This is a genomic window from Rahnella victoriana, from assembly GCF_004330295.1.
GTDB classification, from domain to species: domain Bacteria; phylum Pseudomonadota; class Gammaproteobacteria; order Enterobacterales; family Enterobacteriaceae; genus Rahnella; species Rahnella victoriana.
In genome coordinates, this window is sequence record NZ_SJOJ01000002.1 from 115,344 (window position 1) to 230,686 (window position 115,343).

93 protein-coding genes (2 of these 93 cut by a window edge) are annotated in these 115,343 nt (G+C 54.8%); 41 read left to right on the forward strand and 52 right to left on the reverse strand.

All coding sequences use genetic code 11. From position 1 onward, the window contains the following. The 5 genes from EYY67_RS02350 to EYY67_RS02370 all read left to right on the forward strand — a co-directional run. Window positions 1-63, forward strand: partial view of a YnbE family lipoprotein gene (locus EYY67_RS02350; protein ID WP_095921918.1) — the end only. 132 nt of this gene lie to the left of the window's left edge; only the last 63 of its 195 coding nucleotides appear in the window; the start codon falls outside the window, past its left edge; it ends in the stop codon at window positions 61-63. 8 nt (window positions 64-71) lie between these two features. Next, window positions 72-425, forward strand: a complete 354-nt coding sequence (locus EYY67_RS02355) for a YdbL family probable chaperone protein (protein ID WP_207391068.1) — start codon at window positions 72-74, stop codon at window positions 423-425. Between the two features lie 356 nt (window positions 426-781). Next, window positions 782-1,309: a hypothetical protein gene (locus EYY67_RS02360; RefSeq protein WP_095921919.1), complete on the forward strand. Its 528-nt coding sequence runs from the start codon at window positions 782-784 to the stop codon at window positions 1,307-1,309. 59 nt (window positions 1,310-1,368) lie between these two features. Further along, window positions 1,369-2,583 (forward strand): DUF2235 domain-containing protein, encoded by a 1,215-nt coding sequence (locus EYY67_RS02365; protein ID WP_095921920.1) that lies wholly within the window; start codon window positions 1,369-1,371, stop codon window positions 2,581-2,583. 9 nt (window positions 2,584-2,592) lie between these two features. Beyond that, entirely contained in the window at window positions 2,593-3,660 is a 1,068-nt protein-coding gene (locus EYY67_RS02370; protein ID WP_095921921.1) for a hypothetical protein, read from the forward strand. Between the two features lie 108 nt (window positions 3,661-3,768). Here the strand turns inward: EYY67_RS02370 and EYY67_RS02375 are convergent, their stop codons facing one another. Next, on the reverse strand, window positions 3,769-4,386 hold the full coding sequence (locus EYY67_RS02375) for an FMN-dependent NADH-azoreductase (RefSeq protein ID WP_095921922.1): 618 nt from the start codon (window positions 4,384-4,386) through the stop codon (window positions 3,769-3,771). Between the two features lie 302 nt (window positions 4,387-4,688). Here EYY67_RS02375 and hrpA point away from each other — a divergent pair, with 302 nt between their 5' ends. Then, window positions 4,689-8,564 carry an ATP-dependent RNA helicase HrpA gene (gene hrpA, locus EYY67_RS02380; RefSeq protein ID WP_131692734.1) on the forward strand — a complete coding sequence of 1,292 codons (3,876 nt, stop codon included), beginning with the start codon at window positions 4,689-4,691 and terminating at the stop codon, window positions 8,562-8,564. A 76-nt stretch (window positions 8,565-8,640) separates the two neighbouring features. Here the strand turns inward: hrpA and EYY67_RS02385 are convergent, their stop codons facing one another. From EYY67_RS02385 to rstA, 6 genes are all read right to left on the reverse strand, one after another. Beyond that, the gene (locus EYY67_RS02385) at window positions 8,641-9,522 is read right to left on the reverse strand and encodes a trypsin-like serine peptidase (protein WP_095921924.1); all 882 of its coding nucleotides are present in this window, start codon (window positions 9,520-9,522) and stop codon (window positions 8,641-8,643) included. Window positions 9,523-9,660: 138 nt separating this feature from the next. Further along, entirely contained in the window at window positions 9,661-9,759 is a 99-nt protein-coding gene (gene ydgU, locus EYY67_RS24970; protein ID WP_456300342.1) for a small membrane protein YdgU, read from the reverse strand. Between the two features lie 101 nt (window positions 9,760-9,860). Next, the gene (gene asr, locus EYY67_RS02390; RefSeq protein ID WP_095921925.1) at window positions 9,861-10,289 is read right to left on the reverse strand and encodes an acid resistance repetitive basic protein Asr; all 429 of its coding nucleotides are present in this window, start codon (window positions 10,287-10,289) and stop codon (window positions 9,861-9,863) included. A gap of 730 nt (window positions 10,290-11,019) precedes the next feature. Further along, entirely contained in the window at window positions 11,020-12,501 is a 1,482-nt protein-coding gene (locus EYY67_RS02395; protein WP_119827110.1) for a carboxypeptidase M32, read from the reverse strand. Next, entirely contained in the window at window positions 12,485-13,828 is a 1,344-nt protein-coding gene (gene rstB, locus EYY67_RS02400; protein WP_095921927.1) for a two-component system sensor histidine kinase RstB, read from the reverse strand. The genes EYY67_RS02395 and rstB overlap by 17 nt, the downstream gene beginning before the upstream one ends. After that, window positions 13,825-14,556, reverse strand: coding sequence for a two-component system response regulator RstA (gene rstA, locus EYY67_RS02405; RefSeq protein ID WP_095921928.1), 732 nt, complete (start codon window positions 14,554-14,556; stop codon window positions 13,825-13,827). Before rstA ends, rstB begins: the two co-directional genes overlap by 4 nt. 283 nt (window positions 14,557-14,839) lie before the next feature. Here rstA and EYY67_RS02410 point away from each other — a divergent pair, with 283 nt between their 5' ends. Further along, entirely contained in the window at window positions 14,840-15,259 is a 420-nt protein-coding gene (locus tag EYY67_RS02410; RefSeq protein ID WP_095921929.1) for a hypothetical protein, read from the forward strand. A 65-nt stretch (window positions 15,260-15,324) separates the two neighbouring features. On the opposite strand, the gene EYY67_RS02415 is transcribed toward EYY67_RS02410, so the two are convergent. The 3 genes from EYY67_RS02415 to EYY67_RS02425 are packed head-to-tail and all read right to left on the reverse strand — an operon-like array spanning window position 15,325 to window position 19,085. Then, complete coding sequence (locus EYY67_RS02415) at window positions 15,325-16,560, reverse strand: cytochrome c (RefSeq protein WP_131692735.1); 1,236 nt, start codon at window positions 16,558-16,560, stop codon at window positions 15,325-15,327. Next, a complete protein-coding gene (locus EYY67_RS02420) occupies window positions 16,557-18,320 on the reverse strand; it encodes a GMC family oxidoreductase (RefSeq protein WP_095921931.1) in 1,764 nt (587 codons plus the stop codon). Before EYY67_RS02420 ends, EYY67_RS02415 begins: the two co-directional genes overlap by 4 nt. A 15-nt stretch (window positions 18,321-18,335) precedes the next feature. Further along, complete coding sequence (locus tag EYY67_RS02425) at window positions 18,336-19,085, reverse strand: gluconate 2-dehydrogenase subunit 3 family protein (protein WP_095921932.1); 750 nt, start codon at window positions 19,083-19,085, stop codon at window positions 18,336-18,338. A gap of 348 nt (window positions 19,086-19,433) precedes the next feature. Here EYY67_RS02425 and EYY67_RS02430 point away from each other — a divergent pair, with 348 nt between their 5' ends. Then, window positions 19,434-20,942 carry a YchO/YchP family invasin gene (locus EYY67_RS02430; RefSeq protein WP_131692736.1) on the forward strand — a complete coding sequence of 503 codons (1,509 nt, stop codon included), beginning with the start codon at window positions 19,434-19,436 and terminating at the stop codon, window positions 20,940-20,942. A 47-nt stretch (window positions 20,943-20,989) separates the two neighbouring features. Here EYY67_RS02430 and EYY67_RS02435 read toward each other — a convergent pair whose 3' ends face one another. Further along, on the reverse strand, window positions 20,990-21,715 hold the full coding sequence (locus EYY67_RS02435) for a pirin family protein (RefSeq protein WP_119827104.1): 726 nt from the start codon (window positions 21,713-21,715) through the stop codon (window positions 20,990-20,992). Window positions 21,716-21,868: 153 nt separating this feature from the next. On the opposite strand from EYY67_RS02435, the gene EYY67_RS02440 reads away from it, so the two are divergent. The 4 genes from EYY67_RS02440 (at window position 21,869) to EYY67_RS02455 (ending at window position 25,778) form a co-directional block, all read left to right on the forward strand. Further along, window positions 21,869-22,774, forward strand: a complete 906-nt coding sequence (locus EYY67_RS02440) for a LysR family transcriptional regulator (RefSeq protein ID WP_131692737.1) — start codon at window positions 21,869-21,871, stop codon at window positions 22,772-22,774. Window positions 22,775-22,913: 139 nt separating this feature from the next. Continuing rightward, window positions 22,914-23,681: a phytanoyl-CoA dioxygenase family protein gene (locus EYY67_RS02445; protein ID WP_131692738.1), complete on the forward strand. Its 768-nt coding sequence runs from the start codon at window positions 22,914-22,916 to the stop codon at window positions 23,679-23,681. Window positions 23,682-23,762: 81 nt separating this feature from the next. Continuing rightward, the gene (locus EYY67_RS02450; protein WP_131692739.1) at window positions 23,763-24,614 is read left to right on the forward strand and encodes a helix-turn-helix domain-containing protein; all 852 of its coding nucleotides are present in this window, start codon (window positions 23,763-23,765) and stop codon (window positions 24,612-24,614) included. Window positions 24,615-24,719: 105 nt separating this feature from the next. Beyond that, window positions 24,720-25,778, forward strand: a complete 1,059-nt coding sequence (locus EYY67_RS02455; protein ID WP_095921938.1) for an NAD(P)-dependent alcohol dehydrogenase — start codon at window positions 24,720-24,722, stop codon at window positions 25,776-25,778. 67 nt (window positions 25,779-25,845) lie between these two features. Here EYY67_RS02455 and EYY67_RS02460 read toward each other — a convergent pair whose 3' ends face one another. Both EYY67_RS02460 and EYY67_RS02465 read right to left on the reverse strand, forming a co-directional pair. Continuing rightward, window positions 25,846-26,775 (reverse strand): DMT family transporter, encoded by a 930-nt coding sequence (locus EYY67_RS02460; protein WP_131692740.1) that lies wholly within the window; start codon window positions 26,773-26,775, stop codon window positions 25,846-25,848. After that, window positions 26,772-27,359 (reverse strand): TetR/AcrR family transcriptional regulator, encoded by a 588-nt coding sequence (locus EYY67_RS02465; protein WP_095921940.1) that lies wholly within the window; start codon window positions 27,357-27,359, stop codon window positions 26,772-26,774. The genes EYY67_RS02460 and EYY67_RS02465 overlap by 4 nt, the downstream gene beginning before the upstream one ends. 203 nt (window positions 27,360-27,562) lie before the next feature. Between EYY67_RS02465 and EYY67_RS02470 the strand changes: the two genes are divergently transcribed. Continuing rightward, entirely contained in the window at window positions 27,563-27,994 is a 432-nt protein-coding gene (locus EYY67_RS02470; protein WP_131692741.1) for a CopD family protein, read from the forward strand. A gap of 175 nt (window positions 27,995-28,169) precedes the next feature. Continuing rightward, the gene (locus EYY67_RS02475; RefSeq protein WP_131692742.1) at window positions 28,170-30,221 is read left to right on the forward strand and encodes an FUSC family protein; all 2,052 of its coding nucleotides are present in this window, start codon (window positions 28,170-28,172) and stop codon (window positions 30,219-30,221) included. Window positions 30,222-30,226: 5 nt separating this feature from the next. On the opposite strand, the gene EYY67_RS02480 is transcribed toward EYY67_RS02475, so the two are convergent. Further along, window positions 30,227-32,014: a cation:proton antiporter gene (locus EYY67_RS02480; protein ID WP_095921943.1), complete on the reverse strand. Its 1,788-nt coding sequence runs from the start codon at window positions 32,012-32,014 to the stop codon at window positions 30,227-30,229. Between the two features lie 258 nt (window positions 32,015-32,272). Between EYY67_RS02480 and EYY67_RS02485 the strand changes: the two genes are divergently transcribed. Beyond that, window positions 32,273-41,896, forward strand: a complete 9,624-nt coding sequence (locus tag EYY67_RS02485; protein WP_131692743.1) for an autotransporter-associated beta strand repeat-containing protein — start codon at window positions 32,273-32,275, stop codon at window positions 41,894-41,896. A gap of 60 nt (window positions 41,897-41,956) precedes the next feature. On the opposite strand, the gene yahO is transcribed toward EYY67_RS02485, so the two are convergent. Beyond that, window positions 41,957-42,235 carry a DUF1471 family periplasmic protein YahO gene (yahO, locus tag EYY67_RS02490; RefSeq protein WP_095921944.1) on the reverse strand — a complete coding sequence of 93 codons (279 nt, stop codon included), beginning with the start codon at window positions 42,233-42,235 and terminating at the stop codon, window positions 41,957-41,959. A gap of 458 nt (window positions 42,236-42,693) precedes the next feature. On the opposite strand from yahO, the gene edd reads away from it, so the two are divergent. Both edd and EYY67_RS02500 read left to right on the forward strand, forming a co-directional pair. Continuing rightward, window positions 42,694-44,508, forward strand: a complete 1,815-nt coding sequence (edd, locus tag EYY67_RS02495; protein WP_131692744.1) for a phosphogluconate dehydratase — start codon at window positions 42,694-42,696, stop codon at window positions 44,506-44,508. A 141-nt stretch (window positions 44,509-44,649) separates the two neighbouring features. Next, window positions 44,650-45,219, forward strand: a complete 570-nt coding sequence (locus tag EYY67_RS02500) for a DedA family protein (RefSeq protein ID WP_095921946.1) — start codon at window positions 44,650-44,652, stop codon at window positions 45,217-45,219. Between the two features lie 208 nt (window positions 45,220-45,427). Here the strand turns inward: EYY67_RS02500 and EYY67_RS02505 are convergent, their stop codons facing one another. From EYY67_RS02505 to EYY67_RS02520, 4 genes are all read right to left on the reverse strand, one after another. Further along, window positions 45,428-45,868, reverse strand: coding sequence for a GNAT family N-acetyltransferase (locus tag EYY67_RS02505; RefSeq protein WP_162928603.1), 441 nt, complete (start codon window positions 45,866-45,868; stop codon window positions 45,428-45,430). A 239-nt stretch (window positions 45,869-46,107) separates the two neighbouring features. Continuing rightward, the gene (locus EYY67_RS02510; protein WP_131692745.1) at window positions 46,108-46,509 is read right to left on the reverse strand and encodes an Imm63 family immunity protein; all 402 of its coding nucleotides are present in this window, start codon (window positions 46,507-46,509) and stop codon (window positions 46,108-46,110) included. Beyond that, a complete protein-coding gene (locus tag EYY67_RS02515; protein WP_095921949.1) occupies window positions 46,506-46,721 on the reverse strand; it encodes a hypothetical protein in 216 nt (71 codons plus the stop codon). Before EYY67_RS02515 ends, EYY67_RS02510 begins: the two co-directional genes overlap by 4 nt. Beyond that, window positions 46,714-47,736 carry an AraC family transcriptional regulator gene (locus tag EYY67_RS02520; protein WP_131692746.1) on the reverse strand — a complete coding sequence of 341 codons (1,023 nt, stop codon included), beginning with the start codon at window positions 47,734-47,736 and terminating at the stop codon, window positions 46,714-46,716. Before EYY67_RS02520 ends, EYY67_RS02515 begins: the two co-directional genes overlap by 8 nt. A gap of 62 nt (window positions 47,737-47,798) precedes the next feature. On the opposite strand from EYY67_RS02520, the gene EYY67_RS02525 reads away from it, so the two are divergent. After that, a complete protein-coding gene (locus tag EYY67_RS02525) occupies window positions 47,799-49,001 on the forward strand; it encodes an MFS transporter (RefSeq protein WP_131692747.1) in 1,203 nt (400 codons plus the stop codon). Between the two features lie 160 nt (window positions 49,002-49,161). After that, window positions 49,162-49,371 (forward strand): DUF6434 domain-containing protein, encoded by a 210-nt coding sequence (locus EYY67_RS02530; protein WP_131692748.1) that lies wholly within the window; start codon window positions 49,162-49,164, stop codon window positions 49,369-49,371. 55 nt (window positions 49,372-49,426) lie between these two features. Here EYY67_RS02530 and EYY67_RS02535 read toward each other — a convergent pair whose 3' ends face one another. Then, on the reverse strand, window positions 49,427-50,284 hold the full coding sequence (locus EYY67_RS02535; RefSeq protein ID WP_131692749.1) for an aldo/keto reductase family oxidoreductase: 858 nt from the start codon (window positions 50,282-50,284) through the stop codon (window positions 49,427-49,429). A gap of 95 nt (window positions 50,285-50,379) precedes the next feature. On the opposite strand from EYY67_RS02535, the gene EYY67_RS02540 reads away from it, so the two are divergent. After that, window positions 50,380-51,300 carry a LysR family transcriptional regulator gene (locus EYY67_RS02540; RefSeq protein WP_131692750.1) on the forward strand — a complete coding sequence of 307 codons (921 nt, stop codon included), beginning with the start codon at window positions 50,380-50,382 and terminating at the stop codon, window positions 51,298-51,300. Here EYY67_RS02540 and EYY67_RS02545 read toward each other — a convergent pair. After that, window positions 51,292-52,194, reverse strand: coding sequence for a LysR family transcriptional regulator (locus EYY67_RS02545; protein WP_119825965.1), 903 nt, complete (start codon window positions 52,192-52,194; stop codon window positions 51,292-51,294). The genes EYY67_RS02540 and EYY67_RS02545 overlap by 9 nt on opposite strands. 153 nt (window positions 52,195-52,347) lie before the next feature. Here EYY67_RS02545 and EYY67_RS02550 point away from each other — a divergent pair, with 153 nt between their 5' ends. After that, window positions 52,348-53,097, forward strand: coding sequence for an SDR family NAD(P)-dependent oxidoreductase (locus tag EYY67_RS02550; RefSeq protein ID WP_131692751.1), 750 nt, complete (start codon window positions 52,348-52,350; stop codon window positions 53,095-53,097). 183 nt (window positions 53,098-53,280) lie between these two features. Further along, a complete protein-coding gene (locus EYY67_RS02555; RefSeq protein WP_095921957.1) occupies window positions 53,281-54,909 on the forward strand; it encodes a dipeptide ABC transporter ATP-binding protein in 1,629 nt (542 codons plus the stop codon). Here the strand turns inward: EYY67_RS02555 and EYY67_RS02560 are convergent. The 7 genes from EYY67_RS02560 to EYY67_RS02590 form a co-directional block, all read right to left on the reverse strand. Further along, complete coding sequence (locus EYY67_RS02560) at window positions 54,906-55,772, reverse strand: sulfurtransferase (RefSeq protein WP_131692752.1); 867 nt, start codon at window positions 55,770-55,772, stop codon at window positions 54,906-54,908. The two genes, EYY67_RS02555 and EYY67_RS02560, sit on opposite strands and share 4 nt — an antisense overlap. Further along, complete coding sequence (locus EYY67_RS02565; RefSeq protein WP_095921959.1) at window positions 55,765-56,763, reverse strand: ornithine cyclodeaminase family protein; 999 nt, start codon at window positions 56,761-56,763, stop codon at window positions 55,765-55,767. Before EYY67_RS02565 ends, EYY67_RS02560 begins: the two co-directional genes overlap by 8 nt. 1 nt (window position 56,764) lies before the next feature. Further along, a complete protein-coding gene (locus EYY67_RS02570) occupies window positions 56,765-57,763 on the reverse strand; it encodes a 1-aminocyclopropane-1-carboxylate deaminase/D-cysteine desulfhydrase (protein WP_095921960.1) in 999 nt (332 codons plus the stop codon). A 63-nt stretch (window positions 57,764-57,826) separates the two neighbouring features. Next, the gene (locus EYY67_RS02575; RefSeq protein WP_095921961.1) at window positions 57,827-59,209 is read right to left on the reverse strand and encodes a M20 family metallopeptidase; all 1,383 of its coding nucleotides are present in this window, start codon (window positions 59,207-59,209) and stop codon (window positions 57,827-57,829) included. Next, window positions 59,206-60,120 carry an ABC transporter permease gene (locus tag EYY67_RS02580; protein ID WP_095921962.1) on the reverse strand — a complete coding sequence of 305 codons (915 nt, stop codon included), beginning with the start codon at window positions 60,118-60,120 and terminating at the stop codon, window positions 59,206-59,208. The genes EYY67_RS02575 and EYY67_RS02580 overlap by 4 nt, the downstream gene beginning before the upstream one ends. A gap of 1 nt (window position 60,121) precedes the next feature. Continuing rightward, window positions 60,122-60,967 carry an ABC transporter permease gene (locus EYY67_RS02585; RefSeq protein WP_095921963.1) on the reverse strand — a complete coding sequence of 282 codons (846 nt, stop codon included), beginning with the start codon at window positions 60,965-60,967 and terminating at the stop codon, window positions 60,122-60,124. Next, window positions 60,964-62,457, reverse strand: coding sequence for an ABC transporter substrate-binding protein (locus tag EYY67_RS02590; RefSeq protein WP_131692753.1), 1,494 nt, complete (start codon window positions 62,455-62,457; stop codon window positions 60,964-60,966). Before EYY67_RS02590 ends, EYY67_RS02585 begins: the two co-directional genes overlap by 4 nt. A 187-nt stretch (window positions 62,458-62,644) precedes the next feature. Between EYY67_RS02590 and EYY67_RS02595 the strand changes: the two genes are divergently transcribed. Further along, window positions 62,645-63,310, forward strand: coding sequence for a GntR family transcriptional regulator (locus EYY67_RS02595; protein WP_095921964.1), 666 nt, complete (start codon window positions 62,645-62,647; stop codon window positions 63,308-63,310). Window positions 63,311-63,379: 69 nt separating this feature from the next. On the opposite strand, the gene EYY67_RS02600 is transcribed toward EYY67_RS02595, so the two are convergent. Beyond that, window positions 63,380-64,891, reverse strand: a complete 1,512-nt coding sequence (locus tag EYY67_RS02600; RefSeq protein ID WP_095921965.1) for an anion permease — start codon at window positions 64,889-64,891, stop codon at window positions 63,380-63,382. A 581-nt stretch (window positions 64,892-65,472) separates the two neighbouring features. On the opposite strand from EYY67_RS02600, the gene EYY67_RS02605 reads away from it, so the two are divergent. After that, entirely contained in the window at window positions 65,473-68,250 is a 2,778-nt protein-coding gene (locus EYY67_RS02605; protein ID WP_131692754.1) for a flavocytochrome c, read from the forward strand. Window positions 68,251-68,318: 68 nt separating this feature from the next. On the opposite strand, the gene EYY67_RS02610 is transcribed toward EYY67_RS02605, so the two are convergent. Continuing rightward, on the reverse strand, window positions 68,319-69,206 hold the full coding sequence (locus EYY67_RS02610; RefSeq protein ID WP_131692755.1) for a LysR family transcriptional regulator: 888 nt from the start codon (window positions 69,204-69,206) through the stop codon (window positions 68,319-68,321). A 66-nt stretch (window positions 69,207-69,272) separates the two neighbouring features. Here EYY67_RS02610 and EYY67_RS02615 point away from each other — a divergent pair, with 66 nt between their 5' ends. After that, complete coding sequence (locus EYY67_RS02615) at window positions 69,273-69,947, forward strand: NADPH-dependent F420 reductase (protein WP_131692756.1); 675 nt, start codon at window positions 69,273-69,275, stop codon at window positions 69,945-69,947. Between the two features lie 133 nt (window positions 69,948-70,080). Further along, a complete protein-coding gene (locus EYY67_RS02620) occupies window positions 70,081-71,037 on the forward strand; it encodes a bifunctional helix-turn-helix transcriptional regulator/GNAT family N-acetyltransferase (RefSeq protein ID WP_131692757.1) in 957 nt (318 codons plus the stop codon). On the opposite strand, the gene EYY67_RS02625 is transcribed toward EYY67_RS02620, so the two are convergent. After that, entirely contained in the window at window positions 71,034-72,245 is a 1,212-nt protein-coding gene (locus EYY67_RS02625) for a multidrug effflux MFS transporter (RefSeq protein ID WP_131692758.1), read from the reverse strand. The genes EYY67_RS02620 and EYY67_RS02625 overlap by 4 nt on opposite strands. A 158-nt stretch (window positions 72,246-72,403) precedes the next feature. Here EYY67_RS02625 and EYY67_RS02630 point away from each other — a divergent pair, with 158 nt between their 5' ends. Further along, window positions 72,404-72,838 (forward strand): GFA family protein, encoded by a 435-nt coding sequence (locus tag EYY67_RS02630; RefSeq protein WP_131692759.1) that lies wholly within the window; start codon window positions 72,404-72,406, stop codon window positions 72,836-72,838. Between the two features lie 123 nt (window positions 72,839-72,961). Here EYY67_RS02630 and EYY67_RS02635 read toward each other — a convergent pair whose 3' ends face one another. The 5 genes from EYY67_RS02635 to EYY67_RS02655 all read right to left on the reverse strand — a co-directional run bounded on the left by EYY67_RS02635 (window position 72,962) and on the right by EYY67_RS02655 (window position 80,404). Next, window positions 72,962-73,600 carry an NAD(P)H-dependent oxidoreductase gene (locus tag EYY67_RS02635; RefSeq protein ID WP_131692760.1) on the reverse strand — a complete coding sequence of 213 codons (639 nt, stop codon included), beginning with the start codon at window positions 73,598-73,600 and terminating at the stop codon, window positions 72,962-72,964. Between the two features lie 98 nt (window positions 73,601-73,698). Next, the gene (locus tag EYY67_RS02640) at window positions 73,699-75,426 is read right to left on the reverse strand and encodes a dynamin family protein (RefSeq protein WP_131692761.1); all 1,728 of its coding nucleotides are present in this window, start codon (window positions 75,424-75,426) and stop codon (window positions 73,699-73,701) included. Continuing rightward, on the reverse strand, window positions 75,423-77,660 hold the full coding sequence (locus tag EYY67_RS02645; RefSeq protein WP_131692762.1) for a dynamin family protein: 2,238 nt from the start codon (window positions 77,658-77,660) through the stop codon (window positions 75,423-75,425). The genes EYY67_RS02640 and EYY67_RS02645 overlap by 4 nt, the downstream gene beginning before the upstream one ends. 13 nt (window positions 77,661-77,673) lie before the next feature. Next, a complete protein-coding gene (locus EYY67_RS02650; RefSeq protein ID WP_131692763.1) occupies window positions 77,674-79,359 on the reverse strand; it encodes a dynamin family protein in 1,686 nt (561 codons plus the stop codon). Between the two features lie 124 nt (window positions 79,360-79,483). Continuing rightward, entirely contained in the window at window positions 79,484-80,404 is a 921-nt protein-coding gene (locus EYY67_RS02655) for a helix-turn-helix transcriptional regulator (protein WP_165497935.1), read from the reverse strand. Window positions 80,405-80,850: 446 nt separating this feature from the next. Between EYY67_RS02655 and EYY67_RS02660 the strand changes: the two genes are divergently transcribed. After that, entirely contained in the window at window positions 80,851-82,449 is a 1,599-nt protein-coding gene (locus EYY67_RS02660) for an OpgD/OpgG family glucan biosynthesis protein (protein WP_131692765.1), read from the forward strand. Between the two features lie 60 nt (window positions 82,450-82,509). Here EYY67_RS02660 and ychF read toward each other — a convergent pair whose 3' ends face one another. Beyond that, window positions 82,510-83,601 carry a redox-regulated ATPase YchF gene (gene ychF, locus EYY67_RS02665; protein WP_095921980.1) on the reverse strand — a complete coding sequence of 364 codons (1,092 nt, stop codon included), beginning with the start codon at window positions 83,599-83,601 and terminating at the stop codon, window positions 82,510-82,512. Between the two features lie 219 nt (window positions 83,602-83,820). Between ychF and EYY67_RS02670 the strand changes: the two genes are divergently transcribed. From EYY67_RS02670 to EYY67_RS02690, 5 genes are all read left to right on the forward strand, one after another. After that, complete coding sequence (locus EYY67_RS02670; protein WP_131692766.1) at window positions 83,821-85,302, forward strand: SulP family inorganic anion transporter; 1,482 nt, start codon at window positions 83,821-83,823, stop codon at window positions 85,300-85,302. 216 nt (window positions 85,303-85,518) lie between these two features. Continuing rightward, entirely contained in the window at window positions 85,519-87,477 is a 1,959-nt protein-coding gene (locus EYY67_RS02675; RefSeq protein WP_131692767.1) for an SPFH domain-containing protein, read from the forward strand. Beyond that, on the forward strand, window positions 87,474-88,514 hold the full coding sequence (gene hflC, locus EYY67_RS02680) for a protease modulator HflC (protein WP_131692768.1): 1,041 nt from the start codon (window positions 87,474-87,476) through the stop codon (window positions 88,512-88,514). Before EYY67_RS02675 ends, hflC begins: the two co-directional genes overlap by 4 nt. Further along, window positions 88,511-89,554, forward strand: a complete 1,044-nt coding sequence (hflK, locus tag EYY67_RS02685; RefSeq protein ID WP_013575595.1) for a protease modulator HflK — start codon at window positions 88,511-88,513, stop codon at window positions 89,552-89,554. The genes hflC and hflK overlap by 4 nt, the downstream gene beginning before the upstream one ends. Window positions 89,555-89,566: 12 nt before the next feature. Continuing rightward, a complete protein-coding gene (locus EYY67_RS02690; RefSeq protein ID WP_131692769.1) occupies window positions 89,567-91,480 on the forward strand; it encodes a heavy metal translocating P-type ATPase in 1,914 nt (637 codons plus the stop codon). Window positions 91,481-91,537: 57 nt separating this feature from the next. Here EYY67_RS02690 and pth read toward each other — a convergent pair whose 3' ends face one another. After that, window positions 91,538-92,128, reverse strand: a complete 591-nt coding sequence (gene pth / locus EYY67_RS02695; protein ID WP_165497936.1) for an aminoacyl-tRNA hydrolase — start codon at window positions 92,126-92,128, stop codon at window positions 91,538-91,540. 292 nt (window positions 92,129-92,420) lie between these two features. On the opposite strand from pth, the gene ychH reads away from it, so the two are divergent. After that, window positions 92,421-92,699 carry a stress-induced protein YchH gene (gene ychH, locus EYY67_RS02700; RefSeq protein WP_095921986.1) on the forward strand — a complete coding sequence of 93 codons (279 nt, stop codon included), beginning with the start codon at window positions 92,421-92,423 and terminating at the stop codon, window positions 92,697-92,699. A gap of 120 nt (window positions 92,700-92,819) precedes the next feature. Here ychH and prs read toward each other — a convergent pair whose 3' ends face one another. The 3 genes from prs to lolB form a co-directional block, all read right to left on the reverse strand. Continuing rightward, on the reverse strand, window positions 92,820-93,767 hold the full coding sequence (prs, locus tag EYY67_RS02705; protein WP_013575591.1) for a ribose-phosphate diphosphokinase: 948 nt from the start codon (window positions 93,765-93,767) through the stop codon (window positions 92,820-92,822). A 162-nt stretch (window positions 93,768-93,929) separates the two neighbouring features. After that, the gene (gene ispE / locus EYY67_RS02710; protein ID WP_131692770.1) at window positions 93,930-94,793 is read right to left on the reverse strand and encodes a 4-(cytidine 5'-diphospho)-2-C-methyl-D-erythritol kinase; all 864 of its coding nucleotides are present in this window, start codon (window positions 94,791-94,793) and stop codon (window positions 93,930-93,932) included. A 1-nt stretch (window position 94,794) separates the two neighbouring features. Beyond that, window positions 94,795-95,418 carry a lipoprotein insertase outer membrane protein LolB gene (lolB, locus tag EYY67_RS02715; protein WP_095921988.1) on the reverse strand — a complete coding sequence of 208 codons (624 nt, stop codon included), beginning with the start codon at window positions 95,416-95,418 and terminating at the stop codon, window positions 94,795-94,797. Between the two features lie 262 nt (window positions 95,419-95,680). Between lolB and hemA the strand changes: the two genes are divergently transcribed. The 6 genes from hemA to kdsA all read left to right on the forward strand — a co-directional run bounded on the left by hemA (window position 95,681) and on the right by kdsA (window position 101,098). Then, window positions 95,681-96,943, forward strand: a complete 1,263-nt coding sequence (gene hemA, locus EYY67_RS02720) for a glutamyl-tRNA reductase (protein WP_095921991.1) — start codon at window positions 95,681-95,683, stop codon at window positions 96,941-96,943. A gap of 32 nt (window positions 96,944-96,975) precedes the next feature. Then, window positions 96,976-98,058 (forward strand): peptide chain release factor 1, encoded by a 1,083-nt coding sequence (gene prfA, locus EYY67_RS02725; RefSeq protein WP_095921992.1) that lies wholly within the window; start codon window positions 96,976-96,978, stop codon window positions 98,056-98,058. After that, window positions 98,058-98,900, forward strand: a complete 843-nt coding sequence (gene prmC, locus EYY67_RS02730) for a peptide chain release factor N(5)-glutamine methyltransferase (RefSeq protein ID WP_131692771.1) — start codon at window positions 98,058-98,060, stop codon at window positions 98,898-98,900. Before prfA ends, prmC begins: the two co-directional genes overlap by 1 nt. 46 nt (window positions 98,901-98,946) lie before the next feature. Further along, a complete protein-coding gene (locus tag EYY67_RS02735) occupies window positions 98,947-99,336 on the forward strand; it encodes a SirB2 family protein (protein ID WP_095921994.1) in 390 nt (129 codons plus the stop codon). Between the two features lie 2 nt (window positions 99,337-99,338). After that, window positions 99,339-100,148, forward strand: a complete 810-nt coding sequence (gene sirB1 / locus EYY67_RS02740) for an invasion regulator SirB1 (RefSeq protein ID WP_095921995.1) — start codon at window positions 99,339-99,341, stop codon at window positions 100,146-100,148. A gap of 95 nt (window positions 100,149-100,243) precedes the next feature. Continuing rightward, a complete protein-coding gene (gene kdsA, locus EYY67_RS02745; RefSeq protein ID WP_095921996.1) occupies window positions 100,244-101,098 on the forward strand; it encodes a 3-deoxy-8-phosphooctulonate synthase in 855 nt (284 codons plus the stop codon). A 66-nt stretch (window positions 101,099-101,164) separates the two neighbouring features. On the opposite strand, the gene dauA is transcribed toward kdsA, so the two are convergent. Next, window positions 101,165-102,832 carry a C4-dicarboxylic acid transporter DauA gene (gene dauA / locus EYY67_RS02750; protein WP_131692772.1) on the reverse strand — a complete coding sequence of 556 codons (1,668 nt, stop codon included), beginning with the start codon at window positions 102,830-102,832 and terminating at the stop codon, window positions 101,165-101,167. Window positions 102,833-103,103: 271 nt separating this feature from the next. Here dauA and EYY67_RS02755 point away from each other — a divergent pair, with 271 nt between their 5' ends. Then, window positions 103,104-104,210, forward strand: coding sequence for a GGDEF domain-containing protein (locus EYY67_RS02755; RefSeq protein WP_095921998.1), 1,107 nt, complete (start codon window positions 103,104-103,106; stop codon window positions 104,208-104,210). A gap of 46 nt (window positions 104,211-104,256) precedes the next feature. Here the strand turns inward: EYY67_RS02755 and EYY67_RS02760 are convergent, their stop codons facing one another. The 10 genes from EYY67_RS02760 to EYY67_RS02805 all read right to left on the reverse strand — a co-directional run. Continuing rightward, on the reverse strand, window positions 104,257-105,576 hold the full coding sequence (locus EYY67_RS02760) for a cytochrome c (protein ID WP_131692773.1): 1,320 nt from the start codon (window positions 105,574-105,576) through the stop codon (window positions 104,257-104,259). 22 nt (window positions 105,577-105,598) lie between these two features. Further along, window positions 105,599-107,203: a GMC family oxidoreductase gene (locus tag EYY67_RS02765; protein ID WP_131692774.1), complete on the reverse strand. Its 1,605-nt coding sequence runs from the start codon at window positions 107,201-107,203 to the stop codon at window positions 105,599-105,601. Further along, complete coding sequence (locus tag EYY67_RS02770; protein ID WP_119827400.1) at window positions 107,196-107,765, reverse strand: sugar dehydrogenase complex small subunit; 570 nt, start codon at window positions 107,763-107,765, stop codon at window positions 107,196-107,198. Before EYY67_RS02770 ends, EYY67_RS02765 begins: the two co-directional genes overlap by 8 nt. A gap of 65 nt (window positions 107,766-107,830) precedes the next feature. Further along, the gene (locus tag EYY67_RS02775) at window positions 107,831-108,307 is read right to left on the reverse strand and encodes a GlcG/HbpS family heme-binding protein (protein ID WP_119826014.1); all 477 of its coding nucleotides are present in this window, start codon (window positions 108,305-108,307) and stop codon (window positions 107,831-107,833) included. A gap of 523 nt (window positions 108,308-108,830) precedes the next feature. Beyond that, window positions 108,831-110,378: a serine hydrolase domain-containing protein gene (locus EYY67_RS02780; RefSeq protein ID WP_131692775.1), complete on the reverse strand. Its 1,548-nt coding sequence runs from the start codon at window positions 110,376-110,378 to the stop codon at window positions 108,831-108,833. An 84-nt stretch (window positions 110,379-110,462) separates the two neighbouring features. After that, the gene (locus EYY67_RS02785; RefSeq protein ID WP_131692776.1) at window positions 110,463-111,236 is read right to left on the reverse strand and encodes an ABC transporter ATP-binding protein; all 774 of its coding nucleotides are present in this window, start codon (window positions 111,234-111,236) and stop codon (window positions 110,463-110,465) included. Beyond that, the gene (locus EYY67_RS02790; protein ID WP_131692820.1) at window positions 111,233-112,063 is read right to left on the reverse strand and encodes an ABC transporter ATP-binding protein; all 831 of its coding nucleotides are present in this window, start codon (window positions 112,061-112,063) and stop codon (window positions 111,233-111,235) included. Before EYY67_RS02790 ends, EYY67_RS02785 begins: the two co-directional genes overlap by 4 nt. Next, the gene (locus EYY67_RS02795) at window positions 112,063-112,989 is read right to left on the reverse strand and encodes an ABC transporter permease (RefSeq protein ID WP_131692777.1); all 927 of its coding nucleotides are present in this window, start codon (window positions 112,987-112,989) and stop codon (window positions 112,063-112,065) included. Before EYY67_RS02795 ends, EYY67_RS02790 begins: the two co-directional genes overlap by 1 nt. Continuing rightward, window positions 112,986-113,999, reverse strand: a complete 1,014-nt coding sequence (locus EYY67_RS02800) for an ABC transporter permease (protein ID WP_013575571.1) — start codon at window positions 113,997-113,999, stop codon at window positions 112,986-112,988. The genes EYY67_RS02795 and EYY67_RS02800 overlap by 4 nt, the downstream gene beginning before the upstream one ends. Further along, on the reverse strand, window positions 113,996-115,343 hold the 3' portion of the coding sequence (locus tag EYY67_RS02805; protein ID WP_119826018.1) for an ABC transporter substrate-binding protein. The gene runs 248 nt beyond the window's last position; only the last 1,348 of its 1,596 coding nucleotides appear in the window; its start codon lies beyond the right edge, outside the window; the stop codon is at window positions 113,996-113,998. Before EYY67_RS02805 ends, EYY67_RS02800 begins: the two co-directional genes overlap by 4 nt.

The following is a 115,343-nucleotide window of genomic DNA, read 5'->3' on the forward strand; positions in this document are numbered from 1 at the left end:
ATCCATATCAAAGTGGATAAAGACGTGGAAAATCTGCTGAAAAATCAGAGCGATTTATTCTAGGAGCGCGTATGTCCGGGATGTTTTTCAACACTATCAGCATAAAAAGAATCAGCCTGATGCTGCTGGCCGGTGGTGTGCTGTTTTGCAGTCAGGCTTTCGCGTTAACGCTCAATGAAGCCAAGCAGCAAGGGCGCGTGGGCGAAACCTTGTCCGGCTATCTGGCACCGCTGAAACAAGACGCCGACAGTGTCGCGCTGGCGACAAAAATTAACGGAGGGCGCAAACAGCAGTACGAACAGGTGGCGCAGGACAATAACGTCAGCACCGACGATGTGGCAAAACTCGCCGGACAAAAGCTGGTCGCCAGAGCCGGGAAGGGCGAATACGTCCGCGGCATAAATGGTAAGTGGTTGCAGAAGTAAAACATTCACCTGAGTCGTATCACTGAATTCATTATCTGGTTTATAAATTGCCAGGTAATGAATAATCAGAGAAGTATATTAAACGCTAAAGTTAATGCCTGAAAAAGGATAAAGTCTTTCATTCAGATCTCTTGCTCGTTTAAAATTTTTATTTTTGTACAATCCGAAAATAGTGACTCTGTGTGCTATTTGTTATTGTGAGGGTCAGAGAATTAAAAAACATATAACCCAAAAGTATGAGTGACCTATAAAAGCCATCCATTCTCCTTAGTGTTAACCTTGCTTTTTTCTACAGATAATTAATTCTCCTTACCGGAGGGTAAGCCTGGTAATACATTTTATTCAGCGAGGCAAAGATGAGTGACTACCTGAACAAATTAATTGATATTGCAAAGAAAGAAGTCGGTGTGACTGAAGATGGTGCTGATAATACCGGCAGCCGAATTGTCGATTACCAGGGGGCGAGCTGGCTTGCCCCGGGAGCCTGGCCGTGGTGCGCCGCATTCACCAGCTGGATAATGCGTCAATGGCTTGAAGATGAAAGCGTGCGAAATGCTTTTGGGATCGGGACATTTTCACAGGCTGAGAAATGGCGTTGTCGTGACGCCAGTGCATTCGGTTGGGATAAATGGGCTGTATCCAAACCTGCTATTCAAATCATTTCGGCAACCAAACCCGCTAAAGCCGGGGATTTTGTTGTCTATGAATTTTCCCATATCGGATTAGTTATTGAAGACCAAAACAAAGTTTCAAACCTGATTAAGACTATTGAAGGAAATACGCATCATAAAAGTAAGCAGGGTATTGCTTCAAAAGACGGTGTCTGGGAGAAAGAACGTTCACCGGGATTAGTCAAAAATTACATCAGACTCCTCAACGAATAGTAAGCACCTTCATATCACTGTGTCTGAATGACTTACCTTACAAAACAACAGAGGTATACATGAGCAAAAATATAATATTTTGTGCAGATGGAACATGGAACGGACCCATGCAAGATGATAATAATGACGGCCTTACAGATATTACTAACGTATATAAATTGTTCCTGGATATTCGTGGTGAACTGGATACCGTTTCTTTAAAACTTAAAGATGAACAGGAAAAAACCACCCGTGATGCTACAGGGGTGATTACGCAAGTTGCTAAATATATTCATGGCGTAGGTGATTCAGAGAATTTTCTCAATAAATTACTGGGTGGTGCTTTAGGGCTTGGGATTGTAGAACGTATTGTTCGCGGCTATACCTTTATCAGCCGTAATTATGTGCCGGGGGATAAAATTTTTCTTGTCGGATTCAGCCGCGGTGCTTATACAGTGAGAGCTCTGGCGGGGTTGATCACGACTTCAGGGCTACTTGATGCCAGCAAATATGATTTATCCGACCGTGACGAAGGCTATCGTCTGGGATGCACGGTATGGAAAACATACCGGGAGGGCTCCGGAAAAGACCAAAGTTGGTTACAGAAAAAGCTCAGGGATCTCCCAGCTTTTTTCAGTAATGAAGTCGAAGCGCAAAAAATGATCACCGGCGTTGAGATCGAGGCGATTGGTGTGTGGGAGACAGTCGGTGCGTTAGGTATCCCTCAATATGACCATGACCGGCGTTTAGATCTCTTCCGCTTCACGGATACCGCGCTGAGTAAAGGTGTAAAATACGGGCGTCAGGCCATTGCGATAGATGAAGAACGCATAGATTTTACACCGGTGTTCTGGGATCTCAGAGAAGGGGTTTTCCAGGCTCTTTTTTCCGGGGTTCATGCGGATGTCGGCGGAGGCTATGCGGCATTAAATCAGGGGAACGGACTTTCTGACTGCGCCTATATTTGGATGAGAAATGAATTGATCCACTTAGGTCTAAACGTCAAGGTTAAACAATATTCTGCTGATTTCCGGGGACAAATCCATTGTGAATGGGGTTATAAAGGTATCTACAAAAATGCGCCACGTGGACTCATATCTCCGACTTACGAAGGTATTGCTATTCATCGTTCCGCAGTTCACCGCTTGGGGAGTGAGTCACCGATGCCAGTCTGTTCGCCGGAAAATGGAAACTGGATCAAGCAACTCTATCAACCATCTTCCCTGAGGGCGTTATTAGAAAGTCCGTGGAATATCCCGGGCCATTTTCGTATTGCCGATGACAAACAAGTGTAGGGGTAGATTATGTATGTATTCCTTGCCAATAATATCATCATCGATCACTTTAGGTTCAAAATAATACAATTAATTAAAACTCTTGAGGTTTCAGATATCCCGACAGACAAAAAGTCAAAGTTGGAGATGATCAAAAATAAAGTATTTTTCGAAAGTCCCAGTCTTAATGATCTCTGTTATGCAGAAAAAGACTTGATCGAAATGTGCACGGAAGAGCAGTTAGATGTTCTCTATCGTGAAGAGCGGTGCAGATATGCAAGAATTTTACCTGAGGAATCAAAAAATAATCTCCGATACCTTGATGAATATGTAGGCCGCCATGCCGGGCCAGGAAAGTTTGACAGAAACAATGCATCCCGACTAACGAAAGAGAAAAGTAAGAGAAGTAAATTGCTTTGTGTATGTGGATGGATCCATGAATATTATTATTTTCTTATTGAGAAGGAACGCTTCATCGGAAAGGTGAAGAGAGATCTTTGTACCTTATTGATTATATTGATATGTTTAAGTCTGCTATATTATGCCTTTTTCTCTGCAGCTGAAAAGTCGGCTAATAGTTTTTATCAGAGTGTCTCACTGATTATGGGTATGGCAAGTGCGGGTTATTTTGGTGCAGTGGTGAGTACTGTCAGGCGGTTTCAAAATATGGCCATTATCAGTGCCGATGGAATAGATCGGGAGAGTTTTTTGCTGAAACTGCAGCAGGGAATGTGGGGGATATATCTTTCAGTGATATTGGGGGCAACGTCTCCTTTTGTTCTTTTCCTCTTTCTGAATATTATTTCTGCGGGGGGGCATCTCAATATTATGGGCGTGGAGTTCTTACCTCAGTTTGATAAACCTGTCCCTCCTTGTGCTCTGAAATCTATTTGCAGTGAAGGAAGCGGGTTATTTCATTCGGACAGGCTGGCAGGCCCGCTGGACGTCGCAAAAGTTATCTTCTTCTCTGTCATTTGTGGTTTTTCAGAGAGGCTGGTCCCGGATGTTTTAGACCGGATGAAAACAGAGGTGACCGCAGGTAGCCTGTTGAAAAAACCGGACACTCATAAAGAGGTGAAAACTAACCGGCCTTCATAAGACAAAAAAAAGCGCGCTTTTCAGCGCGCAATAGCGTTATCACAACATCATCTGAGCGGAACGGACAGATTCTTAAGTGAATGGGTGCTCAGATTGTGATGAGGGTCATTATGCCGCAGCCAGTTCTTTGATGGCCGCATCGATGGCTGCTTTCGCATCAGTCTGTGCTTTGGTCGCCACTTCAGGACCGTACGCAATACCTTCCGCGTAAACGAATTCTACGTCGCTCATGCCCAGGAAGCCCAGGAACAGAGACAGGTATGGGGCAACCAGATCGCTCGGGGTGTCTTTATGGATGCCACCGCGGCTGGTCAGAACGATAACGCGTTTGCCTTTCACCAGACCTTCAGGGCCTTTCTCGGTGTATTTGAAGGTCACGCCAGCACGTGCTACCAGATCGAAATAGTTTTTCAGCTGAGTCGGGATGTTGAAGTTGTACATAGGTGCAGCGATGACGATCACGTCATGCGCCTGCAGTTCTTCAATCAGGGTGTTGGACAGCGCCAGTGCTTCTTCCTGACGTGGAGTCAGCGGAGCATCGGATGGACGCAGTGCGCCAACCAGTTCGCCGTCAAGGACAGGGATCGGATCCGCAGCCAGGTCGCGAACGGTCACGGTAGAGCCGCTGTTGGCAGACTGATACTCTGCAACCAGGTAATCGGCCAGTTGGTTAGACTGAGAGAAGTTAGCCAGAATGCTTGATTTCAGGACGAGTACTTTGCTCATGAGTGAGTTCCTTAATTGTGTGGTACATAGGGTGTTGGTTTTTATAACCAGAACGTTCCCCGAATGGAACTTACTTTATTCAGAAAGCTTATGCAGTGATAGCGCAATATTTAGAGACCTATCATCGATTTTTTTGAACAACTTGAAATCCGGTCGCAAAATCACCCGTTTTCAGCATCTTCAATACCTTGTGTTAACATAGACACAAGCAGGCAAGGCGTGAACCTTCCTCATCCCCCATTCAGATTCAGCTGGCGCAGATGATTTGCTCTCCGGCTGACATGCAACAAGGAATTCCGATCGTGAAATCACCGCTCGCGGCATTATCAGCGCAGTTAGACGGGCTGATGCTACGTGACCGGCAACGCCTGCAACGTCGTTTGCAGGGTGCCAGAAAGTTGGATAAACCCGACGCACTCGACGCGTTAAGTGCCGAAATCCAGACTGCTATCACCGAGAGCCTGAAGAAAGTCAGTGCCCGTGAAGCCTCGCGGCCAAAAATCAGCTATCCGGAAAACCTGCCGGTCAGCCAGAAGAAAGACGACATTTATAACGCTATCCGCGATCACCAGGTGGTGATTGTGGCGGGCGAAACCGGCTCCGGTAAAACCACGCAGATCCCGAAAATCTGTATGGAACTCGGACGCGGGATCAAAGGCGTGATTGGTCATACCCAGCCGCGACGTCTGGCGGCGCGTACCGTCGCTAACCGTATCGCCGATGAGCTGGATACCACGCTCGGCAACACTGTCGGTTATAAAGTCCGTTTTAACGATCAGGTCAGTGAAAACACGCTGGTCAAGCTGATGACCGACGGTATTCTGCTGGCGGAAATCCAGCAGGACCGCATGCTGATGCAGTACGACACGCTGATCATCGATGAAGCGCATGAACGCAGTCTGAACATCGACTTTATTCTCGGTTATCTGCGCCAGCTATTGCCGAAACGCCCGGATCTGAAAGTCATCATCACCTCGGCGACGATTGACCCGCAGCGTTTCTCGCGCCATTTCAATAATGCGCCGGTCATTGAAGTCTCCGGCCGGACGTATCCGGTTGACGTGCGCTATCGCCCGATTGTCGATGACGCCGACGATGTGGATCGTGACCAGTTGCAGGCGATTTTCGACGCCGTCGATGAACTGGGTCGCGAAAGCATGGGCGACATCCTGATCTTCATGAGCGGGGAACGTGAAATTCGTGATACCGCGGATGCGCTGAACCGTCTGGATTTGCCGCATACCGAGATTTTGCCGTTGTATGCGCGCCTGTCGAACAGCGAACAGAACCGCGTATTCCAGTCGCATTCCGGCCGTCGTATCGTGCTGGCGACCAACGTCGCCGAAACCTCGCTGACCGTGCCGGGCATTAAATACGTGATTGACCCCGGCACCGCGCGTATCAGCCGTTACAGCTTCCGCACCAAAGTGCAGCGCCTGCCGATCGAGCCGGTGTCTCAGGCGTCGGCCAACCAGCGTAAAGGGCGTTGCGGACGTGTGTCCGAGGGCATCTGTATCCGTCTGTATTCGGAACAGGATTTCCTGTCTCGCCCGGAATTTACCGACCCTGAAATTCTGCGCACCAACCTGGCGTCCGTCATTCTGCAAATGACCTCGCTGGGGCTGGGCGATATCGCCGCATTCCCGTTTGTGGAAGCGCCGGATAAACGCAACATTCAGGACGGCGTGCGTCTGCTCGAAGAACTGAACGCCATCAATAATGCCGTCGATGGCCGTTATACGCTGACACCGCTTGGCCGCCAGCTGGCGCAGTTGCCGGTGGATCCGCGTCTGGCACGCATGGTGCTGGAAGCGCAGAAAAACGGCTGTGTGCGGGAAGTGATGATCATCACCGCCGCGCTGTCGATTCAGGATCCGCGTGAACGACCGATGGACAAACAGCAGGCGTCCGATGAGAAACATCGTCGTTTTGCCGACAAGGATTCTGATTTTCTGGCATTTGTGAACCTTTGGGATCACCTGAAAGTGCAGCAGAAAGAGCTGTCTTCCGCACAGTTCCGCAAGCTGTGCCGCAGTGATTTCCTCAACTATCTGCGCGTTCGCGAGTGGCAGGATATTTACACCCAGCTCCGTCAGGTAGTGAAAGAACTGGGGCTGCCGGTGAACAGCGTCCCGGCGGAGTACCGTGAGGTTCACTGCGCGCTGCTGACCGGTTTACTGTCGCATATCGGCCAGAAAGATGCGGATAAACAGGAATATACCGGGGCGCGTAATGCGCGTTTTGCCGTCTTCCCTGGCTCCGGGTTATTTAAAAAACCGCCAAAATGGGTGATGGTCGCCGAACTGGTGGAAACCAGCCGTTTGTGGGGGCGTATTGCCGCGCGTATCGAACCGGAATGGATCGAGCCGCTGGCGAAGCATCTGGCGAAAAGCAGTTACAGCGAGCCGCACTGGGAAAAAGCACAGGGTGCGGTGATGGCGACGGAAAAGGTCACGTTGTATGGCCTGCCGATCGTGGCCGCGCGTCGGGTGAATTACGGCACGATTGATCCGGTCGTCTCACGCGAGCTGTTCATCCGCCATGCGCTGGTGGAAGGCGACTGGCAAACGCGCCATGCGTTCTTCCGCGCTAACCTGCGTCTGCGTACCGAAGTGGAAGAGCTGGAACATAAATCCCGTCGCCGCGACATTCTGGTCGATGATGAAACCCTGTTCCTGTTCTACGAACAGCGTATCGGGCAGGAAGTGGTGTCGGCACGGCACTTTGATACCTGGTGGAAAACGCAGCCGCAGGACAGCCTGAACTTTGAAAAAAGCATGCTGATCAAAGAGGGCGCGGGCAATATCAGCGCCCATGATTACCCGAATTTCTGGCATCAGGGCAATCTCAAACTGCGCGTGACGTACCAGTTTGAACCGGGGACGGATGCTGACGGCGTGACCGTGCATATTCCGCTGCCGCTGCTCAATCAGGTGAGCGAAGAGGGCTTTGACTGGCAGATCCCGGGGATCCGCCGCGAGCTGATCATGGCGCTGATTAAATCCTTGCCTAAGCCGGTACGTCGTAATTTTGTGCCTGCACCGAATTACGCCGATGCCTTGCTGGGCCGCATCAAACCGTTTGAGATGCCGCTGCTGGATGCCATGGAAAAAGAGCTGCGCAAGATGAGTGGCGTGACGGTGTCACGTGACGACTGGCAGCTGGAACAGGTGCCGGATCATCTCAAAATGACATTCCGCATCGTTGACGATAAAAACAAAACGCTGCGGGAAGGCAAAGATCTGAACGCACTGAAATCCGGCCTGAAAGAGCAGGTGCAGCAGACGCTTTCCGCCGTCGCGGATGACGGCATCGAACAGCGCAACCTGCATGTCTGGAGTTTTGGCACCTTGCCGGAACGTTATGAGCAAAAGCGCGGTGGCTACGAAGTGAAAGCCTATCCGGCGATTGTCGATGAGAAAGACAGTGTGGCAATCCGTCTGTTCGACAGCGAACTCGAACAGCAACAGGCAATGCTCAGCGGGATGCGACGTCTGCTGTTGCTCAATATCCCGTCGCCGGTCAAATATCTGCACGAGAAGTTACCGAACAAAGCCAAGCTGGGGCTGTACTTCAACCCGTATGGCAAAGTGCTGGATCTGATCGACGACTGCATCTCCTGTGGCATTGACAAACTGATCGCTGAATCCGGCGGGCTGGTGTGGCGTGAAGAAGATTTCGCCAGACTGCATGAGCATGTGCGCGCCAATCTGAATGATACGGTGGTGCAAATCGCCATTCAGGTGGAGCAGATCCTGACGACTGTCTTCAGCATCAACAAGCGGCTGAAAGGGCGGATTGATATCACCATGGCGCTGGCGCTTTCTGATATCAAAGCGCAGATGTCCGGCCTGATTTATCGGGGGTTCGTGACGCAAAATGGCTGGAAACGTCTGCCGGATACGCTGCGCTATTTGCAGGCGATTGAACGCCGGATGGACAAACTGGCCATGGATCCGCACCGCGATCGTGCGCAGATGTTGAAAGTGGAAAACATCCAGCAGCAATGGCAGCAGTGGCTGAACAAACTGCCGCCGGTGCGTCAGCAAAGCGAGGACGTGAAGGAAGTCCGCTGGATGATTGAAGAACTGCGCGTCAGCTACTTCGCTCAGCAACTGGGCACGCCGTATCCGATATCGGATAAACGTATTTTGCAGACTATGGAACAGCTGGTTTAACCGGTTCTCAACACGACAAAACCGCCTTATACGCTAAGGCGGTTTTTTTTTTGCTCGCTAACGGTGATTCTGTGGGTTACTGAGCGGGCGCCGTCACCGGGCCGCTGGCGCTGATCACGCCGGAAGACAGGGTATTCAGGGCGTCGCGGATGGCCGGAACGGCCAGTGCGCGGTTATCGGCCAGATACCGGTCCTGCGCGGCAGGTGCGGAACTCTGAATGGCCACCAGAGACCAGCCGTCGGCGTTTTTCAGCAGCAGCGGGGAACCGCTGTCACCAGGCAGCGTATCGCAGCGGTGGGATAACACGCCGGGTTGCGCCCAGCCGGTTACCAGACAATCCTGATGCACATACAAATCATCAAGATGATCTTCCGGATAACCCGCCTGTGTCACTTTTCGGCCTTCCTGTTTCAGTACCGCAGTCAGATCATCACGTGATCCTTCCCATAACGGTAACGGCCTGATAGGTAACGCCAGTTTTTCGTCGGTAAGGCGGATCAGCGCAAAATCGAAGGGTGCGGCTTTTGGCGGCACGATCCAGCCATCGCCATCGGCTTTCAGTTTTTTCCCGAGTTTTGGGTCAACCAGCGTTTGTAACGCGGTGATCTGATAGCGCCATTTCTGATGATGAGAAATAAAACGCAGGGCGATGACTTTGTCTATGTTGCCCGGCGGCGCCAGCACACAATGGCCTGCGGTAAGGGCCAGATGTTTGGAAATCAGGGTGGCGGTGCATAAATTGCCGCTTTCCGTTTCAATCTGACCAATAGCCTGCCACGGCCAGCGGGACGTTGCCGCGACCGGCGTGCGCTGATCATGACCAAAAAAGAGGGCCGTTTTTTCTTTTACGCTGATGGAAGGTGCGTCGGTATCTGCATCATCCGGGGAATCTGCATGAACAAGTGGACTGACGGTAAAACAGAAAAAGCACAAAAATAGCGGTAACGCGATGCGCATAACATTCTGACCTTGAAAACAGGGAGAACCCGAAAACCCGTTATTGTGGAATGATTATAGTCGGTTATCTTTCGTGTTGGATATATTTGTCTGATAACTCAATCTATTGAGCCGATGACGGGCGTCATCGCAGGACATTCAGAAGTAGAAGAACAGGGTGATCAGACCGCAGAGGATCAGGGAACACAGGGTGATTTCGAACAGGTAGCGGCGCAGCATCTTCCATCTGTACCTCAAGATAGAGAACCGGAGAAAAAAACACCCGGCGAACCGGGTGTCAAATCATCAGTCTTGATAATGGTGAGTAGATACGCTCACAAAGACGTCTTGTTTACTTCTTATGCTGCTGGTGTTGCTTTCGCAGCCGGTGCAGCTTTCTTAGCATGTTTCACGTGTTTTTTAGCAGCCTGCGCTTTCTGAGCAACCGGAGCGGCTTTTTTAGCGTGTTTCACGTGTTTTTTAGCAGCCTGCGCTTTCTGAGCAACCGGAGCCGCTTTCTTAGCGTGTTTTACGTGTTTTTTAGCTGCTTGCGCTTTCTGAGCAACAGGTGCTGCTTTCTTAGCGTGTTTTTTGTGTTTCTTAGCCGCTTGCGCTTTCTGAGCGACTTTCTTGTGAGTCTTGTGCTTAGTCACGTGCTTGGCAGCAGGTGCCGGAGCAGCAGTTGTTGCAGCAGCGGCAGGTGCCGGAGTAGCGGTAGTTTCAGCAGCGAACGCGACAGAAGACAGGCCCATTGCAGCGGCTACAACCAGAGCTAATACTTTTTTCATGTTTAATTCCTCAAGAATCTTAGTTTATGTGTCCACCCCACTGCGGGGCCGGTATGGAGAATACTAGGCGCGTTAGATCAGGTTGTCCGTGAGTGATTGGTTTCGGCGTGTAACGGAATGTACAAAGGAGGGGAGGGTAATAAAATCAGGGGATTACGGGTGATTTGGGGGGGCGTCTTTCAGCTTCAGCTTTAACTTCAACTTCAACTTCAACTTCAACTTCAAAACCGTGGGCGTCGGCCCACACCGACCAGAGACCCGGTAACGCGCGGGCCTCTGGACTCCGCGCTTTTTTAACTGCGCGCTATCGCTGGACACTATGTTTCAGATACCACAGTGACAGGCTGGAAATCTTGCCGCTGCGCGGTGCCTTCTCTCGGTCTTCGAGCCACAGGTCTCGAAGCCGCTCCGTTCAGCAAGATTTCTGAATCGCCTCAGGCTTTTTTTAAAAGACAAAATCAGTAAGGTTGCGCAGTAGAAACTTAAGGCCGGTTCCAAAATCACGCCGGACGAGAGGTGGAAAACCGCGCGGTATTTTGCGCGGGTTGTAACCCGATGGGAGGGTACCGCGCAGCGGCGGGATTTTGCGGCTATCACATGACTTTCTGAAACATAGCCTTCAGCGGTAGCGCGCAGTGAAAGAGCCGGAGATTCTTAAGAGGCGCGGCGATAGGCGCCTCTTGAGGCCGGTGTGGGTGGCAACCCGCGGTCTTGACCTTAAGGCTATTCCCTACAAGTATCGCCCTTCCAGATGCGCCCGGAAGAACGCCGGATTGAGTGTCTCGCCGGTGGCGTTTTTCATCAGCTGATCCGTCGTGAACCGGCTGCCGTGCTGCCAGATGTTTTGCTGCAACCACTGGAACAGCGCGGTCAGGTCGCCGCGGACGATGTCATCCTGCAAGGTCGGGATGGCTTTGTTGGCGGTCTGGAATAACTGTGCGGCATACATCGCGCCGAGGGTGTAGGTCGGGAAATAACCGAAGCCGCCGTCGGTCCAGTGAATGTCCTGCATGCAGCCGTCGCGGTAGTTACCGACGGTGTCGATGCCCAGATATTCCTTCATTTTACTGTTCCACAACGCAGGAATGTCGTCGACTTCAATCTCGCCTTCCATCAGGGCTTTTTCGATTTCGTAACGCAGAATGACGTGCGCCGGATAGCTCAGTTCATCGGCGTCAACGCGGATAAAGCCCGGCTGGACGCGCTGGTTCAGCTTCATAAAGTTGCTTTCGTCCAGTCCTTCGCGATGACCGAACTGCTCGATAACCAGCGGATACACCGACTTCAGGAACGGCTCGCTGCAACCCAGTTGCATTTCAAACAGCAGGCTTTGCGATTCGTGTACACCCATGGAACGGGCGTTGGACACCGGCTGGCCGAGCCATTCTTTTGGCAGGTTTTGCTCATAGCGTGCATGACCGGTTTCGTGGATCACCCCCATCATGGCGCTGAGGAATTCCTCTTCGTTGTAACGGGTGGTGATGCGCACATCCTGCGGAACACCGCCGCAGAACGGATGGGCGCTGACATCCAGACGACCAGCGTCGAAATTAAAGCCCAGACGGCCCATCACTTTCAGGCCAAGCTGGCGCTGTTTTTCGATGTCAAATGGGCCTTGCGGCGCGATGCGGGTTTCTGATTTTTGCTTATCGACCACGGTTTGTAACAGGTCCGGCAGCCAGGTTTTCAGGTCACCAAACAACACGTCGAGTTTTTGCGAGGTCATGCCCGGCTCGTATAAATCCAGCAGGGCATCGTAACGGCTGATCCCGGCGGCTTCGGCGCGCAACCGGGCTTCCTGACGGCTCAGTTTCACCACCTCTTTCAGGTTATCCGAGAAACCTTCCCAGTCGTTGGATTTACGCTGAATACGCCACGCTTGCTCGCAACGTGCGCCCGCCAGTGATTTTGCCTGCACCAGACTTTCCGGCAACAGGGCAGCCTGCTGGTAGTGACGGCGCATCTCACGCAGGTTCGCCTGCTCCACGTCATTGAGTTGCTCGCCGCCCGCCTGCTCCAGCCATTCACCGACCTGTTTCGCGGTGAGGATCTGATGAGTCAGCACGCTCAGTTCCGCCAGCGCTTCCGAGCGGGCCTGCCCGCCTTCCGGTGGCATCATGGCCGCCGCATCCCAGCCTGCAATGGCCGATAAATGGCCGAAGCGGGATAAGCGGGCGAAGGTGTCATGTAATTTTTTATATGCGATGGTCATTGTGGCTCCCTTCCTGATTTTCTTGATGAGGCTGTTCTGCAGCCAGATTAAATGTCGGTTTTACCGGCCAGCTGAAACGGATACTTGCCCCGCCGAGCGGGCTGCTGTCCACGGCGACGCGTCCCTGATACGCGACGGCAATGGAATGTACGATCGCCAGCCCCAGCCCGCAGCCGCCGGTGGCGCGGTCTCGGCTCGGGTCAAGGCGGACGAAAGGTTCAAAAATACGCTGGCGTTCTTCCGGCGGAATACCCGGCCCGTCGTCTTCCACCTGCAGACAGGCCAGTTCGCCGTCAAGCCACAGGCTGACGCGCAGGGTTTCCTGCGAATAGCGCAGGCCGTTATTGACCAGGTTATCCAGCACGCGCTCCATCAGACGTAAGTCCACACCGCCGAAATCGCTGTGTTTCGGCGCGTCGTAAAGAAGGGTGCGTTCGGTGATCAGACGGAAATCGTCAACTTTATCTTCCAGCCAGTCGGCCAGATTGACTTTTTCCAGATTCAGCGCCACCTGCGGGCGGTCCAGCCGGGCGTAGGTCAGCAGTTCGTCGATCAGCGCTTCAAGCTGACCGATATCGCGGTTGATGGCGTTTTGTTCCGACTCCGGCAGGTTTTCGCTGATCGCCAGACGGTAACGCAGACGCACCAGCGGCGTGCGCAGTTCATGGGCGATGCCGTCAATCAGCAACTTTTTGCTGGCGACCAGTGTGCTGATGTTATCGGCCATCTGGTTAAAGGCCACGCCCAGCCGGTTCAGGCTGGACGTTGAGTCAAAATCGATACGTTCGTCGAGATGGCCGTTACCGAGGCGCAGCGCGGAATTCTCCAGCCGCAGCAAATCCTGCCAGTGCGGACGCATCCACAGGAAAACCGGCAGGGCGAGGGACAGCCCGATGAAGATCAGCAGGCCCAGATCCAGCAGCCGCATTTCGTGCATATAAAACAGATACGGGATCGGGCCGACCACCAGCACGTAATGGCTGCGCGGCACCCGCTGAATAAAGGTGTACTCGTTATCCAGAGCAATAATTTCGCCGTCTTTAAGACGCTGATCCAGCGCGGGACTCAGTTTGCGTTTACCGAGCGGTTCGATATGCAGTTTGAAAGACAGATTCAGATCCAGCGTATTGATGGTCTTGTTCCAGTCTTTGATCGGGATTTCCCGCAGCTCGCTGCGCATCAGATAGAGCGAACTTTTCATCAGATCGTTCATGGACTGACGGCCGGTGCGTTCTGCGGTGACTTTGTACACCAGCCCGACCAGCATCGCCATCACCAGAAAACAGACCAGCAGTAACAGAAAGAACTGGACGAAAAGTTTTCTCATTCGTGCAGTGACTCCCAGGCGTTAGGGGCGAACAGATAGCCTTTGTTGCGCACGGTCTTGATACGGAAAGGTTCGAGCGTGTTGTCGTAAAGTTTACGGCGCAGGCGCGAGATTGCCACGTCGATGCTGCGATCCAGCCCGTCGTAACTGACGCCACGCAGATTCTTCAGCAAGGCTTCGCGATCCATAATGCGCCCGGCGTGGGTGGCCAGTTCCCACAGCAAATCAAAGTCGGAGGTGGAGAGAACAATGGTTTCATCCACCAGCGTCACTTCGCGGTTAACCGGGTCGATACATAACTGGCCGAAGTGCAGGGCGTTACCGCTTTTCAGCGTCTGAACTGGTTGTTCATTTTGCGCGCCCTGCGCCGGATTCTGGCGCAAGTGCAGACGCAGTCGGGCCAGCAGCACCGCTGGCGGGGTGGTTTTCAGAATGTAATCACTGGCGCCCATTTCCAGCGACAGAATGTGGTTCATGTCGCTGTCGAGCGAAGTCAGCAGCACAATCGGGCCGGGGAAAATCGGGCGTAAATCGCGGCACAGCGTCATGCCGTCTTTGCCCGGTAACATGATATCCAGCAGAACCAGGTCGGGTTTTTCTTTCTCAATGCGCGCCTGCGCGGTATCGCCGCGCGGTTCAACCAGCACATCAATATCATGTTTACCCAGATAGGCGGCAATCAGGTTGCCGACTTCTGCATCATCTTCTACAAAAACGATTTTATTCATTGGCTTGCTGCTGTAAGAAATCCGGTGATTAGCATAGCGTGACACGCAGGGTGACGCTATCGCGCGAGCGTAATAGAACATGTCAGTTTTGCGAGATATTTTCCATAAACGGGAAATACTTTGGTCAAATTCTGAAATGTTGCCATTGTCAGTTTCCGTTACGGAAAGCACGGTAACTCACTGGCAAAGTGTCAGTGAATTATGCCATTATATAGGTGAATATCTTCGGCGTTATAGATTGATTTACTAATTGATTGGCCCTGACCAGGAAGAGGAAGAGGGGATGAATGAAAACCGCCTGGTACCCGATGCGCGCAGTCAGAAAGCATCCTTTGACTACATGGAATATTTGTCCGCATCCTGCAAAAAGAAATGGAGTTTTGTTGACGCCATTTATGGCGTGATGCCGTTCTTTGGCATGGTTCTGAAATCCCGTTCGAAAAAAGACAACTCTAAGCAGGAAGCCTTGCGCGCACTGGCCTTACAGGTGGTTTCCACGCAGGTCAGCGACGAGACCAATATTGTCCGCCTGATTGAGCTGGCCGAGCAGCAAAATATGTACTGCATTGATATCAACCTGCCGTACTCGCTGACCGAAGAACAGCTGACCGCTATTAAAGTGGAATGCAAACATCTGGTGCAATTAAGCCAGAATAATGATCATCTGTTAGTGCAGATTATGCAGATGCCTTCTCAGCATTGATGTCTGTGTGATGCATTCAAAATAAAGGCCGCTTTCGCGGCCTTTCTCATTTTTGCTATTTCTGCTTATTTTTTCAGTTCTTCACGTAAGTCTTTCACGTCTGAGGCCGACACCGGCGCGGCGGCATTTCCCCAGCTGTTACGGATATACGTCAGCACGTTCGCCACATCGGCATCGCTCAGGTTAGCGTCAAAGGACGGCATCGACGGTGCGGTAGGTTTGCTGTCGGTGGCGACCGGACGGCTGCCCGCCAGCACCACGCGGATAAGCGAGGTGGCGTTGGTCTGGTTGATCAGCGGCGACTCGGCCAGACGCGGGAACAGACCTTCCTGACCTTTACCGGCTGGCGTGTGGCACGCCGAACAACGGTCAGCATAGATATTCTTCCCGGCAATCATCGCTTTATCGTCGGCTTTCACCGCCGCCGGGGCGGTGTTGCCGCTGTCATGACCGCTGTCTTTCAGGTAGACCGCCACGGCTTTAAGGTCAGCATCCGTCCAGTGTTGCGACGAATTGGTGACTTCTTCCGCCATCGGACCGGAAGCGATATCGAAACGGTTAGATCCGGTTTTCAGATATTGCATCAGATCTTCCTGCGTCCAGTTGCCGACACCGGTGTGCTTGTTGCTGGTGATATCCGGCGCGACCCAGCCTTCCACCACTGCGCCTTGCAGGAACTCGCTGTCCTTGTCGCCGCCGATGATATTTTTCGGCGTATGACAGGTGCCGCAGTGCCCCAGACCTTCAACGATATACGCGCCACGGTTCCATTCCGCTGATTTATCCATCTGCGGTTTGAATTCGCCTTTGTTGAAGTTCAGCCAGTTCCAGCCCATCAGGCTGGTACGCACGTTGAACGGGAACGGCAACTGGTTGGTTTCCACTTCGTGATGCACCGGTTGCAGGGTTTGCAGATACGCCCAGATCGCGGCGTTATCTTCACGGGTCACTTTGGTGTAGGCGGTGAACGGCATCGCGCCGTAAAGACGTTTGCCGCCGTGGCCGATGCCTTCCGACATTGCGCGCTGGAAGTCGTCGAAGCTCCATTTACCGATACCGGTTTCCGCATCCGGCGTGATGTTCGCGCCGACCAGACGGCCAAACGGCGTTTCGATCGGGACGCCACCGGCGAAAGGTTTGGCATCCGGCGTGGAGGCCGTATGGCAGGCGGCGCAGTCGCCGACGGTGGCCAGATAACGGCCACGTTCAACCTGCTCGAAAGAGCCGTCGCCCGCCGCGTGCGCCAGTCCGCTGACGGTCAGTGCCACCAGCCCGAGTGAGAATGACGTTAACTTTTTCATGCGATCATCTCTCCCGGTTTTTTCAGGTAATAATTACGGATCGCATGGGCGGCTTTGAACGCCAGTGCGCCGACGGTGCCGGTCGGGTTGTAACCGGGGTTTTGCGGGAAGGCAGACGCGCCGACCACGAACAGATTAGGCACATCCCAGACCTGCAGATGCTTGTTGACGGAACTGGTGGACGGATCCGCGCCCATCACAAATCCGCCGACCACGTGGGAAGACTGATACGGCGTACCGTTCCAGTGACCTTTCATCGGGCTGGCGACCAGCTGACGCGGGTTCATCGCCTTGGCGATTTCCGCCACTTTGCCGGTGCAATAGGCGGCCATTTTCAGGTCGTTTTCCGGGAAGTCGAATGTCACGCGCAGCAGCGGGCGACCCAGACGGTCTTTGTAGTTCGGATCGAGCGACAGATAGTTGGTTTTGGTGGTGTAGCTGCTGGCCTCACAACCGATCGACATCGAGCTGAGGTAGTTGGCGACCGTGGCTTTTTTCCACTCGCTGCCCCATTTCGGTGTGCCCGGCGGAACAGGGCGGTAACCGATCGGTGCGCCGCCGATTGGCGTGACGCGGATACTGCCGCCGCCAAAGAAGCCCAGACCGCTGTGGTCAAAGTTATCGTTGTTGAAGTCGTCGATGCCCATACCGACCGCACCTGCGCCGATAAACGGGTTAAAGTTTTTGTCATCGAAGAACAGCTGCACGCCGTTGGCCGTCTGATAGGCGTAGTTACGGCCCGTGGTGCCGCTCAAGGTCACCGGATCGTAGGGTTTGCCGATACCGGACAGCAGCATCAGACGCACGTTCTCAAAGGTAAATGCGCTGACGATCACCAGATCTGCCGGTTGTTCCCACTCGTCGCCGGAAGAATCGATATAGATCACGCCGGTGGCGCGTTTGCCGGTGGAGTCGGTCAGCACCTGCATCACTTCACAGTTGGTGCGGGCCTCGAAATTCTCCTTGCGGATCAGCGCCGGTAACACCGTGGTGATGGCGCTGGCTTTCGAATAGTTGGCGCAGCCGTAGTTGGTGCAGAAACCGCAGTAGGTACACGGCCCCATTTTCACGCCGAGCGGGTTGGTGTAAGGCTCGGAAATCAGCGAGGAGGGCACCGGGAAGGCTTTGTAACCCATGTTGCGGGCGGCTTCCGCAAACAGCGTCGGACCGTAAGGCTGATCCATCGGGCGGGTCGGATACTCAATCGAGCGCATCCCTTCATACGGGTTACCGCCTTCATGATGCTCGCCTTTGACGTTACTGGCTTTGCCGGATACCCCGGCCAGACGCTCGAAAGACGCATAATGCGGTTCCATTTCGTCCCAGTCGGTGCCCCAGTCCTGCAACACCAGTTCTTCAGGAATGGCGTTCGCGCCGTAACGTTCGGTCAGATGGCTTTTCAGGCGAAATTCATCCGGCTGGAAACGGAAGGTGATCCCCGCCCAGTGGTTGCCCGCGCCGCCGGTACCGTTGCCCGGATGGAAAGAGCCCCATTCGCGCATCGGCAATGCGGTTTGCGCCGGGTTGTTACGGATAGTGATGGTGTTCTGGCGGGTGCGTAACATCAGTTCCTGACGGGTGTTGTAACGCAGTTCGTCGGTGACGGTGGACACGTTGAAATCGCGTGCCGTATCGCGCCACGGGCCGCGTTCAATCGCCACCACGTTCAGCCCTTCGTCGCACAGTTCATTGGCGATGATGGATCCGGCCCAGCCGAGCCCGATCACCACCACGTCGGTTTTAGGTAATTTCTTTGCCATAGTGTTGTTCTGCCCTTAGCTTTTCATTTTCCATGCGTCGCCGCCGGAAATACTCAGCGGTTCGAGATCGAGTTTCTGATTGTGTTTGCCGACATATTCGCGGTAGTCGTAACGCGCGCCGGGGAAGCCGAGCATTTTCCACGACACCATATTGCGGTTACCGCCATAAATCGGGTCTGCAAAGAAACCTTCCATCGTGTTTTTCAGCGCAATGGCGAAGAACAGTTTGGAATCGATCCCATCCAGGGCAATTTTTCCACTCTCCAGCCCTGACAGGATGTGGTCCTGCTGGTCGCCGGGCAGATCTTTGAACAACTTCTGATGCTGTGACTGGGTGTATTTATCCAGTGCGGCCAGCCCGAGACGGTAACGCTGCTGCGGCACCAGCGGCGACTGGTCGCCTTGCTCGGGTGTGCCTTCCTGGAAAGGGCCTTGCATATAAAGGCGGGAGTAGGTGCCGTAAAATCCGGCCAGCTGACGGTCGATAAATACCGCGCATCCGGCGTCTTTACCGCCGACGCTCAGGTTATCGGCGGGCACCAGACGATCAACAATCGCTTCCATGGCTGCGGCTTCGGCATCGGTGAAGAACGCCCAGCCGTCGGTTTCAATTTGCGGCGGGGGACTGGCGTCAAAGGGGCTCCACACGGGCGTGCCTTTGAGCGTCACCGCGTTGGCGGCTTTGGCGGCGCCCAGCACTGCGGAGGCTGCCGTGAACGAGAGAATTTGTCTGCGGGTCACGCCGGGCAAGGTTTTTTTGCTCATTTATGTTCCCTGTTTTTTTAAGCACTTTAAGGTCCGGACGCACTCTGCAAAACGCAGTCGGGTGGCGTCGGGATAATCGTTAACCTGCTAAGAATAAATGAAAACAGTCTGTAAAGATAAATGGTTCGTTTGTTAAAAATGTTATGAAATGTGTGTGAATAGTTTTTTGTTTTGTAATTTTAGATGGTTTTTTGTGATCTGTTGACAAATTACCCACTGTATTCATCAGGGTAATGATTCTGCATATTTTCACTTCAGGAAATGATGTGTTTGACCGTTTGTGGCGTGAAGGTTGAATTATGGTGTTCGTCAGGTAAGATCAAACCTTATGGGTAAAATGTGTAAGGTATGATTGACGTCACAGATTTATTTCCGAATTTCATGAAGCGTCGTGCAGGCACCGTCTGCCTCTCCCTGTTTGTCGCAGCGGGAACGGCCTTTTATGCTGCAGGCGCCTGTGCGCTGACGGCAGAACCCACCGAATACGGCGTACCGGGTTATCACCTTTCCGGATTCCTGCCCGCCAGTGATCAACACTCCACCTTTAATAACGGCATTGCGCCGCAGCCTGAGACGTTACCGAGCCTGGGCAGTCAGTACATCAAATCGGATAACGGTCCGTCGGCCACCGAAACCCGGCTTGCCACCACCCTGAAAGAGCTGGGAACCACCACGGCGGACAGCGACGATCCGTTGCGCGTGCAGGCAGAAACACTGGCGCTGAATCAGGCGGCGAAACTGGTCGAAAAGGAAAGCACCAGTTTGCTTTCGCCGCTCGGCACGCTCAGTACCTCGCTGGATGTCACCGGCCACAATCTTGACGGCAGCGCCGGTCATCTTTTCAGCCCGTTATACAATGCTGACAATAATCTGGTTTACAGCCAGATTGGGCTGGAGAACGCCACGGATGCGACGGTCGGTAATTTCGGTCTCGGTCAGCGGTTTAATACCGGCAAATGGATGCTCGGTTATAACGCCTTTCTCGATAATGATTTCGACCACCAACTGACACGCGGCAGTCTGGGCGCTGAAGCCTGGACCGATTACCTGCGTTTCTCCACCAATTACTATCATCCGTTTTCGTCTTACAAAGCGGACAGCAGCACGTCGGCACAACTGCGCCGTCAGGCGCGCGGTTACGACATCACCACCAAAGGGTATTTGCCGTTCTATCGCCAGTTGGGCGCCTCGCTGAGTTATGAGCAGTATTTCGGTAATCAGGTGGATTTGTTCGGTAACGGCACGCGGCAGAGCAATCCGTCGGCGGTGTCTTTTGGTCTTAATTACACGCCGGTGCCGCTGGTGACAGTGATGGCGGAACATCAGGCCGGGCAGGACGGAGATAATCAGGATCTGGTGAAACTGACGCTGAACTACCGGCTGGGCGTGCCGCTCAGTCAGCAATTGTCATCGCAAAATGTGGCCGTCGCACGTTCGTTACGCGGCAGCCGGTTTGATATGGTCGATCGCAATAATATGCCGGTGATGGAATTCAAGCAGCGCAAAACTTTATCGGTGTTTCTGGCGACGCCGCCGTGGTCATTACAGCCGGGCGAAACCGTGCCGCTGAAACTGCAACTGCGGGCGCTGAATCCGGTGGTGGCGCTGAGCTGGCAGGGCGATACGCAGGCGCTGAGCCTGACGCCTCCGGCCAATAACCGGGATCCCGAGGGCTGGAGTGTGATTGTGCCGCAATGGGATGATTCCGCAGGCGCGACCAACAGCTATCGCCTGTCGGTGACGGTTGAAGACAGTAAATCGCAGAAAGTAACCTCGAACTGGATCACCCTGACCGTGTCGCCACCGCTGACCGCGCAGCCGCAATACAACAGCAATGACAGCGGGCTGAATTTCTGACAAAAAAACGCCTTCCCCTGAACAATAGGGAAGGCGTTATCATGACATTAACGGGCCGGATGATTCACTTCTACCGGACGCAAATCAAACAGTAATACTTCTGCCTGATCGCCGTCGGTGAACGTCAGTTTATCTTCCTGACGGATCCGCGCGCCGTCGCCGGTTCTGAATTCGATGCCGTTCACCCTGATGTTACCGCGTGCCACGTGAACGTAAGCGTAGCGGTCCGGGTCGAGGTCAAACGTGGCCTGCTCTGCACCGTCAAATAAACCGGCATAAATCTTCATGTCCTGACGCACTGTCAGCGAACCGTTGTCACCTTGTGGTGAAACAATCAGGCGGAACTGACCGCGTTTTTCCGCTTCTGACACAGACACCTGCTGGTAGCCCGGTTCGGTGCCATTTTCAGACGGCACAATCCAGATTTGCAGGAAATGCACCTGTTCGTCGCCGGAGTGGTTGAACTCACTGTGTGTCACGCCGGAACCTGCGCTCATCAGCTGCACATCGCCGGGGACAATCACCGAGCCGGTGCCCATGGAGTCTTTGTGCGCCAGTGCGCCTTCCAGCACATAGGAGATAATTTCCATGTTGCTGTGAGGATGCGCGCCAAAGCCGCGACCTGCTGCAACCTGATCATCGTTGATGACCAGCAGGTCTGAGAAACCGACCTGTTTTGGATCCCAGTAGCTGGCAAAAGAAAACGTGTGACGGGAATGCAACCAGCCGTGGTCACCTAAGCCGCGTTGTTCAGAGAGACGTTGTTCGATCATGGTGTACTCCTCAGTGTGTTTGGGAGGAAGTGCGTTTGCGCTTCCGATGAACAGAGAATACACGTAAACTAATTTGCTCAACAATACGGTTGAATGACTATCACTGTCACATTTTGGTTGTCACTGGTGCGGCGATAAAAAGGAACGGATAAGATGCAGATAGAAGACCTTCGGATCTTTGTGGCGGTGGTGAAAGCCGGAAACTTCACGGCGGCGGCAGAACAGCTGTTGTTGTCCAAACAATATGTCAGCCGCCGGATGGCATCCCTGGAGGCGGGATTAAACGCGCGCCTGCTCAACCGCAATACGCGAAAGCTGTCGGTGACCGAATCCGGTCAGGTTTTTGCTCAGCACGCTCAGCGTATTCTCGATGATATTGAAGAGGCGGAGCGGGCGGTGTCGCCCGGCAAACAGGCATTGCAGGGGTCGTACCGCATCAGCATTCCGATGTCGTTTGGGATCAGTCATCTTTCACCGCTGATTGCGGAGTTTTTAGGCCAGCATCCGGGCATTCAGTTTCAGGTGGAACTGGTGGATCGTTATGTCGATCTGGTGGGCGAAGGCTTTGATATCGCGCTGCGTATCGGCAACCTGGCGGATTCCTCGCTGGTTGCGCGCAGGCTGGGCACCATGAAACGGGTGATTTGTTGCAGCCCCGATTACCTCAGCCGGAGGGGGACGCCTCGAACGCCGGAAGATTTACTCAGCCATCAGTGCCTGCGTTATGGCCGCGAAGGGCAGACCGGCTGGGAGCTGGAGCACAACGGCAAACGCAGGCTGTTCGAAGTGCGCGGGCCGATACTCAGCAATAACGGCGAAGTGCTGCGCGATGCCGCCGTTGCCGGACTCGGGCTGGTGCTGCTGCCGGAGTTTATTGTCGGCCCGGCGTTGCAGTATGGCGCGCTGGTGCGGGTGCTGGATGCGTTTCACCCCGGTGCGCTGGATCTGCACGCCATTTATCCGCAGCACCGCCAGCGCAGTGAGGTCACCCGGGTGTTTCTCGACTTTTTGCAGGAACGTCTCAAGGCGCAACTGCTGGTGTCAGCCGCCGAAAAATGACGGCGGTCACCGGGTTATCAGGCTCACACTTTTTTGCTGATCACACATTAATCCAGCATTTCGTAGGATTTGCATCGTTTTTTCCTATAAAAACTGCCGTACTTTTATGTTACGCGAACGTTAACTGAAAGGGCGGAAAATGAAACATACATCTGAACAGTACCTCGACGCACTGGGGGCAACACAGCCACTGACCGCCGCACAGGCGGATGAGCTGGAGACCCATGGTTACATTGTTATTCATGATGTTATCGGCAAAGACTGGCTGGAAGATATGCGTGCGACTTTTGACGCGCTGGTGGAAAAAGAGGGCGATAATCTGGCCGTCGAGCACCATCAGGAAGCCACCGCGACCCGCATCGCTAACATGATTAACAAAGGCACCGTGTGGGAAAAGGTCTGGTCGCACCCGCGGATCCTCTCCGTCTGCCATCACATCTTCGGCGGCGCGTTTAAAGTTTCCAGCCTGAACGGGCGCGAGGCGCTGCACCGTGGCGGCCATCAGCCGCTGCACGCCGACTGGAAAAAGCCCCGTCCGGATTTCCCGAAAGTGCATCTGGTTAACGCCATTGTGGCGATAGATGATTTAAGTGCCGCCAACGGCGCGCCGCGCATTATTCCCGGCACCCATCACCGCCCGGAATTGCCGGAAGACGTGCTGGCTGACGTCGGGTTACCGCATCCCGATGAAGTGGTGTTTGAAGCGCCTGCGGGCAGCGTGATGATCTACAACGCCCACGCCTGGCACGGCGGCACCAATAACCGTATCGGCACGCGGCGCCGGGTGTTGCACAGTTTATATATTGATCGCGACGACGCGCAGCAGCAGGATCAGCGCAAATGGCTGAAGCCGGAAACGGCAGACCGCCTGACGCCCGCGCAGAAATGGTTGCTGGATGTTCTCTGAGTCAGCTCTCAACATGGAAAGCCTGGTCTGCGGATCAGGCTTTTTTTTGTTACGCTGAAAAGAAATAACGGAGAGACCGCTATGCTGCCAGACGTGATAGAAACACTCTTCCGGTCGGTTTCCGGCAGTGAGGCGGCGTTCGCCATCCGGTTTCCTGATAATTCCCGGCCCGCGCCGGAACTGGCCAGCGTGGTCAGTTTTCCGCGCATAGAGTTTGTCGTTGAAGGCGAGGTGCATGACCGCAGCATCGTCCTGCATAACGGACGGCTGCGGCAGGGCGATGCACTGTATATTCCCGGCGGAAAATGGAACCTGACGCTGTGGGACAAACCCGCCATTTTACTCAGCATTCTGTTCAGCAAAGAAAAGCTCGGTTTCAGCCTGCAATTCTGGGACGGCGGCAAGTTTACGGATACCGATAAACAAAGTGTGCCGCGACTCGGCCCGCGCGTCGGGTCTTTTCTGTTGCAGGCCATGAATGAAATCGTCTCCAGTCCCGGCGATCAGCAAACCGCCCGTTGCATCGTGGCCGGGCTGTTAAGTCACTGTCAGGAGCAGTTAGCCAACCGGGCGCAAATCCTCACCCGCAGCGGCGCGCTGTTTGAAGTGGTGAAAAAATATATCGAAGAGAACGCCTCACTGCCGCTGACCCGCGAAAATGTCGCGAAGCGTTTTCACATCACGCCCAATTATCTGTCCCACCTGTTCCGTAAATCCGGCGATATCGGTTTCAGCGAATATTTAAATCATGTCCGGCTGGAAAGGGCGAAACTGCTGCTCAAAGGCTACGAATTGAAAATCAAAGAAGTGGCGACCAGCAGCGGGTTTGTTGACAGCAACTATTTCTGTCGCGTGTTTCGCAAAAGCACCGCCCGTTCTCCTTCCGAATACCGCAGCCAGTGGCTGAGCCAGCTTCCCGACCGAAAATCCTGACCGGGCGTTGTGCAGGATCAGGCAAGGAATCAGGAGGTCTGTGGCTTGTGGCGGCGGCTTAAAAATCTATAGTAAATAGGTCATTAACGACTCAGGAGTTTACTGATGAAAACTGTTGGATTTGCGGCTTACGATCCTAAAAAACCGCTGGCCCCGTATGCGTTCGAACGCCGCGGCCTGCGTGATAACGATGTTGCAATGGAAATTCTGTATTGCGGCGTTTGCCACTCCGATTTACATACGGCAAGAAATGACTGGGGCTGGAGCTATTATCCGATTGTTCCCGGCCATGAAATTGTCGGCCGTGTGACGCAGACGGGTAAAGATGTCACCCGTTACAAAATCGGTGACCATGTTGCCGTCGGTTGCATGGTGGACAGTTGTCAGGAATGCGATCAGTGTAAAAAAGGTGAAGAACAACTGTGTCGTGAAGGGAACACCGGGACCTACGCCGGTTATGACCGTCACACCAAACAGCCTACGCAGGGCGGTTACTCCAAACATTTAGTGGTGCGCGAAGAGTTTTGTCTGCGTATGCCTGAAGGTTTAGATCTCTCCAAAGCCGCGCCATTGCTGTGTGCAGGTATCACCACCTGGTCACCGCTGAAAACCTGGAACGTCCAGCCGGGCAGCCGTGTGGGCGTGATTGGCCTCGGCGGTCTGGGCCATATGGCGGTGAAACTGGCGACAGGTCTGGGCGCGGATGTCACCGTGCTGAGCCGCTCCAATGCCAAAGAAGCCGATGCCCTGGCGCTCGGTGCAAACCGTCTGCTGGTCAGCGCAGACAGCGACGCGATGGCGCAGGCGCATGATCATTTCGATCTGATCATCGATACCGTGCCGGTCAAACATGACATCACGCCGTACCTGCCGTTGCTGGATGTGGATGGCACGCTGGTGATTGTCGGACAGGTCGGCGGAATGGAAGAATTTAACACCGTGCCGTTGCTGTTAGGCCGTCGCCGTGTGGCCGGTTCGCCAATCGGCGGGATCCGCGAGACGCAGGAAATGCTCGATTTCTGTGCCGAGAAAAACATTCTGCCGGATTGCGAAATGATCCGTATGGATGAAATTAACCACGCGTTTGAGCGTATGGAAAAGGCGGATGTCCGTTATCGTTTTGTGATCGATATGGCGTCGCTTGACGCGCCTGCGACCGCATAACGTTTGCCGTATCGCTAAATCAAAAGCGCGGAAATAGAAATGGCCAGATGATGATCTGGCCATTTTTTTAGGGTTTCACCGAACGCAATACCGTCCTTCTTCTGAGCGGTACCGTGATGAAAATCAGACAGGCCACCACCAGACCGATACCGGTCCAGCCCATCGGCGGCAATCTTTCACCGACAATCACCACCGCCAGCACCGCCGCGACGGCAGGTTCCAGCAGGGTAATGGTGGTCGCCATACTGGCCGGAATACGCGCGAGGGCATAGCCGAAGCAGACGTAACCGACAAACATCGGAACCAGCGCCATGTACACACCGACGGCGGCATTGTTCCACGACGCCAGCAGCGGCGCACCGGTCACCAGCAGCACCGGCATCAGCAGCAAACCGCCAAGCCCGAAGGTCGCACCCATCGCCGCACGGGAAGGAATGCCGCGCTGCATCAGATGACGCGCCGCCCAGGAATAAAGCGCGTAAGTCAGTCCGGCAATCAGCCCGAGCACCACACCGGCAATCACGCCGTTGCCCTGACCGGCAGCCGCATGGCCGCCACTTTCCCCGATACACAGCAACAGCATCCCCGTTACGCCAATGGCGGCACCGGTCATCCAGCGGCGGGTAAGACGTTGGCCGTCGAGGTAATATTCAATCAGCGCCGACAGCAGCGGGGCGGAACCGATAGAAATCACCGTGCCGACCGTGACACCGGCGAGATGCATTGAGGCGTAAAACGCCAGCGGATAGATGCCCACGGCCAGCGCACCGGTCAGCAACATACGCCCGTTCTGACGAAAAATGGCCCGGCTGGCGGCAATCCCCCGCAGGGAAATCAGCGCCTGTAACAGGCCGCCCAGTCCCATCGCCACCGCACCGATGGCCAGCGGGCTGACATCGGGCGCAAAGGTGGCCGCCGTACCGGTGGTCCCCCACAATACCGAGGCAAAGACCACGGCGAGCACGCCGGTCATGCGTTCTTTTGGCGTGACGCTCATGCGCTCTCCATCATCATCGCGGCCATATCCATCGCCTGACGGACACAGTGACCGTTGCCTTCCAGACCGGCCCGCGAAATCGCCCCTTCGAGCAGGAAAGAAAAATGCCGCGCCATCAGCCGCGCTTTAGCCTCATCCTGCGGATACAGCGCCAGCAGATGGCCGGTCACGATCGCTTCCACGTGCTCTTTATGCCCGCGCACCGCCAGTCTGCCCGGCGCGCCGGCAGGCAGTTCCGCCGCGGCATTCAGCAACCCGCAGCCGCGAAAACCGCGCTCATAGGCAAATTCGGCGTGGTCGTCATAGGCCTGAAACACGGCGAGAACTTTTTCCTTCGGCGTGGACGCCTTTTCAACCCGCCGGGCATACAACGCCAGCCATTCGTCATGGCGGATTTCAATGTAAGTCGCCACCAGTTCGGCCTTGGATTCGAAATTGTTGTAGAGGCTTTTTTTGGCCACACCGGCGCGTTTAATAATGGCATCGATACCCGTGGCGGCGATGCCATCGTTATAGAACAGTACCCTGGCGGCACCCAGCAGGCGGTCGCGGGCGCTTTCGGTGGAAGATCCTGAAGTGGACATGTTATTTCCCGTCGCAGATAAGTTGCCAGTAGGTATACCAGTCTACCTACTGCTTGTAAATCCTGAACCATTAAGAAAAAGTGACGGGTTACCCGTGCCTTTCGTGTGGGAAAGCGACATAATCGGCTAAAAGCCGTTGGCAGACAGCAGGTTGACGTCAGCAGGCACAGCAGCATTGTCGTTAAACTTCCGGAGGGGTAAACATGCTTCATGAGTGGCTTAATGCCTTGCATATCATTGCGGGGATACTGTGGATTGGCGGAATGCTGGCAATGGCGCTGGTGTGGGGCGCGTATTCACGCAGTGCAGGGGAGGCGGAAAGTGCCGGTCAGCGGGCGTTGCTCGACACCGTGCGCAAATGGAACCGCTGTGTCACCAGTCCGGCGATGATTTTGTTGTGGGTGGCGGGCATTGTGATGATTGTCAGCTACGGCAAATTCCCGCACGCCTGGTTGCTGATCAAAATGGTGGTGGTGCTGGTGCTCTCCGCGCTGCACGGCATGCTGTCCGGCAATCTGCGCAGACGCGCCAACGGCCAGCCGGTAAAAGATATGGCGCTGGTGCGCAACGCCAGCACCGTCATTGTGACCGGCGTGATCCTGATTGGCATTTTAGCGGTGATCCGGCCTTTCTGAATCGCGTTGCAGGCAAATATAATCCACGTGAATGCGTGGATTTTTTATGTAGCAAGCAACTGATTATACACAGTGATTAATAGTCAGGTATGTTTTGTTACAATCTTGAATCTGGTGGAACTTTTTGCACAGGGTAAACTGCCGTTTTGAAACACGCTGAGCTGTTGATTTAACGATGAAATGGTTAACAAAAAATGCGGTTTTGTTCTCGGTAAAAACCTGTATTGCAGCATTTTTAGCACTCTATATCGCGCTCGAACTCAATCTCGATAAACCGGCCTGGTCGATGGTGTCGGTGTATGTCATTTCACAGCTTTACTCGGCGTCAACCCTCTCCAAAGCCACGTACCGTTTTCTCGGCACGGTATTAGGCGGCGTTTTCATCTTTCTGGTCTATCCCTTTACGGTGACCGATCCGGTTCTTTTCAGCCTGAGCGTGTCGCTGTGGGTGGCGTTTTGTCTTTATCTTTCACTGCATGACCGCACGCCGAAAGGCTATGTGTTTATGCTGGCCGGATACAGCGCAGCCATCATGGGCTTTGCCGATGTCGATACGCCGCTGTCGATCACCTACACGGTGATTTCCCGCGTGGAAGAGATCACCGTGGCGATTGTTTGCAGCTCGCTGATCCATATGCTGGTTTTCCCGGTGCGGATGCGCAACCTGCTGGAGAACAGCGTCAATAACTGGTACGAAAGCGCCAAAAAATTATGCAACGAACTGCTGACGGTGAATGCCAAAGGGCCGTCGCCGGAGCGTGAACATATTCTGGTGCAGATGGCGAATTACCCCGTCAGCGTCGAAGCGTTGATCACTCACTGTGTGTTCGAGGGCGATTCGGCCCGCCGTCTGATCCGCCTGGTGATGGCGCAATACCAGCACCTTTCCTATCTGATCCCGACGCTGACGGCCATCGAGAAACGCCTGAATTTGCTGGCCGAACAGGAAATTCCTTTCCCCGATTTTGTCTCGGCGACCTTCAGCCAGTTCCTGTTGTGGCTGAACAGTGCGGAACTCAGCGGCAACGCGCAGGGCATTCAGAACGAGATCCGCGCCTCGCAGGATAAAATTAAAACCCTGTATGAGAACGGCGACATGACGCCGGAGGAAGGGCTGTTATTCACCGGCCTGCTGGAGCGGTTACAGAATTTCGTGCACATCACGGAATCCTATTACGGCGTGACCGAGCGGGTCAGCCAGATCAGCAAAGAGAAAAAACGCGGCAAGCTGAAACTGCTGCTGCGCCGCCATACGGACGAAGGGATGATCATGCTGTCGGCGTTCAGCGCCTTTGCGGCGACGATGGTCGGCTGCCTGTTCTGGATCGGCACCGGCTGGCGTGACGGGGCGTCTGCGCCGATGATGGCGGCGGTCATCTGCTCGTTCTTTGCTTCGCTCGACAGCCCGATCGCCTCAATCAAAGTGTTTCTGAAAGGGGTGCTGATCGCCATTATTATCAGCGTGATTTATGCGGTGGTGTTTATTCCGATGGCGGTGACCTTTGAGTCGCTGATTATCTGTCTGGCGCCCGGCCTGCTGGCGCTGGGGCTGGTGATCGCCAATCCTTCCACCAACTTTATCGGTCTGATCATCGCCACCCAGATCCCCGGTTTTATTGGCATGAGCCACGATTTCAAACCGGATCTGCTGGTGATTGTGAACGCGGCGATTTCCACCATTGTCGGGATTGTGATTGCGCTGCTGACCACCGCCCTGATCCGAAACAAACGGCCTTCGTGGACCGCAAAACGTGCGCTGCGCAAAGGCATCAAGGAACTGTTGCAGTTCACCAGTGAGATCAAAATCAATGCCTCGTCACTGCTGGCGCGTCAGCAATATGTCGGCAGTATGCTGGACAAAGTGAACATTATTTTGCCGCGTAACAAAGTGGATCCGTCGCCGCAGGTGGCGCTGGGCGGCAACCTGATCACGGAAATCTGGCTGGGCGTGAACTGCTATGACTTTTACGCCCGCCATCAGGACATCCTCAAACATCACGCGCTCGGGACCGAGGTGCTGATGTTTGAGATCAATAAGTACATCAGGCACCGGCTGAAAAATATCTACATCGGCCCGCCGGATTCGCTGCTCAACGAACTGAATCAGGTGCTGTTGCGCCTCGAATCCCTGTGCCGCTCGGACATTGAACTGTTCACGCCGCTGTTTCATCTGTTCAATATCCGCATGGCGCTGTACCCGACGGCACGCTGGCCTGAGGCGACGTGAGCGGATCACCCCGCGCCGTTCACCAGCGCAATCAGTGTGCAGGGGACGGGCGGGGTATTGCCGTCTTTTAATATCACCAGCGACTGGTTTTCCCGCACGGCAAACAGGGGCAGCACGCCGCTGTTTTTCTCCAGATAATCAATCCAGCCAAAACTTTCATTCAGATGGGTGGCCTTGATCACCGCGCCCTGTGCCAGCAGGGAACTGAGTTTGGAATAAGTGGCTTCGGTACTGAACAGCACTTCATGACGCTGGAAGCGGCTGTTTTCCTGCGAACGCGCCCCTTTAATCGCCGGGCCGGATCGCACGGCAAACACGTTATCACGGCCGAAAATATGGCCGAAATGGTATACCGCCAGCGCGTTCTGATGGCGGTTCGGTGAGAGCGCCAGCACCTGCGCCGTACTGCTCAGATCCAGATAGTTTTCCGCATGTTCCGACCAGGCATTGCCGTAATAAGCGGGAATGCCATCCATCCGGGCCTGACGGTAATACTCCCAACTGCTGTCGGTCAGCCGAACCGGAATATCCTGTTTCATCAGCACTTTCGCCAGCGCCCGTGCCACGGTATTGGCCCCGATGATCAGCACGCCACGCGGTGCCCGCTGCTGTACCCGTAATCCGCGGGCAATCGCCCGGCTGGTCAGGCTTTGCAACACCACCGTGCCGATGATGATGGCAAATACCACGGTCACCAGTTTGTCGGCCTGCGGATAATTCATGCGTTGCAGGGTCAGGGCAAACAGCGAACTGACTGCCGCCGCAACGATGCCTCGCGGGGCAATCCAGCACAGCAACAGGCGATCCCGCCAGTGCAGGGACGAACGCCAGGTCGATACCGCGATACACAGCGGACGGGCGATAAACTGCACCACCAGCAACAGGATCACCAGCGGCCAGCCCATCGCCATCAGCGCGTGAATATCCAGACGTGCCGCCAGAATAATAAACAGCGCCGAGATCAGGATGGCCGACAGTTCCTCTTTAAAAGCCAGAATATCGGTGGTATCCACATCGCGCATATTGGCGAGCCAGATCCCCATCACGGTGACGGTCAGCATGCCGGATTCATCGGCGAGGGCATTCGACAGACCGAACGCCGTCAGCATCACCGCCAGTACGCCGAGGTTTTGCAGATAAGCGGGGATCCACACGCGGCGCAGCGCCACACCGAGCAGATAACCAAACAGCGAGCCGAGCACCAGTCCGGCCGCCACGGTCGCACCCAGCGTCCAGAAAAGATGAGTCAGCGATTCGGCGTGTTCGCGCAGGGTAATAAATTCAAACACCAGCAGGGTGAAAATCGCGCCCACCGGGTCAATCACAATCCCTTCCCAGCGCAGCACCTGATTGATGGCCGCGTTCGGACGCACCACGCGCATCAGCGGCGCAATCACCGTCGGCCCGGTGACCACCGTGACCGCGCCCACCAGCGCCGCCAGTTCCGGGGCAAATCCCAGCAACCACCAGCACGCCAGACTTATCACCGCGAAAGTCACCAGCATGCCGATGGTCACCAGATTGCGCACCACGCCGCCCAGCCCGCGAACTTCATCAATCCTCAGCGTCAGTGCGCCTTCGAACAAAATGATCGCCACCGAGATCGACACCAGCGGAAACAGCAGATCGCCAAACAGGGCATCGGGGGTGATCACCTGCGCGACCGGCCCGAGCACCACGCCCAGTAACAGCAGCGGCAGAATGGCGGGAATTTTCAGCAGCCAGGCCAGCCACTGCGCCAGCAACGATCCCAGACCAATAATCACCAGCATCAGCGGAGCCGACAGCAACATAAAATTTCCCTTTTAGATAAGAAGCAGAGGGCCAGCGGACGGCCTGTGATGTCACCAAATTATTCGCACAATGTTGCGTTTTTGTAAGTGTAGCTTACCTTTATGTAAGGAATTAGTAAGGCAAATTTCAGGATGTTTCGTTGTAGGTTTAGGTTAAAAGAGATTTTTAGTCAGATTTGTCAGCCAGTCACTCCAGCCGTATCGCGTTTTCTGAAGGCCATGCAGGCCATGTTGAATCACTTTATCCGGGATCCTCTGATGAATAAGATCTACCGTCTGATATGGAGCGAAGTCAGGTCTGCGTGGGTTGCCGCACCTGAAACCACCAAAGGGCAGCGCAAGGGCAGTGGCCGCACCCGTCTGGCCGTTTCGGTCGCCCTGGCGTTAACCACCACGCCGGTGCTGGCGGAAGATGTGAACTGGGCAGTGGCGTATCCTTCTTATACTTTCCCGGTTCTCGCCAATTACGACATTCTGCGTGAAACGGGTTTTGCTTTCACCATTGATGGCGACACCGCCACGGCCAATCATTATGCCGCCGGGACGACGTTGAATATTCTCGGGGCGATCCCGACCCTTGCCGCCGGTTCGAACGGCACGTTCACCACGTTATTGGTGCGCAACGGCCTGACAGACAGCACGGGCACCGGTGCGGACCCGGGGCGCATCACCCTGATTGAGGCCACGGATGCCAATAATGTCGTCACGCCGATCACCTCCGCCAATATCGATAACTTTACCTACTCCACCAACCCCGCCGTACCCCAGCAAAATCAGGAGCTGAACGTGGTGGTGCCGGGGCTGGATGGCAGTTATTCGGTGATAAAAGTTTATGATTCCTCGACCTTCTCGTCGTCGACGGATGCGAAAGTCGGCGATTTAGCGCTCAACGTCTATGCGCCGAACTCATTTCATATCTACAACAATTTCGGTATTGCCAGCGTCTCGGCAAACGGCGGTACCGCCAATATCAATATCGGTGCCGATACCGGCGGCACGACGGCTATCTCTGCGGCCGCCAACACCCTTAATCTGCTGGCGAAGAATTCCACCCTGGCAAAAGCAGACGGCACGGACAATGCAGCCAGTCAGGTGAACTGGTTGTCGGATAACTATGTTCATTTTTCACCGGCGGCAGTGATCGACAGTGACCTGCAATCTGAAACCGCTGTCAGTTCAAAATACAGTGATTCCATCACGCTGCCCAATTACGCACTGGTGGCAGGAAGGGTGGTTCAGATAGGCACCCGTGAGTTTGACATTACCTCGGCGGCTGACATTGCCACAGTGAATAACTTCCTGCTGGGGACCAGCCGGGAAAACAGTCAGGTTCAGCTGTGGCTGACCGGCGGCGTCACGTTACCGCCGGAGAATGGCGGGGCGGTGATTGATTCTGCGGTGATTGCCCAGAATACCTATAACGCCATTATTCAAAGTCTGCTGGATAACGAACAAAGTAACCGCGTGGATCTGACTTATCACGTCTGGCAGGATTCACTGTCGCACACCAATAACGCCACGCTGGGCACCGGCGATCTGAATGTGATTTACGCCACCGGCGCACTGGCGACGGGCACCGTGACCAGCACCGGCAGTCTGGCGGTGGACGGTGCCTCAACCGTGATGCGTGCAGATCGCGGTGCCACGATAACCAATAACGGCAATATCAATATCTGGCGCAGTGACAGCGCCAGCCCGGCCGGTGTGGGTATGAAAGCGACCGATGCGACCGCCACCAACACCAACACCGGCACGCTCAATGCCGGACTGTTTCTGGAGAAAAATGGCAGCAACCAGAATGTCAGTAATCAGGGCAGCGTGGCGATGCAGGGGCTGGGCGCCAGCCAGTTATCCAATACCGGTTATATCAACGTTGCGCTGACCGACAGCACCACGGCGAACGCGGTGGGGATGCAGGCGCAGGGCACCACCACGGCCACCAACAGCGGCACCCTTGCGCTGACCGGTAACAGCCATAATACCAACGGGCGTGCCAGCGGTTACGCGGCAGATATTTCCGGCGCGGCGACCTTCACCAACGCCGCAAGCGGTAATATTTATATCGGTACCACGCCGGTGACGGCCAGCGCCGCACCTTCTGCCACCAGCATGGTCGGCGGCGCGGTACAGTCGGCGGCTATCCGCACCAGCAGCACCGGCAATGTGACCAACAACGGGACGATTACCCTCGGCACGGCGACGCGAAACGCGGTAGGTATGCTGGTCAATGGCGGCACCGGCGCGGTGCTGAACGCCGGTACGATCAATGTGCTGGGCGGCCTTGGCGCGAACGGATCTGCGGCACCGAATTATGGCTTATCCGCCACCAACACCACTAACGTCACCAACACCGGCATCATCCGCGTCACCGGCGAGAACAACGTGGCGATCAATCTGCTGGCAAGTACCGCAGCGGCGGCCGTGAATTCCACCAATACCGGTACCATTACCGTCGGCGCGGCCGGTGATAACGGCGGCAACGACAGCAACCCTTACACTTACCGCAATTATGCGGTCTACGCCGAAGGGCTGAGCGGCAATCAGGCCACGGCCACGATCAACTCTGCGATTAACCTGTTATCCGCCGGTGCGATTGGGGTCCATGCGCGGGGATCCGCCACTATCAACGTGGGCGCGAACGCATTGCTGAACTTCGCCAATAACAGCCAGATTGGCTATTACGCCTACGGCGAGGACGCCAGCATCAATCTCGGCAGCGCCATCATCAATGACAACGCTCAGGCGAGATCAGTGCTGTTCCTGATCGACCATGGCGCGCAGTTTGACGGCGATTCCGGCAATGCCGGTGCCTACCAGCTGACGGTCAGCGGCACCGGTTCAACGGGGGTATTTGCTAACGGGCTGGATACCGGCGCGGACGGCCAGCCGGGCGGCGGCGATGACGCGCTGACCACGCTGGATACCGGTGCGGCGACCATTTCAGTCAACGGTGAAAATGCGGTCGGGGTGAAAATCACCGGCGGCGCGACCGGGACCATCAATAACGGCGGCATTCTGCTGAATCACAACAACTCCACCGCCGTGGTGGTGGATGGCCGCAGCTATGCGATCGACGGGACGATTGGCGACAGCGACGACGCGCTGGCGACCAACGTGCTTTCCAGAGTGGATATCGGCACCACCGCCAGTCAGAGCGGTATCAAAGGCTATGACATTTCGCACAAAGGCAACGTAGATATCGAAAGCGATGGCACCGTGCTGGCGGGCAGCAACAATATCGGCATCTATCTGCACGACGGCGGTATCGCCACCAACAATGCGCCGATCAGCGTCTCCGGCACCAACAATATTGGTGTGTACATTCAGGATCAGGGCACGCTGACCAACTCACGCGACATCACGGTGTCCGGCGTTGCTAACAGCGGCAATGTCGGGGTGAAAGTTCAGGGCGCGGGGGCGCAGGTCACGCAGCTCGGTGATGTGACGGCCACCGGCGGGCTGGCAGCCGTCCAGCTGGTGGGGAACGGCGCGGCGCTGGCGATCAGCGGCAGCAATAATCAGATCACCGCCAGCGGCGGCGCGGACGGCATTCTGATGGATACCGGTTCATCGTCCCTGACCGCCAGCAACACGCAGATTGATATCAGCGGTACCGGCGCGGGGATCAATAACAAAGCCGATACGTCCAACATTAATCTGACTGACGTGGTGATCAACGCTGCCGATGGCCCGGCCATCCGCACCGCCGTGACGTTCAATGCCGAAGGAACCGGCAATGTTCTCAACGTGTCCGGCAGCGGGTCAGGGTTTGCCTTCGAACAGGCGGGAGGAACCAGCACCACCGGCAATCTGACCATCGGAACCGGTTACACCATCAACGCCACCGGAGCGAACGGCGTCGGTATTCTGGCGCGAACCAACGGCAGCGTCACCTCCGGCGCGGACATCACCATGGGCGCGACCGGCGGAGCGGCGATTTCGGCGGCCGATGCCCGCGCTGTCACCAATAACGGCAATATCCAGACCAGCAGCAACACCAATACCTCGGTGCTCGCCACCAATGCGGGCGCGTTTACCAACAACGGAACCATTAACGCCACCGGCGCGCTTAATCCGCTGGCCTTAATCCGCATCAACGGCAGCGCCGCCAGCCGCACAATTCTTAACAACGGCACCATCACGGATGCCAGCCAGAACTCGGTGGTGATTGACGCCAGCGGCAGCGCCGCCAATACCGTGACCAATCAGGGGACGCTCAGCGCCGCCAGCAATACGGCCACGGCATTGCGGACGGGGAGCGGAAGTGACAATGTCACGCTGTCCGGCACCCAGGCGACCACCGGGCTGATCAATCTCGGTTCGGGAGCGGACACCTTTACCTGGAACGGGGGCACGCTGGATGGCGCGGTGGATTTCACCGGCTCAGACGGCAATGACCGCGCCAACATCGGCAATGTGGATCTCAGCGCCACCCGCCACATTCTCAGTAATGGCGGCAGCGGCAGCACGCTGACCTTTACCGATACGCACGCGGCCAGCGATCCGGCACAGATTGGCTCGCTGGCGGCAGATGCGCTGCCGGTGACCAATATCGGCACCGGCTGGAGCACGCTGGCGGTGACCGGCAGCGACGCGGATTTGCGCGTGGTGGATAATTTGCAGCTTTCCGGCACGCCGCAGATCCGCATCAGCGACGGTGCCACCGTGCGCAGCGGTGACAACGTCACCAATTCCGCGCTGGCGAGCATCAATAACTACAATGTCATCACCGACCGCGCGGACAGCCTGCTGATATTTGACGGCCTGTCCGCCGCGCAGACCTATTCCGGCATCATCAGCGGCACCGGCGGGCTGGAACGCGCGGGCGGTGGCACCACCATCCTGACTGGCGAGAACACCTATACCGGCAACACGCTGATCGACAGCGGCGGTACGTTACAACTGGGCAATGGCGGTGCGCCGGGGGCGTTATCGCCGCTGACCAATATCACCGACAACGGCGTGCTGAACATTAACCAGTCCGATACGGTGAATCTGGGCGGCGTGATCAGCGGAACCGGCGCGTTTTACCAGACCGGCAGCGGTACCACGCGGTTAAGCGGTGCCAATACCTATCAGGGCGTGACGCAGGTGAACGGCGGTACCTTGCTGGTGAACGGTGATCAGCGCGACGCATCCGGCGAAACCACCGTCGCCAGCGGCGCAACGCTCGGCGGTAAAGGTACGATTGGCGGCAACGTCACCTTTGGCGCGAACACGACCCTGACGCCGGGCGACGGCGGTGCAGGCACACTGAACATTAATGGCAATCTGAACCTGTCTGCGACCACCAATAATAAATTTGAACTCGGTCAGATCACGGTCGCCGGCGGTGCGCTGAATGATTTCGTTAACGTCAGCCAAAATCTGACCCTTGACGGTCTGCTGAACGTGACACTTTCTGCGGGAGGCATCTTTGCACCGGGTCTGTATCGTCTCTACAGCTATGGCGGTACGCTGACCAACAACGTGCTGGATGTGGTGACATTACCGACCAACAACCAGAGCACGTATGGTGTTCAGACGTCCATTCCCGGCCAGGTCAATCTGGTACTGAGTGCGCCGCAACCGGCCAGCACGCTGCAATTCTGGGATGGCAATTTGCTCGGTACCAACCACGGCGACGGCACCTCTGGCAACAATCAGGTTGACGGCGGCAATGGCGTGTGGGAATCGCGGGCGCTTGACGACACCAATAACTGGACGACCGCCACCGGTTTTGGCAACGATCCGTGGAGTCAGGCGTCGTTTGCTATCTTCCAGGGCACGGCGGGCACCGTCACCGTCAGTAATGCGTTCAACCCGGTGACCACCGCCGGGATGCAGTTCGACAGCACCGGCTACGTGCTTAATGGTGATCCGCTGACCATTGTGAGGACAGCCAATCTCTCTCCTTCGGAGAATTATCTGGCACAGGGTGAAACCGATGCGGATGCGTATTTTGTGGTTCGCGTGGGAGCTGGCGCAGACGGCGCGGATGTGACGACCAGGATTGATGCCAACCTGGTTCCGGCAACAGGATCAACCGACCGGCTTAAACTGCTGAAATTCGATCCGGGACGTTTGATCCTGACCGGCGTTAATGGTTACACCGGCGGCACCGAAATTTATGGCGGTGTGTTGAACGTTTCTTCGGATCAGAACCTCGGGTTAGCAGGCACGTCAGTGCTGATCAACAACAATGCGACATTACAGATTGGGGCAGATTACACCACCGACAGACCGCTGTTCCTCAGCCAGACCGGCGGCGGGCAGATAGATCTCTTCGGGCATACCTTTACCCCGACCGGCGTGATTGGCGGACTGGGGCCACTGACGGTGCGTGATTCCACGTCTGCTACCGACAGCACGCTGGTGCTCAACCGCGCCAACAGCTATCAGGGTGCGACGACGGTGAGCGGCAATAACGGCGCAACCGTAGTGGCGGTGGATGCCAATACCACCGGCGTGTTCGGTAAATCCGACAGCACGGTGACGGTGAATCAGCAGGGTACGGTGAATTTCAATAACAGCGCGACGGCACAGAACCACGCCTTCACCCTCGACAGCGGCATTCTGACCTTCAACGATTCCGCGTCTGCGGCCGACAGCGTGACAACCGCCACCAACGGTGCGGCGGTCAGGCTGAGCGACAACGCCCGCGGCGGCAACGGGCGGTTTACGCTGGCATCCGGCACACAAATGAACCTCAGCGGGCAGGCGGATGGCGGCAACGCCGTGATGACCAACAACGGGCTGGTGACCTTTGCCGGGCAGGCATCAGCCGCTGGCGCGACGATTACCAATAATGCGGGCGGCGTGGTGAATGTCGCCGACAGCAGCGGCACGGCGATCGGTTCGCTTTCCGGCGCGGGCAATGTGGTGCTCGGCGCGGCCTCACTGACCGAAGGGGCGCTTGGCCGCAATGACGGCATCAGCGGGGTGATCAGCGGTGCGGGGGGCAGCCTGAGCAAAACCGGCAACGGCACCCTGACACTCACCGGCGACAACACTTACACCGGTGCCACCGCCGTGCAGCAGGGCGTTTTGCTGGTCAATGGCAATCAGCAGGCGGCGACCGGCGCCGTCAGCGTGGCGTCGGGTGCCACGCTGGGCGGTAACGGCACGCTGGGCGGCACTGTCACGGTGGCGGATAACGCGCATCTGGCGGCGGGCGCGGATCTGAACAGCGTCGGCGTGCTGACCACCGGCGGTCTGACGCTAAATCAGAACGCACAAATCGATTTCCAGTTTGGCCGCTCTTATGTCGCAGGCGGCAGCCTGAATGACCTGATCAACGTCAACGGCGATCTGAACCTCAACGGCAAGCTGAACATCACCCAAACCCCCGGCGGCACCTTTGATGTCGGTATTTACCGTGTCCTTAATTACACCGGTGCGCTGACCAATAACCAGCTGGATATCGGCACCGCGCCTCAGGCGGCGGATGATATGTATGTGCAGACATCCATTGCCGGTCAGGTGAATCTGGTGAACCGCACCGGCGTTATCCTGCGATTCTGGGACGGTGCCGACAGCGACAACAAAAATGACAGTCAGATTGAAGGCGGTAATGGCGTCTGGCAGAACAGCAGCGGCAACGATAACTGGTCAACGGATGTCACCACCCCGGATGGCCGCTTTAATGCGCCGTTCAGCGACAACTCCTTCGCCATTTTCGGTGGCACCAAAGGCAACGTCACGGTGGATAACAGCCTGGGTGCGGTGACCATCAGCGGCGCACAGTTTGCCACCGACGGTTACGTGGTCTCGGAAGGCGTGATCACCACCACAACCGCCGACACCCAGATCCGCGTCGGCGACGGGACCGCGCAGGGCGCGGATTATACCGCGACCATTAACTCGCAAATCGCAGGTAGCGGCGGCATCAACAAAACCGACGCCGGGACGCTGATACTCGGCGGCGACAATACCTACCGTGGCGGCACAACGATTTCAGCGGGCACCTTACAGGTATCGGCAGACAATAACCTCGGACAGTCCGGCAGCGGGCTGGCCTTTGACGGCGGCACGCTGCGCTATGGCAGCGCCTTTAATACCGGCCGTGCCGTCAGCCTGCAAAGCGGCGGGGGGACGGTGGATACCGATGGCAAAAATGTGGCGCTGAACGGCGTGATCAGCGGCAACGGCGCACTGATCAAAACCGGCAGCGGTACCCTGACGCTGACGCAGGATAATACCTATACCGGCACGACGACCCTCAGTGAAGGCACCGTTCAGCTGGGTAACGGCGGCGAACAGGGCAGCATTGTCGGCGATATTGTCAATAATGCGGTCTTACAGATTAACCGCGCAAACCTGCTGACCTTGCCCGGTGATATTTCCGGCACCGGCCAGCTATGGCAGCAGGGTGCCGGCACCACGGTACTGAGCGGCCGCAATACCTATTCAGGACTGACGCTCGTACAAAGCGGCACATTGCTGGCCAGCGGCGCCAATACCCTGAGTAAACAGTCAGACCATATCGTCAGCGCCGGTGCGTTACTGGATACCGGCGGTACGTCCCAGAGCCTCAGCTCGCTGGTGAACCAGGGCACGGTAAATCTGCGCGGCGGCGATGTCGGCTCAACGCTGACGGTGAACGGGGATTATGTCGGCATCAACGGCGTGCTGAAAATTGCCGCGCAGCAGCACAGCCCCGGCGTGGCCGACCGGCTGGTGATTAACGGCGGCAGCGCCAGCGGCGTCACCCGGCTGGATATTGATGTCAGCCAGCTCGGCGAGGAAACCACCGGCGATGGCATCACGGTGGTGGAAGCGGTGAATGGCGCGACCACCACCGCGCAAACCACCAAAGACGCCTTTACCCTCGGTGCCGATCATCTTGATGCCGGTGCCTTCCAGTACCGGCTGTTTGCCGCCGATGCCGGCGGCGCGGGGGAAGACTGGTTCCTGCGCGCCACCTATCGCCCGGATGTCCCGGCCTTCAACGGGCTGGCGACCACGGTACGTCAGGCGGATCTGGCGGTGCTCGGCACGCTGCATCTGCGTGTCGGGGATGAAAAACCTTACGACAAAACCGTGCCGGAAGATCAGGAAGGACGTTTCTGGGCGCGTTATATCGCGCAATCCACTCACCAGAGCCTGAACGATGCCACGGCAACGCAGGCAGATTCCCGCATGAACGGAATGCAGGCCGGGGTGGATTTGTATCAGAACGAAAGCTGGCGGGCAGGGATTTACACCACCGTGCTCGATATCGATACCAGCTATCAGGGCCAGACCTCCGGTGGCGCGGGCTATACCTCGGATACCGCGTTTTACCTCGGCGGCTACGCCACCTGGACGGGGGATGACGGGTTGTATGTCGACAATGTGCTGCAATATGGCCGCCACAGCGTGGATCTGAAAACCGGCAACAGCCACGATTCGCTCAGCCCTGACGGCAATACGTTTATCGCGTCAGTGGAAGTCGGCAAACCCTGGCAGCTGGGTGACAGCAACTGGGCACTGGAACCGCAGGCTCAGCTTATCTGGCAGCACAGCGATTTCGACAGCGTGATCATGCCGGGCGATGCCAAAACCCGTGCCGACATCGAGGCTGATGATGCGGTGATTGGTCGTCTGGGTGTGCGTCTGACCAGTCAATACGACACGCAACAGGGCAGTGTGAAGCCGTATGTGCGGGTCAATCTGTGGCAGGAATTGTCGGATGGCAGCGATTCGACCTCCTTTACCAACACTTCCAATAGCGCCGGAAAAACCACGCTGACCGCTGACCAGCGTTACAGCAGTACCGAAGTGGCACTGGGCGCGACCTGGGCGGCCACGTCAGAAGTGCAGGCGTACACCGAAGTGGGCAAAAGCTACCAGAACGGCGGATCAAAAAGTCAGATATCCAATGATCTGAGCGGCACGGTGGGGATTAAAATCCGCTTCTGAGGCAATAACAAAGAAGCCCGCATATATGCGGGCTTCTTTATTACGTGAACACTTAACAAATCACTTTTTCTTATAAACGTCAGCCGTGCCGTGAATTTTATTGTTGGTATTGCCAGACGTTAATACAAACACATCGCCGCCTTTTTTATCGGCTTTTTTAGATAAATCTTCAATGGCACCGGACTGCGAGGTTTTATTCGAGGTGGTGACAGAACCCACTTTGGTATATTCAGACGCCACTTTTTCGAAATCAACTTTCTTCATCAATTCAGCCGAGTAGGCGCTGAAAGAGACACAACCCATTACAGCCACAGCCAGCAACGTTTTAGATATTTTCATGTAAGCCTCAGGTTTAAAGTTTGCCCAGTAAATTGAAGGAAGAGTAAGTAAATAACCTTTATATATTGTCACCTTGCCGGAAAATAACCCACCTTGTAAACAACGGGTTATCATCGTCTCTAAGTAATAGACAAGGAATTAAATAATTACAAGGCGGAAATAAAAAATTAAGCAAAGTGTGCGCTTTTTAGCATTTTGAGCGCGGGCAATGCGGGCACCACGTCATCACGGCCGCCAATGTTGCTTAGGTGTTAACCCCCCTCCGAAACATGTTTCAAGGCTAATAATTTACTTTGAAGCAGATCACATATCTTCATTTCGCCATCACCTGCTGATTGTCAGGGTATAAAAAGGTTCTGATAATGTTACCGATAACATGTTACCGGTAACAGCCGCGATAACGGGCACGCTCACCGGCATGATCGCCTTTACGATGTTCTGAGAAAAGGGACAACACTATGATTAATAACACCGTAACCCGCGTCACGCAGCGGATCATCGACCGTTCCGCGTCCAGCCGTGAAGCCTATCTGGCGCGTATGGCCGCCGCCCGGTCACAAACCGTTCATCGCGCGCAACTGGCGTGCGGCAATCTGGCGCATGGCTTTGCCGCCTGCCAGCCGGATGACAAAAACGCCCTGAAAAATATGGTGCGCAGCGACATCGCGATTATCACGGCCTACAACGATATGTTGTCGGCGCATCAGCCTTATGAACATTATCCGCAGCGGCTGAAAGAGGCGCTGAAAACCGTCGGCGCGGTCGGGCAGGTGGCTGGCGGCGTACCGGCAATGTGTGACGGTGTCACGCAGGGGCAGGACGGCATGGAGCTGTCGCTGATGAGCCGCGACGTGATCGCCCTGTCAGCGGGCATCGGCCTGTCGCACAACATGTTCGACGGCGCGCTGTATCTGGGCATCTGCGACAAAATCGTGCCGGGACTGGTGATGGCCGCGCTGTCATTTGGTCATCTGCCTGCGGTGTTTGTCCCCGCCGGACCGATGAGCACCGGCTTGCCAAACAAAGAAAAAGTGCGGATACGTCAGTTATATACCGAAGGCAAAGTTGACCGCCAGGCGCTGCTGGAAGCGGAAGCCGCGTCCTATCACGGCATCGGCACCTGCACGTTTTACGGCACCGCCAATACTAACCAGATGGTGATGGAAGTCATGGGGCTGCATCTGCCGGGGGCGTCATTTGTGCCGCCGGATTGCGCACTGCGTGATGCGCTGACCGACTCGGCGGCGCGTCAGGTCACCCGCCTGACCGAAACCAGCGGCAACTATCAGCCGCTCGGCCAGATGCTGAATGAGAAAACCCTGGTCAACGGCATTGTCTCGTTGCTGGCGACCGGCGGTTCCACCAATCTGACCATGCATCTGGTGGCGATGGCGCGGGCGGCGGGCATCATCATTAACTGGGATGATTTCTCTGAGCTGTCCGATGCTGTGCCGTTGTTGTGCCGTATCTACCCGAACGGCCCGGCGGATATCAACCAGTTCCAGGCGGCGGGGGGCGTGCAGCTGGTGGTACGTGAACTGCTTCAGCACGGCCTGCTGCATCAGGACGTCAATACCGTGGCCGGTTTTGGTCTGGATCGTTATACGCAGGAGCCGTGGCTGGATAACGGCACGCTGGCGTGGCGCGAAGGGGCGGAACGTTCCCTCGATCCGGCGGTGATTGCCCGCGTGGCGCAGCCGTTTGAGCACCACGGCGGCACCAAAGTGCTGTCAGGAAATCTGGGGCGCGCCGTGATGAAAACTTCCGCAGTCCCGGCGGATAACCAGATCATCGAAGCGCCTGCCGTGGTATTCGACAGCCAGCATGACATCGTGCCCGCCTTTGAAGCCGGTAAGCTGAACCGCGACTGCGTGGTGGTGGTGCGTTTTCAGGGACCACAGGCCAACGGCATGCCGGAACTGCACAAGCTGATGCCACCGCTGGGCGTATTAATGGATCGTGGATTCCGCGTGGCGCTGGTCACCGACGGCCGTTTGTCCGGGGCTTCCGGCAAAGTGCCTTCCGCCATCCACGTCACACCGGAAGCCTGCGACGGCGGCATGCTGGCGAAAGTGCAAAACGGCGACATCATCCGCGTGAATGGCCGGACCGGCGAACTGGAATTGCGGGTCGGTGCTGCGGAACTGGCGACGCGTCAGCCTTATCAGCCCGATCTCAGCGCAGAACATACCGGCTGCGGACGCGAGTTATTCGGTGCCTTACGCAGCCAGCTTTCCGGTGCTGAACAGGGCGCCTGCTGCATCAAATTTTAACCTCAACGTGAATGATGACAGAACACCCTGACGCGGTGACGGGCGCGAAGTAAAGCGTTTGCCGTCAGGGCTAAACAATACGAAAATGGCGGAGCGTTATTCTCCGCCATTTTTTTATCTGCAAACCGCGCCTGAGGCATTATGTTTTCATCCGACACACTTGAAGCACTGATCCGATCGCACGGATTACTGATTATGACACCGCTGGTGATCCTCGAAGGGCCGCTGGTGACGGTGATTGCAGGCTATCTGGCGCGTCTGCATTATTTCAGTTTATCCGCCGTATTTATCATGGTGCTGGCGGTGGAGGTGTTCGGGGATATCCTTTTCTATTCACTCGGCCGCTGGGTGATCAACGCTGACGGCCAACCGCCCGGCTGGCTGGCGCGTCTCGGACTGACACAGGCGCGGCTGGAAAAAATGGTGAAAAGTTTTGAGCATAAAGGCGGGCGGTTGCTGGTGATTGCCAAACTGACCCATTCGGCGGGCGCCCTGGTGCTGACCGGCGCGGGTATGGCGCGTATGCCGCTGGTGCCTTTTTTGTTCTATAACATTCTGGCGGCCATTCCCAAGAGCCTGTTTCTGCTGAGTATCGGCTGGATGTTCGGCGATGTGCTTGCACAGGTGAATAACGGGTTACAATACGTCTCCCTTTTCCTGCTGATCGTGCTGGGCGTCGCGATGGTCATCTGGCTGCGTTCGAAGCGATAAATGAATACATCCCGCACATCGGCTCAGGGATTTTCTTCGTGCCACCGGCAACGAAAGAAGAGGCATAAATCGGGGCTGATATGTTTGAGGTGTGATCCATAGGTTGACGGTTTTACGCTGCATCAGGTTGAGGACAGCGTAAAACCGGTGTTTTACTTTGCGGGGCGGGTTTGTGGCAGGAGCGGACATTTACGAAAGGGATCTTTGCTTAAACGCAGCGAAGTTTTTCTAATCTAATATCGGATTCGCTCACATTTTCTTTCTCAACCCAGCCCAGCCGCCTGTAAAATTCTGCCGCACGACTGTTTTTGTCGGTTTCAAGCCAGACAACCTCATGATGTTTGAATAATTCCTGCTCTGCGAGTTCAACAAGGGTGCGACCTACACCTCTGCCTTCATATTCAGGAAGAACAAAGGCCGCAAAAAGAGATCCTTCATCGAGTATAATCATCGAAAAACCAATCACTTTGCCGTCATCTACGGCAACCCATGCGCAACGATTTTTTTCTATCATATCGATGACGCTGCTCTCGGTAATTCCCATCAGCTCCATTTCCTCTCGATTGAGATAATTTTCTTTAACCGAAGTCCTGACGTCAAAAATACGTTCTATATCAGAGGATAGAGCTAATCTTGTCCTGATATTCAATTGTATTTCTCCATTCATGAGACAGTATAATTTTGATGATTAACGAGTGATTTTCTTTAAGGATATAGAATCTTTTGCGAAATTGCCGCGAACTTCCGCAGATCGCTCTCAGCAGACCTTCAACGTCATGTGTTTGTCTGCTGAGTGCCAGGAGCGGACGTTGGATGCTGAGTGGTGGGAACAGTGATGCTCGAATCAAACTGATGATAACGACGTTTCTGAAAAATTATGTGACCTTTTTAAACCTGTCCACTAAGTATTTCTGTAAATTCTCTGCGCTTCCTTGTTGCCCACTCAGGTTTGATGGAAAGCATTAAACAATATTGTTTTCGAAAATAAACATACCTGAATTCCCTTTCAGGTGAGCTATTCATAGCTGCATACTTTGCAGCCAGACCAACCACACCACACTCAACAAACCAATAAAGAATCTCATCATCACTGAGGGTCACTTTACGCGCTATTTCGGCACCTCTTTCATTGACAATGAAATGATATTCTTTGCCATGAATTTCCAGATATGGAGTCGCCATACCATCAGATCTGTCAGGGATGGTGAAGTAATAATTGGGTCTTATTCCCCCTCCAATTCTTTCACCGATTTTAAGAAGTTCTGCGCGTAACTCTTCGATATTTTTCATGATTTATTCTTTGTGAGGGTTAACCATTCGTTCCAGACATGCTCCGCATCAATATCTTGATAGCCCCGGCTGTTAGTCATGTCTCTGGCAATTTCTGTCGGCAATTCAATAGCGGTAGCATTATCTCGTATCGCCTCAAACTCATGCCTGAGCAGTTCACGGCCGGCCTCCTGCACTGAATCCAGCAAATAATAAAGAGAATATTCACTCATTCACTGTATTAAAGTCTCTCGCTGGTCGCTTACGCATAGCGCCCGGCGGATATCCATTGATACGCTTAAAAGCCCGGCTAAACGCTGCCTGTGAGGCATAGCCGAGGCGAAGAGCAACGGTGTCAATTGAGATCTTATCGTGAATAATCCAGTGACCTGCGATGCGCATTCGCACCTCCCTTGCATAGCGCTGGGGAGGTATGCCGATGATTGATTTGAAGCGTTCAGCAAAAACAGAACGTGACACATGCGACTGGGCAGCTAGCTCAGCAACAGACCACTCCCGACTCGTATCGCGATGAATGGCCAGAATAGCACGGGCAAGCCGTGGATCACGTAACGCCGCGATCAGGCCAGCGGCGTTCTCGCTGCCGTTTTCGATCCATCCACGCACAATCATGGCAGCCGCCACTTCTGCGAGGCGTGCCAGAATGCCAGCGAAGCCAGCGCGTCCGGAACAGATTTCAAATTTCATCGCGCCCACAATGGGAACCAGCCCCGGATAGATCTGTTCATTTGCCTCAACCACTATGGCTTGTGGCATCAGTTTGCCAAGACCCTGCATTCCACCGAGATCAAACTCCATACAGCCATAAAACAGAACCGTGCTGGGTGTCGGATGCGAACTCGGACAAGTATTGATCCCGCAGACGGCCTCGCCTAAAGGAGCAGAGCCTAATGTGTCGATATGCTGAACTGAACAGCGGATATCCGATACAAGCTGATGATCTTCACCCTGCGGCATAAATACCATGCTTCCGGCTTTCAGTTCGTGCAACGTACCGTCGTGTGTGCGAAGCAGGGCATTACCCACAGCGATGTAATGGAAATAGGCATGTCCCGGTTTGTGGCTAAAACCGACGCCAAACTCTGAGCCAGTCTGTAAACGGCGATACTGCACGCCACGCAGGCGCATTTCCAGCAGCAGTTCACTGATGAGTTCGGATGACAGGGCGAAATGTTTATTCACAGGCATAACCGGCGTTTCTGGTAAAAAATCAGGATGTGGCATCATAGATCGTCCAGCTGCTCAACTCTAGACTTGGCGTTGTAATTTTTCACCAGGAAGAGTGTGTTATGAGAAATGAAGCAACTGAAGCTGTATCCGCGAGCTTGAACAGTGCGGAACCCAAAGAATCCGCATGGATGGCCGTTATTTCACTGACGATGGGCGTGTTTGGCTTGCTGACTGCAGAATATCTTCCTGCCAGCCTGTTGACACCCATGGCCGCCGATCTCGGTGTGACCGAAGCTCTTGCTGGTCAGTCTGTGACGGTAACGGCTGTGGTGGCCTTATTTGCTGGTCTGATGGTTCCCCGCCTGACGCGTAATTATGACCGCCGAAATGTTTTGCTTGGTTTTACCTTGCTGATGATTACCTCCAACCTGCTTGTCGCACTTTCATCCAGTCTGGTTGTTCTGTTAGTTATGCGCATTTTGCTGGGCATCGCGTTGGGAGGTTTCTGGAGTATGGCTGCTGCCGTGGCTATGCGGCTGGTCCCGGCTAAAAGCGTCCCGCGTGCTCTCTCCATTATTTTTAGCGGTATTGCTGTCGGTACTGTGGTTTCGATCCCGCTCGGGAGCTATTTAGGTGGGCTTTATGGCTGGCGTAGTGCTTTTATCGCTGCAACCGCAGTCGGCGTGCTGACTCTGCTCTTTCAGCTGTTTACTCTTCCTGGAATGCCGCCGCGTAGAGTGCTGATAACAGCATCTGTCATGGATTTACTCCGCCGCCCAGGCATTGCGATGGGAATGACAGGGTGTGTGATTGCTCATACTGGTCAGTATGCGCTGTTTACCTATATTCGCCCGGCTCTTGAAAATATTGCCCAACTTGATGTGGATCGTTTGTCTTTGATACTGCTTGGATTTGGCATCGCTAACTTTATCGGTACGCTGCTGGCCGGGTGGCTGATGGAGAGAAGCCTGCGTCTTACCCTGATACTCATGCCAGCGCTTGTCGGTTTATCGGCATTAAGCATGATTTTGCTGCCGCTAGAGGAAAAGGGATTGATGTTGTTCGTCGCGTTGTGGGGGATGGCATTTGGTGGCGTCCCCGTTGCGTGGTCAAACTGGGTAGCGCGTTCGGTTCCCGATCAGGCTGAAACCGCTGGCGGCATGGTAGTCGCAGCCGTTCAGTCCTCAATCGCTGCGGGTGCTGCGTTGGGAGGATTACTCTTTGGTATCAGCGGCGTAACCGGTGTTTTCATCACCGCGGGTGGCATAATGTTTTTTGCCACGCTCGTTATTGGACTAAAGGTGAAGGTCGCGCTAACCTGACCACAACCCAAATAATGGCCTTTCAAATAAAGGCCAGTTAAACCAGAGGGTTGGCCTGAACAAAACAGCAAGATTTCCTGGCCCCTTTCAGGTCTATAAATTGTCCGCACCTCGCTCACCGCAGACGTTTACCAACATAGCATTTACAGGAGCTGGAAAGATGGAAGTAGACTGGCACAGTGCCTTACTGACACGAACTACGCTTGTGGATAAGCATTACAGGAACACACAAAATGTCCGGCGTTTCCTGACTGAGCAGTGCGGGGAAGATTTTCGGTTCGATCGTGATTTTATGGCATGGATACGTAATGAGGTGCCAAAAACGCTGGGCGATGTGGCCGATGAGTGGAAGCGCAGGCAGTCAACGTAACGCTGATATTTTAAATTCTGAGTCCTCAATGCTGAGGACTCAGTTCGAAATATCCTCAGTTCATTCCGTTCAGTTTTTCCATCACCTCATCAGATAAATTCAGCCGTGCGCTGGCCAGATTCTCCTGCAAATGTTCCGGCGATGACGTGCCGGGGATCAGCAAAATATTCGGTGAACGTCTGAGCAACCAGGCCAGCGCCACCTGCATCGGTGTGGCCTGTAATTCAGCGGCGACGTCGTCGAGTAGCGTTGACTGTAGCGGGGAAAATCCGCCCAGCGGGAAGAAGGGCACGTAGGCAATATCTTGTTCCGCCAGTTTATCCACCAGCGCATCGTCGTGGCGGTTGGCCAGGTTATACATATTCTGCACGCAGGCAATGGGCGTCAGTTTCTGCGCGTCCTCCACCTGTTTTGCCGTGACATTACTCAGGCCGATGTGACGAATCAGTCCCCGTTCTTTCAGCTTAATCATCGCCTCCAGCTGCGGTTCCAGTGACCCTTCTTTCGGTTGATGAATATCCAGCATGCTGCGCAGGTTCACCACTTCCATCGCCTCAAGTCCCAGATTGCGCAGGTTGTCTTCCACGGCGCTGACCAGTTCGTGCGGGGTGAATGCCGTTAACCAGCCACCTTTTTCATCACGACGTGCACCGACTTTGGTAACGATGCACAGATTGTCAGCGTAAGGATGCAGGGCTTTTTTGATCAGCTTATTGGTTTCATGCGGACCGTAGAAATCGCTGGTATCAATATGATTCACGCCGCTCGCCACGGCATCGCGCAATACCTGAATCGCGCGGGCTTCATCTTTTACCGGACCAAAAACACCCGGACCCGCCAGCTGCATAGCACCGTAACCTAAACGTGCCACTTCGCGGTCGCCGAGACGATAAGTCATTGAGGGTTGTGACATAGGACTCTCCTTTATATGTGTTCACTGATTGTAGCGTTGCGCCGGCTGTGCAACTATCCGGTGAAATCAGGACAAACTGTACGAGGTTACGCACAATGACGATGGATATCGCCCTGTTGCACGCCGTGGTTGAGGTGGCGAAAGCCGGTGGATTTCGTGAGGCGGCGCGGGTCACCGGCAGTAACGCATCCCGGCTGAGTGACGCGGTACGTCGTGCCGAACAGCAGCTGGGGATCCGGTTATTTCACCGCACCACACGCACGGTGGTGCTGACTGAAGCCGGCAGGGCGCTGATTGAGCGATTGCTGCCCGCCATGAACGAGGTGAATGCCGCGCTGGATGCGCTTAACCGTTATCGCCACACGCCGGGCGGTGTACTGCGCCTGAATGTGCCGGTCAGCGCCACGCGGCTGGTTTTGCCTGCCTTAGTGCCGGAATTTCTGCGGCGTTATCCGGATATTCAGCTGGAAATTATCGCTGAAAGTAATGTGCAGGATGTGTTTCGTGACGGCTGTGACGCCGGTATCCGTTATGACGAACGTCTGGAACAGGACATGGTGGCGATCCCCATCGGTCCGCGCGTTCAGCGTTACGCCGCGGCGGCGTCACCGGCTTACCTTGATGCCAACGGCAGGCCGTTACATCCCCGGGATCTGATCCCGCATCGCTGTCTGCGGGGGCGCTATGCCAGCGGCATCATGCCCGACTGGGAATTCGAGCGTGAAGGCGAAGCCCTCAGCGTGCAGGTGAGCGGTCCGCTGGTGGTCAGTGTCGGTGGCGCGGTCGATCTGGCGGTCGACGCGGCGATTGCAGGAACGGGGATCATTTATTTGTTCGAAGAGTGGTTAAAGCCCGCTATTTTCAGCGGACAACTCGAGCCGATATTACAGCCGTGGTGGCTGTCGTTCACCGGTCCCTGGCTTTATTACAACGATCGCCGTCTGATCCCCGCGCCTTTACAGGCGTTCATTGATTTTGTGCGGGAAGATAATCTGCGCCGCGAAACATTACTGTGAACGGATGTGGAATCCTTCCAGCAGCCAGTCGATAAACACCCGCAGGCGCTGGGGGACGTGGCGGTTTTGCGGATAAACCACATGGAACGGATACGGGGCCGGACGCCATTCTTTGAGGATTTCCACCAGCGTGCCGTCACGCAGGGCGCTGTTGGCTGAATAGCTGAAGGTCTGGATGATGCCCAGCCCTGCGAGTCCGGCGGCTAAATGGGCATTGCTTTCGTTGACGCCGATGCGGTGCGGTACTTTGATCTCGGTTTTCTCGCCGTCCCGTTCAAAACGGAAGGGGAAGGCGCGGCCATTTTGTGATGACACGTAACAGACCAGCCGGTGGCCGTTTTTAAGTTCATCGGGATAGGCTGGCGTGCCGGAAGATTTGAGATAAGCCGGGGTGGCGCAGGTGATCAGCGTGGCGGTACCGATTTTACGGGCGATCAGCGTCGAGTTATCCAGCGGACCGCCACGGATGACGCAATCCACGTTATCGCTGATCAGATCCACTGGCCGGTCGGACACGCCGAGATCGAGGCAAATATCCGGGTAGCGCGCCATAAATTCCGGCAGCATCGGGATCAGCACATCGCGCGCTGTGGAACCGCCGACATCGACCCGTAACAGACCACGCGGCTTGCTGCGCGCTGCATTCAGCGAGGTATCGATGTCTTCCAGATCGCGCAGTACCCGCGCGGTTTTCTCGTAGTAAGCCTGACCTTCCGGCGTGACCGTCACCCGCCGCGTGGTGCGCTGAAGCAACCTTACGCCCAGATGTGCTTCCAGTTCCTGCACCATTTTACTCAGCGTCGCATTGGGCATATCCAGGGAATCTGCCGCGCGGGTAAAGTTACCGGCTTCCACCACGCGGGCAAACGCCCGTATCGCTGTCAGTTGATCCATCTGTTTTCTCCGCCAGTCAGTATGTGTTGATTATACACAGCCATGAATAGTCATTTTCATTTTCCACTATTTTTCAATAAACGGGGCGGGGCTAGAGTAAGTCCATACCGCAAACGCGGCTCACTGAAACGCGACTGATAATGAGGCATGAAAATGAGCAAATCACTGAACGAAAAAATTGCACTGGTCACCGGCGGGACAAGCGGTATTGGTCTGGCAACCGCTAAAGAACTGGCACAGCAGGGCGCCCGGGTATTTATCACCGGCCGCCGTCAGGCTGAACTGGATGCGGCAGTCAGTGAAATCGGCAGCGCCGCAACGGGTATCCGCGCCGATGCCTCGGTATTGTCTGACCTCGACGCGGTCTATGCGCAAATCGCCAAAAGCGCAGGGCATCTGGACATTCTGTTTGCTAACGCGGGCGGTGGAGACATGCAATCGCTGGGCGCAATCACCGAAGAACATTTCGACCGTATTTTTGGCACCAACGTGCGCGGCGTGCTGTTCACCGTGCAGAAAGCGTTACCGTTGCTGCGCGAAGGGGGTTCGGTGATCCTGACCGGTTCAACGACGTCGATTCAGGGGACGGAAAGTTTCAGCGTCTACAGCGCCAGTAAAGCGGCGGTGCGTAATTTTGTCCGCTCATGGGCGCTGGATCTGAAAGGGCGCGGCATTCGTGTCAACGTGGTCAGTCCGGGGCCGGTTCGCACGCCGGGGCTGGGCGGGCTGGTGCCGGATGAACATCGTCAGGGATTGTTCGATGCGCTGGCCGCACAGGTGCCGCTGGGTCGTCTCGGTGAACCGGAAGAAATCGGCAAAGCGGTGGCGTTTCTGGCCTCCGATGCCGCCAGCTTTATCAATGGCACAGAACTGTTTGTGGATGGCGGGATGGCACAAGTCTGAGTCATTTCCGGGCTAAATAAACCTGCCGGGCAGATCACCGGCAGGTTTTCGCATCTCACGAAGAAACCACGATAAATCATCATTAATTAGCAGAAATTAATCTATCGTCTCGCTGCCTTTAATGTTGTCGCCGGAAGATATACGATATATTCTCAATGCTTAATTCTTCGCCGGACCACCGCTATGACGACTGCCAGACCTTTACTCGACGTTACCCATCTCGCCATTCATACCGATGCCGGATCACCGCTGGTCAAACCATTATCCCTGCAGGTGAATTCCCGTGAAATGGTGGCGCTGGTGGGGGAATCCGGTTCGGGAAAAACGTTGAGTTCGCTGGCGCTGATGGGATTGTTGCCGCCTGGTGTGAATATGACAGGCGGTGAAATCTGGCTTGAGAACAAGAAAATTGCCAGTCCGCAGGGTGCATTTGACGCGTCGGCGCGCGGTAAACGGCTGGCGATGATTTTTCAGGAACCGATGACCAGCATGAATCCGGTACTGCAAGTCGGCGAGCAGATCGCCGAAGTGCTGGTACGTCATCAGGGACTGAACTGGAAGCAGGCGCACCGCGAGGCCGTTGCGTTGCTGGACCGTGTTGGCATCCTGAATCCGCAACAACGTGCGAAACAGTATATTCACCAGCTTTCCGGCGGCATGCGTCAGAGAGTGATGATTGCCAGTGCCATAAGTTGTAAGCCGTCGCTGCTGATTGCCGATGAGCCCACGACCGCGCTGGACGTCACCATTCAGGCGCAGATCCTGACATTGTTGCTGGAATTGCAGCAGGAAATGGACATGGGCGTGCTGCTGATCACCCACGACCTGAGCGTGGTGGCGCGTTACGCAGATCGCGCTTACGTTATGCATCAGGGAAATCTGGTGGAAGAAGGGTCGGTGACAAAATTGCTGACTGATCCTCAGGAACCATACACCCGCAAACTGATTGCCGCCTCGCAGTCTGAACCCCGCCCGGCCACCGCTGAGATCAGCACCGAATTGCCGTTGGTTCGTCTGCGCGAACTGACCAAAAGCTATCCGCAGGCGCAGCGCCTGCCGTTCGTGCCAGCAAAACGTCAGACGGTGCTTTTCCCGACCTCGCTGGATATCCGTCGTGGCGAAATTCTGGGGCTGATCGGCGGATCAGGTTCGGGGAAAACTACGCTGGGGCGGGCGATCATCGGCCTGACGGAAACCGACAGCGGCGATATTGAATTTGACGGCGTTTCCCTGACCCGTGCCAGTCAAGCCACGCGGCAGAAAATGCGCAGCCGGGCGCAGATTATCTTTCAGGATCCTTACGCCAGCCTCAATCCTAAAATGACCATTGGTGAGCAGATTGCCGAACCGCTGCGGGTGTACAAATTGCGGCCAGCCGGGGAGATTCAGGCGAGGGTTAGCGAATTGCTGAAACAGGTCGGGCTGGAAGCGCATCACGCCAACCGTTTACCGGGCGAGTTTTCCGGTGGTCAGCGCCAGCGGGTGGCCATTGCCCGTGCGCTGGCGTTAGAGCCAGATTTGCTGGTGGCCGATGAAGCGGTGTCGGCGTTAGATCTGTCGGTGCGCGGGCAGATCCTGGCGCTGCTGGATGAACTCCGTCAGCAACTTGGTCTGACGGTGCTGTTCATCAGTCATGATCTGGCTGCGGTAAAACAGGTGTGCGACCGCGTGGTGGTGCTTTATCACGGCAAAATCGTGGAGAGCGGGCTAACGGCGCAGGTGCTGGGCGCGCCGCAGCATCCTTACACGCAAACTTTGCTGGCGGCAGCGCCGGATATTACGCAGGCGCTGCAACTGCGTAAGGCCAGTTAACACCCCGTCAGCAGCGGCAGTTCAGAATGTTCTGCCCATTCATGCCAGGAGCCGACATAAATGGCCAGTTGCGGGTAACCCGCCAGTTGTAGGGCTGTAAATACCGTGGCGGCGCGTGCGCCACGGTGGCAATAAATGATCACCTGCCGGTCGGGCTGTAACCCGGCTTTGTCTGCGCGATGGCGGATTTCTCCGGCATCAAGAAACGCGCCGTTGTCTACCACATCCTCCCAGAACAACAAATTCGCACCGGGAATTCTGCCGGCACGGTGGCAGCATTCATGGGCAAATTCACCGCTGAATTCTGACGGACGACGGGCGTCAAGAATTTGCGCGCCGGTCGTTCCTGCTGCAAGCACTTGCGCGCGTGTCGCCGTCAGTGCGTTTAGCGGTGCGATCTCCTCACTGTCTGGCACACGGTAATCCGGATTTTCAGCGCGGATCACTGCACTGTTGCCGGTTCCCTGCATCACGTCACCGCCTGCGCGTTGCCAGGCGTCAAGCCCGCCGTCGAGCACTAACGGCTGGCGGATGCCGCCGCACAACGCGAACCACGCACCGCGCGGGGAACGCATGCCGACCTGTTGCTCAAAAAAAACCACTGTGACGTTGTCACTGATGTTGAGCGCCTGCCAGGCTCGCTGAAAGGCATTAAGCAGGCTGTTCACACCGGCCTGCGTGCTGTCCGGAATAAAGTAATCATAAACATTCAGATGATGTGCGCCGGGCAGCGTTGCTGTCTGCCATTGCGCGATTTCACGGACATCAATCAGCGCAAATTTTTCGCCATTCTGGTGGCGCCCGAGCAGTTCTGCGGCGCTGATAATGATGTTTGGCAAGGGTGATGCGAAATAATCAGGCAAGGTAAAATGACTCCGGAAAAAGCGGTAACAGCGTGCCGGTTCCCTGTTGCTGAGCAAGTGCAAGCACACGTGCTGCCAGGGCGATATCGAAAACATTGAGGCCAAATGAGGAAAAATACACGCTGTCATCCGGCGCAGGCCGCCAGCCATCGAGCAGCAGATTGCTTAAGTCAGCATCAACGAGGTCCGGGGAAAATTGCCCGGCGCGGTACATCTGGAAGAGGCTTTTGGCGCTGGTTTCGCAGAAATTCCCCCACAAATCGACGACCACTTTTGTGGCGAGGGCAATCGCCTCAAACGCCACTTCGTGAAAACCCACCTGAATAATCAGACGTCCGGGGCGGATGACCTCCGTGCCGGCCAACGGTTCGGCCGCACTGGTACAGGTGATCACCGCATCGGCGTCTTGTGCGCAGGCATGCTGTAAATCTGTGATTCTGATCAGCGGCCACGGCAGGTTTTCAGTGTCCGTCGCAAAGGTGGATGCGCTGCGACTCCACCAGCTGACCTGCTTAAGATGCGGAAAAAGCTGTCGCAGCATGTCCAGGTGCGCGGTAGCCTGTACACCCGTGCCGAGCAGCAGAACGTGTTGTACCTTTTGCGGCGCGGCATGCCGTAACGCAAGCGCCGAAACGGCGGCGGTACGGGTGGCGGTCAGCCCGGCGCTCTCTACCAGCCCGAGCGGCAGGCCGGTGTCCGCACGGTTAATCAGCGTCATCGCCATCGCCTGTGGAAGACCGTCGTGTGCATCGGGACGATGTGCTGTCCATTTCACGCCCGCAGCGTTAAACCGTCCGCCGACATAAGCGGGCAATGCGTAAGCTTTTCCCCGTGCACCGGCGAGACTGACGTGGGTTTCCGCGGGCATCTGCGCCTGCTGTTGACGCATTAAGGTGACAACGTCACGCACATCATCCAGTGCGGCCTGCGCCCGCGTACCACCGAGCGTAATCACATCCTCCTGACTCAGATAGCGAAAACCCTGCGTCATCTCAATGCTCCAGCAAGGTTTGTGCGAAGGGATACAACGCCGGTGAGCCGCCGCAGTGAACGAATATTACCCGTGAACCTGTGCTGATTTTGCCTTGTCCGACCAGGTTAATAAGACCATGCATGGCTTTGCCGGTGTAGACCGGATCCAGCAGCACACCTTCGGCTTGTGCGACGCGGTAGATGGCGTCAATGCCGCCGTCAGACGGTACGCCGTAGGCGGTGCCGACGTAACCGTCTTCAATCCAGATATCTTCCTGCGTCCAGTTTTGCGGCCATTCCAGCAAATCAGCGCAATCCTGCGCCATGGCGGAAATACGGGTCTGGAACCATTCCGCTTTGGCACTGACGCTGATGCCGGCAATTTTGGTATCCGGCCAGTATTTACGTGCGCCGACATACAGTCCGGCCAGTGTACCGCCGGAACCTGTCGGGGCGACAATCACGTCCGGTGGCAGTTGGCCGCGTTCTTTCAGCTGAGCGTCCATTTCTTCGATGGCGCGCACATAACCCAACGCCCCGAGCGGCGTGGCACCGCCGAGCGGGATGATCAGTGCCTTTTCGCCTCGTGAATGAGCGGCCTCAGCATGGGCATTCATCGCGCCTTCAATCTGGGTGAAATAACCGTCGGGGTCGAGAAACTCCAGTTCCGCGCCAAAAAGCTTATCGAGAAGAAGATTGCCCTGATAGGTTTCCGGCTGATTACCACGCAGTACCAGCACCGGTTTCATGCCAAACTTACGCGCCGCTGCTGCCACCATCCGCGCGTGGTTGGACTGGTGCCCGCCGGTGGTGATGACCACGTTAACCTGCTGGCGGCAGGCGTCAGCCATCAGATATTCCAGCTTGCGGACTTTATTACCGCCGCCGCCGAAACCGGTGTAATCATCACGTTTGATATCCAGCGTGATGCCGAGTGAATCGCCCAGTGTCGAAAGGCGCTCAAGCGGTGTGGGGAAGAATCCCAGTGAAACACGTTCAAAATCATCTGCTTGTTTCATCATAATTTTCCTGGTGATTATCTTTTAAAACTTTCCCGGGTGTTGCCGCAAAGCCTCGCCGGATTATTCCGGCAGGGCAGAAAATGGGATGTCCTGAGTAAAAAAATGGATCCAGTCGGTGACGGATTGCTGGAAGCGTTCCAGCCCGCGCAGGGTGACAAATTCATTGATGCCGTGGGCATTGCCACCGTGACCGAGGCCGCCAGTCAGAAAGGCCGGAGCGATGCGGGCAAAGGTATACGCCGGCGCGCAGCCGGGTGCCCACGGCCAGACCTGTGGTGTTGCACCCTGAGTCCGATAGCTGGCGAGCAGGGCATCGACGCCGGGGCTGTGGCGTGGGAAACGGTGGCCGGGATAGCTGTCATCCAGTTCAAGTTCCACGCCGTCGAATTCCGACCTGCTGAGCGTCTGACAGATATCTGCCAGCAGGTTTTCACCGTCAATGCCCGGCGGCACGCGCAATGCAAGTTCCGCACTGGCGCTGTGTGGTATCACGCCACGCGCCTGTTGCGGATCGCTGCGGATTTCTGAAATGTTGAGCACCGCGCCGTTAATCAGTTGTTGCAGGCAGGCCAGCGTATCGCCACTCACCGACAGGGTTTCGCTGCGGCGAAAGCGCAGTTCATCACGGATGCTGAATTGTTCAGCCAGCGTACGCAGTAGCTGGTTTGCCGGATCATCGACAGGCTGACGGGCAATCACGCCGTTTTTTTCGGCGGGGGCAATGGCGTGAAGGGCATTCACCAGCCGCCATACCGGATTAGCAATCCAGTTGGCGTTACTGGCGTGGATTGCCGCATGGGGGCCGCCCCACGCCCCGCCGCTGACGCGTAAACGGCCACCGCTCAGCCCGCTGAAACCCAGATATACGCGGGGTTCGCCGCCGCCGTATTCACACAGCGACGGGAAAAACACAGCACCGGCGGGCGTTACCGGACAGGGTTCCTGTGCCAGATAGCGGCGCAACCGGCCGCTGCCCGTTTCTTCCTCACCTTCGAGAATGATCTCGAGATTGACGCCCAGCTGATCCGCATCGCACAGTGATTTCAACGCCATCAGCATGCCTGCCAGCGGCCCTTTATTATTTTCCGCGCCGCGTGCGATATACACCGCGCCGGTGCCCGGCCATTCGGTGATACCGCCGGTAAAAGGCGGAAATTCCCAGCCGTCGTCCGTGGCGGGCATCACGTCGTACATGTTGTAAAGCACCAGCGTTTTTGCCGCCTGACGCTCAATGCGCATGTGCACCAGCGGCGGCGTGTTTTCGTCATTTTGTGCGCTGACCTGCAACACCGGCACGCCGTGCAGATTCTGGCGGATCCAGTCTTCCAGCCACTGCGCCAGTTCACGCTGCGGGCTGAGCTGGCCGGAAACGCTGGCGAACGGCGTCATCGCATGGAGTAAATCGAGAGTCGGTTGTAACTGTGGGGAAATGGAAATCGTCACAGGCGGATCCTCGGATTGAGTACCACATACAGCAAATCAATAATCAGGTTGATGCCGACAAACACCAGTGCAGCAAGCAGCACAATGGCCTGTACCAGCGGGAAATCACGGTTCTGGATGGCCTGAACGGCGAGGCGGCCGATGCCCGGCCAGGCAAAAATGATTTCAGTCACCAGCGCACCGCCGAGCAAGGAGGCAAAATACATGCCCTGCACGGTAATCACCGGGATCAATGCATTGCGTAAACCGTGGCGAACCACGATACGCCAGCGGCTCAGCCCTTTGGCGCGGGCGGTGCGGATGTAATCTTGTTGCAGCACATCAATCAGGCTGGCGCGGATGAGTCGGGCAATGGCGCTCATGTAATACGCGCCAAGGCTGATGGCGGGCATCACCAGCTGACTGGCGCTGCCATAACCGCCGGAAGGCAGCCAGCGCAGATGAAGACTGAAGGCGATGATCAGCAGCAGACCGAGCCAGAATACCGGCACCGCCTGACCGCTGAAAGCCAGCAGGCGCGAGAGCAGATCCCACCACGTATTCTGATATAACGCGCTGAGGATGCCGAGCAGCAAACCGGCGACGGTGCTCCACAGCAACGCGGTGAAAGCCAGCAGCAAAGTGGCCGGAACGCGCTGGCCTATCAGTTCGGTGACCGGCTGGCTGTAACGCAGCGATTCCCCCAGATTGCCCTGTAAAACGCCGGTCAGATAATGCCAGTACTGCCACGTCAGCGAGCGGTCAAAGCCCATACTGTGGCGAAAATTGTCAATTTCCTGCTGGCTTGAGCCTGGCGGCATCATTACTGCCGCCGGGTCGCCGGTCAGATGCAGGCTGTAAAAAATCAGCAGTGATACGCCAAACATCACCAGCACCGACTGCCCGAGGCGTTGCAAAAGATAAGGCAGCATATCAGTCGAGCCTCGTGTGGGTTTTGCGCAGCAGGCTGTCACCGAGCAGGTTACAGCCAATCACCAGTGCTGCGATCACCAGCCCCGGCCACAGCACCAGCCACTGTGCCAGCAGCATGTAAGAACGGCCTTCGCCAATCAGATTGCCGAGCGTCGGCGTCGGCGGCTGAATGCCCATGCCGAGAAAACCAATTGAAGCTTCCAGCACGATCAGACGCGGGATATCCAGTGTCAGCAGCACAATCAGGGGTGTCATCAGGTTAGGTAACACGTGGCGCAGCAAAATGCGCGGGGTGGAAAAGCCCATGGCTTTGACTGATTCAATGAATTCCAGCTCGCGGATTTCCAGCGTTTTGGCGCGGGCGACCCGGGCATAAATCGCCCAGCTGGTCACGCCCATGATCAGGATGATGTTGGTCAGCGATGCGCCAAAAAGCGCCATCACCAGTAAGATCAGCAGGATAAACGGCACCGCCAGCTGAATATCCATCAGGCGCATGATGAGCGCGTCGAGCCAGCCGCCGGTATAACCGGCAATCATGCCCAGCGCCGAGCCGATCACTGCTGCAATCACCGCGGCCAGCAGCACTACCATCAGCGAGAGCCGCGTACCGGATAAAATACGCGACAGCAAATCGCGCCCCAGCTGATCGGTGCCCAGCAGATGATGGCCGCCCGGCGGCGAAAAGGCCGCAGCCAGGTCGTTGGTTAATGCATCCGGCAGCGGCAGCCACGGCGCCAGCAGCGCCGGGACAATCACCAGTAGCAGCAACAGCCCGCCGAGGATCCCGTCGCCATAAAACCGGCGGCGGGGTTTCCTTTGCAAGGTGGTTCGCAGTGAAATCATTTAATCCTCAGGTCAAACAGCGGGATACGTGAATCAGCGCGGCCGGTGAAGGTCACGTTGTCAGCGCTGGCATACAGGGAATCTTCTTTGTACAGCGGGATAAGCGGCTGCTGTTGTGCCACAACCTGCTGTATCTGCTGCAAAATTTTCTCACGTTTGGCCGCATCGACCGTGGTGCGGCTGCTGTTGAGCAGGGCATCCAGTTCAGGAGAATTCACGGTGGAATAAGGTTCGCCCGAATGCAGGATCGGATACAGCGCGGCATCGGCGTCCAGTGTTTGCGTTGAGCCCCACGCCAGCATGTACATCGGCGCCTGTTTTTGTGCCGCGACCTGCTGGGTATAGACCGACCATTCCGGCACTTCGAGTTCAGCTTTCACCCCGATAGCTGCCAGATCCTGCACAATCGCCTGGGCGACGTCGGCGCTGGCGATATAGCGGCGTGGCGCCTGGAAGCGCAGGGTGAAACCTTGCGGATATCCGGCTTCGGCCAGTAATGCTTTGGCTTTGGCAATGTCCTGCACGGGCGCGGGAATGGCCTCATAACCAAAATCTTTCGGTCCGGCCATGGTGCCGGTCGGCGTACCGAAACCATGCAACAAATCGCGGGTATAAGCCGCACGGTTCAGCGCCAGCGATAACGCCTGACGGACACGCACATTATTCAGCGGTTTCTGGTCGTTCTTCAGGCCGAGGTAAATGGTCAGCCCGCCATTTTTCACCTGTTCCAGATGCACGCCTGGTTTGTTTTTCAGCGCCGGAACCAGATCCGCCGGAACGCCATCAACCAGCTGTACTTCACCGGTCAGCAGGGCGGTAATGCGCCCGGTGGCTTCCGGTATCGGACGCCAGGTGACAGTATCGATTGCGGGCTTGCCGCGCCAGTAATCAGGGTTGGCCCGCATCACCACTTTTTCATCGGGGATAAACGCAGTCAGCGTATACGCGCCGGAACCCACTGGTTTGCGGGCAAATTCCGCCGCACCGACTTTGGTGACATACGCGGGTGGCACAATGTACGTCGGGTAGCGACTCATGCGGGTCGGCAACAACGGATCCGGTCCGGTAGTGTGGATTTTCACCTGATACTCGCCGGTGACTTCCACGGATTTAATGGTGCGGATATAGGAAATGGTCGGCGCGTGCTGAGCGGGATCGAGAATACGGTCGATTGAGAATTTCACCGCCTGTGCATTGACCGGCTCACCGTCGCTGAATTTCACACCCTGACGCAGCGTGAACTCCCAGGTGGTATCATCCAGCGATTTCCAGCTGGTCGCCAGCCCCGGCTGTAACTGCATATTGGCGTCGCGCAGCACCAGCGTATCGAACAGATTATCTACCAGCGTGGCAGACTCTTTCAGGAATCCCGGATCCATTGCCGTGGCCGAAGCGGGTTGAGCGATCACCAGTTCAGAGGCGAAAACAGCCGGTGTTGTCAGGCTGATAAACAGGGCAAGTGAAGCCAGTTTGAAGGCAGGTATTCTCATTACGGTCATTCCCAAAGTGAAGCCGCCAGACGTGTTGACGGAATTAACGTGAAGGTGGTGCGTCACAAAAATGGTCAATCAATATTCAATTCCTCAATACATGATATATCCTATATAATGTATTTTTTGCAAGCTACGGATTAAACCGCAAAAGAAAAGCCATTATTTTGCTAAAGGAAAATGTCACATGTTTGAGATGGAAAAAGCGCAGCGCGTCAGTCTGACCATGCAGGTGGAAGCTAAGCTGAAAGGGGCGTTGATTGTCGGCGTACTCAAGCCGGGCGCGCGACTGGTGACCAAGGAAATTGCTGAGAAACTCGGTACCAGCGTGACGCCGGTGCGCGAGGCATTGCTGCGTCTGGTGTCGGCGGGGGCACTGGATGCCACGCCCGCACAGGCTTTTCTGGTGCCTAAAATTGCGCTGGCGCGGTATCAGGAAATCACGCTTATCCGCAAAAATCTTGAAGGTCTGGCGGTGTCGCAGGCTTGTGAGCAGATCACTGCGCAACACATTGCTTTGCTGAAAACGCTGAATGCCAGATTCATGGCAGCGAAAGTCGAAAACAACGTCGAGGGCGCTTTAGAGGCCAACCGTGAGTTTCGTTTCATGTTGTATGAAATGGCCGCAATGCCGACGCTGACGTCGCTGATTGAGCAGCTGTGGGTGCAGATAGGTCCGTGCTTCAACTATCTCTATCCGCAGTCGCCGCATATGGCGCAGGGGCAGCACAATTACGATCAGCTGTTACTGGCCCTGGAAGCAGGTGATGCTAAACGTTGTGTGAAGCTTATCCACAAATCGATTGATGACGGCGCAGCAATCCTCGGGAAGCATTATTTTCAGGAAGAATGAACAGAGTTGCGGGAATGAAAGAAATAAGGGGTTGCCAGACTGCATGGTGCAGTCTGGCAGGTTAACGCATCAGAACATCAATACCATCCACGGATAGGCAATCAGCATCATACCGCCGAGGAAAATCGCCCCGAAGATGGTGCCCAGACGCCAGTAGTCTTTGGTAGGCAGATAGCCGCTGCCGTAGTAAATCGGGCTCGGGCCGGTGCCGTACGGGGTGATAATCCCCATCACGCCCAGCGAGGTCACCATCATCAGGCAGTAAACCGGCATGTTAATGCCCGGGATCGCCGCCGCAATGGTCAGCATCGCCGGTAACAGCGCGGTGGTGTGCGCCGTGGTACTGGCAAACAGATAGTGCAGCAGGAAGAAAGCTATCAGCAACATCACGGCCGCCACCTGCGGGTCGAATCCGTTAAGCAACTGACCGCCTTCTTTCCCCAGCCAGGCGATAAAGCCGACGCGGGCAAGGCCGTCCGCCAGCGCCACCAGCGTCGCAAACCATGCGAAGGTGTTCCAGGCCGGTTTGTTACTGGTGATGTCGTTCCAGTTCAGCACGCCGGTCCACAGCATCAGCACCACCACCAGCAGCGCAGCCATCGCAGGTTCAATCCACGATGCGGCAAAAATCCACATCAGCAGGGCGGAACAGACGAAGATCAGCAGCAGGATTTCGTTGCGCGACAGTTTGCCCAGCTTCTCGAGTTCGTTGGTCGCCCAGCGCGGCACCTCGTCATTGACCTTCACTTCCGGCGGATAAAACCAGTAGGCCAGCAGCGGCATGGTCAGGATCAGCAGCACGCCCAGCGGCAGAAATGCCAGGAACCACATGCCCCACGAAATCGTAAAGCCGGTGATGCTTTTGACTAACGCCAGTGCCAGCAGGTTCGGGGCTAACGCCGAGAGGAACATCGAGCTGGTGATACAGGCGGCGGTGATCGCGACCCACATCAGATAAGAACCGATTTTACGGGCGCTCGGGTCATTCGGCTTGGAACCGTACAACGGCGGCAGGTTGGCGATGATCGGGTAGATCGTGCCGCCGCTGCGCGCGGTGTTGGATGGCGTGAAGGGTGCCAGCAGCAGGTCAGCAAAAGTAATCGCATAGCCCAGCGTCAGGCTGCGGCGACCGAGATATTTCACCAGGATCAGCGCCAGACGGCGGCCAAACTGCGTTTTATCATAACCGGCAGCGAACATGAATGCGCCGAAGATAAGCCAGACGGTGGAGTTACCGAATCCGCTGACCGCCCATTTGAAAGCCTCGGTCGGCATCTTAAATTTCGGGTTAGCGATCTCTTCCGGGCTGAACAGCAGCCACTGGCTGAACAGGGCGATGACCACCACCCCGGTCAGGCCGATGACTGCGCCGGGAAGGGGTTCAAAAATCAATCCGACAATCACGCCGACGAAGATGGCGAAGAAATGCCAGGCATAAGGTTCAAGCCCCGCAGGGACGGGTGTCAGCAGTAACAGCACGGACACCAGTACCGGCAGGAACAGCATAATCAGATGTTTTTTTTGCCCCGCGGCAGGCGGTGCGGCCTTGGCGGGGTCATTGAGCGTGGATGTGGGTTTCATAATGTGGTTTGCCCGTGTGTGAGAGTGAGCCTGATGCCCCGGTTATCTGTGAGTGTTTTCTGATTCAGAAAACCATTCATTATTCTTAATCGGAAATGTGTTAAGCGGTACGTAATGACGATGTCACCGCTGTGACGAAATTAAGACATTACTATTATTCTTAGCGCAAAAGATGTGATGCATCCGCTTATATTAAATCAAATAACAACATAAAAATTGTGGTTATTTTTTTCTCAGAAGAACCCGCTTATGTGAATGTAGAGTAAATTGGTGCAAACGCCAGTTTTTGACGTCAACTTGCTGATTTTGCAGGCGAGATTTTTTATGTTAATCTAAAGTTGATTTTTGTCAACTCATCATTAACAATTGAAGGTGGTATTGATTTTCATGTCGGGTAAATAAACAACGCCTGCTTGTTTAACGTTTATCACGCCCATTTTCACCGCGTAACCTAAATAAATACGCCACAGATTTCTCTATTTATCACCTGCATCGAGCTGCTTAATTAAACGGGAAGTTTATACGGTAAAAAATGCGGCCACGAAAAAATTCAAGACTCACACATTTCGGAGTTGATCATAATGAATAAGCTCACCCCGGTTCTGAATCCGCTCACACTGCCCAACGGTGCGGTACTGAAAAACCGCCTGCTGATGGCGCCGATGACCACCTGTACGGGGTTTTATGACGGCACGGTGACCAGCGAACTGGTGGAATATTATCGCGACCGTGCCGGCAGCATCGGCACCATCATTGTCGAATGTTGCTTCATTGACCGCATGGGACCGGCGTTCCCCGGCGCTATCGCCATCGACAGCGACAACAAAATCTCCGGCCTGAAGAAAATTGCCGATGCCATCAAATCCAAAGGCTCCAAAGCGATCCTGCAGATTTATCACGGTGGCCGGATGGTCGAGCCGGAACTGATCGGCGGCCGTACGCCCGTCGCGCCAAGCGCCATCGCTGCGCCGCGTGAAGGCGCGACCACCCCGAAAGAACTGACCGGTGAAGAAGTCGAAACCATGGTCACCAAGTTTGGTGATGCGGTGAACCGTGCGATCAAAGCCGGGTTTGATGGCGTGGAGATCCACGGGGCCAACACCTATCTGATCCAGCAATTTTATTCGCCGAACTCCAACCAGCGTACGGACAAGTGGGGCGGTGACCGCGACAAACGCGCGACATTCCCGCTGGAAGTGCTCGACATTACCCACAAAATGGCGGAACGCTTTGCTGATGCTTCCTTTATTATCGGCTACCGTTTCTCGCCGGAAGAGCTGGAAGTGCCGGGTATCCGCTTTGACGACACGATGTATCTGCTGGAAAAACTCGCGGCGCGCGGGCTGGATTACGTACATTTCTCTGTCGGCCAGTTGCTGCGTCCATCGATTGTTGATACGCAGGATCCGACACCGCTGATCACTAAATTCCGCGCCATGCGATCAGAAACGCTGGCCAAAGTACCGGTGATTGGCGTCGGGGGCGTGATCAATAAAGCCGATGCCGAAAAGGGGCTGGAATACGGCTTTGATCTGATCGCGATTGGTAAGGCCTGTATTGCTTATCCCGACTGGGCCGATCGCATCATCAACAACGACCACCTTGAGCTGTTCATCGACAGCCATAAACGCGAAGAGCTGAACATCCCTGAACCGCTGTGGCGCTTCTCACTGGTTGACGCCATGATCCGCGATACCAGCGTCACTGGCCGCAAATACAAAGCCGGGGTGTATCAGGAGAAAGTGGAAGCCGAAGCCCTCAAGCTGAAAATCAGCGTCACGCTGGACACCGACCGTATCACCGATATTGCGCTGGTGAAGGACGACTCGCTGGATGTCGATTTCACCACTACGTTTGAAAGTCTGCGTACCCGTATGCTGGTCGCCAACAGCCCGCACGTTGACGCCATTACCGGCGCGACCACGCAGAGTGAGGCGCTGAAAAAAGCCGTTTCCCGCGCGCTGGCCACCTCCAGCAAAGAGCATGTGATTGAAGAAGGCGGCAACCCGCAGGCACCGCAAAACTACGATGTTGTCGTGGTCGGCAGCGGGGGCGCGGGTCTTGCAGCGGCGATTCAGGCACATGACGAAGGGGCGCATGTGGTGATCATCGAGAAGATGCCAACCATCGGCGGTAACACCATTAAAGCCTCCGTCGGGATGAACGCCGCAGAAACCCGTTTCCAGAAACTGAAAGGCATCGAAGACAGCAAAGATCTGTTCTATGACGAAACGCTGAAAGGCGGCAAGTTTAAAAACAATCCGGTGTTGCTGCGCGAGTTTGTGGAACTGGCACCGGAAGCGGTGGAGTGGCTGGCGGCGAAAGAGATCGAACTTAACGATATCACCATCACCGGCGGCATGAGCATCGACCGTACGCACCGTCCGGCGGACCGTTCTGCGGTAGGTGGTTTCCTGATCAGCGGTCTGGTGAAGAACATCAACAAGCGCGACATCGAGGTGCTGCTTGAAACCTCGGTGGCGGAAATCTTGTCGGAAAACGGCGTGGTGACCGGCGTGAAAGTGGTGGATGAATACAACGACAGCCGCATTCTGAATGCGAAAAGCGTGATTGTCGCCACCGGCGGTTTCAGTGCCAACCGTGAAATGGTGGTGAAATACCGCCCTGAACTGGACGGTTTTGTCACCACCAACCATGCGGGCGCGACCGGCAGCGGCATTGCCATGTTGCAGAAGATTGGTGCAGATACCGTCGATATGGGCGAAATTCAAATCCACCCGACGGTGGAGCAGACCACCTCCTATCTGATTTCAGAAGCCATTCGTGGCGGTGGCGCGATCCTGATCAGTCAGGCCGGAAAGCGTTTCTACAACGAAATGGAAACCCGCGACAAAGTGTCGGCGGAAATCATCGCGTTGCCGGAGAAAAGTGCGTGGGTGATTTTCGATGAACAGGTGCGGTCGAATAACAAAGCCGCCGACGAATACATCGCCAAAGGGTTTGTGCTCAGCGCGCCGACACCGGAAAAACTGGCGGTGAAGCTGAATATCGATCCGCAGACGCTGGCCGATACGCTGGAGCGTTACAATCTGTTCGTGGTGGAGAAAAAGGATGAGGACTTTGGCCGTACCACTGCGCTGCGTCATCCGCTCAATCAGGGGCCGTTCTTTGCCATCCGTATCGCACCGGGGGTGCATCACACCATGGGCGGCGTCACCATTAACACCGACACCGCCGTGCTGGATGCACAGAAACAGGTGATCACCGGTGCCTGGGCGGCAGGGGAAGTGGTCGGCGGTATCCACGGCGCGAACCGCATCGGCGGTAACGCGGTGGCCGACATCATTATCTTCGGCATTCTTGCCGGGAAAAATGCGGCGGCGCTGGCCAAAAGATAACGCGTGAGAACGTCAGTGTTAAAAGTGAAAATCCACGTGAGAGCGTGGATTTTTTTATGACGGAAGCCTTACGCAAAGGCGTCGCGGAGTGCCTGAATAAAGCTGCGGATCTTCACGGTCTGCCGCAGACCGGCGGGGGTCAGAACATGCATCGGCCGGGATGGCCCGTCATAATCAGGTAATACCTGCACCAGCCGTCCGGCGGTGATCTCTTCTTTCAGCACATCTTCCGGCCCCAGCGTGACGCCATATCCGCTGACGGCAGCATGCAACAGTGCGCGCCAGTCATTTGAACGCAACCGTCCTTCCGGCTGAATTTCCTGCGTTTTACCGTCTTGAGAAAATTGCCAGCGGCAGGGAGCCTGTGGCGACCAGATGCCGTAAACCAGACAGGAATGATGCGCCAGTTCAACCGGTGTTAAGGGGATACCGCGCTGCGCCAGATAGCCGGGGGATGCGCAGGCTATCAGCCGGTAAGGCCGCAGAGGATACGCGATCATCTGGCTGTCAGTGAGTTCGCCAATGCGCAAAATGACCTCATAGCCTTCCTCGACCGGATCAACCAGACGGTCACTCAGCGTCAGCTCCACCTGCGTTTCCGGATACTGCGCCAGATACTGGGTGATGAAGGGAGCGAGCGTTGAGGTGCCGAAAGTCACCGGAGCATTGACGCGCAGCGTACCGGAAGGCGTGATTTTCATTTCCAGTGCGATGGCATCGGCGGCTTCTGCTTCTGAAAGCACGATTTTACAGCGTTCATAATAGCTGCGGCCGATGTCCGTAAGATGCTGACGCCGCGTCGTGCGGTTAAGCAGCGCCGTGCCGAGCCGGGATTCGAGCCGCGCAATATGTTTCGCCACCATCTGCGGAGAGAGTCGCAAATCGTTCGCGGCGGCGGCAAAAGAACCCAGCTCTGCGGCTCTGACAAAGACATTCATACTGGTTAACCTGTCCATGATTCCCTCCTTTTTGTTGTTTCACTGTGCTAATTGCGACGATTTATCAACGCAGAGTGTCGAATTATGCTGAACCTGTCTACCACAAAATCAAAGGTGAATATCATGAAAATAGGCATTCTTGGCGCAGGGTTTGTCGGACGGGCGGTGGCAAAACTGGCGACCCGGGCAGGACATCAGGTCATGCTCAGTAATTCACGCGGGCCGCAGACGTTATTCAGTCTCAAGCCGATGCTCGGCTGCGAGACAGGCACAGTGGCGCAGGCCGCGACGTTCGGGGATATCGTGGTGATTGCCGTGCCGCTGACGGCCATCGGGCAACTGCCGGTAGCAGAGCTTGCCGGAAAGCCGGTAATTGATGCCGTGAATTATTACCCTGAGCGCGACGGACAGGTCCCAGAGCTGGATCAACAGGCGACCACCACCAGTGAATATCTGGCGGGTTTCCTGCCGGGGGCAAAAATCACCAAAGCCTTCAACGCCATCCGCATGACTGATCTGGAAACCGACGGATTACCCGCCGGAGACCCGCAGCGCCGCGCATTACCGCTGGCAGGCGATGACGCAGAAACCAAAACCATCGTGGCGGGGCTTTACGATGCGTTCGGTTTTGACACTCTCGACGCGGGCACCCTCTCAGAAGGCTGGCGCTTTGAGCGCGGCATGCCTTGTTATTGTGTGCCGATGACCCGGGATGAATTGAAGACGGCGCTGGAAGGGGCGGAGAGAGGGGAGCTTTAAAGGGTTGGTTATGTCACGCCTTTCGCAGCATAGCGGAAGGCGTTGTTCGCCGTTGCATCGTCAGGATATTGACAACCCGCCCCGAACAATGGTTGTATTGTGCAACTATAAATCCTCGGCGAATAAATGACTCATGCTTAACCCCTCGTTAATTGAAGAAATCCGTGCCTCCTCGCGTCTGATGGTGCGTGAACTGGGCTTTATGAATGCCACGCTGGCCGCGACTGACTATTCGCCGTCTGCGGTGCATAGTTTGCTGGAAATTGATAATCAGGGCGGGATGACGGCTGCGCAACTGGTGCAGATCCTCGGGCTGGAAAAATCCAGCGTCAGCCGCATGCTGGCGCGGTTGCTGGCTGCGGGAGAAGTGCAGGAAGTGCCGTCCGCCGGTGATGCGCGGGTGAAGCAACTGACACTGACGGACAAGGGCGTGCAGACGGTCAGCCGGATAAATGATTATGGCGCGATGCGGGTCATCAGCGCGCTGGAGAATCTGGATGATGCCCAGCAACACACCGTGGCGCAGGGGCTGACAGCCTATGCCCGCGCACTCGAACGTTGCCGCGACAGTGAAAATGCCGCGCCGCAAAAATCCATTGAGATCGTGACCGGCTATCTGCCCGGTATGATTGGCAGAATTGCGGAAATGCACGGCACGTATTATGCGAAAAATTACGATTTCGGCCATTTCTTTGAAGGTAAGGTCGCGTCAGGTCTGGCAGAATTTTCGGGGCGTCTGCATGAACCCTGCAATCAGATCTGGCTGGCGGTATGTCACGGCAAGATTGTCGGATCTGTCGCCATCGACGGGCAGGATCTCGGCAATAATCAGGGGCATTTACGCTGGTTTATTCTCGATGACAGCTGCCGGGGCACCGGCATTGGCAGGAAACTGCTCACTGAAGCGATGGCGTTCTGTGATGCGCGGGAGTTCGATGCCGTGCAGCTCTGGACCTTCAGCGGTCTCAATGCGGCACGGCGTCTTTATGAATCCTTTGGCTTCGCGCTGTCGGAAGAATGGCAGGGTGATCAGTGGGGAATGACCATGACGGAACAACAGTTCACCCGGCCATCAGGCGCAGGGCGTTAATTCGCCGTCGCGGTGACTTTGGTGGTCAGGGCTATCAGGGCGCTGACTACCGTAAATAACGCAATGATCCAGGCCATCGTCCACGGCGTACCGTCGCTCATCAGCGCCAGTAATAACGATGAGACAATCCCGCTGCCGTACTGCAACGATCCCATCAGCGCAGACGCGGATCCGGCAACACCCGGCACGGCATCCAGCGCCGCCGCTGCCGACGTTGCCGCAATCACCCCGTTCATCGAGAAGAAGATAAAGACGGTCACCACAATCAGGATCACGCCCCCTGTGTGCATTTTGACACAGATTGCCAGCACCAGCGCGGCAAGGGCGGCGACAGTGACGGCGCGTTTTAGCAGCACTTCCAGCGGATAAATATGCACCAGACGGCGGTTCACCATGCTCACCGCCATCAGCCCGACAATGTTCACCGCAAACAGCCAGCCGTAATGTTGCGGATCCACGCCGAAATAGGTGATGTAAACAAAAGGCGAGCCGGTAATAAAGGCGTAAGCCGCGATGTAATAGAACGTCAGGCACAGGGTAAAGCGCATGTACTGCGTGTTGGTCAGCAGCAAGATATAGTTGCGAAACGCACTGCCTAATGAGGCTTTCACCCGTTTCTCTGCGGGTAATGTTTCCGGTAACCAGAATAATGAGGCCAGCATGACCACGCCGATCACGGCCAGTAACCAGAATATGCTGTGCCAAGAGGTGATTTTAATCATCTGACCACCGAGCAGAGGGCCGGCGATAGGGGCGATCGCCATGATGACCATCAGCGTCGATAACATTTGTGCGGCACGGGTGCGGCTGAATAAGTCGCGGATCATCGCGCGGCCCAGCATCGGACCGGTACAGGCTCCCAGCGCCTGAAAGACGCGCCAGAACACGATTTGCCCGATATCTTCTGACAGCGCGCAGCCGACCGACCCCACGATAAACAACGCCATGCCAGCGAACAACGGAAGTCTGCGACCAAAATGATCACTGATCGGCCCCCAGATCAGCTGCGCGATGCAAAAACCGATTAAAAAACCGGTGATGGTCAGTTCCGCATCGCCGTGTAAATCTTTTGCCATCAACGGCATCGCTGGCAAATAAATGTCAGTTGATAAAGAAGTGAACGCCATTAACGCGCTGAGGATCAGGATAAAACTAAGTCCGGTGGTTTTGGACGCCGTGGTCGGGGTGCGCGTCTGAGAATCTATCATTGTTATTCTTCTGAAGAGTATTAAGACGGGTATGTTACCGGTAAATGAATAACGAATAATCGGCCGAAAAAGCATAGACACTATGAATGGGATTCATGAATACTCTTGGCTATAGTGATATCGAAGAATGACCTTCCTTTACTGATGTGGAGAGAGTTATGTCAGATAAAATGCCGGCTCAATGCCATTGTGGTGCTGTCGCTTTTAACGTGAAACTCATTGACGGGCTGAATGCCGTCCGTCGCTGTAACTGCTCCTTCTGCCGCATGCGCGGTGCCGTGGTGGCGGCCGCCTCAGAGGTAGACGTGATAAAGGGAAAAGAACACCTCACGGAGTACCGTTTCAATACTCAATCCGTCGCCCACTATTTTTGTGCCGTTTGCGGTATCTATACGTTTCATCAGAGCCGTTCCAACCCCGAACAGTTTGCCGTCAACGTCGCCTGCCTCGAAGGTGTTTCGCCCTTTGATTTTGCCTGCGTGAAAGTCACTGACGGTATTCATCATCCGAAAGATGGCGGCGAAGGTGGTGTGGCGGGATATCTGAAGTTTGAGGCGAAGCAGGAACACTGTTATTCATGCCAGAAAAGGTAAACGCGTACGAAGTGAATTCGGCAGGGGGGGAATGGCTCGTCGTGCCTAAATAACCATGACAAATACAGAAGCTTTTTTAAGTCACTATCTGGCAACCGGCCGTCGCCGGCCGGTTGCCAGAGTTTACTTAATTTCAGTGACGAAGTTTTCGCGGCTGCGGCGCACTTTTTTCAGGTTCACCAGCCAGTCACCTTCGTGGGCGCGGTAGCCCAGCGGCAAGATCACCACACTGCGTAAGTTTTTCTCTTTCAGACCTAAGATTTCATCTACGGCGACAGGATCGAAACCTTCCATCGGCGTGGCATCGACTTCTTCAAAGGCGGCGGCGATCAGCGCAGCGCCCAGCCCGATATACGCCTGACGCGCGGCGGCCTGATAATTCGCTTCGGTCCCACGTTCAGCCACAATGCCCAGCAGCATCTGGCGGTAATTTTCCCAGCCTTCGTTTTTAAAGCCACGTACGTCGTTAGTCAGATCAAACATCATATTTACGCGCTCAGGCGTGATGTCATCCCATGCAGCAAATACCAGCAGGTGAGAACAGTCGGTAACCTGCGCCTGATCCCAGGCCACGGAACGGATTTTTGCGCGAACATCCGGGTTGGTCACCACCAGCAACTCAAACGGTTGCAGCCCGCTGGACGTCGGTGCCAGGCGCACAGCCTCGATAATACGCTCCAGTTTGTCAGCCGGGACGCTTTTGGTCGCATCGAACTTCTTGGTGGCATAGCGCCATGCCAGTCTTTCATTTAAGGTCGTCATTGTATTTTCCTGAAGGATAAGTTTGGAAGCGGGGCATTGCTGTGACAAGTATTCCCCCAAATAGCCGCGAGATAATCGCATGATCCGCAGGCAGGGCTTTATGGATTTGAGCCCTGAGCAGTTTCACCTTGCTGGATAACCGCAATAGCCCGCCGTGCCGCTGCCCGAAACATGGCACTCAGCTTTTCTGATTGCTCAAGCGACTGTTTGAGTTGGTTTTCAGCCCCAAGTTCCTGACTAAAGAAGTCAGTGACATGCTGAATATCCTTCACCGCTTTCGCACCTGCATCCACCAGTGTCTTGAGTTGTAAATCTTTTATCCTTACGCGTAAGAGATGAATATGTTCAATATCATTGCGCAATGCTTTGCCGTAGAGTTTGAATACTGTGTCAATTTTATCCTCAAAACCTGACGTAATATTGTGCCGTTTATTTTGTGTTTTGAGAAATTCTTCCAGCGTAATCCCATCAGTTGCGTACGTTGCTTTGCGCGTCGAAGAATAGGCTGTCATACCGGCGTAACCCACACCTGAAAACATCAGTTGGTCTGTTACTGTTTCCATGATGGACTCAATATCTTCCAGCGACTTTACATCGGCTTTATTCAGCACGATATACACATTTTCAGCAGTGAAAGACTGACGAGAAATAAAATCAAGGTCAGACTGAGAAATTGTCCCTGCAGGATCGAGGCCAATAACCCAAATCATGGCGGTGCACTGCTCAAGATATTTTACGGTATTGTTATGATCGGCTCCTTCAGCTAATTCACCTGCTCCTGGATTATATCCGGGGGTATCGACCAGACAGACATTCTCAAATAAAGTCTCATCCATCGGCGCTTGCAGGCTGATCGTAGGCATAATACTACGCAGGTCAAAACCAAATGCTGAAACATAATCATGAGACAATGCGGTATAGGTCTTATTATTCAAAATAATACCTCCGCCATTATTTGAATAGCCACAAATACGGGAGTAGGGAGCGCACACAATAAAACTTGGGATTATGGTAACCGGATTAAGGCCGGTGGCCAGTTTTATCGATTTATCCATGATAAAACTATTAATAAACTCAGATTTTCCACTACTGAACCCACCGGCAACCCCCACAACCGTTTTGCCCGAGGCAGCCGGGAATGTATTCACATGCTCCAATTCAGCCAATATTTTTTGCAGTGCGATCAGGGCTCCTGCTTCGTCAGCCAGCGACGATTCTTCGGCGGCAAATGTGGCATAGTCAGTATTTAAAATGTCACGAAATTCATCGAGTCCGGCATTTCTTAACGGTCGCGCGGACAATATGGACTGAACTAATGTAAAGCGTTCACTTAACGACAGGTTATCCTGATGAAGCTGAGAGTAATCCTGCTGAAGTTGCTGATGGGATTCATCCAGTTCATGTTTAATTTCTTCAAGTACCTGCATATGATCACGATTTTTAGACAACAGCGCTTCGGTGCTGATCACCGTTTCATTAAGCGATTGCAGCTTGTCCGTCAGTGATTCGTTGTGTTGTCTTTGCTCATCGTTATTTGTTTCAAGCTTACTGATTTTGGCCATCAGAATCTGTTTCTGCTGTGTCAGTTCATCCTGATGATGTCTTGTCAGATTATCGAGCTGTTCGTGATACTCATTGTCTTTATGCGCCAGTTGATCCTGATGGTTTAACGTCAGTTCGGTGATTTTATCAGCGACATTCTTTTCAAATTCAGCCACGGATTGGGAAACGGCATCCGCGATCGCTTTACGCTTAAAACACCAGAAACGGGTCAACATTTCGAGGTCAGAATAAACAGCCTGGTTAATCTTTAGCGATGGTTTCACGGCTGGACCTCCTGAAGCTGAACGGTGAAACGTTGCAGACGGTCAATCGTCTGAGTGCTATTTTCAACCTGGTTCGCTATCTGGTTAATCTTATTGTCCAGTTCTTCCACAAATGACGAGGAAATCGTCGGCGGAATCGTATTTTTAACCCGTGAAAAATAATGCTCTATATCATTATCAATAATGGTGCGGATGTTAGTTATGAAATTATCAGCTTCATCGATATAATCATCCGCAGGGTCACCTTTAAGCGTGCCTTTAGCGCGCAGTCCGTCGGGGAAATTGATATTAAGTGTCAGTTTTTCTTTTGGGATCTGATTAACGACTGAAAGGATAACATCGGCAATCATCATCACATCACATTCTCCTTCCAGGATTTCGTCGATCTTCGGGGTGATGTTTTTACTGATTTCTTTCTCTAACCCGCTATGCTGTTCGTTAGCGGCAGTTTTTAATTTTTCATTACTCATGCGAATAAATTTGCGTAAGGATTCTTCCGCCGCAGCGGTATTAATTAATGTTTGCGTTTTCGATGTGGTTTCTTTCCCGCCGTCCCATAATTTACGTGCAACCCAGCTGAAAGCGCCCGCTTTATCGCGAGTAATACTTATTGTTTCAGTGGTGCGTTGATCTTCAACAGACTGCGACGTTTGCTGGAACAACTTGTCCGCTTCAATATTCAGCTTTGCAGACACTTCGTTGTAATAGTGGTTTACGCAGTTTTCGTAGATAAGATTTATTCTCTTATCCAAAACATTCCGTTGTTTTACCAATGCGTTGCTTTGTTTCGCTAATGCACCCAGATCGGTGCTATTAATCAAAGTGATACGCTGTCTGATTTTCTGAAGCAATTCTTCGATAAAACGGGTGATAACCTGTTCTTTTTGCGTGATCAATGACTGCATTTTCTGCGCCATGATGTTATCTTTTTTGTCACGCACTGCGGCAATTTTTTGATGGATGTTATCAATATTGGCCAGTGAGGCCAGACTGTTCTGCGTAAGCTGCGGATTATGCCGTGAAAAATAATCGCCATAATCTTCAGTCAAATTCTCCCAGGTTTTCAATTCATTGGCATCCCAGGAGGAAGGGGTCTCCAGACGACAAGAAATGCCCTGTGCTACACCTGAACAATGCATCAAATGCTCAGCCGGTGCGCGAATAATACTGTCAAAGACCGTACCGATTTCTGGATAACTACGTTTGAGGTTGCTCAGTGTGGCGGACGCTCTTTTTGCTAACGAGGCTTTAATATTATCGAGCGTTTGATTTAAGAGCGGACGTTTTTCACTGCCATACAGCTGCGTATCAATCTGGCTGGCAATCAGAACCAACTCCTGTACACCTTCTTTTGCGGTGATTCGTCCTATCACCTCCAGGTCATTTTCATTGAGGAACTGTCCTGCCGGGCTGACAATAAAAACAACATCACAGGTTTTTAAAAGATCAACAGTACGCGCTTCACGAGACTGTACAGGATCGTTCATTCCCGGCGTGTCAATAACACAGATATCTTTCAGGGCATCGAGAGGCATAGAAATATGAACGACTTTGGTGTAGGGCATATATTTCCCATTTGCCCCTACATAGTCGAGTAACTGAACCGAAAGGGCTTCCCGATTTTCTGGTTCTATAGCGCCTGCATATTGCAAATCTGCTGGCGTTAATCCGGACTTCTGCATCCGTTCGTACTGATCATGCGAGGCGCAAACCTCTGGCATCCGGGTTTGAATTTCCTGCAATGCTTGTTTATCAATGATCGTTGTAAGCCGTTCAATATCCGGAGAGGAAGAGGTGGCGGGACGTGCTGAGATTTCTTGAAATTTCTTTTCCTTTATTCTGCTTAATTCACCTGCATATAGGCTGGCATTATGTGTGATCTGCCTGAGATCCTCAGCAGTAAAAAATTCAACGGATGCGCTGAATTTTTCACCATAAGTCAGAGTGGTAAGAGCCGCAGTCATGGGGGTTGCAGCTTTGGGTAAGATGTTCTGGCCGTCGAAAAACAGAGCATTCAGCAGGGATGATTTGCCTGCTTTCACGCGTCCGACGATACCTATATTGAGCAACCGTCCGTCCTGATTAATCTTCTCGCAGGCGGCAGACAAAGAACTTGCCGAATCAAGATGTTGGTCATTTTTTAGTTGCTGAATTTCCTGCTCAAAGAGATCAAAGACTTTAGGAAATAATGCCTCGAGTTTTTTTGCCTTCTCGATAAGATTTTGATAATCCATTTTCATGTCCTGATTAGCAGTATAAATAGGATGTAGCTAATGCTTTTAATTCAACCGACAGATCCTGAAAAATTTCAAGCTGTTTATCGATCGTCTCTTGCGCCATTTCACGTTCTTGTTGATAGCGCGTGATTAATATTCTTTGCTGGTTAATTTGTTCTTCAAATTCGTCGCTAACGCTTTTCAGTAAATTTGATAATTGCTCATCGACAATCTCAGGAAGCAAGTTGCGCAGCTCGCTTTTTATTCCGGGGAATACTGAATTTAATAAGTTCTTTCGCGCTTTTTCTTCCGCATTGATTGAAGATAAAAGGCGAATGATATCCGGCAAAAATACAATAACAAGTTCCAGAACTGGGCTGATTACTGAAGTGGTGATTGCCAGAACGGTAGAAAACAGCCGGTAGACTTTTCCTGCGTCTTCCTTACCGGGAAGTCTCTCGCTCATTGTTTCAATAAATCCACTGACTGCTTTGAGTTTTGCTTCTGTCTTATCAGCAATATTTTTGGCCCAGTTATGGTCAAGTGAGTCAAGCATCTCATTATTTTTCGTCAGGTTAACAGCCAGTTCTTGAATCATTTCGGCGGAAATCTGATCCATCTCCTGCTTTAACGTGCGCGTTAAATTGGAACTGATAATTTCTGAGATCTCACGTTCCAGTGCTGTTGCTGCATTTTTTGTGGTCGAAAAGTTAGCCAGGCGGTCAATCTGACCATTCAGATCACGATCAATAGCATTGATGCAACGGGTGATGAGAGGCGTTGAAAAACGGAATTTCATATCCTCCTGTGTTTTATTTCGTTGCTGTATGAGTCCATCCAATGCTTGTTCAAGTGCCCTGAAAGCATTGTCATTAACATTCTTACTGTTTTTAATCACATTGCTGGCAAAATTGATCTGATTAATAAGATCGATGTTCTGGTCTTTTAACCGGTCAATAAACAGGTTGTGAAACACTAAATCAGGGTTGATGGCAAAGAGTACCTTGTTAAAGGTGTCGGAAGCTTGGTTATCGAGGGGAATCACCTGCTTATCAGCACCAAAATAGAGTTGAAGTTGTTCATTGATATAATCGGTAATTTCCGACGCCTGTTCAGGCGCCCGCAAATTTGTCTTGCTGAGAATAAACGAGAAGTCGCCTCCATAGACTTTGATGGTATCGAGATGGCGAAGTACTGACTGGGTGACGGTGCCTTCTTCTATGCTCGTGACAACAATAAAATGTACTCCGCGTGGAAGATAATAAGCCAGCGCCTTATTATGGTTTTCCAGAGAAGAACCGTAACCCGGCATATCCACGAGTATCAGGGGCGCGATGGCTTCAAGTGCAGGGCTGTTGATATACAGACGCAGATGTGAGTATTCCGCCGATTTTTTGTTTACCAGCGTAAGGTCTTCAACAGCTAAACGTTCTTCATTGCCATCGTGACGAATAGCCAAAAGATAAGATTCCTGCGAGAAGTGGAGCTCTGTCGCCAGTTCCGTTTCCGGCGCAATACCAACAGGTAATATGTCCATACCCATAAATGTATTCAGCAGGGAGCTTTTTCCTGCGCTAAAAGCGCCTATAACCGGGAGAAGAAGCGGGGTGTTTTTAATCTGCCCGATTAAAGTTTGATCCCAGCTTATTTCGGAGCCCTGCATGAGACTATCAAGTTTGTTTAGATATTCTGAAAAATTTTTCTGGCTAGTTAACATTAACGAATCATCCCTATGAGTAATTTAATCTGAATCGATACTATGTCACAATAATTGCGGGCCGATAAAAATGATCAGCCACTGTAGTTGAATGACAGCCGGTCTGACTGAAATGCTGATATCCTTAGCTGATGTTTGCGATATCACGCTGCATCTGAGCCACACTGGCCTGCAATTCCCGATTAAAATCATCCTGCCAGCGTAATGGCGCTGCAATGCTTATTTCTGGCAGCCAGTAACGCAGCCAGCGGAATAACAATTGAGCATCTGTGGTTTTAGCGGTCAGCGTAATACTGCCATCTGTGTGTTCGGAAATAATGTTCTGGTCAGGAAAAAGCTGACGTCGTCTGAGGTAGACTGCTGCTTTTTTGGAAGCAATTAACGTAACGCTCGTCTTTTCACCAAACCAAATTCCTTTGCCCTCAGTAATTTCTTTCTCAAGGGTTGGGTCGGGTATGAAAACAACTTGCATTAAAAATAAGTACTGAATCTTACTTACATTGAATGACTTTAATTTTCCAGATTCCTCGGCTACTAAATACCAGATACCACTTTGGTTTATCAACTTGTAGGGGTTAGCCTGTCGGGCCTTTCCACTATAAGTAAAACTGATGCTGCGATGCCGTGTGATCCCTTCTTTAAGATCGCGCATGACACTTTTAATCAGACGATTATCCTGTGTCGTATTGCCGGTAATAATAACAGCATCTTTGTAAGCGAGTTCATTACGCAGTGTTTTGCCATCTGCATCAGAAAATAGTTTCGCCACGTCAACCCACTGTGCAAATTGATTAAGCGCAGAATTGCTAAAGTTGGGTTGCAAATGTTTATTCAGTACAAAATTACCTGCTGATGAGGTTTCTTCGAGCAAATGCCCCAGTCGCGCTAAATCCCGATAGGCGGTGCGGGAAGTAATGTTATAAGCTTTGCACAACCAGTCTTTATTAATTGTTTTACCCTGATATATATGCTCGAAGATACCGAAGAGCCTGTCTATCAGTAGTTCATGTCGTGTATTATCACGCTTGTCAGCAATGTGCATCATCAACGTCCTATTCATTAACCGGTGTGAGTTCATCCTTCTCAACCATTTTTGACGAGTTAATATTTCAATCAGCAAATTCTAACATCGTCGCGTGACAGGATGTGTCACCAACTATCTTCATATCGGCATAAAAATAGAAAAGTTCAGTCTTTTTTAGGTGTGTTGACATAAGTCAAATTCTCCAAACATCCCGCCTAATGAGCAAGTGTTTAGAACAGAAGTCGACATAAACGTTTAAAAAACAGGGGCTAACAGCAACAGGGCTGAAACAAGTTGAGGAAAGACGCGACTCCCGGAAATGCCCTCTAAGTAGCATATCGATTCAGATTTACGGAACCTTCATTTTCCTCAGAAGTATTCTAGAATCTGAAAAGGCGTATTCATTACATGGCCTCTTAGCTTGCCGGTAAACACACTTTATTCAGAAACATGGAGAGAGGCACCTGATGGTTACACGACGTGACTTGCTGACCTATACGTCATTTTCGATGGCGCTGGCGGCATTGGGGTTTACTCCGGCAGTTTTTGCCGCACGGGGCTTAAAACTCGGAAAGCCTGAGGCTTTTACTTTTGACGGATTGATACAGCAGGCAAAGACGCTTGCCCAACAGCCTTACCACGCCCCTGAGACTCCGCCTGACAGCGCGTTAGCCGATATCAATTACGATGTTTACCGTAAAATTATTTATAAACCTGAGTATGCGCTGTTTAGTCATGGCGAAAGCCGTTTCCCTGTTACGTTCTTTTGCGTCAGTGCCCTGCATCATCTGCCGGTAAAAATGTCAGTGGTTGAAAATAATCAGGCCAGCGACATCATCCAGGATATTGATTACTTTACATTCCCGGCGGATGCTCAGCGCCTGCAGGCAGGACTCAAAGGCGATGTCTTCAGCGGGTTCCGTGTGCTGGAGAATCAGCAAAACATCAAAAACGAAAAAGACTGGGTGTCCTTTCTGGGGGCGTCCTATTTCCGCGCTGTGGGCGAGCAGGGACAGTTTGGTTTGTCCGCACGTGGGATCGCGATTAATACGGTGTCTGGCGACACCAAAGAGGAGTTTCCGGACTTTACCCATTTCTGGTTTGAAGCCTCGAAAGAAGACAATGATCAACTGGTGGTTTATGCCTTACTGGATGGCCCGAGTATTTGCGGTGCCTACCGGTTCGTGATGCACCGGACAAAGGGCGTTGTAATGGATGTCGACTGCTCGCTGTTTTTACGCCGGGACGTCAGCCGCTTTGGCATTGCGCCGCAGACCTCTATGTTTTGGTTTTCCAAAATGGCCAAAGGATCCGGCTCTGACTGGCGGCCGGAAGTGCATGACTCCGACGGGTTAGCGTTGTGGACGGGCAGTGGTGAACACATCTGGCGTCCGTTAAACAATCCATTGCAGGTCCAGGTCTCATCGTTTAGTGACACGCATCCGCGGGGATTCGGGCTGAGGCAAAAAGAGCGCGACTTTAACAGTTATCTGGGATCCGCCGGTTATGAACGACGTCCGGATCTGTGGATTGAGCCGAAAGGCGACTGGGGCAAAGGTTCGGTGCAGTTAGTCGAGATCCCCACCGACGACGAGATTTTCGATAATATCGTCGCGATATGGGTTCCGGAGCAGGAAGCAAAAGCAGGCAGTGAGCATCAGTTCAGTTACCGGATGCACTGGCTGGCTGATGAACCCTTTCCTTCGACACTGGCTCGCTGTGGGGCGACGCGGCTGGGAAGAGGGGGCAATCCCGGCGCTTATCCCGATCCTAAATCACGTAAATTTTTGGTTGAGTTTACCGGTGGCGAATTAAAGACATTGTCTGCCGATGCGAAACCCGAGGCCATCATCTCCGCGTCTCGCGGGAAGCTGTCAGGTATTCAGGTGGAAAAATCTCCCGGCGAAAAGGACCGCTGGCGGGTATTCTTTGATCTGCATGTCGACGGTAAGGAACCGGTTGAACTCAGACTCTACCTTAAATCAGGAGATAAGACCCTGTCGGAGACCTGGGCCTACCAGTACCTTCCTTTCACATCCACGCCGAAACCCCTGTTGGGTGTCTGAAAAGCAAAAATCCACGCTTTCGCGTGGATTTTCTTTAGAGCGTAAAGCTGACGTTTCTGTTTAGACGTTAAACAGGAAGTTCATCACGTCGCCATCTTTCACGATGTAGTCTTTACCTTCTGAACGCATTTTGCCGGCTTCTTTCGCGCCTTGCTCACCTTTATAGGTGATGAAGTCTTCGAACGCGATGGTTTGTGCGCGGATAAAGCCTTTCTCGAAATCGGTATGGATTTTACCTGCGGCTTGTGGCGCGGTGGCGCCGACCGGGATGGTCCATGCACGGACTTCTTTCACGCCTGCGGTGAAGTACGTTTGCAGGTTCAGCAGTTCGTAACCGGCGCGGATCACGCGGTTCAGACCCGGCTCTTCCAGACCCAGCTCAGCCATGAATTCTTCACGATCAGCGTCGTCGAGTTCAGCGATGTCTGATTCCACGGCAGCACAGACGGCAACCACTACGGAACCTTCAGCCTCGGCAATTTTACGCACCACGTCGAGGTAAGGGTTGTTCTCGAAACCGTCTTCATTAACGTTGGCGATATACATCGTTGGTTTCAGGGTCAGGAAGCTCAGGTAGCGGATGGCTGCTTTGTCTTCTTCTGTCAGATCCAGTGAACGCAGCATGCCCGCGTTTTCCAGTTGTGGCAGACATTTCTCCAGCGCGGCCAGTTCGGCTTTCGCATCCTTGTCACCGCCTTTGGCGCGTTTCTGCACACGGTGGATAGCACGTTCGCAGGTGTCGAGGTCAGACAACGCCAGTTCGGTGTTGATAACGTCGATGTCATCTGCCGGATCGACTTTGTTGTTCACGTGGATGATGTTGTCGTTTTCGAAGCAGCGCACAACGTGGCCGATCGCTTCGGTTTCACGGATGTTGGTCAGGAACTGGTTACCCAGACCTTCACCTTTGGATGCGCCTTTCACCAGACCGGCGATGTCCACGAATTCCATGGTGGTCGGCAGGATACGCTGTGGTTTGACAATCTCAGCCAGCTTGTCGAGACGTGCATCCGGCATCGGTACGACGCCGGTGTTCGGTTCGATGGTACAGAACGGGAAGTTTGCTGCTTCGATACCCGCTTTGGTCAGCGCATTGAACAGAGTTGATTTACCGACGTTCGGCAGGCCCACGATACCGCATTTGAATCCCATGTTTTTCTCACCTTAATATCTTAATTATCAAGCGATTAAATCTAATCGCACGATGTAATGACCACAATTCCCCGCATTATACACGAGAACCACCTTTTTCTCGATCCGCTTGTGGGGGCCGCTTGTGTCGACATCCCGGATTAAACCTTGCCTCGTACCGGCCATTTTTAGATACTTGTCACAATTTTTTAACTGATCGGGAAATGTACCGGATGTTTTATGTTTAGTCCGCGTGGTCTGAAGTTATCTGAAGTGAAGAATGAAACGCTGGCCGGATTCGTGGTGGCGGTATCGATGATCCCGGAAGCCGTCGGGTTTTCGCTGGTGGCCGGATTGTCCCCGATTGTCGGATTGCATACGGCGTTTATTATCGGGCTGGTGACCGCGCTGTTCGGCGGCAAACCGGGCATGGTGTCGGGCGCGGCGGGTTCCATTGTGGTGGTGCTGATGAGTCTGGCGGCGCAACACGGTATGGGTTACGTGCTGTGGGCGACGATTTTTGCCGGGATTATTCAGATCCTGATTGGCGTGTTCCGTCTGGGGAAATTTATCCGCCTGGTACCGTTACCTGCAGTTCATGGTTTTGTGAACGGGCTGGCGATTGTCATTATGCTGGCGCAGTTGCACATGATTGCCGGGCAGGGGCCGCTGATGTACGGGCTGGTGCTGCTGGCGATTCTGGTGGTGGTGCTGTTCCCGAAACTGACCAAAATCATTCCGTCCTCACTGGCCGCGCTGATTGTGGTCTCCGCGGTGGCGATTGGTTTTAATTTGCACACATTACGGGTGGGTGATCTGGCGGATATCTCCGGTGCGTTGCCGCACTTCAGTCTGCCGGTCGCGCCGTTCAATGTCGACATGCTGAAAGTCGTGCTGCCTTATGCGGTGGTGATCGCGCTGGTTGGTCTGATTGAATCGCTGCTGACCATGACGGTGCTGGATGAAATGGGCAATCAAAAGGGCAACGGTAACCGTGAAAGTATCGCGCAGGGCGCGGGGAATACCATTTGCGGGCTGTTCGGTTGCTTCGCCGGTTGCGCGATGATCGGACAATCGATCATCAATTTCACCTCCGGCGGTCGCGGGCGAATTTCCGGTACGGTGGGGGCGATTCTGCTGATCCTGTTTGTGGTCAGCCTGTCCGGTTACATCGGCCTGCTGCCGGTGGCTGCACTGGCGGGAATTATGCTGGTGGTGTGCTACAACACTTTCGAGTGGAGTTCGCTGCGTCGTCTTCGCCGCATGCCGAAAGCTGATGTGCTGGTGATGCTGATTGTTACCGTCATTACCATTTTCACCGATCTGGCGGTGGCGGTGATCAGCGGCGTGATTATCTCTGCGCTGGTCTTTGCCTGGCAGCAGGCGCGTATCCGCATTCGTGAGCACAAAACCCAAGGCGATCTGGCGGTCTACAAACTGGACGGGCCGTTGTTCTTTGGCTCCGCAGCGACTTTTGCTGAGTTGTTTAATCCTGAAAATGATCCGCAAAACGTGGTGCTGGATTTTGCCGGTACGCGGGTGATGGATTCGAGCGGGGTGGAGGCAATTGACAAACTGACCGCCCGTTATCTTGAGGCCGGGAAAACGATTCGTCTGCGCCATCTGAGCAATGACTGCGTGAGTCTGCTCAAAAAAGCCGGACCGTTCTGTTCGCATGAACTGGATGACCCGCAATATTACGTCGCCGAAGATAACCTCTGACATTCAACAGGTGCCGCTCAACACGGCACCTTTTTTCATTATGCGCCCCCGTCATTTCCTCCGCTGATAAACGCTTACAATTCGTGGCAAAAAAGCCGCTAAATTCATATCGCTGAAAATTCTGTAATGTTATACCGTTACGCCCGGTCAACTTCGCACTTACAGGCCTGAAGCCTGCGTCGCGGGTTATTTTTTTCTCTATTTGCCGGAACGGTTATGAGCATAAATAAGGCATCCGGATGTGATGACGTCAGTAAGCCGCTGCGCTTTCAGTCAGCCGCCGGTCACACGCGCTGGCTGAACGGGCTGATCAACGGGATCATGGTGATCAGCAGCGTGCTGTATCTGATCTTGCTGATGTTGTATCTGATCTCCCCGCAATCGGTCTGGCCGTGGGTGACCGGCAATATCATGGCGGCGATGTGGGTTTGTGCGGCCTCCCTGCAATGCGCCCGGCGCATCTCCCGCTGGCGGGCGCAACAGTTTGCCCCTGCGGTGGCCACCGCCACGCCGGACGCGCCTTCCGGATTTTTCCAGCGTCTGATTGCCCGCCCGTGGATGCGTCCGGTTTTGCGGTATGTCGACGCGCACGTGTTCTTCCAGGCACTTCCTGCGTTAGCCGCATTACTGCTTATTACGTTGTTGTGGCAACTGCCGTTACCGGCAAATGAAGCGGGTAACGCAGGGCTGATTGCCGGTTCGGTATTCATTCTCTGCGCCTTTGCCGTCCTGGTTCTGGAGCGTCACTGGACGTTAAAAAATCCGCTGGAATGGCCGGAAGCGGCAAAGCTGGCACCGCTGATGCGTATGATGATTGGCGTCTTTTTGCTGACGGCGCTGGCCCTGATGTTTGCCCGTGGTGACCGCGTGTGGCCTGCGCATCTGCTGGTGCTGACTGGCGGATTACCGGCACTGGTGGCGCTGGAGCTTTTCCTGCGTGCGCTGATGGCGGTGTTTTCGCCGCCGCGTGAGGATAAAGAGCCGGAGTTTATTGCCGCAAGCCTGCTGGCCGCGCAGATTTGCTGGCCGCCGCGCCCGTTACAATTTGTTCAAAACGAACTGCATCAGCATTTTGGCATCGATCTTCGCCAGATCTGGGCGTTCCAGTTTATACGCCGGGCGCTGCTGCCGCTGGGCGCCATCTTGCTGCTGACCGGCTGGCTGCTGACGGGCATCAGTGAGGTGCCGCTGACGCAACGGGGGATTTATGAATCCTTCGGTAAACCGGTGGCGGTCAGGCAGCCCGGTTTACATATCGGTTTACCCTGGCCTTTTGGCCGCACGCTGATGGTCGATAACGGCGAAGTGCATGAACTCACCACCGGATCAGAAGAACCGATGCCCCCCGCGCCAGCTGAGGTGGCCGATACTGCCGAAGGTCCGGCACCGGAAAGCGCGAACCGGTTGTGGGATTCGAATCACAGCAGCGACAAATCACAAATCATCGCCAGTGCCAGCAATGACCGTCAGAGTTTTCAAATCATGGATATGGACGTGCGCTTTGTGTACCGCGTCGCCATGAACGATAACGCGGCGATGGCAAGCCTCTATCACACTGAGAATATGCCGGTGCTGATCCGCAGTATCGCCAATCAGGTGCTGGTGCATGATTTTTCCTCACGCACCCTCGACAGCCTGCTGGGCAGTGAACAGACACGTCTCGCCGCAGACATTGGCCGCAACGTGCAGGCGCAGCTTGATCACCTCAACAGCGGTGTGGAACTGCTGGCGACCGTGATTGAATCTATCCATCCGCCTGCGGGCGCGGCTGATGCTTATCACAGCGTGCAGGCAGCACAAATTCTGGCGCAAAGCGCGATTGCCGGTGAGAAAGGGCAGGCCGCACAGCAGCTGAATGCCGCACAGCAATTTGCCCGTCTGGCGCTCGATACGGCCACGGCACAAAGTCATGAAAGCCGCGATCAGGCGCAGGTCATGGCGCTGCGGTCTGACGCAGAAAATCAGGCGTGGCAGACCGGTGGACAGTCCTTCCTGACCGAGCGTTATTTCAGCCAGCTGATTCTGGCAATGCAACAGCATCCGAAGGTTCTGATTGTCGATCACCGTATCGGGGGCGAAACGCCGCCGGTGCTGGATCTGAGAAATTTTACCCTGCCATTTACGCCCGGCGCGGATAAAGCGGCGCATCCTGTTAAAGCGGAGACTACCCGGTGAGTGATTCTCAACAACCTGACAGCCATCAACACGATCACGACGCCCACGGCGGGCATCATCACGGTGGCGGACATCACCATCACCATCATCATTCCGGCCCTGCTGCGCCCAAACTCTGGCGACGGGTCACGGTTGCCGTGGTGCTGGTTGCGCTGATTGCCGCCACGGCCTGTCTGGTGCAGGTGCGTTCCGGCGAAGCGATGGTCATCACCCGTTTCGGTGATCCGGTGCGCGTTCTGCTCAATCCGGGACTGGCGTGGCATCTGCCGGTGCCGCTGGAGACCGCTATCCCGGTGGATTTGCGTATCCGCACCACGTCGAGCGGTTTGCAGGATGTGGGCACGCGCGATGGCCTGCGCATCATTGTGCAGGCGTATACCGTCTGGCAGGTGAAAAACGATCCCCTGCATGTGCAGCGGTTTATCCGTGCGGTACAGAATCAGCCGGATATGGCGGCGGCGCAGATCCGGACGTTTATCGGTTCGGCGCTGGAAACCACCACCAGCGGTTTTGCGCTGGCGGATCTGGTCAACACCGACGCCAGCAAAATTCGTCTCTCCGGTTTTGAACAGCATTTGCATGACCAGATTGCCCGTCAGTTGCTCGACAGCTATGGCATCGAACTGGTGCAGGTGGGCGTTGAACGGCTGACGTTACCTTCCGTCACGCTCGATGCAACTGTGGACCGCATGCGTGCAGAACGGGAAACCATCGCCACCGAGCGTTCTGCCGAGGGCAAGCGACAGGCGGCGGAAATCCGTTCTTCTGCTGAACGCGACGCCCGCGTGATGAAGGCCGATGCGTCCGTTAACGCGGCCAATATTGAAGCGCAGGCGCAGGTGCAGAGCGCGGCGATATACGCCAAAGCCCGCGCCGGTAACCCTGAATTATACGACCTGCTGCGCTCGCTCGACACGCTCAGCAATGTGATGACACCGGGCACACAACTGGTGCTGCGCACCGATGCGGCACCGTTCCGGCAACTGGTTGAAGGCCCGCCCACATTACCGGCTGCTACCAGCGGATTGCGGCCATGAATCCGTTATCCCGCTTTCAGGGAAATGCCTGGTTTCAGGCGGGGCGGATGGCGTATCTGGCGCTGTTTGTCCTGACGCTGATTGCCGCCGCCAGCTGGCTGTTTTCCAATGTCCGGCAGATAGAGCCGGATAAGCGTGCGGTGGTGATGCGCTTCGGGGCGGTTTCCCGCACGGCGGGAGCCGGGCTGCTTCTGGCGTGGCCGGAACCGCTGGAGCAGGTGGACATTTTACCCGCCGCTGACCGGGTGATTGAACATCATGTTACCGCTTTGCTGAGAGCGGAAACTGTCCCGGCATGGACCAATACCGGCGGCGAGAAAAGTGACGCGGTCGCCGGTGCGGGCTATCTGCTGACCGGCGATGCCGGTGTGGTTCAGCTGGATGTGCAGGTGTATTACGTCATCACCGATCCGGTGGCGTTTGTGTTGCAGGGGGAGCATGTGTTACCGGCGCTGGATCGCTTAACCGAGCATGCGGCGGTGGCGATTTGTGCCTCACGCGATCTGGATACCATTCTGGTGGCGCGTCCGGAAATGGTGGGTAACGGCAATCATATTGCCGAACGTCGTGAACGGCTGCGCGGCGATTTACGTCAGGGCATTAATCAGCAACTGGCGGCTCTCAGCGCGGCAGGCAGCAGCGCCGGTATCGAGGTGCGGCGCGTGGACGTGCAGTCATCTCTGCCACCGTCTGCGGTTGATGCATTTAACGCGGTACTGACGGCCAGCCAGCAGGCGGAGCAAAACATTGCCAGCGCCGGTAACGAGGCCGCCCGCGTTCATCAGGATGCCGTTCAGTCGGCCGACCGCGCTTTGCAGGTTTCTCATGCCAAAGCCAGCGAACAGATTGCGCGGGCCTCCACGGAGACCGCGACCATCGTGCAACTGGCCGATGATCATTCCCCGGAATTACTCTGGCGTTTATGGCGCGAACGGATGCCTGCTATTCTCGCCCATGCTGGCGGCGTTACGGCCGTTGATCCCCACGACGACGCACATCTGATCCTGCCGGGGCCAGATCGTCCTTCCTCTCAACCCTGAGGTATTACTACTGTGACGTCTGTTTCTTCTGAAGAACCGCCAATTTCGCCATCGAAAGGGGCACTGTTAACGCGCCATGAACAGCGGAACATGGCGGCGCAATTGCTTCTGGCGATGGCGGCAATGGGTCTGTTGCTGTGTGGCTGGATCTGGCAGGGGGTATTCCCGCAGCAAAGCGATGTCGGACAAATTCTGTTTGGCCTGGCGTCGCTGCTGGTGGCGGTGCCGGTTCTGCGATCGGCGATTTACAGTTTGCGCAATCCCAGCCTGCATGGCGTGACCGATCAGCTGATTGCGTTAGCCATGCTCGGGGCGTGGGCCACCGGCGATCTGATGACCGCCGCCTTGCTGCCGGGGATCATGATTTTTGGTCATATTCTGGAAGAACGTAGCGTGATGGGTTCGCAGGAGGCCATCGATGCCCTCAGCCAGCTGACCCGCAGCCGCGCCCGCCGGATATTCCCTGACGGTAAGATTGAAGAGATCGATAACCACCTGTTGCAACCCGGCGACCGCGTTGAAGTGCGCGCCGGTGACCGGCTGCCCGCCGATGGACGTGTTTTATCCGGCAGCGCCAGTCTGGATACCGCGCCGATCACCGGGGAATCTGTGCCACAGGAAGCCCGGGCGGGAGATGACGTTTTCGGCGGAGCCATTAATCTGGACGGACTGCTGACGATCGAAATCACACGCACCGGTGCGCAGGCCACGCTGGGAAAAGTGATTGCGCTGATGCAGGAAGCCGAACGCGCCAAGCCGCCGATCACCCGTCTGCTCGAACGTTATGCCGGACAATATCTGGTGCTGATCCTGCTGATTGCGGCGGCAACCTGGTTTGTTACCCGCGATGCTCACGCCATGCTGGCAGTGCTGGTCGCCGCCTGTCCGTGCGCACTGGTGCTTTCCGCGCCCGCCACAGCCATCGCCGGGATCGCCGTGGCCGCGCGTCACGGTATTCTGATCCGCAGTTCGGCATTTCTGGAGGAACTGGCGGATCTGAATGCCATTGTGGTGGATAAAACCGGCACGCTGACCCACGGAGAACTGCATCTGCAACGAACCGTACTGGCAGACAATCAATCCGCGGAAGCCGCGCTGCGGCTGGCGGCCAGTCTGGGGGCAGCGAGCAGTCATCCGGTCAGCCGGGCGCTGGCGAAGTTACTGCCGCGTGACCACTATTTGCCGCTCGACGCCGTGTCAGAACAGCAGGGCATGGGCGTGCGGGCGCAAACCGAACAGGGCGAGGCGCTGCTGGGCCGTCCTGCTTTTTTCAGCCAGAACCGTATCGCGGTGACGGACGAACCTGAACATGACGGTCCGCTGGTCGGGCTGGCGCTGAACGGGCGTTTCATCGGCTGGCTGCTGCTGGCGGATTCATTACGGCCTGAGGCGCAGACCGCGCTGGCTGAACTGCGCCAGCTGGGGCTGCAACGACAGCTTCTGTTAACCGGCGACCGCGCCAGTGTGGCCCATCGTATTGCCGGTGAAGTGGGTATCGATGAGGTGGTGGCGCAGGCGTTGCCGGAAGATAAGCTGCAACATGTTTCTGCACAAATCGCACAGGGCTTCCGGCCGATGGTGGTCGGTGACGGCATTAATGATTCACTGGCGTTAAAAGCGGGTGTCGTGGGGATTGCAATGGGCGCGGGCGGCAGTGATATTGCACTGGCCTCCGCCGACGTGGTGCTGATCGGCAGCGATTTACGTCGTCTGGGCACCTGTGTCCGCCTGAGCCGGGCATGCCGTCACGTACTGAAAGTGAATGTGCTGATAGGGCTGGGCTGGACGCTGATCGTCATGGCGGCGGCCGCGCTGGGATGGCTTGGCGCGGGCGGCGTACTGATTGCCGCGTTGCTGCACAATCTCAGCACCTTGCTGGTGCTGGGTAACGCCGGACGTTTACTGCGTTTCGACGAGCCGCTTTAAGAAAGCAAAAGGGCGCAAAATATTGCGCCCTTGAAAAAACGAGGTGTCGGGAAAGTATTAAAGCTCAGCTTTAAACGTATGCAGGCGGCGCATGGTTTTTTCCAGGCCTTCCTTCATCAGCAGTTCAGTACAGCGCAGTGACTCATCAATCGCATCGTCAATCAGCTTCTGTTCATTGGCTGGCGGCTTGCCCAGCACAAATCCCACCACTTTGCTTTTATCACCCGGATGGCCGATGCCAATGCGCAGACGGTAAAAGTTCGGGTTATTACCGAATTTGCTCTGAATATCTTTCAGACCGTTATGGCCGCCGTTACCGCCACCGAGTTTAATTTTCGCCATGCCCGGCGGGATATCCAGCTCGTCATGGGCGACCAGAATTTCATCCGGCTCAATGCGGTAGAACTGCGCCATTGCCAGTACTGCTTTGCCGCTGAGGTTCATAAAGGTGGTCGGCACCAGCAGACGCACGTCCTGACCGGCCAGCGACAGGCGGGCGGTATAGCCAAAAAACTTACTTTCTTCTTTCAGTTGCTGGTTGTGCTGGCGGGCGAGGAGGTCGACGTACCAGGCACCGGCGTTATGGCGGGTCTGGGCGTACTCGGCGCCGGGATTGGCCAGTCCAACGATCAATTTAATGCTGCTCACGATGTTCACTTCTTTAGCGGGTGAGGTGTAGCGGGCTAGTTTACCTGTCACTTTTGGCTGTGCCAAACATCCGACGCGTTAATTCGCCGCAGATAGGCAGGTTTTTGAATAGTTTATAGTGCTAACTATTTACCCTTCGAACGTATATGACTGGAAAACGTAAAGATTTGTCATTCAATGTTCTCCGTATGTGATCGTGACCGCAAAGTGAACCGGATGGGACGTCTATAGTTAAGGCAGGAAAAGACAAGATAGCAATGATGCTAAGACTATCGACAACTGGAGGTGACAGATGAAACGTAAAACCGCAACAGTATTAGGCAACGGCCTGATGGGACTCGGTTTGCTCACAATGGTCGTTGGTGTTGGCTATTCCATATTAAATCAGTTACCTGAGCTTGGCCTGCCGCAGTTCCTTGCGCATGGCGCCATCGCCAGCATCTTCGTCGGCGCAATTTTGTGGCTGGCAGGGGCGAGGATTGGCGGACGTGAACGCGTCGCAGATCGTTACTGGTGGGTGCGTCACTTCGACTCCCGCTGCACCAACAGCAAGTCACACCGCCATTCCTGAGTGTGACTGGCCTGCAGTAAAGCCTGACCATAAAAAAAACCGTTGTCGCTTACACGATAACGGTTTTTTGCATTTCTGGTTCCTGCACGACAAACGCCCCTGAAAACAGGGGCAGGATGATCAATGCTCGAACATGGCAGAAATGGATTCTTCGTTGCTGATACGGCGGATAGCCTCAGCCAGCATGCCTGACAGGGTCAGGGTACGGACTTTTTTCAGCGCACGGATTTCCGCAGACAGCGGAATGGTGTCACAGACAATCACTTCGTCGATGACGGAGTTTTTGATGTTTTCCACCGCGTTGCCGGAGAAGATCGGGTGAGTGGCATAAGCGAATACGCGTTTAGCACCGCGTTCTTTCAGTGCTTCGGCAGCTTTACACAAGGTGCCGCCGGTATCGATCATGTCATCAACCAGCACGCAGTCACGACCCGCAACATCACCGATGATGTGCATCACCTGAGAAACGTTTGCGCGTGGACGACGTTTATCAATGATGGCCATATCCGTGTCGTTCAGCAGTTTTGCTACGGCACGGGCGCGGACAACACCGCCGATGTCCGGAGAAACGACAATCGGGTTTTCCAGATTCTGTTGCAGCATGTCTTCGAGCAGAATAGGGCTGCCGAAAACGTTGTCTACAGGTACATCGAAGAAGCCCTGAATTTGTTCTGCGTGCAGGTCGACAGTCAGAACACGGTCAACGCCCACGCTGGACAGGAAGTCAGCAACCACTTTCGCGGTGATGGGCACACGGGCAGAACGCACCCGGCGATCCTGACGTGCATAGCCAAAGTAAGGAATAACGGCTGTGATACGACCAGCGGAGGCGCGGCGTAAGGCATCAACCATCACGACCAGTTCCATCAGGTTATCGTTAGTAGGCGCGCAGGTGGACTGGATAATGAAAATATCTCCGCCACGTACATTTTCGTTAATTTGCACGCTTACTTCACCGTCGCTGAAACGACTGACGGCGGCGTCACCAAGGCTGGTGTATAAACGGTTGGCAATACGTTGTGCTAGTTCCGGGGTGGCGTTACCAGCAAAAAGCTTCATATCAGGCACGAGAAGAACCTCAGGCTTGCGTCCAGGGAAGACATTGGCTTTTGGCACCACCGGGCGGTGAGCGGTACCAAAGCATTATGCTCACGATACTTCTAAATCTTACTACTTAAATCTGTTGAATAATTGGCTGGCAAAGAACAGACACAAAACCACTGTGACTCTCTACGCTTTGCCCGCAGTTCTCAACCAGACGTCACGAAAACGATGCAACGGCGAAATATTAACACCTTGCGCAACAAAACCCCGACTCCACGATGGCATTTTGTCCAAAACCTGACGGGCGGCAGACTCGGTGTCGAATTCTGCAAACACACAAGCACCGGTTCCGGTCAGTCGCGACGGCGCGTATTCTAACAGCCAAGAAAGAAGCTGTTCAACCTCGTAAAAACGTTTTCTCGCAATCGGTTCGCAATCATTTGCGTAAGGCGTGTTCAAAAGCACATTAACAGGGCGTTTTGCTGTATTTCTGGTCAGTTCAGGATCGCCAAAAATAACCGGGGTCGGAATACTCACGCCGGGGTGGGCGACCAGATACCATTTTTCCTGCGGTTCAACCGGTTGCAAAATCTCACCAATGCCTTCAGCAAAGGCAGCATGACCCATCACAAACACCGGCACATCCGCGCCGAGCGTGACACCAAGCCGGGCCAGTTCGCTATCGGATAAACCACACGCCCACAACGTATTCAGCGCCACCAGCACGGTCGCTGCGTTCGACGAACCGCCGCCCAGACCGCCACCCATTGGAATATGTTTTTGCAGGGAAATGTCAGCGCCCAGAGTGATCCCCGCATGCTTTTGCAGCAGGCGGGCGGCGCGAACCACCAGATTATCTTCGTTTGCCACGCCTTCAACCGGCGTGGTCAGCACGATATTGCCGTCCGCGCGGAGGTGAAAACTCAGGCTGTCGCCGTAATCGACAAACTGAAACAGTGTCTGTAAATCATGGTAGCCATTCGGGCGCTGGCCGGTGATATAAAGGAACAAATTGAGTTTAGCCGGAGAAGGCCACAATTGCTGTGTCATCTCAGTTTAACGTCCAGTTATCCATTTTCAGTTTGATGCGCTGTTCGCCCTGGGTCATTTCCAGACGTTGCGGGAGGGAAGGTTTAGCATCGGCATCATAGCTCTGATACACCACCGTACCCGGTTTGCCATTCTGCGTGAAATTCACCTGAGACAGACGATACTGGCTGTCGAGGGTGAAATCAGTGCCATCACCCGGCAGACCGAGCATCCATAAACGCAGGTTAGCCAGCGGGATCGACATACCGGTCAGTTTCTGGATCATGTCATCCGGATTATCACTGGTGTAATGCTTGCCTTGATTATTGGTCAGCTGCGCAATGCCGCTTTGCACTTTCAGCTCCATTTCGGTGCTGCCCAGCGGATTGGTCAGCAATAAACGGTAGCTGTCCGGAGAATACTGTTGCCAGAAGAAGCGGGCATAGACTTTCTGTTTATCGGAAAGATAGGCGAAAGAACCACGGGTCTGATAATGCTCAAGTTGTTTCACCTGAGCTTCATGCTCGCGCCATTGCGGAGATGTCGGGCTGGTCGCCGGGCCTTTCGGTGCATTTATTGAACAAGCCGCAAGGACTAAGCTTGCAAGAGGGAGAAGGCGAACAAAATGTGCTTTACGCATTGGCATAACAGATTAAATCCTTTGTGCTTTGGCGAAATGGGGTGCCAGGGCAAATGTGGCGTGCGTCAGTTTAGCACAGCAGAAGCGTTGGATGATCTCAACCCTGCGCAGATGATCGGCGATCAATTCGTTTTGGGACAATGCTGATGTGTAAAAGGATTTAACCGAAGGTGCTGTTCGCCTTTTATTGATCTCGCGCATCTTGTAGAATGCGCAGCAGACGTAAACCCATACTATTATAAAGTATAAGTCGATAATCGCTCCCCATATGACCCTGCTTGCATTAGGTATCAACCACAAAACCGCCCCGGTGTCTCTGCGTGAACGGGTAACTTTTTCACCCGAGACCCTCGATCAGGCGCTCTCCAGTCTGCTCCAGCAACCGCTGGTGCAGGGCGGTGTCGTGTTGTCTACCTGCAACCGCACTGAACTGTATCTGAGTGTCGAGCAACAGGAAAACCTGCAAGAGCAACTGGTGAAGTGGTTGTGCGATTATCATCATCTCAGTGAAGATGAAGTCCGCAAAAGTCTGTACTGGCATCATGATAATGACGCCGTCAGCCATCTGATGCGTGTCGCCAGCGGTCTGGATTCGCTGGTACTGGGCGAGCCGCAAATTCTCGGTCAGGTCAAAAAAGCCTTCGCCGAATCGCAAAACGGCCAGGCCGTTTCCGGTGAACTGGAGCGTCTGTTCCAGAAATCTTTCTCCGTCGCCAAACGCGTGCGCACGGAAACCGATATCGGTGCCAGTGCTGTTTCTGTGGCGTTTGCGGCCTGTACGCTGGCGCGTCAGATTTTCGAATCCCTTTCTGAAGTGAATGTGTTGCTGGTCGGTGCGGGTGAAACCATCGAACTGGTGGCGCGTCATCTGCATCAGCACAATGTTCGTCACATGATGATTGCCAACCGTACGCGTGAACGCGCGCAGTCGCTGGCAACAGAAGTGAATGCGGAAGTGATCAGCCTGCAGGATATCGATTCCCGTCTGGCAGAAGCCGACATTATTATCAGTTCCACCGCCAGCCCGCTGCCGATCATCGGTAAAGGCATGGTGGAGCGCGCATTAAAAGCCCGCCGTAACCAGCCGATGCTGATGGTGGATATCGCCGTTCCGCGGGATATCGAGCCGGAAGTGGGCAAACTGGCTAACGTTTATCTGTACAGCGTCGATGACCTGCACAGCATCATTCAAAACAATCTTGCTCAGCGTAAAGCGGCCGCCATTCAGGCGGAAACCATCGTCGAGCAGGAGAGTTCCAACTTCATGGCCTGGCTGCGTTCGCAGGGAGCCGTTGAAATTATTCGTGATTATCGCTCGCGTGCTGATATTATTCGCGCCGACGCACAAGCAAAAGCTCTGGCTGCCATTGCTCAGGGTGCTGACGTCGAAGCGGTGATCCATGAATTAGCCCACAAATTGACAAACCGCCTTATTCACGCACCAACCCGTTCCCTGCAACAGGCAGCCAGCGACGGTGACGTGGAGCGTTTGCAAATTTTACGCGACAGCCTCGGGCTGGGTCAGCAATAGTTCTCCTTTTCTCACAGGGTTAAACACCACGCATGAAGCCTTCTATTGTTGCCAAACTGGAAGCGTTACAAGAGCGCCACGAAGAAGTGCAGGCGATGCTTGGCGATGCCAGCGTTATCGCTGATCAGGATAAATTCCGCAGTCTTTCCCGCGAATATTCTCAGTTAACGTCCGTCTCCGAATGTTTTCTGGCCTGGCGTCAGGCGCAGGATGATTTAGAAACGGCTGAAATGATGCTCGACGATCCTGAGATGCGCGAAATGGCGCAGGACGAGATCAAAGACTGCAAAGCCACTCTCGAAGAACTCGAACAGAAATTACAGCTTCTGCTGCTGCCAAAAGATCCTGATGATGAACGCGGTTGTTTCCTTGAAATTCGCGCCGGAACCGGCGGTGATGAAGCAGCCATCTTTGCCGGTGATTTATTCCGTATGTACAGTCGTTACGCGGAATCGCGTCGCTGGCGTGTGGAAATTGTCAGCGCCAGCGAAGGTGAACACGGCGGCTATAAAGAAGTGATCGCCAAAATCAGCGGCGACGGCGTTTACGGTCAGTTCAAATTTGAGTCAGGCGGTCACCGCGTTCAGCGTGTGCCGGAAACCGAATCTCAGGGGCGTATCCATACGTCCGCCTGTACCGTGGCGGTATTGCCGGAAATTCCTGAAGCCGAACTGCCGGAAATCAACGCGGGCGATTTGCGTATTGATACCTTCCGTTCATCGGGCGCAGGCGGCCAGCACGTTAACACCACCGATTCTGCTATCCGTATTACCCACATTCCAACCGGTATTGTGGTGGAATGTCAGGACGAACGTTCGCAGCATAAAAACAAAGCCAAAGCGATGTCTGTGCTGGGCGCGCGTATCCGGGCGGCAGAAATGGCGAAACGTCAGGCGGAAGAGTCTTCGACACGCCGTAACCTGCTCGGCAGCGGTGACCGTTCCGACCGTAACCGTACCTATAACTTCCCGCAGGGGCGTGTGACCGACCACCGTATCAATCTGACGATTTACCGTCTTGATGAAGTGATGGAAGGCAAACTCGACAGTCTGATCCAGCCGATCGTGCAGGAATATCAGGCTGACCAACTCGCCGCGCTGTCTGAGCAGGACTGATGGATTTTCAGTCCTGGCTGCGTGATGCCACCCGTCGTCTTGCTGCGGGTGAAAGCCCGAAGCGGGATGCTGAAATTTTGCTCGGCTTTGTCACCGGCCGGGCAAGAACCTTTATTATGGCATTCGGCGAAACGCCGCTGACCGCTGAACAACTTCAGCAACTGGACACTCTGCTGGCGAGACGCGAGCAGGGCGAGCCGGTGGCGTATCTGACCGGTGAGCGCGAGTTCTGGTCGCTGCCCTTATCTGTTTCTCCCGCAACATTAATCCCCCGTCCTGATACCGAGTGTCTGGTTGAACAGGCGCTGATGCGATTATCTGCAGAACCTGTCAGCGTGCTGGATCTCGGCACAGGAACTGGCGCGATTGCGCTGGCGCTGGCCAGTGAACGCCCGGATTGCCAGGTCACCGGGGTCGATCTCCAACCTGATGCCGTGAGCCTGGCGCAACATAATGCGCAAAAGCTGGCGATCCCCAATGCGCGGTTTTTGCAGGGGAGCTGGTTTGCGCCGGTAGAAGGCGAACGTTTCGCGCTGATTGCCAGCAATCCGCCGTACATTGATGCTGCCGATCTCCATCTGAGTGAAGGCGATGTGCGTTTTGAGCCTGCCAGCGCGCTGGTAGCAGAAAACGCCGGTCTGGCTGATCTGGCTCATATCATTCAGGCGGCACCCGCGTATCTTCAGCAGGGGGGCTGGTTATTGCTGGAGCACGGCTGGCAGCAGGCATCTGATGTGCAGGCGCTGTTCCGTGATGCCGGTTATCAGCAGGTCGGGACCGTGAAAGATTACGGGGACAATGATCGTGTCACGCTCGGTCAGTGGATTTCCGCACGCCCTTAGTCATCACTTCAATGAATAAAAATCTAAAAAACAAAGGATACGGGCAATGGCATATGTCTGGATTAAGCATCTGCATCTGGTCACGATCACCCTGAGTATTGGTTTGTTTGTTTTACGATTTTTTTGGAAATGGGCGGGTTCTGCTATGATGCAGAAACGCTGGGTGAAGATCGTTCCACATATCGTGGACACGTTGCTGTTATTAAGCGGTATTTCGCTTATCTTCATCACACACTTTTATCCGTTCAGCCCGCAGGGAACCTGGCTGACCGAAAAGATTTTTGGCGTTATTATCTATATCGCGCTGGGTTTTGTGGCCCTGAGCAAGCGACCCGTCAGTCAGAAAACCCGCTGGCTGGCCTTTATTCTGGCGCTCGCTTGCTTGTATCTGATTCTTAAACTGGCGCTGACGAAAATACCGCTGCTAATGGGATAACTATGAGTACCCTTGCTGATTTTGAATTTAACACCGCTCCGCTCAGTACCGGAGTGATCAAAGTAACGGAATCCGTGCGTTTTGATTTCAATGCGGACGACGTTCGCCACCAGTTACAAGCGCTGGTCGATGAAGCACGCCGTGTCGTTCCTGAAGATCTGGATCAGGATCAGCAGCTCGAAGCGTTGATTGAACTGTTCTACCGGACCTGGGGATTTGGCGGGGCGGGCGGCGTTTACCGGCTTTCTGATGCCATCTGGATAGACAAAGTGCTGTCATCCCGTCAGGGCACGCCGGTGTCGCTTGGCGTGATTTTCCTGCATATCGCCCATGAGCTGGATTTGCCGCTAATGCCGGTGATTTTTCCGACCCAGCTCATTATGCGTGCCGACTGGCTCGATGAAGAGATGTGGCTGCTCAACCCGATTAACGGCGACACGCTCAACGAGCATATGCTCAGCGTGTGGCTGAAAGGCAATCTGGGTGTGATGGCGGAAATCGAAGACGATGATCTGGATGAAGCGGAAAATACGCTGATCGTGCGTAAGATGCTCGATACGCTTAAAGCCGCGCTGATGGAAGAGAAACAGTTCGAGCTGGCGCTGCGTGCCAGCGAAACGGTGCTGCAGTTTGATCCGGAAGATCCGTATGAAATCCGCGACCGCGGGCTGATTTACGCCCAGCTGGAATGCGACCATGTGGCGATTTCTGATCTCAACTATTTTGTTGAACAGTGCCCGGAAGACCCGATTTCAGAAGTGATTAAAGTGCAGATCCATTCGATCGAGCACAAGCAAGTCACCTTGCACTAATTTATACTTACCTTACGTCACATCGGGCAAGACAAGATAAAACAAGACGTTATCCTCTTGCCGGGTGAAAGATTTATCACTAAAAAGGCCAAAGCATGAAACATAAAGTGGTTAGCATTCAGGACATCAACGTCGCCAACGATCTGCCGTTTGTGTTGTTCGGTGGGATGAACGTACTCGAATCGCGCGATATGGCGATGCGGGTGTGTGAACATTACGTCACCGTGACACAGAAACTGGGCATTCCTTACGTGTTCAAGGCGTCTTTCGATAAAGCCAACCGCTCATCTATTCATTCTTACCGTGGTCCGGGGCTGGATGAAGGCATGAAGATTTTCCAGGAGCTGAAAAAAGCATTCGGCGTGAAAATCATCACTGACGTTCATGAATCCTGGCAGGCACAGCCTGTTTCCGAAGTCGTGGATGTGATTCAGTTGCCAGCCTTCCTGGCCCGCCAGACTGATCTGGTTGAAGCGATGGCGAAAACCGGCGCCGTCATCAACGTGAAAAAACCTCAGTTCGTCAGCCCGGGTCAGATGGGTAACATCGTTGATAAATTCAAAGAAGGCGGCAACGATCAGGTGATTCTGTGTGATCGCGGCAGCAACTTCGGTTATGACAACCTGGTTGTCGACATGCTGGGCATGAACGTCATGATCAATGCTACCGGCGGCCATCCGGTAATCTTCGACGTAACCCACGCCCTGCAAACCCGTGACCCGTTCGGTGCCGCTTCCGGCGGTCGTCGTGCGCAGGTGGCAGAACTGGCACGCGCTGGTATGGCGGTCGGTATTGCAGGTCTGTTCATCGAAGCGCACGAAGATCCGGAACACGCGAAATGCGACGGTCCTTCTGCATTGCCGCTGGATAAACTGGAGCCGTTCCTGGTGCAGATGAAAGCTATCGATGATCTGGTGAAAAGCTTCCCGGCGCTCGATACCAGCAAATAATCTGTCTCAGCCAGATAAAACAAAGGCGACCTTCGGGTCGCCTTTGTCGTTTAGCGGATCGGCTTTTTACAGCGCGTCGTGCAACGAACTGTGGAAACTCAGTTTGCCTTCCACCGGCTGCATTCTGGCGCGGGCCAGCGTTTTCAGCGGCTGGAAAGGGATCTCAGCCATCCGCAGTTCGGTATCCTGCGGCAAGGTGTCGATGAAATGACGCAAGGCACTGACACCACCGGCGTCCAGAACGGCCACGCGATCCCACAAGAGAACAATGACTTTCTTGCCTTCGCTGCGCACCTGCAACTCACTGAAAATACGTTCTGCGGCGGCAAAGAACAGCGGGCCGTTAATCCGCAATACCAGCGTATCTTCCGGTGTATCGGCGAGTACTTCCGTCAGACGGGTCAGTTTGGCGATACGGCGCATAAACAGCAGCGATGCCATGACGATACCGGCGGTGATCGCAATCACCATGTCGAACAGCACCGTCAGGCTCATGCAGGTCAGCATCACCAGAATGTCGTCTTTCGGCGCACGACGCAGCAAATCCACCACTTTATGCGCTTCACTCATGTTCCATGCCACCATCAGCAGCAGCGCCGCCATGGCCGCCAGCGGCAGCCATGACAGCAGCGGGGCGAGAATGAGCAGGGCGAGGATCACCAGCAGCGAGTGAATAATGGCCGATACCGGTGACGTCGCACCGGCGCGAACGTTCGCCGCGGAACGGGCAATCGCCGCCGTTGCGGTAATGCCGCCAAAGAACGGGCTGACCATATTCCCGATACCCTGACCGATCAGCTCATTGTCGGAATGGTGTTTCTTACCGGTCATGCCGTCGAGCACCACGGCGCACAGCAGGGATTCAATCGCGCCGAGCATGGCCATTGAAAACGCCGCCGGTAACAGCGCCTGAACCAGCGACCAGCTGAGGCCCGCCTCACCGTGTTGCCCCCAGGGCAGCGCGAACTGCGGCAGAATCGGCGGAATACCATTGCCTTGTGAACCGTCGGGCAACAGAAAGTGGAAACGCGAACCGATGGTTGCCACCGGATGCCCGGCCTGCATGAAGACGGCCATCACCGCGCAGCCCGCCAGCAGCGCCGGAAGATGTCCGGGGATGCGTAATCCCAGTTTCGGCCAGATAATCAGCACGCCCAGCGTCACGATGCCGATGGCCGCATCGCCGGTATCCAGCGTCGGCAGCGCCATCACCAGCGCGGCAACTTTGCTCAGATAATGCTCCGGCACCGTCGCCATGGTCAGACCGAAGAAGTCTTTAAACTGCATCGTCCCGATGGTGATCGCAATGCCGGAAGTAAAGCCGAGCGTGACCGGCAGCGGAATGTATTCAATCAGCCGCCCGAAGCGCGCCAGCCCCATCAGCAGAAGCATGACGCCTGACATAAGGGTTGCCAGCAATAACCCGGACAAACCGAATTGCTGTGACACGGGATAGAGGATGACGACAAAGGCCGCCGTCGGACCGGAGACGCTGAAACGCGATCCGCCGAAAACCGCAATGACAATCCCGGCAATGGCCGACGTATACAGCCCGTATTGCGGCGGTACACCACTGCCTATCGCCAGCGCCATCGCCAGCGGGATGGCAATAATTCCCACGGTGACGCCCGCAATGGCATCTTTGAGTAAACGTTGAAGCGTATATTTTTCACGAAAACAGGCGTCTATCAGTGCGCTGAATGGCCTGATATGGCGTCTTCCTGAAGTATTCATAGGATATAAATCACCTGACAGAGGAATGGATATCAACCCGGTATTCCTTCACCGGAAAAAACGTAGCCTACGCCTTTCAGACCCGCCTCGCGTAGACATAAATCAAGGCTTGTTAACACAAAGGGGGACGGCACACCTTTCAGTGTAATTCTTCGCAATGTGATGTGCCGCCAGATATTTGACACATGAATACGATGAAGGCATTCATCATCTATATTTAAGTTAATACCCGTAAATCAGCCGGGGAAAGCGTGGGAGGACGCACTTATCTATGCCGGACATCTTGTCGCTGTGGAGTTTGTATGCGGATATTTGCGTTACGTATGCCACGCTTTCAATCAGTTTTTTTGTACTGAGTCGCAGCGAACCTTTTACCTTCAAGGGTTCCCACTGGAAACGGGTGATATTTGGCGTCATTGCCGGGATTACGGCGCTTTATCTGCGTGGCAATCAGCTCGTGCTGACGGACAACCTGTCGTTCAGTTTTGAAATGTTGCCCATGATTTTAGTGACATTTTTTGGCGGCTGGCTGAGCGGGTTGTGCAGTTTCCTGACGGCGTTCTTTTTCAGCGGAATGCTCACCCTCAATAATCTGTTTATCGCCATTATTCTCGGCACCTTATTTATATTCCGGGTCTGGCGCAGGCGTAAACATCGGGAATTGTACATTACGATTGTGCTGGTCGGTATTTTCCGCTTGCTGCTGGTGTCGGGATTGCATGGCATTAAAGTGCCGTGGACAGAACTTATTTTCTATCAGGTGATTGCGGCGTTCTGCATGATCTTGTGTTATCACGCGTTAAATTATAAAGAAATCTATATGAATAAAGTCTTCACCATTCGCGTGAAGGCTGCCACTGATGAACTGACGCAAATTAATAATCGCGCCAGTATTGATTACTGGCTGGCGCAGCGGCAGATCCAGCGCGAAGCCTGCGGATTAATTCTGCTGGATATTGATAACTTTAAACGGGTGAATGACACGCTGGGGCATCTGGTCGGAGATCGCGTATTAATTGAAGTCGGGCGTTTACTGCGCCATCTGACCCGCAACGATGATTTTGCCGGGCGTTACGGCGGCGAGGAGTTTCTGATCATGACGTCGGCCTACGATCCGGACACGCTGTTGTCGATTGCCGAACGTATCCGTCAGGAAGTGGAAAACTGCGTGATCATGCTTGAGGACGGACGCGAGCTTAAAGTGACGGTGTCGCTGGGGGTGTCGCTCTATCTGCCGGGCATGATTATCCGTAAGTCACTGAAACTGGCCGATCTCTCGCTTTATGAGGCGAAACGGCAGGGCAAAAACCGCGTGGTGGGCAGTTCGATACTGACGCTGGCGGCGCTGGGGCACAAACGTCATTATTCCAAATTATAAAAAGGAGCCGCAATCCGGCTCCTTTTGATGTTGACCAGCAAGCAGATTATTTCTGCGTGCCTTCTTCTATTTTCGGCGGATAGGTCAGATCGGCTGCTTTGCGCATTTTCGCCACGTCCTTCGCGGTCACCGTTGCCGCCGCCGGATTACCAAACTGCGTGCTGACGTAATTACTCAGCGTCGCGATCTGATCGTCATTCAGCTGATTGGCAAACGACGGCATCATGATTTCGCCTTTCTCCATATGGCGTTGCACGCCGTTGAGGATCACCGAAACCTGATTGCGGCTGTCATACGAACCGGTGCTGGTGTGGCTGAACAGCGACGGATAAGCATGGAAACCTTCACCGCTGCCTTCGCCGCCTTTACCGTGACAGGCTGCGCAACTGGCATTAAAGAGCGCCGACGCCGACTGATCGATGGTCTGGCCTTCGGCGCGCAACGGATAGACATCCTGATCACGCTGACCCCACGCATCACGCGGTTTGGTTTGCTTGTCATCACCGACGGCAGGCACAGCGCGGATATAGGTCGCAATAGCATTCAGGTCAGCGTCAGAAAGATGCTGCAAACTGTGTTCAATGGCTTCTGACATCGCGCCTGACGCGGAGGCTTTACCGGCCACAAAACCGGTTTTCAGATAGGTCACCAGTTCCTGTTGCGACCAGTTGCCGATCCCGGCATTTTTATCCGGCGTAATGTTAAAGGCGACCCATGACCCTAAATCTCCGCCGGAAAACGCCTTGTCGGTGTCCATTCCCATGGTCAGCGTTCGCGGCGTATGGCAGGTGCCGCAGTGTTCAAGGGCTTCCACCAGATAAGCGCCCCGGTTCCAGTCCGCTGATTTTGACGGATCGTTTTTCAGCTCGCCTTTGTCGAAGTTAAACATCTTCCACACGCGCATGCCCCAGCGCTGGTTGAACGGGAACGACAAATCAGTCTGCGGCCCCGCTGAATGCACCGCAGGTTGTGACATCAGATAGGCTTTGATCGCTAACACATCGTCGCGTTTCATTTTGGTGAAAGAGTCGTAAGGCATCGCCGGATACAGTTGTTGCCCGTCTTTACCGACACCTTCCCGCACCGCCCGCACGAATTCGTCGTCGGTCCAGCTGCCGATACCAAACTGCTTGTCCGATGAAATATTGGTGCCGTAAATCACCCCGAACGGCGACGCCAGCGGATAACCGCCGCCAAATTTCGCGCTGGCCTCCGCGCCCGGCGCGGTATGGCAGGCGGTACAGTCCCCGGCGATCGCCAGATATTCGCCACGCTTAATTAACGCCGCGTTGCCCGTCGCATCATCCGCCAGCGCGCTGGTCGCCACCAGCAGTGGCAATGCGGCCAGCATGAATGTCATTTTCATTGCTCATTCCTCAGAAAATCAATCAGGCCAGGCTTTTCAGCACCGTATCAGCCAGTCGTAATGCCAGCGCCGTACCGGACAGCGTGGAGTTCACCGTCGAGGCCGACGGCATGATGCCGGTACCGGCAATGAACAGGTTAGGGTGGTCGTGGGTGCGGCAGTCGCCGTCCACCACGGAATCTTTCGGATCGCTGCCCATGATCATGGTGCCGGTGATGTGCTGGTTGTTGTCGTAGACACCACGCTTGCTGTACACCACGTCGGTGCCGCCCATCTCTTTGACGATTTTCTGGAAATCGAGCATCGACTGGTCATAGCCGCGGTGCACGTATTCCGGGAATTTGTAATGCACTTCGAGACGCGGAATACCCCATTCGTCTTTCTCGGTTTTGCTCAGCACGACACGGTTTTCCGGTTCCGGCAGCATTTCCAGCAGGCATTTCAGCTGGATGAAACGCTCGGACTGATAGGTCAGTTTGTCGTTCAGCACCTTGCCGTAATAGCCCTGACGCACCAGACGCTCGGTCAGATAGCGCACCGGTGAAGTGTTCGCCACGTCGATACGTAACGCCGAGCGGTCACTGCGGAAATCGCCGTCACGCAGATTGTTAATACTGCCCGGACGCATCGGGCCTCGCCCGAAATACACCGGTTCATCGGCATAAAATTCAACGGAAGTGCCGGGGTGATCCATCAGGTTGCGACCGACCATGCCGGAACTGTTGGCGATGCCGTTCGGGTATTTCTCGCTGGTGGACATCAGCAGCAGTTTCGGACTTTCGATGCCATTGGCGGTCAGCACAAAGCGTTTACCGGTGACTTTATGGGTGACTTTGTCGGCATCAAGATAATGCACGGCCACGATGTCACCGCTGTCATTGGCTTCGATCTTGTACACCACGGCGTTGGCAATCACGCGCACACCGGCTTCAATCGCTTTACGCGCTGAAATGCCACCGTGGTATTGCGCGTCAATCGGGCAGACCGGCATGCAGTTATTGTTGCCACAGCAGGCAGGGCGGCCGTCGTAAGGGATGCTGTTACGCGCCTGCGGGCCGATACCCAGCACGTAACCGAGTCTGGCAATACGTTTGCTGATGCGGTCGAACCCGTAAGGCAGCGGAATGCCCGGCAGCGGATATGGCTGCGAGCGCGGGGAATCCAGCGCATCGTCACCGGAAACGCCCATCTGAATTTCTGCTTCGGTGTAATAGGGTTCCAGATCTTCATAACTGATCGGCCAGTCGCGCCCGACGCCATACAGCGTTTTGATCTTCATGTCGTTTGGCAGCAAACGGAACGCCTGTCCCGCCCAGTGCCAGGTGGTGCCGCCGACGCCACGCAGGTACTGCGCCGCATAGATATCCGGACCTTTCTGGATCAGGTAATTGTTATCTTTCGGCTGAAACTTCGGTTGCGGCGCCCAGGGTTTTGGCGGATACGGCTCGGTAAAATCGCCTTTCAGCGGCGACTGACGGAACAGTTCAACGGCTTCGTCGCGTTTGATTACCGGTCCGGAATCGAGCATCAGCACGGACACACCGGCTTTGACCATTTTCAGCGCGGCGAGGGAACCGGCGATACCGGCACCGATAACGACGACATCTGCATTCAGTGCATCAGCCATGAGCAATCACCTCCGTGGAATGTTGTTGCGGTACAGCAGGTTTGTTGACCCAGAAATTCGGTTCGCCCGGTGCGTAGCTTGGCGGCAGCAGGTTATTTTTCAGCAACTGATAGCTGACGATATTTTCGAAGCCGATGCATTTCTGGCTGCCGGGCTGACCGACCACACCGAGATACCAGCCGCTGACCAGTTGCTGGTATAGCGCCGCCAGTTCTGCCGGTTGTTGTGCCAGAAGCTGATGCAAATCGTCACCCACCACAGTGCTGTGCGCGGTGATCAGCGCCGACAGGGCGTCGAGTTGAGTGTCGAGCTGAGCGTTGTTTTGCGCCTGATGCAGCCAGCTGTACAGTGCCTGACCGAGATGCGGTTCCAGGCTATCCATGCCGGTGAGTTGTTCTGAGAGTTTCATAAAACTGGCGGGCATGGTCACGGCGGAAGCCAGTGGTGGTGCGGCCTGCGCCAGCGTGGCAAATACGCCACCGCCAAGCATCTGGCTGCTGATACCCGCAGCCAGTACGCCCGCCGTGCCGAGAACCAACCGGCGACGAGAAAGATTGATCATGGAGTGATGTTCCGTATAAACGGCCACGGGCGTGGCCATCAGTTTTTACCGGGAATGCAGCCTGTTTATTTCAGAACGCTGGCTGCTTTTTCAGAAGACTGGTTATCGATGTCTTGCTTCGGCGTACTGACACCGACTGCACCGACGACTTCGCCGTTAAGTGTCAGCGGGAAACCGCCGCCCAGTGCCACGGCGTGAGGGATCGCCAGCACCGTGGTTTCGCCGCCCTGCAGACGTTGCATAAATTTCAGCGACGGCGCGTGGTACAGCGCAGAAGTGCGCGCCTTACCGATGGAGGCATCAACACAGCCGGCCGGAGAACCGTCGAGGCGCTGGAAAGCCAGTAATGAACCAGATGCATCAACAACGGCGACGCAACCGGTGCTGTTCAGCCCGGCCAGTGTGGATTTCACACTGTCGATCACTTTGGCTGCCTGCGCATTATCCAGTTGCGGATGCTCCGCCGCCAGAACGGAGGTGGCGGAAAATAACAGAGAAGTGGCACAAAACAGTGCCTGTACAGTGCGTTTTTTAACAGACATAAACTCATCCCTTGTGGCAGTAGCAAAACATTGCGTAACAGGTTTTTAGTGAACGAAAAGTAAAATAAAGTTGGTAACTTAATAATATTAAAAACAATAAGGCGTGGGTGGACGGAACACTCGAGCGTGTTTCTTAATGCCACCATCAGCGCAATGCTATTGTTTTTTGTTTCGCGGATGTTAATGCAATTAACAAAACAGCAAAAGTGACGATTGCGCAGGGTAACTACTTCTCAGGAGAGTTTGTGAGGATATTATGAGCAAATCGGGCTGGCAGGCCTTGTGATATAAGGGTTGAACATATTGTGCTGTTATGAACCATATGATCCATAACCATTAACGAAATGTGACGGAGTTAACAAAACAAACCTCCCTGAACGGGAGGTTTGTGCTATCCCCCGTTCAAACGCAGGGTTTATTTGAAGTGAGTCACGGTTTGAGGTGTTATTGCGGCAGGGAAGCGGATAAAAACGCCGCCAGACAGGTGCCGGGCGGCGCTGTGCGGAAGGTCACTCAGGGAGCGTTATTCCTCAGCATGCCAGCGGCTGCGGCATTCATCACGGCGGAAACTCAGCACCCGGCTGCGGTTGGAAATCAGCCGGACATTGTAGCCCTGGAAGTAAAGACAGAAGTTTTTCTTCCACGGGCCGTCGGGCAGTTCCACCAGCAAACGTCCCGCACCCAGCGAGGTCAGCTGACCGCTGGCGCGCAACGTGCCGACGCCCATCCGCAACTGATCGCCATCAATATCGAAAGCCGCTTTTGACTCAGGATGATACCAGCGACCCTGAACCATTTTCAGGCAATCGTTCGGTTCCACCGGCGTGAAGTAACGCGGTGCATGGCCGATTTCCCCCTGAATGGCGGTGCCGTCCCAGCGCAGACGCATGGGCATATGCGCTGATAAGGTGATGGCTTCACCGGCATCCTCGCCCTGATACAAATTATCGGCAGACCCGAGATAACTGGCGGTGCCGTTGCTGACTTTCAGCCAGTAGGGTTCGGCGACGCTGGCGTATAAGCCATCCGGCAGCGCATGGCTGCGGGCAGGTAAAGGGGTGGCGAGCAGGGAAGACATCACGGTCAGCGCGTGCGTGTAGGCGGTGGTGTCTTCGCGGTTGGATACCAGCGCCACGCCGGCATCCAGTTCAGGATGCAGCAGGAAATAGGTTTTATACCCGGCATGGGAGCCGCCGTGACCGTACAACGTATGTTCACCGATGCGGGTTGAGGTGGTACCCAGCCCGTACGCGGAAGGAATATCGCCGTGCAGATAACGTTGTGCCGTCAGGGTTTTCAGTGCGCCCGCGCCCGGCCCGTTATCTGCCAGCAGGCTTTGCAACCAGACGGAAAGGGAGCGCAGGCTGCCGGTCAGACTGCCGGATGCCGACAAATGCAAACCGGCGACCGCCGTTTTCCAGCCGGTCGTGTCCTGCCAGTAACCGGGCACCAGATCCGGCACGATATCGAACCAGGTTTCCGGTGCGGTGAAGGCGATATCCAGCGGCTGTGCGATATGCGTTTGCAGCAAATCTTCAAACAAGATGCCTTTCTGTTTGAGGATTTCTTCCACCAGCCGGTAACCGGTATTGCTGTAAGAAATCTCTGTCCCCGCCGGAAAATTCAGCGTGCCGTCCTGCGCCAGAAAATCCATGATCGCCCCGGGGTCGCTGACGTTATAAACAGAAGTACCCAGCAGCGACAAGGTCTCGCGCACGTCCGCTAATCCGCCGGTCATATCCAGCGCCTGTCCGACAGTCACCTGTGACATGGGCGCTTTCAGCTGAGGTAAATACTGGCCGAGCGGATCATCGGGCGAAAGACCCGCATCGCTTTTCAGCAACGCCAGCGTGGCGAAAATGTGTTTGGTGACAGAGGCATAACGAACCACTGAATCAATGCTGAAGGGGGTGGCGGTGGTGAGATTGGCCAGTCCGCCGGTGGCAAAACCCCGCAGTGTTTTACTGTCGAAAAGCGTGATGGCACCGCCCGGTTCACCGGGTTTGTCCCAGCTTTTGGTGATGTTTTTTGCCGTCGCTTCCGCGGCGTGCCACTGTAAATCAGATGTCATTAGCGTCTCCACAGACTGTCTATCAGTGAAAAAGTGGGCAGCCATGCTGCCCGTGAAACCCAAATACGTTCCCTGCAGAAACGGTTATTCAGGCTCCTCTAAACTGAGACTTAACGATCGTAACTCTGCGGTATGCGGATGGCTGACGTTGCCCATCCTTAAATCGTCCGCGCTCAGAAGCTCGACCATTTCACCACCGATCATCACGCCAATGCTGGTGCAAAGATGCGTTATCACCGCCAGATTGTGACTGACCAGAATATACGTCAGCTTGCGGCGTTCACGCAGATCGCTCAGCAGGTTGAGGATCTCCGCTTGCACCGAAACATCCAGCGCGGACGTCGGCTCATCGAGCAGTAAAATTTCAGGTTCTGAAATCATCGCCCGCGCAATAGCGACACGCTGGCGCTGGCCGCCGGATAGCTGGTGCGGAAAGCGAAAACGCACGGCCTGTGGCAGGCCGACTTCAGCCAGCGCATCGGTGATCCGCTTTTCGATATTCAGAAAACCGTGAACGATCAGCGGCTCGCTGAGAATGCGGTCAATGGTCTGGCGGGGATGCAGGGAACCGTAGGGATCCTGAAACACCATCTGTACGCGGCGGAAAAAGCGTTTCTGGCGCACGGGCGTCTGATCTTCACCACCAATCACCATCCCGCCTGACCATGCCTGATTCAGTCCGGCCAGTGCGCGTAAAATGGTGGATTTCCCCGAGCCGCTTTCCCCCACAATGCCGAAACATTCCCCGGGGGCGACGCTGAAACTCACGCCTTTCACCACTTCGGTATCGCCAAACGCGATGCGCAAATTGTTCAGGACAATTTTGCTGTTATCTAAAGGAGAGGATTCTTCTGTCATGAGGTTTTCCATGCTTCGTCACGCACCAGAACCGGCAGTCTGTCCCGCGGATGTTTCAGGGATGGCAGACACTCGAGCAGCCCGCGCGTGTAAGGATGCTGTGCTTTCAGCAGATCACCGGCCTGTAAGGTTTCGACGATACGCCCGGCATACATCACCGCCACGCGATCGCAAAATTTTGACACCAGCGGCAGGTCGTGACTGATCAGAATCAGCCCCATGCCACGGCTTGACACCAGATCATCCAGCAGACGCAGAATTTCGGCCTGAACGGTGGCATCCAGCGCGCTGGTCGGTTCGTCTGCAATCATCAGTTCCGGATCCGGGGCCAGCATCATGGCAATCATCACGCGCTGGCCCATCCCGCCCGAGACTTCGTGCGCATACCGTTCCGCCACTTTATGCGGGTCGCGGATACGCACCTGATCCAGCAGTTCAATCGCCGCGTTCATGGCCTGTTTTTTCGATCCGCCTTTATGGGTCTGCCAGGCTTCGGCCACTTGTTTGCCGATCGGCATCACCGGATTCAGGGAGTATTTCGGATCCTGCAAAATGAAGCCGACGCGCTTGCCGCGAATTTGCCGCATCTGTTTTTCACTGGCATTGCGCAAATCAATGCCGTCGAAAGACAAGGTCTCTGCGCGGCATTTCGCGCTGGAGGGCAACAGGTTCATCAGACAACGGGCGGTGAGGGATTTACCGGATCCGCTCTCGCCGACGATGCCGAACTTTTCTTTGTCTAACGACAGAGATACGCCGCGAACAGCGTCGAAACTGCCGCTGTTGGTCTGAAAGGTAATATGCAGATCTTTGATATCAACCAGCATCATTGCTCCTTAGGATCGAGGACGTCACGCAGCCCGTCGCCGAGGAAGTTAAACGCCAGAGATGTCACGAAAATGGCAATGGCCGGAATGAGCGGTACCCACCATTCGCTGAACAGGAACCGGCGGGCGGTGGCAATCATCGCGCCCCATTCCGGTGACGGTGGCTGTGCGCCCATGCCCAGAAAGCCCAGACTCGCTGCGGTGATAATGATTGAACTCATGTCGAGGGTGATACGCACCACCAGACTCGGTACGCACAGCGGCATGATGTGGCGCAGCACGATGCGGGCAGGCGTCGCGCCGGTCAGACGGCAGACGGCAATATAATCCGTGCCGCGCACCTGCATGGTTTCTGCGCGTGCCAGTCGGGCATACGGCGGCCAGGCGGTGAGGGCGATGGCCAGAATGGCGCTTTCAATGCCGGGTTTGAGGGCGGCGACGAACGCCAGTGCCAGAATCAGACGCGGGAAGGCCAGAAAGATGTCGGTGATGCGCATCAGAATGCGATCCAGCAGGCCACCGGCATAGCCAGCCACACAGCCAATCAGCAGACCCAGCGGGGCAACAATCGCCACCACCACGATCACCATGCCGAGCGTGATACGGCCACCGTAAAGAATACGGCTCAGGGTGTCGCGTCCCAGTTCATCAGTCCCCAGCCAGTGCAGGGAGGAAGGCTTCGCCAGACGGTGTGCCAGATCCTGTGCGCCCGGATCGTAGCTGGTCAGCCACGGCGCACAGAGGGAAATCAGCAACACGATCAGCACGGTAAACAGGCCGGTGACCGCCAGCGGATTTTTACGCAGGCCGAGCCAGATGCGGTAACGGCGTCCCCAGACGGCTTGCGTGCGGGTGTGCGGCGTATCCGCCAGCAGCCAGGCGCGGCTGCCCGCGCGGGGTTGAGGTGTGACAGGAAGAGTGCTCATTTTACGCGGGGATCCAATAGTCGGTAGAGAAGGTCAGCCAGCAGGTTGAGCAGCACATAAATCGCGCCGATCAACAGCGTTGAGCCGATCACCGGGTTCATATCCGCATTCATCAGCGACACGGTGAGATATTGTCCGAGACCCGGCCAGGAGAAGACGTTTTCCGTGACCACGGCACCTTCCAGCAAACCGGCGTAGGTCAGCGCCAGCACGGTGATCAGCTGCACGCCGACGGTCGGAAAGGCATGTTTCCAGATCACCCGCTGTGCCGACAGCCCTTTGGCACGGGCGGTGATCACATATTCGCCGCCCAGCGCGTTAAGCATAAAAGTACGGGTCATGCGGGTGATGTAGGCCATGCTGAAATACGCGAGGATCAGCACCGGCTGCACCATATGCGCAAGGGCATCCCAAAATGCCCCCATGTCACCGGCCAGCAGGGAATCGACCGTCAGCAAACCGGTGACCTGCGGGATCATATCCTGATAGATGATGTCCTGACGTCCCGGCCCCGGCGCGATACCCAGCGCGGAGTAGAAGATCAGCAGGCTGAGCAGGGCCAGCACAAACACCGGTAAAGAGTGACCGGCCAGACACACCACGCGGATGGTCTGATCGATCCAGCTACCCTGACGGGTGGCGGCCCAGACGCCGAGCGGAATACCGACAATGGCGGCGATGATGATGGCCGCCGTCGCCAGTTCCAGCGTGGCCGGGAAAAACCGGGCGATATCCGTGGTGACCAGATTAGAGGTCAGGGCTGAGCGCCCCAGATCACCGTGGAATACCTGACTGAGATAATGGAAGAACTGCAACCAGAGGGGCTGATCCAGCCCCATTTCATGACGAACCCGTTCGACGACTGCCTGCGGGGCATTATCGCCAACCGCAGCCAGAACCGGGTCCGTCGGCATCACGCGACCAATAAAGAAAGTCACTACCGACAGACCAAACAAAGTAAGACAAACGCTGATGCAGGTACTCAGAAATCCTTTGAGTCTCTTGCTCACGCTTTAACAACCTTCTCGTAGGGGCTGGTGCTCATTACAGTTAATACCACACCGGAAATCACGTTACGGCAGGCAGCGGTCATGGTCGGTTGCAGCATGATGGCAAACGGGCTGTTTTCCATATGTCTGGTCTGCAATTCTTCGTACAGCTTGATGCGGGTAGCCGGATCCGATTCTTTCAGGGCTTTGGTGCTGAGATCGGAGATTTCTTTATCCTGCCAGCTGCAACGCCATGCCAGCGTACGGCTCTTGGCTTTGTCGGTGTTATCCGGGTTGCTGCAGAACGCTTCGGCGTTGGAGTTCGGGTCAAAATAATCCGCGCCCCATTGTGTCATCGCCAGTTGTTGCTGACGGGCACGCATTTTGGTCAGTACCTGACGGCTTTCAGCGGCCAGCAGCGTGACTTTTATCCCGACTTCCGCCAGGTTCGACTGCAATGCCTGCACGATGTCAGAAGAAGGTGACGCAGAATAGTGATCCAGCGTGATGTCAAACCCGTTCGGGAAACCGGCTTCCGCCAGCAGGGCTTTGGCTTTTGCCACATCACGTTTGTACATGATGGTGTTAACCGCCGCCGGGAAACCTTCCGGCAGGAAGCTCTGATGGATTTTGTGGGTCAGCGGCACGATATGCTGCTGGATATTTTCGTAATCGATTGCCCATTTGATCGCCTGCCAGACCTGCGGTTTCGCCAGATTCGGGTGCGCGGTATTGGCGGAGAGCATAAAGGTGCCCGCAATGCCTTTCTGTACCAGCGTGAAGTTTTTGTCTTTCAGCAGCGGACGCAGCTGTTCGGTGGTCAGGTTGCGCGCGATATCGATATCGCCTTTCTGCAGCATTAACAACTGAGCGGAAGGGTCAATGATATGACGCATGATGATGCGCTGGATCTTACCTGCGTGCGGGTTGTTTTTGTTGCTTTCCAGGATGACGGATTCGCTGACTTTCCAGTCGCGCAGTTTGAACGCACCGGAACCGGCACTGTTTTTCTTCAGCCAGGTATTACCGAGATCGTCACCGGCCTGATTTGCCAGACAGGCAGATTTTTGCACGATGCTGCCGACGTTGGCGGTCAGGCAATATAACAGGAAGGATTCAGAGGCCGGTTCGGTGGTCTTGATCACCAGCGTTTCGGCGTCAGGCGCGGTAATCAGGCTGTCGACGTTATCTTTGGTGTAACCAAACTGGTTAATGATGTACGCCGGGCTTTTATCCAGTTTCACCACGCGTTGCAGGGAGAACGCGGCGTCTTCGGCGGTAACCGGTTTGCCATCGGCCCATTTGGCTTGCGGATCCAGTTTGAAGGTGAAGGTTTTTTTGTCGTCAGAAGCCGTCCAGGACACT

Excerpts from the sequence above, each read along its gene's own strand:
- EYY67_RS02555 (WP_095921957.1), top strand. The coding sequence starts at position 53,281 with ATGACGACTGCCAGACCTTTACTCGACGTTACCCATCTCGCCATTCAT.
- EYY67_RS02485 (WP_131692743.1), top strand. The coding sequence starts at position 32,273 with ATGAATAAGATCTACCGTCTGATATGGAGCGAAGTCAGGTCTGCGTGG.
- EYY67_RS02585 (WP_095921963.1), bottom strand. The coding sequence starts at position 60,967 with ATGATTTCACTGCGAACCACCTTGCAAAGGAAACCCCGCCGCCGGTTT.
- EYY67_RS02625 (WP_131692758.1), bottom strand. The coding sequence starts at position 72,245 with ATGATAGATTCTCAGACGCGCACCCCGACCACGGCGTCCAAAACCACC.
- EYY67_RS02525 (WP_131692747.1), top strand. The coding sequence starts at position 47,799 with ATGAGAAATGAAGCAACTGAAGCTGTATCCGCGAGCTTGAACAGTGCG.
- EYY67_RS02735 (WP_095921994.1), top strand. The coding sequence starts at position 98,947 with ATGGCATATGTCTGGATTAAGCATCTGCATCTGGTCACGATCACCCTG.
- EYY67_RS02510 (WP_131692745.1), bottom strand. The coding sequence starts at position 46,509 with ATGAAAAATATCGAAGAGTTACGCGCAGAACTTCTTAAAATCGGTGAA.
- EYY67_RS02770 (WP_119827400.1), bottom strand. The coding sequence starts at position 107,765 with ATGATCAATCTTTCTCGTCGCCGGTTGGTTCTCGGCACGGCGGGCGTA.
- EYY67_RS02655 (WP_165497935.1), bottom strand. The coding sequence starts at position 80,404 with ATGATGCACATTGCTGACAAGCGTGATAATACACGACATGAACTACTG.
- rstB (WP_095921927.1), bottom strand. The coding sequence starts at position 13,828 with ATGAGAAAACTTTTCGTCCAGTTCTTTCTGTTACTGCTGGTCTGTTTT.
- EYY67_RS02480 (WP_095921943.1), bottom strand. The coding sequence starts at position 32,014 with ATGTTGCTGTCGGCTCCGCTGATGCTGGTGATTATTGGTCTGGGATCG.
- EYY67_RS02595 (WP_095921964.1), top strand. The coding sequence starts at position 62,645 with ATGTTTGAGATGGAAAAAGCGCAGCGCGTCAGTCTGACCATGCAGGTG.
- EYY67_RS02785 (WP_131692776.1), bottom strand. The coding sequence starts at position 111,236 with ATGACAGAAGAATCCTCTCCTTTAGATAACAGCAAAATTGTCCTGAAC.
- prfA (WP_095921992.1), top strand. The coding sequence starts at position 96,976 with ATGAAGCCTTCTATTGTTGCCAAACTGGAAGCGTTACAAGAGCGCCAC.
- EYY67_RS02580 (WP_095921962.1), bottom strand. The coding sequence starts at position 60,120 with ATGCTGCCTTATCTTTTGCAACGCCTCGGGCAGTCGGTGCTGGTGATG.
- EYY67_RS02795 (WP_131692777.1), bottom strand. The coding sequence starts at position 112,989 with ATGAGCACTCTTCCTGTCACACCTCAACCCCGCGCGGGCAGCCGCGCC.
- EYY67_RS02635 (WP_131692760.1), bottom strand. The coding sequence starts at position 73,600 with ATGACGACCTTAAATGAAAGACTGGCATGGCGCTATGCCACCAAGAAG.
- EYY67_RS02760 (WP_131692773.1), bottom strand. The coding sequence starts at position 105,576 with ATGAAAATGACATTCATGCTGGCCGCATTGCCACTGCTGGTGGCGACC.
- EYY67_RS02605 (WP_131692754.1), top strand. The coding sequence starts at position 65,473 with ATGAATAAGCTCACCCCGGTTCTGAATCCGCTCACACTGCCCAACGGT.
- EYY67_RS02475 (WP_131692742.1), top strand. The coding sequence starts at position 28,170 with ATGAAATGGTTAACAAAAAATGCGGTTTTGTTCTCGGTAAAAACCTGT.
- ychF (WP_095921980.1), bottom strand. The coding sequence starts at position 83,601 with ATGGGATTCAAATGCGGTATCGTGGGCCTGCCGAACGTCGGTAAATCA.
- EYY67_RS02365 (WP_095921920.1), top strand. The coding sequence starts at position 1,369 with ATGAGCAAAAATATAATATTTTGTGCAGATGGAACATGGAACGGACCC.
- EYY67_RS02385 (WP_095921924.1), bottom strand. The coding sequence starts at position 9,522 with ATGCGCATCGCGTTACCGCTATTTTTGTGCTTTTTCTGTTTTACCGTC.
- EYY67_RS02445 (WP_131692738.1), top strand. The coding sequence starts at position 22,914 with ATGAAACATACATCTGAACAGTACCTCGACGCACTGGGGGCAACACAG.
- EYY67_RS02545 (WP_119825965.1), bottom strand. The coding sequence starts at position 52,194 with ATGGATCAACTGACAGCGATACGGGCGTTTGCCCGCGTGGTGGAAGCC.
- EYY67_RS02440 (WP_131692737.1), top strand. The coding sequence starts at position 21,869 with ATGCAGATAGAAGACCTTCGGATCTTTGTGGCGGTGGTGAAAGCCGGA.
- asr (WP_095921925.1), bottom strand. The coding sequence starts at position 10,289 with ATGAAAAAAGTATTAGCTCTGGTTGTAGCCGCTGCAATGGGCCTGTCT.
- EYY67_RS02520 (WP_131692746.1), bottom strand. The coding sequence starts at position 47,736 with ATGATGCCACATCCTGATTTTTTACCAGAAACGCCGGTTATGCCTGTG.
- rstA (WP_095921928.1), bottom strand. The coding sequence starts at position 14,556 with ATGAATAAAATCGTTTTTGTAGAAGATGATGCAGAAGTCGGCAACCTG.
- EYY67_RS02375 (WP_095921922.1), bottom strand. The coding sequence starts at position 4,386 with ATGAGCAAAGTACTCGTCCTGAAATCAAGCATTCTGGCTAACTTCTCT.
- EYY67_RS02615 (WP_131692756.1), top strand. The coding sequence starts at position 69,273 with ATGCTGAACCTGTCTACCACAAAATCAAAGGTGAATATCATGAAAATA.
- EYY67_RS02435 (WP_119827104.1), bottom strand. The coding sequence starts at position 21,715 with ATGATCGAACAACGTCTCTCTGAACAACGCGGCTTAGGTGACCACGGC.
- hemA (WP_095921991.1), top strand. The coding sequence starts at position 95,681 with ATGACCCTGCTTGCATTAGGTATCAACCACAAAACCGCCCCGGTGTCT.
- EYY67_RS02395 (WP_119827110.1), bottom strand. The coding sequence starts at position 12,501 with ATGACCATCGCATATAAAAAATTACATGACACCTTCGCCCGCTTATCC.
- lolB (WP_095921988.1), bottom strand. The coding sequence starts at position 95,418 with ATGCCAATGCGTAAAGCACATTTTGTTCGCCTTCTCCCTCTTGCAAGC.
- EYY67_RS02355 (WP_207391068.1), top strand. The coding sequence starts at position 72 with ATGTCCGGGATGTTTTTCAACACTATCAGCATAAAAAGAATCAGCCTG.
- kdsA (WP_095921996.1), top strand. The coding sequence starts at position 100,244 with ATGAAACATAAAGTGGTTAGCATTCAGGACATCAACGTCGCCAACGAT.
- EYY67_RS02775 (WP_119826014.1), bottom strand. The coding sequence starts at position 108,307 with ATGTCTGTTAAAAAACGCACTGTACAGGCACTGTTTTGTGCCACTTCT.
- prmC (WP_131692771.1), top strand. The coding sequence starts at position 98,058 with ATGGATTTTCAGTCCTGGCTGCGTGATGCCACCCGTCGTCTTGCTGCG.
- EYY67_RS02420 (WP_095921931.1), bottom strand. The coding sequence starts at position 18,320 with ATGGCAAAGAAATTACCTAAAACCGACGTGGTGGTGATCGGGCTCGGC.
- yahO (WP_095921944.1), bottom strand. The coding sequence starts at position 42,235 with ATGAAAATATCTAAAACGTTGCTGGCTGTGGCTGTAATGGGTTGTGTC.
- EYY67_RS02550 (WP_131692751.1), top strand. The coding sequence starts at position 52,348 with ATGAGCAAATCACTGAACGAAAAAATTGCACTGGTCACCGGCGGGACA.
- EYY67_RS02675 (WP_131692767.1), top strand. The coding sequence starts at position 85,519 with ATGAGCATAAATAAGGCATCCGGATGTGATGACGTCAGTAAGCCGCTG.
- EYY67_RS02780 (WP_131692775.1), bottom strand. The coding sequence starts at position 110,378 with ATGACATCTGATTTACAGTGGCACGCCGCGGAAGCGACGGCAAAAAAC.
- edd (WP_131692744.1), top strand. The coding sequence starts at position 42,694 with ATGATTAATAACACCGTAACCCGCGTCACGCAGCGGATCATCGACCGT.
- EYY67_RS02370 (WP_095921921.1), top strand. The coding sequence starts at position 2,593 with ATGTATGTATTCCTTGCCAATAATATCATCATCGATCACTTTAGGTTC.
- ychH (WP_095921986.1), top strand. The coding sequence starts at position 92,421 with ATGAAACGTAAAACCGCAACAGTATTAGGCAACGGCCTGATGGGACTC.
- EYY67_RS02455 (WP_095921938.1), top strand. The coding sequence starts at position 24,720 with ATGAAAACTGTTGGATTTGCGGCTTACGATCCTAAAAAACCGCTGGCC.
- EYY67_RS02500 (WP_095921946.1), top strand. The coding sequence starts at position 44,650 with ATGTTTTCATCCGACACACTTGAAGCACTGATCCGATCGCACGGATTA.
- EYY67_RS02465 (WP_095921940.1), bottom strand. The coding sequence starts at position 27,359 with ATGTCCACTTCAGGATCTTCCACCGAAAGCGCCCGCGACCGCCTGCTG.
- EYY67_RS02515 (WP_095921949.1), bottom strand. The coding sequence starts at position 46,721 with ATGAGTGAATATTCTCTTTATTATTTGCTGGATTCAGTGCAGGAGGCC.
- hflK (WP_013575595.1), top strand. The coding sequence starts at position 88,511 with ATGAATCCGTTATCCCGCTTTCAGGGAAATGCCTGGTTTCAGGCGGGG.
- EYY67_RS02540 (WP_131692750.1), top strand. The coding sequence starts at position 50,380 with ATGACGATGGATATCGCCCTGTTGCACGCCGTGGTTGAGGTGGCGAAA.
- EYY67_RS02610 (WP_131692755.1), bottom strand. The coding sequence starts at position 69,206 with ATGGACAGGTTAACCAGTATGAATGTCTTTGTCAGAGCCGCAGAGCTG.
- EYY67_RS02450 (WP_131692739.1), top strand. The coding sequence starts at position 23,763 with ATGCTGCCAGACGTGATAGAAACACTCTTCCGGTCGGTTTCCGGCAGT.
- EYY67_RS02565 (WP_095921959.1), bottom strand. The coding sequence starts at position 56,763 with ATGACGCAGGGTTTTCGCTATCTGAGTCAGGAGGATGTGATTACGCTC.
- EYY67_RS02645 (WP_131692762.1), bottom strand. The coding sequence starts at position 77,660 with ATGGATTATCAAAATCTTATCGAGAAGGCAAAAAAACTCGAGGCATTA.
- EYY67_RS02570 (WP_095921960.1), bottom strand. The coding sequence starts at position 57,763 with ATGAAACAAGCAGATGATTTTGAACGTGTTTCACTGGGATTCTTCCCC.
- EYY67_RS02415 (WP_131692735.1), bottom strand. The coding sequence starts at position 16,560 with ATGAAAAAGTTAACGTCATTCTCACTCGGGCTGGTGGCACTGACCGTC.
- EYY67_RS02660 (WP_131692765.1), top strand. The coding sequence starts at position 80,851 with ATGGTTACACGACGTGACTTGCTGACCTATACGTCATTTTCGATGGCG.
- EYY67_RS02410 (WP_095921929.1), top strand. The coding sequence starts at position 14,840 with ATGAATGAAAACCGCCTGGTACCCGATGCGCGCAGTCAGAAAGCATCC.
- EYY67_RS02650 (WP_131692763.1), bottom strand. The coding sequence starts at position 79,359 with ATGTTAACTAGCCAGAAAAATTTTTCAGAATATCTAAACAAACTTGAT.
- EYY67_RS02460 (WP_131692740.1), bottom strand. The coding sequence starts at position 26,775 with ATGAGCGTCACGCCAAAAGAACGCATGACCGGCGTGCTCGCCGTGGTC.
- ispE (WP_131692770.1), bottom strand. The coding sequence starts at position 94,793 with ATGACACAGCAATTGTGGCCTTCTCCGGCTAAACTCAATTTGTTCCTT.
- EYY67_RS02630 (WP_131692759.1), top strand. The coding sequence starts at position 72,404 with ATGTCAGATAAAATGCCGGCTCAATGCCATTGTGGTGCTGTCGCTTTT.
- EYY67_RS02765 (WP_131692774.1), bottom strand. The coding sequence starts at position 107,203 with ATGGCTGATGCACTGAATGCAGATGTCGTCGTTATCGGTGCCGGTATC.
- EYY67_RS02430 (WP_131692736.1), top strand. The coding sequence starts at position 19,434 with ATGATTGACGTCACAGATTTATTTCCGAATTTCATGAAGCGTCGTGCA.
- EYY67_RS02470 (WP_131692741.1), top strand. The coding sequence starts at position 27,563 with ATGCTTCATGAGTGGCTTAATGCCTTGCATATCATTGCGGGGATACTG.
- EYY67_RS02620 (WP_131692757.1), top strand. The coding sequence starts at position 70,081 with ATGCTTAACCCCTCGTTAATTGAAGAAATCCGTGCCTCCTCGCGTCTG.
- EYY67_RS02670 (WP_131692766.1), top strand. The coding sequence starts at position 83,821 with ATGTTTAGTCCGCGTGGTCTGAAGTTATCTGAAGTGAAGAATGAAACG.
- EYY67_RS02590 (WP_131692753.1), bottom strand. The coding sequence starts at position 62,457 with ATGAGAATACCTGCCTTCAAACTGGCTTCACTTGCCCTGTTTATCAGC.
- EYY67_RS02360 (WP_095921919.1), top strand. The coding sequence starts at position 782 with ATGAGTGACTACCTGAACAAATTAATTGATATTGCAAAGAAAGAAGTC.
- EYY67_RS02530 (WP_131692748.1), top strand. The coding sequence starts at position 49,162 with ATGGAAGTAGACTGGCACAGTGCCTTACTGACACGAACTACGCTTGTG.
- EYY67_RS02425 (WP_095921932.1), bottom strand. The coding sequence starts at position 19,085 with ATGAGCAAAAAAACCTTGCCCGGCGTGACCCGCAGACAAATTCTCTCG.
- EYY67_RS02790 (WP_131692820.1), bottom strand. The coding sequence starts at position 112,063 with ATGCTGGTTGATATCAAAGATCTGCATATTACCTTTCAGACCAACAGC.
- EYY67_RS02600 (WP_095921965.1), bottom strand. The coding sequence starts at position 64,891 with ATGAAACCCACATCCACGCTCAATGACCCCGCCAAGGCCGCACCGCCT.
- EYY67_RS02755 (WP_095921998.1), top strand. The coding sequence starts at position 103,104 with ATGCCGGACATCTTGTCGCTGTGGAGTTTGTATGCGGATATTTGCGTT.
- sirB1 (WP_095921995.1), top strand. The coding sequence starts at position 99,339 with ATGAGTACCCTTGCTGATTTTGAATTTAACACCGCTCCGCTCAGTACC.
- dauA (WP_131692772.1), bottom strand. The coding sequence starts at position 102,832 with ATGAATACTTCAGGAAGACGCCATATCAGGCCATTCAGCGCACTGATA.
- EYY67_RS02535 (WP_131692749.1), bottom strand. The coding sequence starts at position 50,284 with ATGTCACAACCCTCAATGACTTATCGTCTCGGCGACCGCGAAGTGGCA.